We start from the raw sequence: 104,948 nt of genomic DNA on the forward strand, positions 1-104,948 counted from the left end.
GGGGTCAGATCCCTTTCGCGTTGCGAAAGGGATCTGACCCCACTCCCCCATTTGCGCCCGCCCACGCCCCACCTAGAATGGGGCCATGAGCACCCTGACCTTCCGCGCCGCCACGCCGGCCGACATCCCCGCCCTGATCGCCCTCGTCACCTCGGCCTACCGTGGCGACGCCAGCCGCGTTGGCTGGACCACCGAAGCTGACCTGCTGGATGGCGCCCGCATCGACGCCGAAGGCATCCAGGCCGACCTCGACCGCCCGCGCTCGACCATCCTGCTGGCCGAGCGCGAAGGCGTTCTTGTGGCCTGCGCCCACGTTGCCGACGTCGACGGCAACGGCTACTTCGGCATGTTCTCGGTCGATCCGGCCCAGCAGGGCGGCGGGGTCGGCAAGCAGCTGATGGACGCCGCCGAAGCGCACGCCGCACGCGAATGGAAGGTGCCGGTGATGCAGATGACGGTGATCGACGTACGCGACGAACTGATCGCCTTCTACGAGCGCCGCGGCTACCAGCGTACCGGCATCAAGAAGCCGTTCCCGTATGGCGACGAACGCTTCGGAATCCCCAAGCGCGACGACCTGCGCTTCGAGGTCCTGGAAAAGCCACTGGCCGGAGCCGCCGCGTGAGCGATACCTGGACCTTCGTGTGTGCCGGCAACGAGCTGCTGCCCGGTGAAATGAAGAGCGTGTTCGACGAAGTGACCGGCACGCCGATCGTGGTGTTCAACCTCGACGGCGAGCTGTACGCGCTGGAAGACCAGTGCACGCATGAGGAGTTCGAGCTGTCCTCGGGCGAGTTCAACACCGACGAAGGCAGCGTGGAATGCGTGCTGCACGGCGCGCGCTTCGACGTGCGCGATGGCCGCGCCCTGTGCGCCCCGGCCTATACGCCGGTACCCAAGTTCCCGGTGAAGCGCGAACACGACGCCGTCTGGACCCGCGACGACCGCGATTGACGCGGCGTTCGGCCGCCGGCGACTCCGCCCAGGGGGTGGAAGCCAGCGGAGCGCGCTGAGAGGCGTTCAGGGGCCTCCCCGGGCCTCCAGACCGCTCGTTCGCCCGCGCATATGCGAATCATTATCGTTGATGTTATCCTACGTAACATCTTCGTAACGACTCCGCCCCCCTGCGCCATGGCTTTGCCCGCGCCCGCCGCCACGCTGTGCCAGCTTGCCCGCCATGGGTGGCCGTTGGCTGTGGCCCTGCTGCTGACGCTGCTGCTGGGCTGGTCGGCCCTGCACGAAGGGCGCGATGGACCCGCCACCTACGGCTGGCAGGCACACGCTGAAGATCTTCAGCAGGCCATGCCGATGCCGGCCCCGCCGGACGAGTGCCCGCGCCATGCGGTGCCAGCACCGGAGCCGCCGCTGGATGGCGAGGGCACAACGCCCTGTACCGGACTGGCTCCCCCGCGCGCCGCCCTGGTCGCGCATGTTCCGCTGTGGCGCTCCGATGCCCTGCACTGGCAGCTGCACGATCCCGCACTGCGGTTGAACCCCGGCCACGCACCGCCCGCACCGCACGCCAGCTGAGGCGCCCTGCGGCCATTGCCGTGCGCCTGGAGTCGTCCGCCGCCCAGCCGAGCATCGGCTCGGCTCTACAGAAAACGCCCTCTACATGCCGTCGCGCTGTCTGCGCTTCGGCCCTCGCCCCTTTCCGATCCCAGCCACTACCACCCAAGCCATGACCCACATCACGTCCCGCAAGCGCGCCCCGCGCGTTTCCCTGCTCGCCACCGCCACCCTGGCCGCCGGCTTCGCGCCGTTGGCCGCACAGGCGGCCGACAGCGCTGACGCAGCCTCCTCCCGCAAGGCCACCGACCTGGACAAGGTGCAGGTGCGCGGCAGCTGGTTCAATCCGTCCTCGCCGAAGTTCACCGCTGAACTGCTGGACACCCCGAAGTCGGTGTCGATCGTCTCGGAGAAGCTGATCGCCGAAACCGGTGCGACCAACCTGCAGGATGCGCTGCGCATGGTGCCGGGCATCACCTTCGGTGCCGGCGAAGGCGGCAATCCGACCGGTGATCGCCCCTTCATCCGTGGCTTCGATTCGCAGAGCAACGTCTTCGTCGATGGCCTGCGCGACGTCGGCTCGCAGACCCGCGAGATCTTCGACCTGGAGCAGGTGGAAGTAGTCAAGGGCCCGAGCTCGGCCTACGGCGGCCGTGATTCCGGCGGTGGCAGCCTGAACCTTGTGAGCAAGACGCCGAAGCTGAAGAACGAGACCAGCGCCAGCATGGGCATCGGCACCGACAGCTACGCGCGCGGCACCGTGGACGCCAACTACGTGCTGGGCGATGGCATCGCCGCGCGCCTGAACCTGATGAAGCACGAATCGGACATCGCTGGCCGTGACGCCGCCAATGTCAGCCGCTGGGGTATCGCGCCGTCGATCGCGTTCGGCCTGAACGGCCCGGCCCAGCTGATCGCCAGCCACTACCACATGCAGAGCGATGATCTGCCCGATGCGGGTGGTTTCCCGTATGGCAACCCGAACGGTGCGCCGGCCTCGAAGTGGGTCGACGGCCGCCCGATGGTGCCGGACCGCAACAACTACTACGGCCTGGTCGACCGTGACTTCCAGCGTACCCGCGCCGACATCAGCACCCTGGATGCCAGCTACGACTTCGGCGGCCACAAGCTGCGCAACATCGCGCGCCTGGGCAACACCAGCAACGACTACCTGTGGACCCAGCCGGACGACAGCCAGGGCAACCCGAACAACTACGGCAGCCTGTGGCGCCGGACCAACAGCCGTGCCGTCGACGTCAAGAGCTTCGCCGACCAGCTGGGCCTGACCGGTGCCTTCCAGACCGGTGCGCTCAAGCACAGCTACAGCGCGGGCGTGGAATACAGCGACGAGAAGATGACCCGCGGCAGCTATCTGATGACCCCGGGCACCAGCAACCCGCTCACCGGCAACAGCAAGTGCCCGACCACCGGCGCGGCCACCGGCTACAACTGCACCGATTTCGCCAATCCGAACCCGCGCGATCCGTGGGCGGCCACCCATTCGGTGTACCGCAGCGACAAGGCACTGGACGTAGAGCAGCGCACCAGGACCACCTCGGCCTACGTGTTCGACACCATCGAGCTCAATGAGCAGTGGATGATCAACCTCGGCCTGCGCTACGACGACTTCCGCACCACCCTGACCACCCCGGTGGCCGGCAAGGCACCGACCCGCGTGCGCAACAGCAACGACTTCCTGAACTACCAGGCCGGCGTGGTGTTCAAGCCGGCCGCCAACGGCAGCATCTACCTGTCGTGGGGCACCTCCTCGACTCCGCCGGGCATGGACGGTGGTGATGGTTCGGACGGCCTGAGCGCCGCCGTGGCCGACCTCAAGCCGCAGGATACGAAGAACCTCGAGCTGGGCACCAAGTGGGACCTGTTCGACCAGCGCCTGAACCTCACCGCGGCGATCTTCCACACGGTGATGAACAACGCGCGCGTGACGGTCGACAACGGCACCAGCCAGAATGCCGGCAAGAAGGAAATCAACGGCTTCGAGCTGGGCTTCACCGGCCAGCTGACCGACGCCTGGAGCCTGTACGGCGGCTACACCTACCTGGACTCGGAACTGAAGGACAACGGCTTCGTCTGTGGTGCACCGGTCGGCCGCACCTGCCCGTCCAACGTCTACGTGCCCTCGCCGTACAACGGCAACGTATTCCCGAACACCGCCAAGCACAGCGCCAACCTGTGGACCACCTACCGCTTCCCCATCGGCCTGACCGTCGGTGCCGGTGCGTTCTACTCGGACAAGCAGTACGGTGATGTCGCCAACACCAAGTGGATCGCCAGCTACACCCGCTTCGACGCGATGGCCAGCTACGCGATCCAGGACAACATCAGCCTGCAGCTCAACGTGCAGAACCTGACCGACAAGACCTACTTCACCAAGGCCTATGCCTCGCACTACGCGAGCATCGCCCCGGGTCGCTCGACCACCCTGGCACTGAACGTGAAGTTCTGATGTAGCTTCGCTCCACCACGGCGGCAGGCTCTCCTGCCGCCGTTTTTGTTTCCGGCGATACTCACCCCATGGCAACCCGTACCCCCATCGACAGCGACGCCCTGGCCGAGCTGCTGCAGCACGATCCGCAGGCCGCGTTCGCACGCGTGCGCGACGCTGCGCAGGCTGGGCAGGTCGATGCACAACTGCTGCTCGCGCAGATGCACATGGAAGGCAAAGGCACCGCGCAGGACGCCTCGGCGGCGCTGCTCTGGTACGAAACCGCCGCCAACAACGGCGCGCCGATGGCGATGAACATGCTCGGCCGCTGCCATGAGCTGGGCCACGGCACGGCGGTCAACCTGGCGCTGGCGGCGGTGTGGTACCGGCGCGCGGCCGACACCGGCCTGGACTGGGGCCTGTACAACCTGGCCAACCTGCTGGCCACCGGCCGCGGCATTGCGCAGGACCGCGCGCAGGCACTGGCCCTGTACACCCGTGCCGCGCACCTGGGCCACGCCAAATCGATGAACCTGCTGGCCCGCCACCTCGAAGACGGGCTGGATACCGCACCCGATCCGCAGGCGGCGCTGGCCTGGTACCAGCGCGCGGCCGAGGCCGGTGATTTCCGCGGCCAGGCCAACTACGCCTCGATCCTGCTGCAGGCCGGCCAGGTCGAGCAGGCCGTGCACTGGCTGCGGCTCGCACTGGCGCACGGCAGCCCGGCATTCATGGCGCACATCGTGCCGGAGCTGGCCGCGTCACCGCATCCACAGGTGCGCGCCCTGGTCGCACCGCCGTCCCTCTGAGGAGTCCCGCATGCTGCTGCACATCCCCGACATTCTCAGCGCCGACCAGGTCGCCGACTTCCGCCGCCGCCTCGACGCCGCCGACTGGACCGATGGCCGCGAAACCGTGGGGCATCTGGGCGCACAGGCCAAGCACAACCAGCAGCTGCCCGAGGCTTCGCCGCTGCGCCGCGAACTGGGCGAGATCATCCTCGTCGCGCTGGCCCGGCACCCGCTGTTCTTCAGTGCCGCGCTGCCGCTGAAGTACCTGCCACCACGCTTCAACCGCTACAGCGGTGGCGGCACCTATGGCTACCACGTCGATGGCGCGGTGATGAACCTGGCCAATGGCGAACAGCTGCGTTCGGACATCTCCTGCACCCTGTTCCTGTCGGCGCCGGACGAATACGAAGGCGGCGAGCTGATCATCAGCGATACCTACGGCGAGCACGAAGTGAAGCTGCCGGCCGGCGACCTGGTCGTGTATCCGTCCAGCAGCCTGCACCAGGTGCGGCCGGTCACCCGCGGCGCGCGCGTGGCCTCGTTCTTCTGGGTGCAGAGCATGATCCGCGACGATGTGCAGCGCCGCCTGCTGTGGGAAATGGATGGCGCGATCGAGCGCCTGCGGCAGACCGGCGGCGACGCCGAGGCGGTCCTGCAGCTGACCGGCGTGTACCACAACCTGTTGCGGCGCTGGAGCGAAGTCTGAGCCTTGCCGGGCCGGCCTGCGACATTTTGGCAATCATTCTCATTTGCAACAGCTAACAGCTCTCATTACAATCACGCCCCGTTGATGCCGGCCGCTGCCGGCAGCCCCAGGGAACCCCCGCTTGCTGCGCCCGCTTCGCCCTCGCCCACTCATCCATCGCAAGATGGGCACCGCCATGCGCGGCCAGCGTCCTGCGCTGGCCAGCCTGCTGGCGTGGGTGGCAATGCTGGCGTTGCTGCTGGGCACCCTGCCGCTGCTGCCACAGGCCCAGGCCGGAATGGCCGTGCAGATGCCACTGGAAGAACGTGGCGGCGAAACACCCCTGCAGGAAGAGGCGCCGGCCAAGCTGCGCCGCTGCGCCTCCGCTCCGGTGAAGGCGGCCGAGAAGGCACGCCCGCCGTTGCTGCTGGCCAGCCACTGGCTGCGCACTGAGCTCGACCTCGTACCCGCCATGCCGGCCATGCCCGGCGTGCGCGCGGACTGGCCGCTGGCCGCTCCGGACACGCCCTGGGCCGATGCGCCCGGGCGCCGTCAGCAACGCGGCCAGGCGCCGCCGCTCGCCTGATCCACGGCCCGACGTGACCGCCTGCGCAGTCGCGCCTGCACGCCGCTGCCTGCTTCATCCCTGCCGCCCCTGACCGGCCCTTCCGTGCCTGCCGCGCCCTTCGCGCACGGCACCGCGCCACCCTGCATCCTTCGAGGTAACTGCCATGGCCCAGCGCCATCGTGTCCGTTCGTCCCTGTCCCGTACCCTGCTGACCAGCGCCGTGCTGGCGGCTTTCGCCAGCCCCGCCTTCGCCCACGGTGACGCCGCAGGCGCGCCGCAGACGCTGGACAAGGTGGTGGTCACCGCCGCCGGCTTCGAGCAGAAGGTGATCGATGCCCCGGCCAGCATCAGCGTGGTCAGCCGCGAGGAACTGAGCAAGCGCCCGTACACCAGCCTGGTCGATGCGCTGCGCGACGTCGAAGGCATCGACGTCGGCCTGGAAGCGACCGACAAGAACGGCCGCGCCACCGTGTCGATGCGCGGCCTGCCGTCCGAGTACACCCTGGTGCTGATCGACGGCCGCCGCCAGAGCAATGTCGGCCAGATCTATCCGAACAACTTCGGTGGCGGCCAGTTCGCCTACCTGCCCCCGCTGGATGCGATCGAACGCATCGAAGTCGTGCGCGGGCCGATGTCCACGCTGTACGGTTCGGACGCGATGGGCGGTGTCATCAACATCATCACCCGCCGAAACCAGGACAGCTGGCACGGTTCGGTCAGCCAGGGCTTCACCGTGCAGCAGGACGACCAGTTCGGCGATGCACGCACCACCGACCTCTACCTCAGCGGCCCTTTGCTGAAGGAGCGCCTCAGCCTGGCAGTACGCGGCAGCTACTACGACGCGAAGGCTTCCAACCCGGAATGGGATGCGTTGTCCCTGCCCGACGGCACCCTGTGGGAGCGCAGCATCGGCTTCGGCGGTGGTGGCAAGTCGGTGGCCAACACCAACTGGAACAGCGGCGTGCGGTTGGACGTCCGCATCAACGACGATCACGAACTGTGGCTGGACTACGACGTGTCGCGGCAGAAGTTCGACAACAGCGAAGGCCAGACCGGCACCCTCGACAGCCTGGCCAGCCTGTGGCGCGTCGGCAATGCCGTCATTCCCAACCCGAACGGCAGCGGTACCGTCACCCGTCGCGTGGTGCAGCCGCGCGTGGGCTACACCGCCTACCAGCGCTACGAACGCGACCAGTTGTCGCTGACCCATCAGGGCCGCTACAGCTTCGGTACCTGGCAGACCTCGCTGACCCACAGCAAGAGCAGCAACCTGGGCCGTTCGCTGCCGCTGACCCTGGAAGAGCGCGCCAACCTGCAGACGCTGTGGAATGACGTCTGCCGCCGCACCGGTGCTGCCAACAACTGTGCGGCCGGCCGCGGCAACGCCCTGGTTGCCCTCAACCCGAGCGAGATGGCGCGGCTGCAGGCGTTCCTGCCGCGCCCGCTGCGCACCATGGAACTGGAAGGCTACGTGCTCGACACGATGCTCGACCTGGACTTCGGCGCGCACACGCTGACCGTGGGCGGCCAGTACAACGACACTGACATGGTCGACGGTGTGTTCGGCATGGATGGCGCCGGCTACCGCAGCAACGTCAAGCAGATGCACCGCATGTGGGCGCTGTTCGCCGAGGACAACTGGGCGCTGACCGACACCCTCACCGCCACCTTCGGCCTGCGCTACGACGACCACAACGTATTCGGCAGCCATGTCAGTCCGCGTGGCTACCTGGTGTGGAATGCCAGCGATGCGTGGACCTTCAAGGGCGGCGTCAGCACCGGCTACAAGACCCCGCGTCCGGACCAGCTGTTCCCGGGCATCACCGGCTTCGGTGGCCAGGGCGTGCTGCCACTGGTCGGTTCGCCGAACCTCAAGCCTGAAACCAGCACCAACTACGAACTGGCCGCCTACTATGAAGGCCAGCGCTGGGGCTTCAACGTCACCGGCTTCTTCAACACGTTCGAAGACAAGATCGCCAGCGGCGGCACCTTTGCGAACTGCGAAGTAGCCCGCGCCGGCAGCGGCTACTGCGTGGACATCGGCCCGGGCTGGGCGGCACTGGGCTACAGCACGTTCACCCAGAGCGTGAACATCGACAAGGCCGAGACCCGCGGTGCCGAACTGGCCGCGCATGTCGACCTGCTCGACACCCTGCAGCTGCGCGGCAACTACACCTGGACCAGGAGCGAGCAGACCAGCGGCGCGCAGAAGGGCCTGCCGATCAGCGGCACGATGCCGGCCAGGCACATGGCCAATGCCAGCCTCAACTGGCAGGTCAACGAAGCGATCAGCCTGTCGCTGATCGGCGAAGGCCGCTACGACCGCTACCGCGACACGCTGCTGGACGCCAACGGCGCCAGCCACACCCGCTACTACCAGGACTACACCATCTTCCATCTCGGTGGCAGCTGGAAGGCCACGCCATGGCTGACGGTGAACGCACGGGTCAACAACCTGTTCGACAAGGACTTCGTTTCGCAGTCGTGCCTGCTGATCAGCCAGAGCGAGTTCAACTGCGTGGACGACTACGCGACCAAGGACCAGCGCCGCAGCTACTGGATCTCGTTGAACGCGAAGTTCTGATCGCCGCGCCCGGCCCCGGTGGGTGCCGACCTTGGTCGGCACCGCTTCATCCACGCGTGGCGTGGATCTACCGATCGGTAGTGCCGGCCGCTGGCCGGCAATCGCCCTCCAGCGATACAGAACGACACGCAATTGCGAGCTATTCTCATCAATGATGTAATGGGCAGTCCCCGTCCGCCTCGAACCGTGCCGTGAGCCGTCCTGCCTCTTCCACCGTGGCGCAGCAACAGAACCGTGGCTTCTGGCTGCGGACGCTGCACCAGTGGCACTGGATCAGCTCGGCGGTGTGCCTGATCGGCATGCTGCTGTTCGCGGTGACCGGCCTGACCCTCAACCACGCCGCGAAGATCGAAGCCAAACCCCAGGTGCAGAACCAGCATCTGGAACTGCCGGCCGATCTGCTCGGCCAGCTCGGCACGCGCGAAAACGGCAATGCACCGATTCCGCGCCCGGCCCGGCACTGGCTGGACACGCAGCTGGGCATCGCCATCGGCGGGCGCCCGGCAGAGTGGTCGGCCGAGGAGATCTACCTGTCGCTGCCGCGCCCCGGCGGCGACGCCTGGCTGAGCATCGATCGCGGGACCGGCGCGGTGGAGTACGAATCAACCTCGCGCGGCGCGGTGTCCTACCTCAACGACCTGCACAAGGGCCGCAACGCGGGCCCGGCGTGGGGCTGGTTCCTGGACCTGTTCGCCGTGGCCTGCCTGGTGTTCTGCATCACCGGCCTGTTCCTGCTGCACCTGCATGCACGCCAGCGGCGCATGACCTGGCCGCTGGTCGGCCTCGGCCTGATGATTCCGCTGCTGATCGCCCTGCTGCTGATCCACTGACTTTCCTTCGTTTCCGGAGCCGCCCCATGCGCGTCACCCTGACCATCGCCCTCAGCGGCCTGCTGGCCACCTCGCCGGCGTACGCCACCACCCTCGACATCAACGTCGAAGTGCCCAAGCTCAACGTGGCCGAGTACCACCGCCCGTACGTGGCGGTGTGGCTGGAAGGCGCCGACCAGAAGGTCGCGGCCAACCTGTCGGTCTGGTACCAGCAGACCAGCAACAGCGAAGGCCACGGCACCAAATGGCTGCCGGACCTGCGCCAGTGGTGGCGCAAGAGCGGCCGCACCCTGCAGGTGCCGGTGGACGGCGTGACCGGCCCGACCCGCCCGGCCGGCAAGCACGCGCTGTCGTTCAACGACAGGCAGCCGGCACTGAAGCAACTGGCCCCGGGCAACTACACCTTGGTGGTGGAAGCGGTGCGCGAAGTCGGTGGCCGCGAACTGCTGAAGATCCCCTTCACCTGGCCGGCCACCGCCGCGCAGAACGGCAAGGCGCAGGGCGCCACCGAACTGGGCCAGGTCACCCTCGCCGTCAAACCATAACTGCCTGAGCCGGGGTCGGATCCCTTCCGCAGGAAGGGCTCTGACCCCATCGCCCTATCCCTCGGGGTCAGAGCCCTTTCCGCTGGAAAGGGATCCGACCCCTTCCAACTGGAGTCTTCCGCATGAAGCGCACGCTCGTCCTCGCCGCCGCCCTGGCCGCTGCCCTTCCCTTCTCCGCCCTGGCCCACAAGGCCTGGCTGCTGCCCTCGCAGACCGTGATCGCCGGCAACGCGCCGTGGATCACCGTCGACGGTGCGGTCTCCAACGATCTGTTCTACTTCAACCACGTGCCGCTGCGCCTGGAATCGCTGGTGATCACCGCGCCGGACGGCAGCACCGTGCAGCCGCAGAACGCGTCGACCGGCAAGTACCGCAGCGTGTTCGACATCGAACTGAAGCAGCCGGGCACTTACCGCATCGCGTCGGTCAATGACGGCCTGTTCGCCACGTACGAGCAGAACGGCGAGCGCAAGCGCTGGCGCGGCAGCGTGGCTACCTTCGGTGAACTGCCGAAGGACGCGAAGAAGCTGGAAGTGAGCCAGTCGATCGGCCGCGTGGAGACCTTTGTCACCAACGGTGCGCCGAACGACACCGCGCTGAAGCCGACCAACCGTGGCATCGAGCTGGTCGCCGTCGGCCACCCGAATGACCTGTTCGCCGGCGAGGAAGCCACCTTCCGCGTGCTGGTCGATGGCAAGCCGACCGCCGGCCTGGAGTTCGAGATCGTGCGTGGCGCCACCCGCTACCGCAACGCGCAGGACGAGCTGAAGCTGACCAGCGATGCCAAGGGAGAGATCAAGGTGACCTGGCCGGAAGCCGGCATGTACTGGCTGGAGACCGGCACCGAGGACAACAAGACGTCGGTGAAGCAGGCCGCCAAGCGCCGCCTGAGCTACGTCGCCACGCTGGAAGTGCTGCCGCAGTAATGTGGACCGCGATGCCGGGCATTCCCCGGCATCGCCACCGCAACGCATCACCATGACCGATTCCCATCTCGACATCGCCCGCCTCGGTGGCACCACCATGGGCACCACCTGGAGCGTGTCGCTGGTCGCGTCGCGCCAGCGCGACCTGCACCCGCTGCACGCCGGCATCCAGGCGCGGTTGGACGACGTGGTCGCGCAGATGAGCACCTGGGAGCCCGGCTCGGATCTGAGCCGCTACAACCGCGCCGACGCTGGCCAATGGTGCGTGCTGCCGGCGGAGACCCGCCACGTTGTGACCTGCGCACAGGCCATCGCTGCCGCCAGTGACGGCGCCTTCGATCCCACCATCGGTCCGCTGGTTGCACTGTGGGGCTTCGGTGCACAGGCCGGTGAACGCCGCCAGCCCGACGCCGCTACCCTGCAGGCCACCCGTGAGCGTTGCGGTTGGCAGCGCCTGCAGTGGCAGGATGATGCGCTGCTGCAACCGGGCCGGCTGGAACTGGATCTCTCTGCGATCGCCAAGGGCTTCGGCGTCGACCACGTCGCCGCCTGGCTGCGTAGGCAAGGGATTGGGGCGGCGCTGATCGAAGTGGGTGGCGAACTGGCCGGCTACGGCAGAAAACCGGACGGCCAACCGTGGCGCGTGCTGGTGGAATCCGCACCGGAAGAGGATGTGCACACCGAAACCCCGCCACGGGTGCTGGCGCTGGACGGCAAGGCGGTGGCCACTTCGGGCGATCGCTGGCACCAGTACCAGGCCGATGGCGAGGCCTACAGCCACAGCCTCGACCCGCGTACGGGCAGGCCGGTGCAGCAGGTCGCCGCAGCGGTCACCGTCGTGGCCGACGACGCCATGCACGCCGATGCCTGGGCTACCGCACTGACCGTGCTGGGTCGCGAACAGGGCATGGCGCTGGCCGAGCGCGAAGGACTGGCCGCGCGCTACCTGCAACGCACCGCAGACGGCCCGCAGGAATTTCTCAGCAGCGCCTTCCAGCGCCTGCTCGACGGGCAGGACGCATGAGCACTCGGCCATCGCGTGCGTGGCTCGGCAACACACTTGTACTGATCGTACTGGCGCTGATCGCCTGTGCGCTGCTGCGCCTGCACCTCGGCGACGCCTGGTGGCAGGGCGCACCGCCGGCACGGCAATCGCAGATCGCCATCATCGCCACCGCGCTGTACGCGCTGGCCTGCGCAGCCCTGTGGTGGCGCACTCGTCCGCGCGATGATGCGGCGTCCGCCGATACCGCGCCGCTCCTGCTGGTCTGGTCCAGCCAGACCGGCTTTGCCCGCGAACTGGCCGAACGCAGTGCCGAGGCCCTGCGTGGTGCCGGCGTGCCGGTGCGTGTGCGCGGATTGCACCAGGTGGATGCAGCGTTGCTGGCCGATAGCCAGCGCGCGCTGTTCATTGCCAGCACCACCGGCGAAGGCGATCCGCCCGACCACGCCCTGCCGTTCCTGCGCGGGGTGATGGCCACGCCGCCTCCGTTGCAGCATCTGCAGTACGGCGTGCTCGCGCTGGGCGACCGCAGCTATGGCCACTTCTGCGGATTCGGCCACCAGCTGGACCAGTGGCTGCGCCAGCATGGCGCGCACCCGCTGTTCGATGCGATCGAGGTCGACAATGCCGATCCGGCGGCGCTGCGACATTGGCAGCAGTTGCTGGGACAACTTGGCGGAGGCGCCACTGAACTGCCTGACTGGAGCCCGGCCGAGTATCAGCCGTGGACGTTGCTGCAACGCCAGCATCTGAATCCGGGCAGCCCCGGCGGCCCGGTGTACCGGGTGCGCCTGCAGCCACCGCCTGGCGTCGATGTGCAGTGGCAGGCCGGCGACATCGCCGAGATCGGCCCGCAGCACCCACGCCACAGCGCGCGCGCCTGGCTCGATGCACAGGGCTTCAATGCAGACACCATGCTGGATGACGGGCAGGCGTTGCTGGCCCGTATCGAGCGCTCACATCTGCCATCGCTGGTTCCCCCGGGTGATCTGCCCGCACTGCTGGCAACCCTGCAACCGCTGCCGCATCGCGAGTACTCGATCGCCTCGGTGATGGCCGACGGCGCGGTGGAGCTGCTGGTGCGCCGCCAACTGCGCGCCGACGGTACACCCGGCATCGGCAGCGGCTGGCTGTGCGACCACGCGCCCATCGGCGAACCGGTGCAACTGCGGCTGCGCCGCAACGACAATTTCCATGGCGTGCCCACCGATGTACCGCTGCTGCTGATCGGCAACGGCACCGGCATCGCCGGCCTGCGCGCGCACCTGCACGAACGTGCCCAGCGCGGCGCGCGCCGCACCTGGCTGCTGTTCGGCGAGCGCACCGCCGCGCACGACTTCCATTTCGGCGAAGAACTGCAGGCGATGCTGGCCAGCGGCACGCTGGCACGGCTGGATGCAGTGTTCAGCCGCGACGGCGGCGCGCATCGCTATGTGCAGGACCGGCTGCAGGCCGAAGCGGCGACGCTGCGGCAGTGGGTCGATGAAGGCGCGACGATCCTGGTCTGCGGCAGCCTGCAGGGCATGGCCCCGGGCGTGGATGCAGTGATCGAGCGGGTGCTGGGTACCGCAGGCAAGGAAGCGATGCTGCTGGCCGGTCGTTACCGCCGCGATGTGTATTGAACGAACCGTCGGGGTCGGTTCCCTTTCCGCAGGAAAGGGCTCTGACCCCAACCACAGCCGCACCATGACGGCGTGCCCAGGCATGGTGGCAACCGCACAGCAGTAGATCCACGCCATGCGTGGATGGCGCCCACCGGCGCCCAGGAATCATGCCCCCGCCGCGCTCACCCGTATCGCCAACAACTCGCCACCACCGCTGAGCGCATGCCGTTGCCTCTCGCCCGCCGCCAACCACGCGGTGTCTCCCGCCTGCAGCGCCGGCAGGCCACTATCGGCACCGAACTGCGCCTGTCCGGCCAGCAGATGCAGCGCCCACGCAACGCCCGGTTCGCAGAAGAAGAACATCGATCCCACCAGCGGCCGGTGCAGCAGTTCGGCCTGCAGCAGCTCGCGCTTCCACATCAGGTTGAAGTCGTGGGTGGTGCCATCGACCAGTTCACCGTGCAGCGCTTCTTCACCGGCAAAGCGCACCCGCCCGTGCGGCGGCAGCACCTGGGCCACGCGGCCATCCTCGAAACGCAGGCGCACGCCATTGCCCTGCAGCAGCACCAGTTCTCGCTCCACGCCGGGGAAGGTGGAGAACGCAGCGTCCTGCTCGATCTCGGCCACCGACAGGCGCAGCGCCCAGTCATCACCCTGTGCGGGCAGGCGCAGGATCTCGCGGGTCCAGCCAAGTCCATTCCGCCAGCGTTCGCGACGATAGTCCAGGCTGGAAATGACCTGGCTCGGAGTGTGCAACAGGGAGTCGACGTTCATCGGCGCATTGCATCACGCCACGCGCCATCATGCATCACCGCGTAGCGAGCGTGCCCTGGCCACCGCATCCGCCGGCCAGCAGCTGCGAGTGCTTCAGCCAATCCTGGTCAGGGTAGTAAGCAAACACCATCGTGCCGCCACGCAACGCATCGATCAGCGGCTTGGCCACCGAAAGGCGCACCGCCGGGCAACCCAGGCTGCGACCCAAGCGCCCCTGCAGCTGCGCGGTGGCCGGGTTCACGTACGGCGCACCGTGGATGACGATCGCGCGTTCGCGCGCACGGTCGTTGAAGCCCGGCTCCAGCCCGGCCAGGCGCAGCGAATATCCATTACCGCCCATGTAGGTCTCCTGCGCGGTGAACGCGCCGAGGCTGGACATGAAACTCCCATCGCGGTTGGAGAAGTGCTGGGTGCGGTTCTCGCCGCTGTTGCGGCCATGCGCCACCCATTCCTCGAACAGCAGGCGCTGGTGGGCCAGGTCGAACACCCACAGGCGCGGCTCGGTGGACGGCCGCGAATAATCGATCACGCTGAGACGATCACCGTTGATGCCCAGCTCCGGACGCTGCAACGCACAGCGCATGGCGTGCGCCGCCAGCTGCAACACGTGGCGGTCAGCCTTGGGCGCACTGCGCGACAGCAAGGCAGCCAGATCATCAGCGCTGGTGGCAAGGGCGGGCGTCTGTGCCAGCGCCGGGGCGCTGGCCGAGGTCGCCAGCAGGCCGAACGCGGCCAGCCGGCACAGGCGGGATGCAGTCATGGGCACAACGAGGGGACTCAGTTGCCCTTGAGGGTGGACCCTGGCGGCTCGGATTCCAAGACCGGCTGCATTCCGGATTCAGCCGGGCTTGGGCGGACCGCCGGCAACGAGGTCACCAGCAGGGTCGTGCCCGGCACCAGCACCTGGTACAGCTGGCGGGCAAAATCGGCCGGCAGCGCCATTGGCAACGAGGGCGTGGCCAGCAGGTCCGGGGTGGCCTGGGCACGATCCTGGCCCAGCAGCGGATAGGCCGTCCACTGGTGCAGGCGCTGGTTCACGTCCAGCGGGCTGGGCGTATCGCTGTAGCCCTGCCCCATCACGAACAGCGTGGTGCCCTGGAATGCGGGCAGGGCGTCGGCCTTCAGCGGCGACTCGCCGATCATCACGCCATCGCGCAGCACGTACAGGCGCTGGTCATGCAGGCTGACCAGGATGCCGACCTGCCCGGCCGGGGCTGCGCTGTCGTCCCACCAGGCCTGCGCCGGGGCCCCGCCCTCGGTTTCCGGCAAAGCCTGGCCGCGCGCGTTGACCGGTGCCAGCACCGAAGGATAGGCCAGGGTCATCGGCGAACTCTTGGCGTCGGCCACCACCACCGTATCGCCGCGCTGGGTTTCGCTGAACAGCTTCTGCGCGAACGCCTGCGGCAGGCGCACGCAGCCATGCGAGGCCGGATGCCCGGGCAGGCTGCCGCCATGCAGGGCGATGCCATCCCAGGTCAGCCGCTGCATGTAGGGCATCGGCGCGCTGTTGTAGAGGTTGGACCTGTGGTCCTTGTCCTTCTGCAGGATGGTGAATACGCCGGTCGGCGTCTCGTGCCCGGCCTTGCCCGAGCTGATCGTGGTCAGGCCGATGGCGATGCCGTTGCGGTAAACGTAGGCACGCTGCTCATCGAGGCTGACCACCAGCACGATCGGGCCGGTCGGCGAGATTTCCGGATGCCACAGGTACTCGCCCGGTTTCAGGTCGGTCGGCCCGCGCACGTCGGCGGTGCTGGATTCGGCCGCAGGCTTGGCTGTCAGCGTCGGCGCAGCGGCATGGGCCAGCAGTGGCAGGGTCAGTGCCAGGGCGAGCATCAGGGTCGTGGGGCGGTGCACAAGCATCCAGCGGGGTCCTTTCCATGCGGAGCGGCCACCGTACACCATCGGCCCGTGGTGGCCGCGGCAAAACCAGGCGCCGGAAATGAAATTGCCCGGCGACACAGCCATGTGTCGTACCGGGCAATCGTTACGTCCTTGTCGGCCTGCTGCCGCCCCCTCGCATCCTGCGCTGTGGGGGTAGCGTTGCATCCTGCACGCGGCCGCGTCTGTCCTGTTTGTATCTCAGCCCCTTCCACAGGTCTGTGATGCCACCATCCTGGTGATTGGTGCCGCGTCCTGCGGCGGTCGGTGGTCACGGCCTTCCTGTCCGTGACCGGTGAACCAGCCTCCTGCCGGTTCCGACGATTCCTGCTGTCAGCGCCTGGGTACGGTCCGCACCGGTACCGATCCGGGTACCGGATCCGCCGGCAACAACCTGTTGCCTACGGTGATCCGCTGTCGATTCCGTTCGACGATCGCTTTCCCTATCCCCTTCACCTGCGTCAGGTCCTCGACGCGATGAAACGGGCCGTGTCTGCGCCGGTGCTCGACGATCGCCTCGGCCTTGGCGGCTCCGACCATTGTCAATCCCTGCTGCAGCGCCTGGGCATCGGCGCGGTTGATGTCGATCGGTTCGGCGGCATGCGCCCCAGCGATCCCCACTACCAGCACCAGCGCCCTCAACACGACAAACCAAGGCACGACGTGTATCTCCCTGTGATTCTGGCCGCCCCGACCGGCAATCCCGTCGGCAGGAACAGTGTCCGTCACCACATGTGCACAGCCTATCGGTTTCCCGGATTTCCGTAAGCCAGCCAAATACCCGACGTGATGTAGGAAAAACCCTACCCGCGGCACAGGCGTAGAATGGCCGGATCAGCCCATGCAACCGGAGTTTCAGATGGACAGCGCCAAGCTCGGCCAATTCGTCAATGACAAGTGGGACAGCGAAATCGTCCCGCAGTTGGTCGACTACATCCGCATTCCCAACAAGTCGCCGATGTTCGACGCCAATTGGGTGCAGAACGGCTACATGGAACAGGCGGTCACCCTGATGGAGAACTGGGCCAAGGCCCAGCAGCTGCCCGGCCTGAAGGTTGAAGTGGTGCGCCTGGAAGGCCGTACCCCGCTGATCTTCCTGGAAATTCCGGCTACCGGCGCCGAAACCGGCGACGACACCATCCTGCTCTATGGCCACCTGGACAAGCAGCCGGAAATGACCGGCTGGGACGACGACCTCGGCCCGTGGACCCCGGTCCTGCGCGGCGACAAGCTGTATGGCCGCGGCGGTGCGGACGACGGCTACGCGATCTTCGGCTCGCTGGCTGCGGTACTGGCACTGCAGGCCCAGGGCCTGCCGCACGCCCGCTGCGTGGTGCTGATCGAAGCGTGTGAAGAGTCCGGCAGCTATGACCTGCCGGCCTACGTCGACCACCTGGCCGACCGCATCGGCAAGCCGTCGCTGGTGGTCTGCCTGGATTCGGGCTGCGCCAACTACGACCAGCTGTGGTGCACCACCTCGCTGCGCGGCCTGACCGGCGGCAATTTCACCGTGAAGGTGCTCAACGAAGGCGTGCATTCCGGCGATGCCTCCGGCGTGATCCCGTCCAGCTTCCGCCTGCTGCGCCAGATCCTTTCGCGCATCGAGGACCAGGACACCGGCCGCATCCTGATCGACGGCATGAACGTGGAGATCCCGGCCGAGCGCCTGGAACAGGCCAAGCGTGCCGCCGAAGTGGTGGATACCGAGATCTTCGAGAAGTTCCCGATGGTCGACGGCCTGCGCCCCATGAACGAGGACCTGACCGAGCTGGTGCTCAACCGCACCTGGCGCCCGGCGCTGTCGGTCACCGGCGTCGGTGGCATGCCGCCGCTGGAATCGGCCGGCAACGTGCTGCGTCCGCAGACCTCGGTGAAGCTGTCGCTGCGCCTGCCGCCGACCGCCGATGGCAAGACCTGCGGCGAGCTGCTGAAGGAAGCACTGCTGCGCGACCCGCCGAACGGCGCGCAGGTCACCCTGGACCTGGAAAAGGCCTCCACCGGCTGGAATGCCCCGGCGATGGCGCCGTGGCTGACCCAGGCCATCGACGACGCCAGCCAGGCCTTCTTCGGCAAGCCGGCGATGTACATGGGCGAAGGCGGCTCGATCCCGTTCATGGGCATGCTGGGCGAGAAGTTCCCGGGCGCGCAGTTCATGATCACCGGCGTGCTCGGCCCGCACTCCAATGCGCATGGCCCGAACGAGTTCCTGCACATCCCGATGGGCAAGAAGGTCACCGCCTGCGTGTCCAAGGTGATCAGCGAGCACTACGCCGCCAGCCTGCGCGGCGAGACCAGCGGCTCGCCGGTGGCTGCCGACAGCGGCACCCGCCACGGCGACCACGGCTGCTGCTGATCCGGCACTCGTGACGGACGCAGCCTGGCCTTGCTAGGCTGCGTCCACACTCAAGCGGAATCCGCGCGCATGAATGGTCTGTTCGGCAGCAGCAGCTGGCTGTACATCCTGCTGGTCGGCTTCTTCGTCGGCCTGCTCGGGCGTTTCTTCATGCCCGGCAACAACCGCATGGGCTGCCTGCTGACCATCGTGCTGGGCATCCTTGGTGCCCTGCTGGCCGGTTGGTTCGGCCAGTACATGGGCTGGTACGCCCCCGGCGAACCGGCCGGTTTCCTCGGCGCGGTGGTGGGCGCGGTGGCCGTGCTGGCCGTCCTGCGCCTGTTCAGCGGTCGCCGCTGACGCCGCTCCCCCTTCCCTTCCTGTTGCCGACGTTGGCGCGCCCGGCGCGCCCGGATATGCCCGCATGACCGAACCCGCCTCCGATCCCCAGCGCAGCGCGCAGCGCCTGCAGTGGGCCCGTACCCAGCTCGATGATGCCAACGCGGTGGTCGAACGCGCTTCGGTTGACGCCGGCATGCGCAGCTACTGGCGCACCACCAGCACGCGCGGCAGCCACATCGTGATGGACGCCCCGCCGGGGCTGGAAGATCCGCGGCCGTGGCTGCGCATGCGCGGCCTGCTGCACGACAACGGTCTGCGCGTGCCCATGCTGCTCGCGCAGGACCTGGATGCCGGCTTCCTGCTGCTGGAAGATCTCGGCGGCCCGACCCTGGCCAGGATCCTCGACGAGCGCAACGCTGACGAATGGTTCGGTCGTTCGATCGAGCAGCTGCTGCGCCTGCAGGCGATCCCGGTGCCGGCCGACTTCGGCCAGTTCGGCGAAGCACTGCTGCAGCGCGATGCCGGCCTGTTCGACGAATGGTTCCTGCAGCGCCACCTGAACCTTGAACTGGACTGCGGCGAGATCGAAGGCCTGCAGCTGGTGCATCGCCGCCTGATGGACAACGCGCTGGGCCAGGCCCAGCTGATGACCCATCGCGACTACATGCCGCGCAACCTGATGCCGGTCGACGATGGCCCCGCGGTCCTGGATTTCCAGGACCTGGTGCGCGGCCCGATCGCCTACGATGCGGTGAGCCTGTTCAAGGACGCCTTCCTGAGCTGGCCACTGCAACGCGTGGACGAATGGCTGGCGCAGTATCACGAGCGCGCCCGCGACACCGGCCTGCCGGTGCCCGACCGCGCCACCTTCCTGCGCGATGCCGACTGGATGGGCATCCAGCGCCACGTGAAGATCCTGGGCCTGTTCTGCCGGCTGCGTTACCGCGACAACAAGGGCCATTACCTCGACGACGCACCGCGCTTCGTCACCTATCTGGATGAAGTGCTGCCGCGCTACCGCGAGCTGGCACCGCTGCAGCAGCTGCTGGACGACCGCATCAAGCCGGCGCTGGCCGAGCTGGGTGCACCGATGCGCGTAGCCCGATGAAGGCACTGGTCTTTGCCGCCGGCCTCGGCGAGCGCATGCGCCCTTTGACCCTGCACACGCCCAAGCCGCTGCTGGAAGTGGCTGGCAAGCCGTTGATCGTCTGGCACCTGGAACGCCTGGCCGCACTCGGCGTGCGCGAGGTGGTGGTCAACACCGCATGGTTGGCCGAACAGTTCCCGGCGACGCTGGGCGATGGCAGCCAGTGGGGCCTGCGCCTGCATTTCCTGTACGAAGGGCAGACCCCGCTGGAAACCGGCGGCGGCATCCTCAACGCCCTGCCGGTGCTGGGCGATGCCCCGTTCCTGGTAGTGAACGGCGACATCTGGACCGATTTCGATTTCGCCACGCTGCCGCGCGAGCCGCAGGGCCAGGCGCACCTGGTGCTGGTCGACAATCCGGTTCAGCACCCGAATGGTGACTACCGCCTGGATGCACAGGGGTTCCTGCACCACGACCGCGAAGGACCATGCCTGACCTATGCCGGCATCGGCGTGTACCGTCCTTCGATCGTGGCCGACTGGCGCGCGGTGATCGGCGATGCGCCGGGCAGCGAGCGGCTGCCACCGAAGTTCTCGGTGGTGCCGCTGCAGAAGCACTTCATGGCGCAGGGGTTGATGACCGGGCAGCACCATCGCGGGCGCTGGACCGACGTCGGCACGGTGGATCGCCTGCGCGCGCTGGATGCGGAGTTGGCGGCGAACGGCTGAGCCCCTCGTGGTTGGTCGCGTAGAGCGGATCGCGTGCTTGGCCGGGCGGGTGGGCCATGCAGGGGACGCTGCAAGTACGTCCCTGTAAGCTCGATGGCGCCATCCATGGCGCCAACGCCCCTGCATGGCCCACCCGCCCGGCCTCTGACAGTTTCCGTGCGCGTCCAGCCACGGAAGAAAGAAAGAAAAGCAAAAGCGGGTCGCTTCGCTGCGCTTGCTCGGGTGTCGACCAAGGTCGACACCCACCAACAGCCGCGGGAACCTGTCGAAGGCGGGGTGGCTCAGGTTGCGGGGGCGTGAGCGCCATGGATGGCGCGACCGAGGCTACAGGGACGTACTTGCGCCGTCCCCCGCAACCTGAGCCACCCCGCCCCCCTCAGGAAGCCACTTCTGCCGTTGACGTTGACGTTGCCGGCCAGCGGCCGGCACTACCGCGGGTGCAGGGCGCAGCCCTGCCGAACAACATCCCTCAGTAACGAGGCCGGCCTTCTTCCAGCACCTGGCGCAGGAACGGCACGGTGATCCGCCGCTTCGCCGCCAGCGATTCGCGGTCCAGCCAGTCCAGCAGGGTGATCAATCCACCCAGCTCACGGCCGGTGTGCGACAGCAGCCACTCGATGGCCGCTTCGTCGATGGCCAGGCCGCGTCGCAGTGCACGCTCGCGCAGCACGGCCGCCCGCCCTTCCTCATCCAGCGGCTGCAGCAGCACGCGCACGCACTGGCCCAGCCGCGAGCGCAGGTCCGGCAGCACCAAGCCCAGTTCGCCCGGCGCCTTCTGTGCCGTGTACAGCACGGTCACGCCCGCAGCGCGCGCACGGTTGTGGAAATCGAACAGCGCGATCTCATCCTCGCGGTTGCCGGCAACCTCGTCCAGGCCGTCCAGCGCCACCAGTTCGCGCGCTTCCAGCCCATCAAGCGCCGCACGGACACGGCCGGCGGCGCTGGCCAGCGGCACGTACGTCGGCAACCGTCCGGCCTGCTCGGCGCTGGAGCACATCGCCAGCGCCTGGTGGGTCTTGCCGGTTCCCGCCGCACCTTCCAGGTAGACCCAGTCGTGGCTGGCGCCAACCGCGATCGCGCGCAGCTGCGCCAGCGCGCCATCCGGCGCGCCGATGAAGGTCTCCAGGCGCTGGTCCCGCGGGTAATGCAGGGCCAGCGGCAGTTGCGGCACACCCATCACTTCAGGTCGGGGCCCTTGTCGTCCGGAACGATGATATGGGGCGCGTCGACCACGCCATCAAGCACGATCGCCGGCTTCTCGCCCACGTACAGTTCGCTCTGCCGATAGCGCTGGTGGGCATAGCGCAGCAGCACGTTGGTCACCGCCGCTACCGGCAGCGCCAGCAGCATGCCGAGGAAGCCGAACAGCTGGCCGCCGGCCATCACCGCGAAGATCACCGCCACCGGGTGCAGGCCGATCTTGTCGCCGACGATGCGCGGGGTCAGCACGTAGCTTTCCAGCAGCTGGCCCACGGTGAACACCACGCCGACCAGGATCAGCAGCTTCAGGTCGAAGCCCTGCGCCTGCACCAGCGCGGCGATCACCGCCATCAGCACGCCGGTGGTCGCGCCCAGGTACGGGATGAAGCTGATCAGGCCGGCAATCAGGCCGATCAGCAGGCCCAGCTTGAGGCCGACCAGCGACAGGCCACCGGCGTAGATCACGCCCAGCGCCAGCATCACCAGGAACTGGCCACGGATGAACGCACCCAGCACCTCGTTGGATTCACGCGCCAGCGCGCTGATGGTGCCGATCTGGTTGCGCGGAATCACCGAGGCCACCCGCTCGACCAGCTTGTCCCAGTCGCGCAGGAAGTAGAACGCCAGGATCGGCAGCAGCAGGATGTTGACCACCCAGGTCACCATCGCAAAGCCCGAACGCGAGACGTAGCCCATGAACGTGGTGGCGAAGCCGCCGGCCTGCTGCCAATGGCTGCGCACCCATTCGATCAGGCGGTCCGGATCCAGCCACTGCATCACTTCCAGGCCGGTCTTGTGCTCGAACCAGGGGATGCCGGTCTGCATCAGCCACGCCTGCGCCTGCGGCGCGGCCGCGATCAGGGTGGTGATCTGGCGCTCGATCATCGGCACCAGCACCAGCAGCAGTGCCACGATCACCAGCACCATCGCTGCGAACACCAGCACCACGCCGGTCATGCGCGAGCGGCCGGTGGCCTCGATGCGGTCCACCAGCGGGTCACCCAGCCAGGCCAGCGCCAGTGCAAGCACGAACGGGGTCAGGATCGGCGCCAGCAGCCACACCACCCAGCCGATCAGGCCGGCGAACAGGATGTACTTCAGCCGGCGCAGGAACTGCGCGATTTCAGCTTCCGGGCTCAGGATCATCGCAGGCGGTACTCGTTGCTGACCGGCGCGGCCACCGGGGCACCGGTGGTGTCATCGATCGGGGTCGGCAGGGCCGGCAGCGGCGCGCTTGGCACCAGCACGCCATTGTCGCCAAGCATGCGGTTGAAGCCGGCCAGGCCGGTGGTCATCTCCACGCTCAGCTCCAGTTGGCCGGCCGAGGCGTGCAGCGGGGTGACGCTGCGCACCACCGGCACCTCGCGCAGGCCAGCGGCCAGCCGCAGGTAGTCATCGGCGCTGTTGATGCCGGTCACCACCAGGCGGTAGGTGCCGGCCTGGCCGACGGCCACGCCGGCCTTGGCATAGCGCTTGACCAGCGCATCGGCGGCACCGTCGGCACCGGCGGCCATCGCGCGCATGGCGTTGGCGTCCTTGCTGGTCCACTTGTTCAGTTCGCGGCCGTTGTCGACGAACACCCAGTCCGCCTGCCAGCCACCGTTGGCGCGGTAAAGCTTGCCGATCAGCTGCATCGGCGGTGAGTAGCGCGAGGAGGCACGGGCCACGGCGGCGCTGTCCTGGCGCCAGATGGCACCGGCCAGGGCCTGTTCGGCAGCACCGCCGCTGGGCAGGCCCAGCTTGTAACCCCGCTCGATGGCGCGGTTCAGCAGCGGGCGGGCGGCATTGGCCTGCTGCACGCTGACCAGGCGCGGGCCACTGCCGTCGTCGACGGCCAGCCACAGCACCGGCTTCGGTCGCGGCTGCGGCCACAGCGGCAGGCCCAGCGCCGAGACCAGCGAATCGACGTCATCCTCGCGGAAGCGGGCCACCAGCAGGGTCCGGAAGCTCGGTGCGCCGCTGGCACCCACGCTCTGGTCCTGCTTGTAGTCGTAGCTGGCCACGTAGTCCTTGGCATTGCGCAGCGCCTGCACCACGCCGGGGCGTGACATCACGTTGCGGTCGCCGGACAGCTTGCCCAGCACCACGCTCAGGGCACGGGCCAGGGCACCGTTGCGATCGGCCTCGGCCTGGCTGTTGACGGGCACTTCGGCCTCGTACGCGCCACTGGCGGTGGCGACATCTCCCTCGGTGCGCAGGCCGCTCTGGGCCATCGTGGCCACCGGCAGGCTCAGTGCAAGGAGCAGGGTCAGAATCAGGCTGCGGCGCATCAGGACATCCATTGGCTCGACGAATCCGGGGGAATTGTTGCCCGAATACGGCCTTTGCGCCAATGCGGCCTGTTAAAATCGCTCATTCAACCCCTGCCAGCGCCGACGCCCGTGACCAACACCCCGTCTTCCGCCCCTTCCCCCCTCACCTACCGTGACGCGGGTGTCGACATCGACGCCGGCAACGCGCTGGTCGAGCGGATCAAGCCCCTGGTCAAGCGCAGCTTCCGCCCGGAAGTGATGGGCGGCCTGGGCGGCTTCGGCGCCCTGTTCGACCTGTCCAACAAGTACCGCGAGCCGGTGCTGGTGTCGGGTACCGATGGCGTGGGCACCAAGCTGAAGCTGGCCCACCAGCTGAACCGCCACGATACGATCGGCATCGACCTGGTCGCCATGTGCGTGAACGACGTGCTGGTGCAGGGTGCCGAGCCGCTGTTCTTCCTGGACTACTTCGCCACCGGCAAGCTGGACATCGACACCGCCGCAGCGGTCGTGGGCGGCATCGCCAACGGCTGCACCGAGGCCGGCTGCGCGCTGATCGGCGGCGAAACCGCTGAAATGCCCGACATGTATGCCCCGGGCGAGTACGACCTGGCCGGCTTCACGGTCGCCGCGGTCGAGAAGAGCGAGCTGAAGGACGGCGCCAGCGTGGCCGCCGGCGACGTGCTGATCGGCATCGCCTCGTCCGGCCCGCACTCCAACGGCTACTCGCTGGTGCGCCGCATCTACGACCGCGCCGGCCGCCCGGCCGACCTGGAGCTGGAGGGCGGCGTGAAGCTGGTCGACGCGCTGATGGCACCGACCCGCCTGTACGTGAAGCCGATCCTGGCACTGCTGAAGTCGCACGGCGAGGCCATCCACGGCATGGCCCACATCACCGGTGGCGGCCTGACCGAGAACATCATCCGCGTGGTGCCCGACGGCCTCGGCCTGGACATCCGGGCATCGTCCTGGACCCTGCCGCCGGTGTTCCAGTGGCTGCAGAAGGAAGGCGCCGTGGCCGACAGCGAGATGTGGCGCACCTTCAACTGCGGCATCGGCTTCGTGCTGATCGTGGCAGCCGACCAGGTCGCCGCCGTGTCCGAGGCGGTCAAGGCGCAGGGCCTGGACCACTGGACCATCGGCCAGGTGGTCACTGCTGAAGGCGCCGAGCGCGTCCACATCGGCTGAACCCGGCCCCGAGGAGCCCGCATGGACGCAATGCCCCCGCTGCCCCCTACCCCCGTGCCGCCGCCAACGACGGCGGTACCGGCGTTCAGCCCCCAGGACGCCGACCACCTGCGCATGCTGTCAATCGCGCACTACGTGGTCGGCGGCCTGATCGCGCTGTTCTCGCTGATCTTCATCGTCCACATCGTGCTCGGCGTCACCGCGCTCACCGGCAACCTGCCGATGAACTCCGGCGGCCAGCCCTCGTCGCCGGCCGAACAGCGCGTGTTCGGCTGGATGTTCGTCGTGATCGGCTGTGTCATCGTGTTCGGTGGCGTCACCCTGGGCGCGTTCGTGGCCTACGCCGGCCGTTGCCTGGCCCGCCGCCGCCGCTACCTGCTGTGCCTGATCGTGGCCGGGCTGGCCTGTCTGTTCACGCCGATCGGTACCGTGCTGGGAGTACTCAGCCTGATCACGCTGCTGCGTCCGCAGGTCAAGGCCGCGTTCGACACAGCGGGCACGGCGGCATGACGAGCCCGGGCGCACCGCCGCCGCTGCCGCAGCAGACCCTGGCGCACCTTCAGCTGGGCAGCCACCTGCAGACGCTGAAGGTGCTGTTCTACGCGCTGGCGGTTTTCCACTGGATGGCCGCGCTGGCCTTCCTCGGTTTCATCGGCCTGGTTGCCAGCTCGCGCGGGCTGGACGATGGCGCGGTACTGGCCACCGTGTACGGCGTCGTTTCAGCGCTGGCTGCCGCGCTGGGCTTCGTGCAGCTGCACACCGCGCGCCTGCTGTCGCGCCGCACCGGGCTGGCCTGGTGCCAGCGCGCGGCCTGGCTGGCGGTGCTGGCCGGCCCGCTGGGCATGGCCCTGACCGCCTATGCCTGGGTGTTCCTGTCCAAGCCTGGCATGGCCGCCCTGTTCGACCGCGGCGACCATCTCCGCGTCTGAACTTGCCGGCAGACGCCCCGCCCTTTCCTGATCGACTTCCCATGTCCGCGCCTGCCCTCCCCACGACCGCTTCGCCCAGCGCCTTCCGTTTCTCGCGCCCCAAGAAGCTGGCCTTCGCTGCCGTGCTGGCGGTATTCGCGGTCAGCTGGATCCAGCCGCTGTGGCCCACCGAGCAGGCGCTGCACAGCACGCTGACCGTGATCGGCCTGGGCGCCCTGCTGTGGGTCGACCGCCGGGGTGGCTGGCTGGGCAACGGTGCCTTCATCGCGATCTGCGGCTTCATCGCGCTGCACTGTGTGGCCGCCCGCTGGCTGTACTCGAACGTTCCCTACGACGCGTGGACGCAGGCGCTGATCGGCTGGTCGCCGAATGCGGCGTTCGGCTGGCAGCGCAATCATTTCGACCGCCTCATCCACTTCCTGTTCGGCGTCTGTTTCACGCCGGCACTGCTGCAGCTGGCACGTCACGCCTGGCCGGCGCTGCGCCGCGGCCAGGCCTTCGCCCTGGTGGTGATGACGGTGATGTGCGCCAGCCTGGTCTACGAGTGGTTCGAATGGGCCATCGCGCTCGCCCTGTCGCCGGACGCCGCCGAGGCCTACAACGGGCAGCAGGGCGACATGTGGGACGCCCATGCCGACATGCTGATGGCCACCGTGGGCAGCCTGCTGACCTGGCCGCTGATCCGCCGGAGTACCCCGCAATGACCGCGCCCACCCGCATTGCCGTGCTTGCCTCCGGCCGCGGCAGCAACCTGCAGGCCATCCTCGATGCCATCGCTGCGGGACGCCTGCGCGCCGAGGTCGTCGGCGTATTTTCCGACCGCCCGGCCGCCGCCGCGCTGCAGCGGGTCAGCGCCAACCTGCGCTGGGCGCATGCGCCGAAGGAATTCGACGACCGCGCCGCCTACGAGCAGGCACTGGGCGACGCACTGGCCGCGGTCGCACCGGACTGGATCGTCTGCGCCGGCTACATGCGCATACTCGGCGCCGCCTTCGTGCAGCGCTTCAATGGCCGCCTGGTCAACATCCACCCGTCGCTGCTGCCGCTGCACAAGGGGCTGGACACGCATGCGCGGGCACTGGATGCAGGCGATGCCGAGCACGGTGCCAGCGTGCACCTGGTCGTACCCGAGCTGGACGCCGGCGCCGTGCTGGCCCAGGTGCGGGTACCGGTGCTGCCCGGCGATGACGCCGACACGCTGGCCGCGCGTGTGCTGGCGGTGGAGCATCCCCTGCTGATCGCCACGCTGCAGCTGCTGTGCGCCGGCCGCCTGACTGAACGGGAGGGCCAGCCGCAACTGGACGGTCACCCCCTGTTTAGCCCGCTGGCCCTAGATTCCGCCGGGAACCTGAACCGGTAACGCCCACGCACACGCCCCGCTGACTGCGGGGCTGGCATCCTGCCCACCTCCTGCGGCTCCTCTCTTCCATGAAGACCACGACCCTGCTGTCCACTTCGCTGCTGCTGTCGCTTGTCGTGCTCCCCGGCGTGGGTTGGGGCCAGGCGCAGGCGCCTGCCTCGCCGGCTCCGGCGCCGGTGCCAGCGGTGCAACCGCCGGCCGAAGCGGCGGCCCCGGCCCTGCCGGCCTTGGCGTGGGAACCGCCGCCGCTGCAGCCGTTCAGCGCCACCTACCAGGCCTTCTACAAAGGCAAGGAGGCCGGCGACGCCAGCATGCAGGTCACCCATACCGGCGGCAACCAGTGGCGGGTCGACATGCAGGTGGTCGGCCGCCGCGGCTTTGCCAGCGTGCTGGGCCTGAACATCGAGCAGAGCACGGTGTTCGAGGAGCGCGCCGGCGCCTATGCACCGCTGAGCCAGAGCACGGTGCGCAAGGGCCTGTTCCTGGGCAAGAAGGCGGTCGGCACGTACAACTGGCAGGCCGGTACCGCGCAGTGGACCGGCGACGTCGAGAAGAAGCGTGCGCAGCCGATTCCGCTGCAGCCGGGCGACCAGAGCGCCCTGCTGATCAACCTGGCGATCATGCGGGATGCCCGTCCGGGTGCCACCATGCACTACCGCTACGTGGACATGGGCAAGGTCCGCCAGCACGACTACCAGGCCGCGCCGCAGACCGAGAACGTCGAGGTCGGCGACCTGTCCTACAACGCGCTGCGGGTCTACCGGACCAACGGCGGCAACAACGAAACCATCCTCTGGATCGCCAACGGTGTCCCCACCCCGGTGCGCATCCTGCAACGCGAAGACGGCGAAGACCGCGTCGATCTGCGCCTGATCGAATACCAAGGAGTCTGAGCATGAGCACCCTGACCCGCCCCCTCACCTGGATCGCTGCAGCCGCGCTGTCGGTGGCCAGCCTGCCGGCCATGGCCCTGCAGCCGTTCAAGGCCGATTACCTGGCCAGCTACATGGGCATGCAGGCCAATGGCAGCATGACGCTGAGCAGCGAGGGTGCCAACAAGTGGCGCTACACGCTGCAGGTGAAGAACCAGCTGGCCGACCTGAGCCAGAGCACCGTGTTCGAAGAAGTGCGCGGCCAGCTGCGCCCGCTCAGCAGCCAGGACCGTTCGGCGCTGCTGGTGAAGAAGCGCAACGTGCAGGCCAACTACAACTGGACCAGCAACCAGGCCACCTGGACCGGCGACATCAAGCCGGACCGCGCTGGACCTATCGCACTGAAATCCGGTGACATGGACGCGCTGCTGATCAACCTGGCGATCGCCCGTGACCTCGCCGCCGGCAAGCCGCTGACCTATCGCATGGTCGACGAAGGCCGCATCAAGAACATGACCTACCGCGTGATCGGCAAGGAGTCGATCACCGTGGGCGGCAAGAGCTACGAAGCGACCAAGGTCTCGCGTGCCGACGGCAACAAGGAGCTGATCGCCTGGATCGTGCCGGAGTTCCCGGTGCCGGCGCGCATGCTGCAGCGGGAGAACGACCGCGATGCACTGGACCTGACCATCAAGGCGATGAACTGAGTGCCGGGGTCGGATCCCATTCCGTCGGGGATGGGCTCCGACCCCAGGCCCCGCGAAAAGAAAACGCCCGCTTTCGCGGGCGTTTTTCTTACTTCTTTTCTTCGGCCGCCGCCGGCTTGAACTCGGTACGGCAGTCCACGCGGATCTGCTCGCCGGTGCTGCGCCAGACGAAGGTGCGGCAATGGCGGTTGCCGTCCTGGCTGTCATTCACCGCAACCGCATAGAACGACTCGATGATCTCGTCGCGCGAGACCGTGCCATCGCCATTCCAGTCCATGTCCTTCTGCTCGATGCCCTGGGTGATGGCGATGTTGGCGTACCAGGCGTAGCCCAGCCACGCCAGCACGATCAGCACCAGCGCCAGCAGCGCCTTGCGACGCGGGCTGAACTTGCCGCGCAGGATCATGGCACGCGCCGGATGGTGGCACCGAGCGAAGACAGCTTCTCTTCGATGTTCTCGTAGCCACGGTCAAGGTGGTAGATGCGGTCGATGGTGGTCTCGCCGCTGGCCATCAGGCCGGCCAGGATCAGCGAGGCCGAGGCACGCAGGTCGGTGGCCATCACCGGTGCGCCACTCAGGTGCTCGCTGCCCCGCACGATGGCGGTGTGGCCTTCGACCTGGATGTCCGCGCCCAGGCGCAGCAACTCGTTGACGTGCATGAAACGGTTTTCGAAGATCGTTTCGTTGATCACGCCGACGCCGTCGGCCACGCAGTTGAGCGCCATGAACTGCGCCTGCATGTCGGTCGGGAACGCCGGGTACGGCGCGGTGGTCAGGTTGACCGCCTTCGGCCGCTTGCCCTGCATGTCCAGGGTGATGGTGTCGTCGGTGGTCTCGATCTTCGCACCGGCTTCGACCAGCTTGGACAGCACCGCGTCCATGGTGTTCGGGCGCGCACGGTTGACCGTGACCTTGCCGCCGGTCATCGCCGCAGCCACCAGGAAGGTGCCGGTCTCGATGCGGTCGGGCAGCACTTCATGGCGGCCGCCGGACAGGCGCTCGACGCCTTCGATGACCAGGCGGGCAGTGCCCAGGCCTTCGATCTTCGCGCCCAGCGCGATCAGGCAATGCGCCAGATCGGTCACTTCCGGTTCCATCGCACAGTTGTCGAGGATGGTGGTGCCTTCGGCCAGCACCGCGCCCATCAGCACGTTCTCGGTGCCGGTAACGCTGACCATGTCGAAGGTGAAATGGCCGCCCTTCAGGCGCTTGGCCGTGGCCTTGATGAAGCCGTTCTCGACCACGATCTCGGCGCCCAGCGCCTGCAGGCCCTTGATGTGCTGGTCGACCGGACGCGAGCCGATCGCGCAGCCGCCGGGCAGCGACACTTCCGCCGCGCCGAAGCGGGCCAGCAGCGGGCCCAGCACCAGGATCGAGGCGCGCATGGTCTTGACCAGCTCGTACGGGGCGACATGCTGGTTGACCGGACGCGGGTCGACCACGATCGCACTGCCGCGCGACAGCGTGCCCTGGTCGATGGTGACCTTGGCACCCAGTTCACCCAGCAGCTTCACCGTGGTGACCACATCGTGCAGGTGCGGCACGTTGGTGATCTCCACCGGCGCATCGGCCAGCAGGGTAGCGCAGAGAATGGGGAGGACGGCGTTCTTGGCGCCGGAGATGCTCACTTCACCGTGCAGCGCAGCGCCGCCGGTCACAACGATCTTGGCCATGTATTCGGGATCTTCTGCGGTTCAGCCGGCTTCGGCCGGGGTCACGGTTTTCAGCGCCAGCGCGTGGATCGCGCCGCCCATCAGGTCGCCCAGGGTGGCATAGACCATCCGGTGGCGGGCCAGCGGCATCTTGCCGGCAAAGGCCTCGCAGACCACGGTCGCTTCGAAATGCACGCCATCGTCGCCCTGCACGTCGGCGCGGGCGCCGGGCAGGCCGGTTTCGATCAGGTTGCGGATGGTGTCGGCGTCCAACGGGCTTTCCTAATAAAATGTGCCTCCATTCTACTTCCGCTGCGTGGCGTCCGCATGGCCGAATCCCTGTTGCCCCCCCGTTCCGTCGACCCTGCCGGCCTGGTCGCCAGCGGCCGCCGCGTCTTCGAGATCGAGCGGCAGGCGCTGGATGCCGTGGCCGACCGCCTCGGCGAGGCCTTCCAGCAGGCTTGCCAGGCGATCCTGGCCAGCCGCGGCCGGGTGGTCGCCACCGGCATGGGCAAGTCCGGGCACATCGCCCGCAAGATCGCCGCTACGCTGGCCTCCACCGGCACTCCCGCGTTCTATGTGCATCCGGGCGAAGCCGGCCATGGTGACCTGGGCATGATCACCGAGGCCGACGTGGTGCTGGCGCTGTCCTATTCGGGCGAATCGGACGAAGTGCTGATGCTGCTGCCGGTGCTCAAGCGCCAGGGCAACGTGCTGATTTCCATGACCGGCCGCCCGCAGTCCAGCCTGGCCACCGCCGCCGATATCCACCTGGACGTCAGCGTGCCGGCCGAGGCCTGCCCGCTGGCGCTGGCGCCGACCTCCAGCACCACCGCCTCGCTGGCGATGGGCGATGCGCTGGCCGTGGCCCTGCTCGACGCACGCGGCTTCACCGCCGACGATTTCGCCCGCTCGCACCCGGCCGGCAGCCTCGGCCGCCGCCTGCTGCTGCATATCACCGACGTCATGCACACCGGGGAGGACCTGCCCAGCGTGGGGGCCGACGCCAGCCTCAGCGAGGCGCTGGTCGAAATGAGCCGCAAGCGGCTGGGCATGACCGCCGTGGTCGATGCCGACGGTGTGCTGATCGGCCTGTTCACCGACGGTGACCTGCGCCGGGCGCTGGACAGCGCGCTGGACGTGCGCACCGCGAAGATCGCCGATGTGATGACCCGCAACCCACGTACCATCGGCGCCGACCAGCTGGCGGTGGAGGCTGCCCGGCTGATGGAGACCCACAAGATCACGGGCCTGATCGTGGTTGACGACCAGGGCCGGGCGGTCGGTGCCCTGAACATTCATGACCTGTTGCGGGCCCGGGTGGTTTAACCGACAGTCCGTAGACCCCATTCAGTCTGTACCGTCCCAACCCGAATCCACCGAGCCTGCCACCCTGATGCCCTGGTCCCCCCTGCCCGCCTTCCCCGCCCACCTGCATGCCGCCGCGGCCCGCGTCCGCCTGGCCTGCTTCGACGTGGACGGCACCCTCACCGACGGTCGGCTGTACTACGACAAGGACGGCAACGAGAGCAAGGCGTACTTCGTGCAGGATGGCCTGGGCCTGAAACTGCTGCAGCAGCACGGCATCCACCCCGTGCTGATCACCGCGCGCAACAGCCAGTCCGCGCTCAGGCGCGGCGCCGACCTCGGCATCGATACCCAGATCGCCGTGGGCGACAAGCTGGCCAGCGTGCAGGCGCTGTGTGCGCAGCACGGCATCGGTCTGGAGCAGGTGGCCTTCATGGGCGACGACCTGCCGGACCTGGCACCGCTGGGCGCGGTCGGCCTGGCGGTGGCGCCGGCCAACGCCCACCCGTGGATCGCCGAGCGCGTGCATTGGCAGACCCGCGCCGACGGCGGACGTGGTGCAGCCCGTGAGCTGTGTGACATCCTGCTGGCCGCGCAGGGTCATGTGGACGCGGTCCTGGCGAGGTTCGGCGCATGAACCTGCCGAGCCTGAACTGGCGCACCCTGCTCGGCATCGGCCTGCTGCTGGCGGCCCTGCTCAGCAGCTGGGCGGCCCTGCGCAACCGCGACAAGGGTCCGGCCACTGCCGGCCAGGATGTCGGCGTGGACTACGTCCTGCACGACTTCCAGGTCGTCGCCCTGGATGAGCACGGCAAGGAATCGACCACCCTGCGCGCACCGTTGCTGGAGCGCCAGCGTGGCGACCAGACCATCAACATCGCCACGCCGCTGTTCGAGATGCCGGACAAGGATGGCAAGCACTGGACCCTGCGTGCCGAGACGGGCTGGCTCAGCGCCAAGGGCGACCAGATGAAGCTGCGCGGCAATGTCGCCGGCGACAGCCCGGCCGATCCGGGCGTGGTGCCGACCACCTTCCGCACCGACCACCTGGACGTGTTCCCGAAGGAGAACCGTGCCCGCACCGATGCGCTGGTCACCATGACCCGCCCCGGCATGGAACAGTCCGGCGTTGGCTTCGAGGTGGATTCGAAGAACAACACGTATCATTTCCTCAGCCAGTCCAAGGGCCGTTACACGCCCCGACGCTGATTCCGCCGCCCTCCTGCGACGTCCCCGGACAGGCGCAAGGCAGGCAGCCCACCCATCCGCCCCCGGTTTCCCGGGCGGCCCCACCGGTAGAACGGACCCCGATGAAGATTCCCTTTGCAGCCGTACTCGCGCTCGGTCTCCTTGTTCCCAGCGCTGCCTTTGCCAAGTCCACCGACCGCAACGAGAACATGAACATCGACTCCGGCGCGCAGTCGGGCGTGCTCACCGGCGATGGCAAGACCGTGCTCTCGCAGGGCGTGACCGTCACCCAGGGCTCGCTGGACATCCGCTCGTCCGAAGCCGAGATCTACCTGAAGGACGGCGAGGCCGTGCGTGCGGTGTTCACCGGCAAGCAGGCCACGATGAAGCAGCAGCTCGACGATGGCACCTGGATGGACGCGGTGGCTGATCGCATCGACTACGACATCAAGACCGAGATCATCACCCTGACCGGCAACTACAAGGTCACCAGCGCGCGCGGCACCAATGCCGGCCAGCGCATGGTCTACAACACCCGTAGCGGCGAAATGAATTCCGGTGGCGATGGCAGCCGCGTGCGCACCGTCATTCCGCCGAAGAACAAGAACGCGGCGGCACAGCCGGCGGCCACGCCCAAGGCGGCGGCGCCGGCCAGCACGTCGGCCAAGCCGGCCGGGAGCAAGAAGTAATGCTCGTCGCCAAGGGCCTGCGCAAGCGCTACAAGCAGCGCGAAGTCGTGAAGGACTTCGGGCTGACCCTCGACGCCGGTGAAGTGGTGGGCCTGCTCGGCCCCAACGGTGCCGGCAAGACCACCTGCTTCTACATGATCGTCGGCCTGGTCGCCGCCGATGCCGGCAGCATCGTGCTCGACGGCAAGGACATCACCAGCGATCCGATGTACACCCGTGCCAAGCAGGGCGTGGGCTACCTGCCGCAGGAGCCGTCGGTGTTCCGCAAGCTGACGGTGGCCGACAACCTCCGCCTGGTACTGGAGCTTCGCGAAGACCTGGATTCGGCCGGCCGCGAACGCGAATTGAACAGCCTGCTCGACGAACTGCAGCTGGGCCATGTGGCCGACCAGCTCGGCGCCAGCCTGTCCGGTGGCGAACGTCGTCGCTGCGAGATCGCCCGCGCACTGGCCGCGCAGCCGCGCCTGATCCTGCTCGACGAACCGTTTGCCGGTGTCGACCCGATCTCGGTGGGTGAAATCCAGCGCATCGTCACCCATCTCAAGCAGCGTGGCATCGGCGTGCTGATCACCGACCACAACGTGCGCGAGACCTTGGGAATCTGCGACCGCGCGTATATCCTCGCCGAGGGCACCGTGCTGGCCCAGGGCTCGCCGGAGGCGATCCTGGACAACGCCGACGTACGTCGCGTCTACCTTGGGGATTCCTTCAAGCTGTGACCGCAGGCGCCGGGTCCCTTTCCTTCCGTTCGGCACAGGCATGAAGACTCGGCTGCAGACATCGTTGGGACAACAGCTGGTGCTCACGCCCCAGCTGCAGCAGGCGATCAAGCTGCTGCAGATGTCCACGACCGAGCTGGAGCTTGAAATCGCCCAGGCCGTGGAGAGCAATCCGCTGCTGGACTGGGCCGACAGCAACGACAGCAGTGCCGCCAATGAGGCCAGCGACAGCACCGATGCCGACGCGCCCGCCGAACGCACCGACAACGGCGACGACTGGGCGCCGGCCGAACTCGACTGGAGTGCCGCCGGCAGTGGTGGCAGCTTCGACGATGACGATGACACCGGCAGTGCCGCCGAGCGCGTGGCGGAAACCGAAACGCTGGCCGACCACCTGCTGTGGCAGCTGCACCTGTCGCATCTTTCCACGCATGACCGCAGCATCGGCGCTGCACTGATCGATGCGCTGGACGACGATGGTTACCTGCGCGAACCGCTGGCCACCATCGCCGAAACCCTGCTGCCGGCGGTCCATGCCGGTGAGGATGAAATCCTCGCGGTGCTGCATCGCATCCAGCGTTTCGACCCGGTCGGCGTTGCCGCGCGCACGCTCGGCGAGTGCCTGCAGCTGCAGCTGGACGTGTTGCCTGCCGACACGCCGGGGCTGGCGCTGGCGCGACAGATTGCCGCAGGCCCGCTGGAACGGCTGCCGCGCAGTGGCGTCTCCGGGCTGGCGCATGAACTGAAACAGCCGCTGGACGAGGTCGAGACGGCGGTCGCGCTGCTGCGCTCGCTGGACCCGCGTCCGGGCACGCAGATCGCGCCGCTGTCGCAGGACACCTATGTGGTGCCCGACGTGGTGGTGTGGCGGCAGAACGGCATCTGGCGCGCAGCGCTGCCGGCCCATGCCGGGCCGAAGGTGGTGATCCACCGTGGCTACGAACAGCTGATCCGCCGCTGTGGCGAGGCCGACGCCGGCTACCTGCGCGGCCAGCTGCAGGAGGCGCGCTGGCTGCTGAAGGGCCTGCAGCAGCGCGGCGAAACCCTGCTGCGGGTGGTGCGCAGCCTGATCCTGCAACAGGCCGGCTTCCTCGAATTCGGCGAGCAGGCGCTGCGCCCGCTGACCCTGCGCGAGATCGCCGCCGAGCTGGGCCTGCACGAATCCACAGTGTCGCGCGCGATCGCCCGCAAGCACGTGCGCACGCCGCGCGGCACCCTGCCGCTGCGCGCCTTCTTCGCCTCGGGCATCGATACCGAAGGCGGTGGCGAGGCGTCCAGCACGGCCATCCAGGCAATGATCCGCCGCCTGATCGACGACGAGAACCCGCGCAAGCCGCTTTCTGACGCCAAGCTGGCTGACCTGCTCAAATCGTCGGGAATTCCAGTAGCGCGACGCACCGTGGCGAAGTATCGTGAAGCCATGAACATTTCCGCCTCGCACGAAAGGGTCAGAATCGCTTGACGCGCCGCCGCGCCCGGCGGAGAGGTTCATTGGCACATCCGAACACAGGAGAAACCCGATGCGCATCGAAACGTTTGGCAAAGACGTCGAAGTCACCCCGGCCCTGCAGTCCTATGTAGAGGAGAAGCTGGCCCGGATCGGAAAACACTTCGACCAGCACTGCGAAGCGCGGGTGACCCTCAAGCTGCAGAAGACCGAACACCACGTCGACGCCAGCCTCAACATTCCGGGGCAGACCCTGCACGCCGAGGCCGGCGGCCAGACCATGTATGCCGCGATCGACCTGCTTGCGGACAAGCTTGACCGCCTGGTCATCAAGCACAAGGAGAAAAAACAGCAGCACGCACCGCTGCCGGTGGGCGACAATGGTGGCTGATCGCCACCGTTCCCCGCAGACATGCCCCTGACTGACCTCCTGGCGGCCGTGCAGACCCAGCTCTGCACGGCCACCGACCGTGACAGCGTCCTGCAGGCCGCCGCCGGGTTGCTGGCCTGCCGCCAGGCCAACGCCGAACAGATCTATCTGAACCTGTGCCAGCGCGAAGCCCTGGGCAGCACCGCGATCGGCCACGGCATCGCCATTCCCCACGGCCGCGCGCCGACCCTGGACCGCCCCCGTGGCGCCCTGCTGCGACTGGCGACCCCGGTCGATTTCGGCGGCGACGAACCGGTGGACCTGGTGTTCGCGATGGCCGTCCCCGCCCACTACACCCACCAGCACCTGATGCTGCTGTCCGAGCTGGCCGAGCTGTTTTCCGCACCGGACATCCGCCAGGCCCTGCGCGAAGCCGGCGATGCCCGGTCGCTGCGCGAGGCGCTGGACATGACCCCACCTGCGAGTGCCGCATGAATACCAGCATCACCGCCCGTGAACTGTTCGAACAGCAGCGCGAGCGGCTGGGGCTGCGCTGGGCCGCTGGCAAATCCGGTGAGAAACGCGAGCTGGAGGCCGGCAACACGGTCTCGCGGCGTCCGTCGCTGGCCGGCTACCTCAATGCGATCTATCCCAACAAGGTGCAGATCCTGGGCACCGAGGAACTGTCCTGGCTGGACGCGCTGGAACCCCGCCAGCGTTGGGAGACCATCGAGAAGATCATGCAGTCGCATCCGCTGGCGCTGGTGCTGACCCGCAACCAGGCGTGCCCGGAAGACCTGCGCGCGGCCGCCGATGAATCCGGTACACCGCTGTGGCTGTCGCCCAAGCGCGGCCACGAACTGCTCAACCACCTGTCCTACCACCTGGCGCGCACGCTGGCGCCGCGGGTGATCCTGCATGGCGTGTTCATGGAGATCTATTCCATCGGCGTGCTGATCACCGGTGAGGCCGGGTCGGGCAAGAGCGAGCTGGCGCTGGAGCTGCTAAGCCGCGGCCATCGCCTGGTAGCCGACGATGCGCCCGAATTCACCCAGATCGCCCCGGACGTGCTCGACGGCACCTGCCCCGAACTGCTGCAGGACCTGCTGGAAGTGCGCGGCCTGGGCGTGCTGAATGTGCGCGAGATGTTCGGCGACACGGCTGTAAAGAAGAACAAGTACCTTCGGCTGATCGTCCACCTGACCAAGCCGATGACCGAACCCACCCCGCATGGCTACGAGCGCCTGACCGGCGACTCGGGCACCCGCCATGTGCTGGACCTCGACGTTCCGCTGATCACCCTGCCGGTGATGCCCGGCCGCAACCTGGCCGTGCTGACCGAAGCCGCCACCCGCCTGCACATCCTGCGCACCAAGGGCATTGATCCGGCAGCGATGTTCATCGCCCGCCACAGCAATCTGCTGGAACGGCGAACACCCTGATTCCCCTGCCCCTCAAAGAGCCTGTCCATGAGCACCGCCACCCCCTCCGCCCCGACCCTGATCATCGTCAGCGGCCTGTCCGGCTCGGGTAAATCCGTCGCCCTGAAGACCTTCGAGGATCAGGACTACTACTGCTCGGACAACCTGCCGATCCACCTGCTGCCGGACTTCGTGCGCAGCCTGCTGGCCAACCACGATGGCAGCGCGCCGCGCCGGCTGGCGGTGGGCATCGACGTGCGCGGCCAGGCCGACCTGAGCCAGCTGGGCGACTGGCGGCAGCTGGCCACCGACGCCGGCGTGGAAGTGAAGGTGCTGTTCTTCGAGGCCAGCGACGAAACGGTGCTCAAGCGCTATGCCGACACCCGCCGCCGCCATCCGCTGAGCCAGCTGGGCCTGTCATTGCCCGAGGCGATCGCCCGCGAGCGCGAGCTGACCGCGCCATTGCGCCGCGAGGCCGATGCGGTGATCGATACCAGCAACCTCAACGTGCACCAACTGCGGCGGCGGATCATCACCGAGTTCGCGATGGACCATGCCACCGGCCTGTCGCTGCTGTTCGAATCATTCGCCTACAAGCGCGGTGTACCCGCCGAAGCGGACTTCGTGTTCGATGCGCGGGTGCTGCCCAATCCACACTGGGACCCGGACCTGCGTGCGCTCAGCGGCCGCGAACCGGGTGTGCGCGACTACCTGGAAGCGCAACCGGACGTGCAGCGCTACCTGGCCCAGCTGATGGATTTCCTCGATACCTGGCTGCCGAAACTGGGTGATGGCACCCGCAGCTACGTGACCGTGGCGTTCGGCTGCACCGGCGGCAAGCACCGCTCGGTGTTCCTGGCCGAGCGCATGGCCCGGCATGCCCGCGAGATGGGCTGGCAGGACGTGGCGACGTACCACCGCGAACAGGATTGAGGGGGGCCGGCCGGGCTGCGCCCGGCACCCGTCGGTAGTGCCGGCCGCTGGCCGGCAACAGCAACAGCAACAGCAAAAGCGGCATTCCGTGGCATGGCGGGGCGGTGTGGGTAGGTGTCGACCTTGGTCGACACGATGGATCCACACCATGCGTGGATGAATCGCTGCCAGGCATCGAAAAACGCATGGGGTCGGATCCCTTTTCCAGGGGAAAAGGGCTCTGACCCCGATAACGCTGAATACGGGACACAGTGCCCCTCATCTGCTGCTATCGCCGATTCACCTTGACCTGTTAACGTGCAGTAATGACCTGTGGCATTCTCCTCGTAACACATCCCGGGGTCGGGACCGCCCTGCTTGACGTGGCGACCCGGCTCCTGCGGCAATTGCCGCTGAAAACCGAAGCTTTCGAAGTACCGTTCGACGCAGACATGGACGCCCTGCTCCCGCTCGCCTCGGCCGCCCTGCGGCGGGTCGACAGTGGTGAGGGCGTGCTGATCCTGACCGACCTGTACGGCGCCAGCCCCGCCAACCTTGCAGGGCAGCTGGCCCGGCTGGGGACCCCGGTTCGCCGGGTGTCGGCGCTGAGCCTGCCGATGTTGCTGCGGGTGATGAATTATCCGGAACAGGGACTGGATCAACTGCCCGCCACAGCCGCGGCGGGCACCCGTAATGGAGCGATAGTCGACGATGCTTGAACGAGAACTCACCGTCAGCAACCGCCTGGGCCTGCATGCCCGGGCCACCGCCAAGCTGGTGCAGACCCTGGCGCCGTTCCGCTGCAACGTGACCATGGCCGCCAAGGGCCGTGAGATCAACGCCAAGAGCATCATGGGCGTGATGCTGCTGGCCGCCGGCCAGGGCACTCCGGTCACCGTGCGCATCAACGGCGAAGATGAAGCCGCCGCGATGGAGGCGGTGGTCGGCCTGTTCGAACGCCGCTTCGACGAGGACAGCTGAGCGTGCCACGCGCACGCGCCGGCCAGCTCCCTTCCGGCCAACGGCCGGTACAGCTGTTGGCCGGCCATGGCGCGGCGCGCGGAACGGCGATGGGCCGGGCGCGCGTGCGGCTGCCGCATGCACTGGAAGTGGCCGAGCAACGCGTGGCCGCCCACCAGGTCGAGGCCGAACTGGCCCGCCTGCACCGTGCGCTGGATGCCGCGCGTACGGAAATGCACGAACTGCGTCAGCGCCTGCATGGCGCACTGAACCAGGAAGTGGGCGAGTTCCTCGACCTGCACGCGTTGCTGCTGGACGACCCCGAGCTGCTGTATGGCCTGGACGAACTGATCCGCAGCGGCCCGTACAGTGCCGGCTACGCGCTGCGCCTGCAGCGTGACCGCCTGGCCAAGGTCTTCGATGGCATGGACGATGCCTACCTGAAGAGCCGCATGGACGATCTCGACCATGTGATCGGCCGCATCCACGCCTTCCTGCAACCCGAACGCCCGCCGGTGATGAAGGGCCTGGCCGGCGAGATCCTGGTCTGCGACAACATCGCCCCATCCGAACTGGCGCAGCTGCAGGCGCAGGGCGTGGTCGGCATCGTCACCGCCGCCGGCAGCGCGCTGTCGCACAGCGCGATCCTGGCGCGCAGCCTGCACCTGCCCCTGATCGTCAATGTGCCGCAACTGCTCAGCCGCGTCGCCGACGGCGACGTGCTGATCATCGACGGTGCCGACGGCAGCATCACCGTCAACCCGCTGGCCGACAACCTGCGTGACTACCGCGCACGCCTGAAGGAACACGCGCGCGAGCAGCGCGAGCTTGGCCGCCTGCGCAGCAAGCCCAGCCGTACCCGCGACCAGGTCGACATTGCCCTCCTGGCCAATGCCGAATCGCTGGAGGACGTCACCCAGGCGCATGCGCTGGGCGCGCAGGGGCTGGGCCTGTACCGCACCGAATTCCTGTTCCTGCAGCGCAACGAGCTGCCGGACGAAGAAGAACAGTTCCAGACCTACCGTGATGCCGCACTGGGCATGAGCGGCCGGCCGGTGACCATCCGCACGCTCGACCTGGGTGCGGACAAGGCCGATCGTACCGGTCTGACCCTGAGCAACGAAGAGAACCCGGCACTGGGCCTGCGCGGCGTGCGCCTGTCGCTGGCACGGCCCAAGGTGGCCGACACCCAGCTGCGCGCGATCCTGCGCGCCTCGGCCTACGGCAAGCTGCGCGTGCTGGTGCCGATGGTCAGCACCCGCGAGGAACTGCTGGCGGTGCGCCGGCGCATGCTCAAGCTGAGCGAACAGCTGCGCAGCGAAGGCCATATGGTGTCCGAGCACGTGCCGCTGGGCGCGATGATCGAAGTCCCGGCGGCGGCATTGGCGCTGGAGAGTTTCATCGATCTGGTCGATTTCCTGTCGATCGGCACCAACGACCTGGTGCAGTACCTGCTGGCCGCCGACCGCAACAACGAGGCGCTGGGTGAGTTGTATTCACCGTTGCACCCGGCGGTGCTGCGGCTGTTGCAGATGGTGATCGAGACCGGCGCACGCCACCGCATCCCGGTGGCGGTCTGCGGCGAGATGGCCGGTGATGCGCGGATGACCCCGTTGCTGCTGGCGCTGGGCCTGAGCGAGTTCAGCCTGCATCCCGGTACGTTGCTGGAGGTGCGCCGTGCCATCCGCGAAGCCGATCTGGGTGCGCTGCGCGCCCGTGCCCCGAAGCTGCTGGCCGCGCGCGACCGCCGCGCCATCGAACGCTGGCTGGCGCTGGTGGCCGATACGCCCTGACACCACCCGCTCGCCGGGCATGCACGCCTGGGGCCAGATCCCTTTTCCGCGGGAAAAGGGATCTGGCCCCGTCTCGCTGAAGGCCAAGAGGTTGCCGGCCAGCGGCCGGCACTACCGCCACCCGGCGGCTATGCGCTGAAACATCCCCTTGCGATAATGACGCGCTGAACACCCCTGTTGCCGCATCCTTGCCGGGATCGCGGCTTTTCTTATCCCGCGGGAGCTGCGATGGCTGAAGCTGTACGCCACGACAAGACTGCGCGCCAACTGCGGATGTTGTCCGATGCCCTGGACAGCGGCCGGCTGGGCCCGGTACGTCGGCTGGTCAACACCCTGGCCCCGGCCGAGATCGGCAACCTGCTTGAATCGCTGCCGCCGGGCAAGCGCGAGGTGGTGTGGGGCCTGGTTGATCCGGAAGATGACGGCGAGGTGCTGGTCCACGTCGGCGAAGACGTGCGCGAGAGCCTGCTCGCGGACATGGACCCGGACGAGATCATCGCCGCGGTCGAAGACCTGGACATCGACGACCTGGCCGACCTGGTCGAAGACCTGCCCGATACGGTCATCGACGAGGTCCTCAAGTCGATGGACCGCGAGAACCGCGAGCGCCTGGAGCAGGTGCTGTCCTATCCCGAGGACAGTGCCGGCCGCCTGATGAACCCGGACGTGGTGACCGTGCGCGCCGACGTCAATGTCGACGTGGTGCTGCGCTACCTGCGCCTGCGCGGCGAACTGCCGGACCATACCGATCACCTGTTCGTGGTCAGCCGGCGCCATCAGTACCTCGGCCGGGTGTCGCTGGCGGCACTGGTGACCCACGAGGACACCACTCCGATCAACCGCCTGATCGACGACGAGCAGCCGGCCATTGACGTCGGCGAGAGCGACCAGGAGGTCGCCCGCCAGTTCTCCGACCATGACTGGATCTCCGCGCCGGTGGTGGACGACAACAACATCCTGATCGGCCGCATCACCATCGATGACGTGGTCGACATCATCCGTGGCCAGGCCGAGCACCAGGCACTGGGCGCCGCCGGTCTGGACGAGGACGAAGACCTGTTCAGCCCGGTCTGGCGCGCCATGCGCCGGCGCTTGATGTGGCTGTCGGTGAACCTGTGCACCGCCTTCCTGGCCTCCAGCGTAGTCGGCCACTTCGAAGGCACCATCGACAAGCTGGTGGCGCTGGCCGTGCTGATGCCGATCGTGGCGGGCCTGGGCGGCAATGCCGGTACCCAGGTGCTGGCGCTGATGGTGCGCGGCCTGGCACTGGGCCAGGTAGGCGCGTCCAACGCGCGCACGCTGCTGTGGAAGGAGGTGCGGGTCGCCTTGTTGAACGGCGTGATGCTGGGTTCCGTGCTGGGGCTGATCGTGCTGGCCTGGTTCCACTCGCCCGGGCTGTCGGCAGTGATCGCCATCGCGCTGACCTGCAACCTGCTGTTCGCCGCACTGGCCGGCGTGCTGGTGCCACTGACCCTGAAACGCTTCGGCTTCGACCCGGCGCTGGCCAGCGGCATCTTCCTGACCGCCGTGACCGACTCGATGGGCTTCTTCACCTTCCTCGGCCTGGCCACGCTGGTGCTGCTGCACTGAACCCTGCAGGGTCCGATCCCAACTGGAACACCCATGGCAACAACGATCGAAAACTATTTCCAGCCCGGCTGGCGCGACCAGCAGCACACCTGCCCGGCCTGCGAATGGAAGGGCAGCTCGCGTGCCATGGAGATGGAGCTGGACGAGGACGCCACCGAGTACGCCTGCCCGGTCTGCGAGAACCCGCTGCTGGTGGTGCTGCATCCGGACATCGCGCAGGTGCAGGCGGCCGCCGCCGACGGCAATGCCGAAGCGCAGGAGCAGCTGGACATCATTGCCAGTTTCCCGCGACCGGAGTGACGCGCCGCACGATGCCGCGTTGACCTGCGGCGGGCTAGGATGCAGCTGACCCTGCCGCCCCGGGAAATCCCATGGTCCGATCGATGTCGCGCTGGCTGCCGCTGCTGGCCTTTCTGATGATGAGCGGTTGCACTTCGCTGCCGGACAGCGCGCGCGGCCGCTTCGAGGGCCGCGCAGTGAAGGTGGACGGCGAGACCGCCTACTACCAGGTGTTCATTCCGGCCGGCGTTCAGGCCACCGCTCCCACCAGACTCCCGGTCATCCTGTTCCTGCACGGCTCCGGCGAGCGTGGCGGCGACGGTGTCAAGCAGACCCATGCGGGGCTGGGGCCGCACCTGCGCAGGCACGCGGCCGACTTCCCCGCATTGGCCGTATTCCCCCAGGTGCCGGGCCACCAGGAATGGAGCGGGCGCAACAACCGCGTTGCGCTGGCCGCCCTGGACGCCACCATCGCCGAGTTCGGTGCCGATCCCTCACGGCAGTACCTGACCGGGATGTCGATGGGCGGCTATGGGAGCTGGAACATCGCGCTGGATGACCCCGGGCGCTTCGCCGCGATCGTGCCCGTGTGCGGCGCGGTGCTGGCGCCACGCGCGGTGCGCCCGACCCTGTTCGTCGAGCAGGTCGCCCAGGAAACCGATCCGTATGCGGCCATCGCCCAGCGCCTGAGAGGCACGCCGATCTGGATCTTCCACGGTGCGCTGGATGATGTAGTGCCACCGGACGACGATCGCAGACTGCACGCCGCATTCCGGAGCGCCGCTGCACGCGACGTGCGCTACACCGAGTACCCGGACGGCAACCACAATGCCTGGGACGCCACCTACGCCGACCCGGCGATGTGGGCATGGCTGTTCGCGCAGAAGCGCTGAGCCGCAGCTTCAGTAGTTGCCAACCTTGGTTGGCATTGACTGCCCTGGTAGTTGCCAACCTTGGTTGGCACTGGCCTACCTGAAACCAACCCATTCCCCGATGTTCACTGGAAGCAGGCCCGTCCATGCTTGCTCCATGCAGAACACACGTCTCCTGCTCGGTCGTCGCTCCAGCATCGGCCTCAGCTATATCCTCACCGCCGTCGTCCATGACCGCGCGCCGCTCTTCACCAACGCCGCAGCGGCCGCCTTGGCAGTCCGCGAATTCCAGCGACTGGATCAGGAAGGCTTCACCCGCTCGATTGCGTACGTGGTCATGCCCGACCACATCCACTGGCTGGTCGAACTACGTGCGGGAACGCTGGAAACCGTCATGAAGCGTTTCAAGTCGCGCACAGCCCAGCAGGCAAACCGGTTGCTGGGGCGAGTCGGGCGCTTCTGGCAGGCCTGCTATCACGATCATGCGATCCGCTCTGACGAATCGTTGCACCGGCGTGCGATGTACCTGATGGGAAATCCGATCAGGGCCGGACTGGCGACGCGGCTTGGGCAATATCCCCATGCATGGTGCGAATGGGAGCTTGGGGCTTCGTGTGATCCGCTCGACAACTTGGGCGCGGATGGATAGTGCCAACCAAGGTTGGCATCTACCAGAGCGGTGCGCGGACAAGCCGCGCGGCAAGTGTGTCAACCAAGGTTGACACCTACCAGAGCGGGTGGTCAGCCCAGCAGGGTTTCCAGCACGGCCATGCGCACGGCGACGCCGTTGGCGACCTGGCGCAGCACCCACGACTGCGGGCCGTCGGCCACGTCGTCGGTCACTTCCACGCCGCGGTTGATCGGGCCCGGGTGCAGCACCGCGGCATCCTTGCCGGCGCGCGCCAGGCGCTCGCGGGTCAGGCCGTACTGGGCGTGGTACTGCTCCAGCGACGGCACCAGGCCTTCTTCCATGCGCTCGCGCTGCAGGCGCAGCATCATCAGCGCGTCGACGCCTTCCAGCATCGCGTCGAAATCATCGCCGACCACGCAGCCCTTCAGGGTCTCATCGTCCGGCAGCAGCGACTGCGGGCCGCACACGCGGATCTCACCCACGCCCAGCGTGCGCAGCGCATGCAGGTCGGTGCGGGCCACGCGCGAGTGCTTCACGTCGCCGACGATCACCACTTTCATCTTCGAGAAATCCGGGCCCTTGGCCTGGCGCAGGGTCAGCATGTCCAGCAGGCCCTGGGTCGGGTGCGCGCTGCGGCCGTCACCGGCGTTGATCAGTGCGGTGCCCTCGCCCGCCGCTTCTGCCAGTGCGGCTACCGCGCCATCCTCCGGGTGGCGCACCACGAAGCCGCGCACGCCCATCGCTTCCAGGTTGCGCAGCGTATCGCAGGCGGTTTCGCCCTTGCGGGTGGACGAGGTCGAGGCATCGAAGTTGAGCACATCGGCGCCCAGGCGCTGCGCGGCCAGCTGGAATGAGCTGCGGGTGCGCGTGGACGGCTCGAAGAACAGCGTGCACACCGCCGAACCGGCCAGCACGTGGCGCTTGTTGCCGACGCGGCCGACTGCGGCATCGCGGATCTGACCTGCCCGGTCAAGCAGCTGCAGCAGGGTCCCGCGCGGCAGGCCCTCCAGGGTCAGCAGGTGGCGCAGGCGTCCGGAGGCATCGATTTGCTGGGCGGTCATGGCGGTGTCGGGCAGTCAGGGAATGGGGGTGGCGTCGTCGGGGGACGACAGCCAGCGGTCGATGATCACCGCCGCGGCCACGGCATCGAGCGCGGCCGCATCACGGCGGCGCTTGCGCCCTTCGGCGCGCTCGACGGCGAAGCGGCGGGCGGCCTCGACCGAGCTGGAACGCTCGTCGATCATCACCACCGGCAGCTTGAAACGTTCCCGCAGCTGGCGGGCGAAGCCCTGCGCGCGCTTGCGGTTGGGTTGGTCCTGGCCGTCCAGGGTCAGCGGGTCGCCGACCACCAGGCCGTCGGGCTTCCATTCCTTGAGCAGGCGTTCGATCGCGGTCCAGTCCGGGCCATTGCCGTGCACATCGACCACCGCCACCGCGCGCGCATGCGCAGCGAAGGCACTGCCGATGGCCACGCCGATCCGCCGCGAGCCGACGTCGAAACCCAGAACGGTGCCGTCACGGCGGATCGCCGGGGCAGCAGGAGCCGGTACGGGCGTGGCCGGCTCAGACATGGCCGCTGTAGTCGGTCAGGCGGAACAGGTCCACGCCGATGCGCGAGGCCGCACCCTGCCAGCGCTGCTCCAGTGGCAGCTGGAACACCAGCTCGGCATCGGCCGGCACGGTCAGCCAGCTGTTCTCGGACAGCTCGCTTTCCAGCTGCCCTGCGCCCCAACCGGCACAGCCGAGGGTGACCACGGCATTGGCCGGGCCTTCGCCACGCGCCATCGCTTCAAGGATGTCACGCGAAGTGGTCAGGTACAGGCCGTCACCCACGATCAGGCTGGAATCCCACGCCCGCGCGTCGTCATGGATGACGAAGCCGCGCTCGGGATGCACCGGGCCGCCGTTGAGCACCATGCGCGCCTGCAGGTCGCCGTCACCGGTGGTGATGTCCATCTGGGCAAGCACTTCACCCAGCGTGTACTCGGAAGGCTGGTTGACCAGCACGCCCATCGCCCCGTTCTCGTCGTGCTGGCAGATCAGCGCGACGCTGCGGGCAAAGGTCGCGTCGAGCAGCGACGGCAGCGCGACGAGGAGGTGATCGGCGAGGGAGGTCGGCGTTACAGGCATGGTCCCATTCTACCTGCTGGGGGCGGGATGGTCGCGCAAAGGCGGCGAACCGCGATGGGCTAGGATGGTGCTTTGCCATGGAAGGTCATCGATGCAGTCTTCATCGCCCCTGACCCTGCCGGCACGCAGCGCCATCGTCCTGATTGCCCTGCTGCAGGGTCTGATGCTGTATGCCGCGCAGGAACTGTCCGATGCGTGGCCGTTCCGCGATATCGGCTGGCGCTACTGCTGGTACGCCTGGGTGCTGGCCATTCCCAGCGCGGTGGCGCTGAGCCTGGTCGAGCTGGGCCAGCGCCGCCTGTGGCTGCAGGCCGTGCTCGGCTCGGCGGTGGTGCTGGCGCTGGCCGCCTGGATCGGCTGGAACCTCACTGGCGAGACCGCGCTGGAGTCGAGCGCGCTGCAGTTTCCACTGACCCTGGGCATGGCCGTGGCGGTGTTCGTGGTGCTGCCCTGGTGGCAGTTCCAGCTGCAGCACGGGCACTGGCGCGCCAGCTACCCCGAGCTGTTCGAGCGCGCCTGGCAGAACGGTTTGACCCTCGCCCTGGCGGCACTGTTCACCGGGCTGACCTGGCTGCTGCTGTGGCTGTGGGCGGCGCTGTTCCAGCTGCTGGAGGTCACCGTCTTCCGCGACCTGTTCCGCCAGGATGCCTTCATTGCGCTGGCTACCGGCAGCCTGGCCGGGTTCGGCGTGCTGATCGGGCGCACCCAGCACCGTGCGATCCAGATCACCCGCCAGGTGCTGTTCGCGATCTGCCGCGGACTGCTGCCGCTGCTCTCGTTCATCGCCGTATTGTTCGTGCTGAGCCTGCCGCTTACCGGGCTGGAACCGCTGTGGAAGACCCGCTCGGCCGCCAGCCTGCTGCTGGTGCTGTCGCTGTTGCTGGTGACGTTCACCAATGCGGTCTACCAGCAGGGGGACGACACCGCGCCCTACCCCGTCGTGCTGCGCCGTCTGGTTGAAGCCAGCCTGCTGGCGCTGCCGGTCTACGCCGCACTGGCGCTGTACGCACTGGGGCTGCGCGTGGTGCAGTACGGCTGGACCGTGGACCGGTTCTGGGCGGTACTCGTCGCAGTGGCCGTGGCCGGCTATGCCGTGGGCTACGCGCTGGCGGTGCTGCGCCGGCAGCGCCGCTGGTTGCAGATGCTGGAGCCGGTCAACCGCTGGATGTGCTGGGCGGTGCTGGCACTGGCATTGCTGGGCAACTCGCCGCTGCTGGACCCGGTGCGGCTGACCCTGTCCAGCCAGCTGGCGCGCCTGCGTGCCGACCCGCCCGCGATCACCAGCAGTGACGTCAACGTGCTGCGCTTCGATCTTGGCCACCGCGGCGTGCGGGCGCTGCGCGAACTGCAGCGTGATCCAGCCATCACCGCCGATGCCAACGCGCCACAGGTGATCGCTGCCGCGCTGGCACTTACCTCGCGCTGGGATGACGGCCAGCGCCTCGACAAGGGGCCGCAGGACGTCGTCGCCCTGCAGCGCGCGTTGAAGCTGGCCAAGGGATCCAGCTCGCCACCGGACGACTGGTGGCAGGCACTGGCCACGCGCGCGATCGATGGCGAATCCTGCGCCCAGAGCGAGCGCGACTGCCTGATCGTGCATCGCGATCTGGATGGCGACGGGAACACCGACGTGCTGCTGTGCGAGCTGTACACCATCCGTGGGCCGGACTGCGTGCTGTACGCACGTGGCAGGGACAACCACTGGCGCCGGGCCGGTTCGCTGTTCGGCACCGCCAGCGGCCAGGCCGAGGCGATCAACCAGGCGCTGCGTGATGGCAAACTCACTCTCGAACCACCACGCTGGCCGATGCTGTCCATCGGTGGGCGCCCCGGAGTGGCCATCGATCCCGAACCCGAATCCAGCGAGTCTTCCCCATGAGCGGCTACTGCCTCATCGCCCCGGGCCATCCGGTGCACGACTACTACCACGCCAATGAATACGGCTACCCGCAGCGTGACGAGCGCGAGCTGTTCGAGCGGCTGGTGCTGGAAATCAACCAGGCCGGGCTGAGCTGGGAAACGATCCTGAAAAAGCGCGAGGGCTTCCGCGTGGCCTATGACGGCTTCGATGTCGACCGCGTGGCGGCCTATGCCGAGCAGGACATCGAGCGCCTGCTATCGGACGCGGGCATCATCCGCAACCGGCTGAAGGTACTGGCCGCCATCCACAACGCGCAGGTGATCCAGCAGCTGCGGGCCAGTCATGGCAGCTTCGCGGCGTGGCTGGATGCGCATCACCCGCGCAGCAAGGCCGATTGGGTGAAGCTGTTCAAGAAGACCTTCCGCTTCACCGGTGGCGAGATCACCGGCGAGTTCCTGATGAGCCTGGGCTACCTGCCCGGCGCGCACGCCGAGGATTGCCCGGTGCATGCGCGGCTGCTGAAGCTGTCGCCGCCGTGGTTGCAGGCCGCCGCCCGCTGAGGGATCTCCGCGCGTGGGTGCCGGTAGTGCCGGCCGCTGGCCGGCAACCCCGTTGAACGGTCACACGCCCATGTAACGGCCGGGGCGGTGGTTGAACATCAGCACCAGGCTGAGCACCACCGCGCCGATGGCCGAGTACAGCACCTTCGATGGCGACAGCACGAAGAACGCGGCTACCATCAGGCAGGCGTCGTAGGACATCTGCACCTTGCCGGCGCTCCAGCCTCGGGTGCGCTGCAGGTACACCGCCAGGATGCCGATGCCGCCAAGGCTGGCGCGGTGTCGGATGAAGAACAGGATGCCCAGGCCTGACAGCGCACCACCGACGATCGCCGAATACAGCGGGTTGATGTGCGAGAAGTCGATCCAGCGCGGCAGCAGGTCGGTCAGCACGCCACAGGCGGTGACCGCGGCGAAGGTCTTCAGGGTGAATTCCCAGCCCATGCGCCGCAGCGCCACCCAGTAGAACGGCAGGTTGACCAGCACGAACACCAGGCCGAAGTTCCAGCCCATCGCGTAGTGCAGCAGGAAGGCCATCCCCGCCATGCCGCCGATCATCAGCCCGCCCTTGGCGAAGATGGCCAAGCCCAGCGAGGCCACCATCGTGGCCAGCACCATGCCCTGCACGTCCTCGGCGATCGAGTGACGCAGCGCTTTTTCGTCGGCGGTGGTGCCAGCACTGTCGGGCGGCGGGGTCAGCGGACCGGCGGTGACCAGGTGGCCGTCAGCGTCGTCGCACGGCGCGGGGCCATGGGAAGGAAGGGACATGCGGTGGGGGAACAGCAGGTGGGGAGCGGTATTAGACACGATCTGCATGACAGTTGCAGATGAAATCGTTCAGCTGAATGCGCCTCGCACTGCCCCCGGCTCGGCGCTGCTCAGCCCTTGCCGGCCAGATGGTGAGCCACCAGTGCGTTGGCATGGCCATGGCCCAAGCCATGTTCACTCTTCAGGAAGCTGACCAGTTCCATGTGTTTCAGGCCCTTCTTCCCGGCCAGCAACCCGAACCAGTGCGCCACCGGCTGCCCGTAGGTCTTCTCGATGGAGGGGAAATACGAGGCCGGGCCTTTCGGCTTGGTGTCAGTGCTCATGTGCAGCTCCCGTTGAAGTCATTCATTCGACGAACCACAGACGCAGAAATCGACACACCCAAACGTCCGACCCCGCCTCGCCCGACAGGCCGCAGCCAACTGTCGAAGGCGGGGTGGGTCCGGTTGAGGGGGTGTGAGCGGCATGGATGCCGCGACCAAGCCCCCATGGATGGGTTTACGGCGTCCCCCTCAACCGGGCCCACCCCGCCATCTCACGGATAGCCAGTTTTTGAAGTTGACGTGGCCGTTGACGTTGCTTCGGCAGGTGCCGGGCGCAGCCCGGCCGTATCATTCCAGCATGCCCCGCGAAAACCTCAACGACCTGCAGGCCTTCGTCCACGTTGCCCGCGAGGGCAGCTTCACCCGGGCCGCCGCCCAGCTGGGCGTGTCCCAGTCCGCGCTCAGCCATGCCATGCGCGGCCTGGAACAGCGCCTGGGCGTGCGCCTGCTGACCCGTACCACCCGCAGCGTATCGACCACCGAAGCCGGTGCCCGCCTGCTCGACACCCTGGGCCCACGCCTGGCCGAGATCGAGGACGGGCTGGCCGCACTGGCCGAGTACCGCGAACGCCCGGCCGGCACCATCCGCATCAACGCCACCGGCCATGCCGCCGAGTACATCGCCTGGCCGCGGCTGGCGCCGTTGTTGCAGCGTTATCCGGACCTGAAGGTGGAACTGACCACCGACTACGGCCTGGCCGACATCGTCGCCGAGCGCTACGACATCGGCATCCGCCTCGGCGAGCGCCTGGCGCGCGACATGGTCGCGGTGCCGATCAGCCCGCCGCTGCGCATGCGCGTGGTCGGTGCACCCAGCTACTTCCGCCAGCACGTGGTGCCGCAGCATCCGGACGACCTGGCCAAGCACAACTGCGTGACCCTGCGCCTGCCTACGCATGGGGGACTGATGCCGTGGGATTTCGGCCAGGATGGCAACGAACTGAGTGTGCGCGTTGGCGGGCAATGGACGTTCAACACCATGGGCATGACCCGCGCCGCTGCGCTGGCCGGCAGCGGACTGGCCTGGCTGCCGGAAGACCAGGTGCAGCCGATGCTGGACGATGGCCGCCTGCAGTCGGTGCTGGACGACTGGTGCCCGCACTTCGATGGCTACTACGCGTACTACCCGTCGCGCCGCCACATCACCGTGGCGATGCGCACGGTGCTTGATGCGCTGCGCGGGCCGCTGGGGTGAGGGTCGAGGCGTGCGGACCAACGGTCCGCACCCACCACCAACGGTCCGCACCCAGCTGGTGATCAGCCCTTGGCCTGCGCAGCACGCTGCGCGTTGTAGCGCTCGCCGACGATCGACACTTCGTCCAGCGCCTGTGCGATGCGTTGCAGCTCCTCCGGTGCCAGCTGCAGGTCGGCCGCGCCCAGGTTTTCTTCCAGGCGATGGATCTTGGTGGTGCCTGGGATCGGCACGATCCACGGCGCCTGTGCCAGCAGCCAGGCCAGCGCCACCTGCGCCGGCGTCGCGCCCCGTGCTGCCGCAATCGTACTGATGCGATCCACCAGCGCCTGGTTGGCGCGGCGCGCCTCCACTTCGAAACGCGGAACGCTGTTGCGGAAATCGTTGGCATCGAAGGTGGTGTCGGCGTTGATCGTGCCGGTGAGGAAGCCGCGGCCAAGCGGGCTGAATGGCACGAAGCCGATGCCCAGCTCCTGCAGCGTCGGCAACAACACGCGCTCCGGTTCGCGCCACCACAGCGAGTACTCACTCTGCACGGCGGCAACCGGCTGCACCGCATGCGCGCGACGCACGGTGGCAGCGCTCGCCTCGGACAGCCCGAAGTGGCCGACCTTGCCTTCGGCGATCAGGTCGCGCACGGTGCCAGCCACATCCTCGATCGGCACGTTCGGGTCGACGCGGTGCTGGTAGAACAGGTCGATATGGTCGGTGCGCAGGCGCTTGAGGCTGGCTTCGGCAACGGCACGGATATTCTCGGGGCGGCTGTCCAGGCCGTCATCGGTGCGCGCGCCCTTGAATCCGAACTTGGTGGCAATCACCAGCCTGTCGCGGTAGGGCGCCAGCGCGCGGCCGAGCAGGTCTTCGTTGGTGTACGGACCATACACCTCGGCGGTGTCGAAGAAGGTCACGCCGCGCTCGACGGCGGCCTGCAGCAGGGCGATGCCCTGGCCCTGCTCGACCGGCTGCCCGTAGGCATGGGTCAGGCCCATGCAGCCCAGGCCGAGGGCGGAAACCTTCAGGCCACTGCGGCCCAGTTCGCGTGTCTGCATCGTCGTGCTCCAGAGGGGGAGTGATGACGATACGCCTGTCGTGGCGCTGGATTGAGCCAGCCCGGCCGCAGTCGGTCATGACCGGAATTCATCAATCCAGCCACGACCGATACCGGCCAGGTCAACGGATCTCCGAGATCTCCACGCCGTCCAGCCCCTGCGACAGGGTACGTGCGTCGCCGCCCTGGCTGAGCTTGATGCGCAGGCGCACCTCGTTCTGCGAATCGGCGTAGCGCAGCGCGTCCTCGTAGCTGATCTCGCCGGCCTGGTACAGCTCGAACAGGCTCTGGTCGAAGGTCTTCATGCCCAGCTGGACCGAGTCCTTCATCACTTCCTTCAGCTTGTGGATCTCGCCGTCGCGGATGTAGTCCTGCACCAGCGGCGTGCCCAGCAGGATCTCCATCGCCACCTTGCGCGAGCGGCCATCGGGCGACGGCACCAGCTGTTGCGCGACCACGCCCTTGAGATTCAGCGACAGGTCCATCAGCAGCTGGTTGCGGCGGTCTTCCGGGAAGAAGTTGACGATGCGGTCCATCGCCTGGTTGGCGTTGTTGGCATGCAGGGTGCACAGCACCAGGTGGCCGGTTTCGGCGAACGCGATGGCGTGATCCATGCCTTCGCGGGTACGCACCTCGCCGATCATGATCACGTCCGGCGCCTGGCGCAGGGTGTTCTTCAGCGCGGCTTCCCAGCTGTCGGTATCGATGCCGACTTCGCGCTGGGTGATGATGCAGCCCTCGTGCTTGTGCACGAACTCGATCGGGTCTTCGATGGTGATGATGTGGCCGGTCGAGTTCTGGTTGCGGTAACCGATCATCGCTGCCAGCGAGGTCGATTTACCGGTACCGGTGGCGCCGACGAACAGGATGATGCCGCGCTTGGTCATCGCCAGCGTCTTGATGATCGGCGGCAGGCTCAGTTCTTCCACGGTCGGAATGCGCGTCTCGATGCGACGCAGCACCATGCCGACCTGGTTGCGCTGGTAGAAGCAGCTGACGCGGAAGCGGCCGACGCCGGACAGGCCGATGGCGAAGTTGCATTCGTGCGTCTTCTCGAATTCCTCGCGCTGCGCCGGGGTCATCACGTTGAGGACCAGGTCGCGGCTCTGCTGCGGCGTGAGCGGGGTCTGGGTGATCGGCGAGATCTTGCCGTTGACCTTCATCGCCGGCGGCATGCCGGCCGTGATGAACAGGTCCGAGGCGCGCTGGTGCGCCATCAGCTTGAGGAACGAAGTGAAATCGATGGTGGTCGCGGTGCTGTTCACGGCGGGCTCCCAAGAGGGCATGTACCAGGAAACGGTCGGTGGAGGAAACGGCACGGAGACGGCGCCGCACTGGTGCACGCCGCCCGTGGTTGTCCCGCCTTACTCGAACAGGCGCTTGTCCTTGGCGTACTCGCGGGCCTGGTTGCGGGTGATCAGGCTGCGCTTGACCAGGTCCTGCAGGTGCTGGTCCAGGGTCATCATGCCGTACTGCTGGCCGGTCTGGATGGCCGAGTACATCTGCGCCACCTTGTCTTCGCGGATCAGGTTGCGGATGGCCGGGGTGCCGACCATGATTTCCCACGCTGCGGTGCGACCGCCGCCAACCTTCTTCAGCAGCGCCTGCGAGATCACCGCACGCAGCGACTCGGACAGCATCGAACGCACCATCGGCTTTTCGCCGGCCGGGAACACGTCGATGATGCGGTCGATGGTCTTGGCCGCCGAGCTGGTGTGCAGGGTTCCGAACACCAGGTGGCCGGTTTCCGCGGCGGTCAGTGCCAGGCGGATGGTTTCCAGGTCGCGAAGTTCGCCCACCAGGATGATGTCCGGGTCCTCACGCAGTGCCGAGCGCAGCGCTTCGTTGAAGCCATGCGTATCGCGGTGCACTTCGCGCTGGTTGATCAGGCACTTCTGCGAGGTGTGCACGAATTCGATCGGATCCTCGACGGTGAGGATGTGGCCGTATTCGTTCTTGTTGATGTAGTCGATCATCGCCGCCAGCGTGGTCGACTTGCCCGAACCGGTGGGACCGGTCACCAGGATCAGGCCCTGCGGTTGCTGGATCACCTCGCGGAACAGCGGCGGGCAGGCCAGGTCCTCGAGGGTGAGCACCTCGGACGGAATGGTACGGAACACCGCACCGGCGCCACGGTTCTGGTTGAACGCGTTCACACGGAAGCGCGCCAGCGACGGGATCTCGAAGGAGAAGTCCACTTCGAGGAATTCCTCGTAATCGCGGCGCTGCTTGTCGGACATGATGTCGTACACCAGCGCATGGACCTGCTTGTGGTCCAGGGCCGGGATGTTGATCCGGCGAACGTCGCCGTCCACGCGGATCATCGGCGGCAGGCCTGCGGACAGGTGCAGGTCGGACGCTTTGTTCTTTACGGAAAACGCCAGCAGTTCGGCGATATCCATGAGCGGCTACTCCCCAATAACGGCTTCGACTGGAAGGATCTTTCCCCGGGCGGCAGTATAGCCTCCTGATTCAACGGAACGCGTTACGTGGCCACTCCCCTGCCCCAGATCCTGAGCAACCTGCATGCCGCCGCCGAGGCGGCCGGCCGGCCCGATCCGCGCCTGCTGGCCGTTTCCAAGACCCAACCGGCCGAGGCCGTGGCCGCGCTGGCCGCGCAGGGCCAGCAGGCCTTCGGCGAGAACTATGTGCAGGAAGCGCTGGCCAAGATGCAGGCGCTGCAGCACCTGGCGCTGGAGTGGCACCTGATCGGCCACCTGCAGTCGAACAAGGCCGAGGCCGTGGCCACCCACTTCGATTGGGTGCAGAGCGTGGACCGGCCCAAGCTGGTGACGGCGCTGGCGCGCCATCGCCCGGCAGCGCGTGGTCCGCTGAATGTGCTGATCCAGGTCAACATCGACGATGAATCCAGCAAGCACGGCTGTGCGCCGGAGGATGTCGAGGTGCTGGCCGCTGCGATTGCCGCCGAGCCCACCCTGCGCCTGCGTGGCCTGATGGCGATTCCCGCGCCATGGCCCGAGGCGGAACGCCGTCGGGATGCGTTCGTGCGCATGCGCACACTTTTCCAGTCGCTGGCCGCCCAGCACGCGCAGGTCGACACGCTGTCGATGGGCATGAGCAGCGACTACGCCGACGCCATCGCCGAGGGCGCCACTTTGGTGCGCATCGGCACCGCCCTGTTCGGCGCGCGTCCTCGCCCGGCCTGATCTTGCAAGGAGAGTTTCATGACAGCTGATTCCATCACCTTCATCGGCGGCGGCAACATGGCGCGCAGCCTGATCGCCGGCCTGATCCGCCAGGGCGTGCCCGCCGCACACATCCACGTGGCCGAACCGGTTGTAGCACTGCGCGAGTCGCTGGCCACCGATTTCGGCGTGCAGGTGCACGACAATGCCGCCGATGCCGCCGCACAGGGCCGCACCTGGCTGATGGCGGTGAAGCCACAGGTGCTGCGCGAGGTCTGCCAGTCGCTGCAGGCACTGGCCCAGGCAAGCCGGCCACTGGTGGTGTCGATCGCCGCCGGCATCACCAGCGCGCAGCTGGAACGCTGGCTGGGCGGCAACCTGCCGGTGGTGCGTGCAATGCCCAACACGCCGGCCCTGCTCGGCGCCGGCGTGACCGGCCTGTATGCCACGCCGTCGGTGGATGCACAGCAGCGCTCGCAGGCCGAACAGGTATTGGCCAGTGCCGGCCGTACCGTGTGGATCGAGCGCGAGGCGCTGATGGATTCGGTCACTGCCGTGTCCGGCAGCGGGCCGGCCTACGTGTTCCTGCTGGCCGAAGCGATGGAAGCGGCGGGCATTGCCCAGGGCCTGCCGGCCGACGCCGCGCGCACGCTGGTGGTGCAGACCCTGCTGGGCGCCTCGCGCATGCTCGATGAAGCCGGCGAAAGCCCGGCCGAGCTTCGCCGCCGTGTGACCTCGCCGAACGGCACCACCCAGGCCGCGATCGAGAGCTTCCAGGCCGGTGGTTTCGAAGTGCTGGTGGACAACGCGCTGCGTGCTGCGCAGGTGCGCGGGCAGGAATTGTCTGCGGCGAATGATTGATCCCGATGTGTGCCGACCAACGGTCGGCACCTACCATCATCCACGCATGGCGTGGATGCTCATTGCCCAAATGTGGCCATGACGAAATCCACGAAGCACTGCAGCCGCGGGCGCGGCCGTCGATCCGGCAGGTAGATCAGATGCATCGGTCGCGGTTCGGGCAGGTAGTCGCGCAGCAGCGGCTTCAGGCGCCCTGCTGCGATCTCCCCCGCCAACAGCGCGGTGGGCTGCAACACCAACCCGGCCCCGGCCACGGCGGCTTCGCGCAGCGCGAACCCGTCGTTGCAGGTCAGCCGCGCCTCCCAATCCACCTGTTCACCGTTGGCCAACTGCCAGCCATGGCCACCACGCCAGGCAAGATGGCTCAGGCAATCATGCCCCTGCAGGTCCGCCGGCGTGCGTGGCGTGCCGCGCCTGCGCAGGTAAGACGGCGCCGCGCACAGGCTCATCGCATACGGCGGCAGCGGCCGCGCCACCACCTCCTGCGATGGCAACGGCCCGACCCGGATCGCCACGTCGAAGCCGTCCTCGATCAGGTCCACACGGCGGTTGCTCAGATCCAGTTCGATGTTCAACTGCGGCTGCGCGCGCAGCAGGCCGGCCAGCTGCGGCGCCAGCACGCAGCTGCCCCAGGTGGTCGGCGCACTGACCCGCAGCAGGCCACGCGGCTGTACCTGCAGACCGGCCACATCGGCCTCGGCCTGCTGCACCTGCTCCAGCACTTGCCGGCAGCCGGCCAGATAGGCGCTGCCGGCTTCGGTCAGGCGCTGGCGGCGGGTGTTCCGTTGCAGCAGCGCGGTGCCCAGATGCGCCTCCAGCTGCTGGATGTACTTGCCCACCATCACCGCCGAGACCTGCAGCTGTTCGGCGGCGCCGGCGAAGCTGCCACGCTCGGCCACGGCAACGAAGGCCTGCATGCATCGAAGGGTATCCATTACTAATCCCTAGTTAGGAATCTGCGAATCATACGCCGCTTACCTAACACCATTGTGAGGGCGCAGACTGCGCTCACTCCCTTACGCAAGGAACGGCCATGAAGATCCTCCTCGTTGGTGCCAGCGGCACCCTCGGCCAGGCAGTCGCCCGCCAGCTCGGCCAACAGCATCAGATTCTCGCCGCCGGCCGCAGCAGCGGCGAACTGCGCGTGGACCTGACCGATGACGCCAGCGTCGCCGAACTGTTCGCACGTACCGGCCCGGTCGATGCGGTGATTTCCACCGCCGGCAAGCTGCACTTCGGCCCGCTGCAGCAGATGACGCCGGCGCAGTTCAACCTCGGCCTGCAGGACAAACTGCTGGGCCAGGTGAGGCTGGCACTGGCCGCGCAGCATCATCTCAACAGCGGCGGCTCGATCACCCTGACCAGCGGCATCGTCAGCGCACAACCGATCCGCGACGGCGTCAACGCCACCTCGGTGAATGCCGCACTGGAAGGCTTCGTGCGCGCAGCCGCACTGGAGCTGCTGCCGCGCGGCCTGCGCATCAACGTGGTCAGCCCGAACGTACTGATCGAATCGATGGCCGCCTACGGCCCCTACTTCCCGGGCTTCGAGGCGGTAAGCGCACAGCGCGCGGCACTGGCCTTCCAGCGCGCGGTGGAAGGCATCCAGAGCGGCGAAACCATCACGGTCTGGTAAGAAAAAGGGGACGGAGGGGATTAAGTCGCAAGTGCACAAACGACATAATCCCCTCCGTCCCCTTTTTGTCGCTCACTCCCAGCGCATCGGGCCGTCGCCGCGCTCGCCGAGGACGTCGCCGGGATTGGCCAGGCGGCAGTGCTGCAGCGACAGGCAGCCACAACCGATGCAGCCGGTCAGTTCGTCGCGCAGCAGCTGCAGCATGTGGATGCGCTCTTCCAGCTCGGTGCGCCAGCGCGCGGACAGCCTGGCCCAATCCGCTTTGGTCGGTGCGCGTCCGTCAGGCAGGCTTTCGAAGGCACGGCCGACTGCTTCCAGCGGCATGCCCACCCGCTGCGCCACGCGGATCACCGCCAACCGGCGCAGCACGTCCCGGCTGTAACGACGTTGGTTGCCCGAGGTGCGCAGGCTGCTGATCAGCCCCTTGCGCTCGTAGAAATGCAGTGCGGAAACGGCCACGCCACTGCGCTGGGAGACCTCGCCAACGCTGAGTTCCTGGGATGCCATTGCTTGACCTCAACTACAGTTGAGGTGGCATGCTGCTACCTTCGCCGCCCGTTGACAAGCGCGGCCTGCACCTGACCCGTATGACCCCGACCCTCTCTCCCGCCGACACCCACCTGCCGGCTGACAGCTCGATCCTGTCCGCGCGCTACCGCGCCACGACCATCGGCATGGTCGCACTGGTCGCGCTGCACGCCTTCGAAGCACTGGCCGTCGCGGCCGCGATGCCCACCGTGGCCGAAGCACTCGATGGACTGCGCCTGTACGCACTGGCCTTTGGCGGCACCCTGGCCACCAGTGTGATCGGCATGACCCTGGCCGGGCGCTGGGCCGATCGCCACGGCCCCGCGCGGCCACTCTGGTACGGCCTGGGCTGCTTCGTGCTGGGCCTGCTGCTGGCCGGCTTTGCGACGCGCATGGGCATGCTGGTGGCCGGGCGCCTGATGCAGGGCCTGGGCGCGGGCGCGATTTCGGTCTCGCTGTACGTGATGGTCGGCCGCAGCTACCCCGAACACCTGCGGCCGAAGGTGTTCGCGGCGTTCTCCGCAGGCTGGGTGGTGCCCTCGATGGTCGGCCCGGCGTTGAGTGGCCTGATGGTGCAGCACCTGGGCTGGCGCTGGGTATTCCTGGCAGTGCCACTGCTGGCGATACCGGCCGCACTGCTGCTGCGCCCGGCACTGGCGCGCATGCAACCTCCCGTTGCGGTCTGCAACGATGGCGAACGCAGCAACGTGGTGCGCTGGGCCTCTGGCGCCTCACTGGCCGCACTACTGCTCTACGTCGGCGGCCAGCAACAGGGCATGGCCGCCCTGCTCTGCATCGGCGTGGCGATGCTGGCGCTGCTGTTCTGCGTGCATCGGCTGCTGCCGGCCGGAACCCTGATCCTGCGCCGCGGCCTGCCCAGCGTGATCGCGTTGCGCGGCATTGCTGCAGCGGCGTTCTTCGCCTGCGAGGCCTATCTGCCCCTGCTGCTGCAGCGCGAACGCGGGCTCTCGCCCAGCTGGGCAGGCGCCGTGCTCAGCCTCGGTGCGCTGGGCTGGTTCGCCGGTTCATGGCTGCAGGGCCACCAGCAGCGTGGCTGGTCACGCCAGCAGCTGCTGCGCGTTGGCACGGTGATGATGACGTTCGGCATCGCCGCAACGCTGTCGGTGCTGTTCAACCCGATGCCGCTGCCGGTCGCGCTGGTCGGCTGGGCCGTCACCGGCTTCGGCATGGGCATGATCTACGCCAGCCTGTCGGTGCTGACCCTGTCGCTGTCAGCACCGCATGAGCAGGGTGCCAATACCTCGGCGCTGCAGCTGAGCGAGGCGTTGTCGGTGACCACCGCGCTGGCGGTGTCCGGCGCGTTGTTCGCCATGTTCGTGGAAAGCGCGCCGCACACCGGCTACCTGCTGTGCCTGGCCATCACCTTCGGTCTGGCGGTGCTGGCCGCAGTGATCGCGCGGCGGGTGTAGCGCCGCCGGATTCCGGTAGTGCCGGCCGCTGGCCGGCAACCTCCGCGCACGCGGGAATCCCATGATGGCGACGGCCAGAGGCCGGCATTACCGTGTACCGGCTCCCACATCATCGATATCCCGATGCAGGATGCGGCGCACTTCCAGCACGGCCTGCGGGGTCTCCTGCACGCTGTGGCCGGAAATGATCACCTTCTCCGACAGCGCGCCCGGCAGATGCGCGCTCCAGTACGGCACCAGCCCGTCATCGGACTTCTCCACCGGCAGCTCCGGCTTGCGCTGGGCGATGATCGAGTGGTACTTCAGGCCCGCTTCGATCGGCAGCTGTGCGGCGGCCTTCACGAACGGATCGCTGGCCTTGAGGTTGTCGATGCTGTTGGGAATCTTCGGCTTGGCGGTGCCGTCGACCTGCTGCTCGGCCTGTGCCAGCGCCATGAACACGTCCTCGAACTTGCCGAGAATGGTCAGCGGCAGGCGTACCAGGCGCCCGATCAGCCGCCCGACCTTGTTGCCTGCGATATCCGTGCCCTGGTGCGGCGCGGCGATGAAGATCGCGCGTTCCACGTTCGGCTGCGCCTTGAAATGCAGCAGTGGCCCCAGCTTGGCCTGCACCCGCTTCAGCCGCTCGCCCTTCAGGTCATAGTTGGCCAGCAGGTCATCCCACAGCACATCACCCGAGTCGCTCACCAACAGCCGCGCGAGCACGCCGCCCATGCTGTGGCCGATATAGACCATGTCCTTCGATGCGCGTGTGCTGCCGTTGGGGTCGAAGTGCTTGAGCGTGTCATTGAACGCGTTGGCGATCTCGTAGCGGTTCAGCGCGATCGGTGCATTGGTCGGGTAGTAGACCTGCCACACCTGGAACTGCTGGCGCAGCTCGGGGTCGCCCATGATCTCGTTGGCCAGGTTCACCCAGGCTTCCGGGCTGCTGGCCAGGCCGTGCAGCATGAAGATGATGCGGCGGTTCGGGTCCCACGGCTGCATCAGGTAGATGTGCGGTTCGCCGATGCCCTCACTCATGCCGAACAGGGTGCGCAGTGACTGCCGGGCGAAGCCACTCTGCGCCAGCCACAGGCCGTAGGCAGCGGTGAAATTGCCGGCCAGCGGCACCTGTTCGCCGTGCAGGGTGATGCGTTCAGTGGCCTCCGGCGAATAGGCGTCCAGTTCAACCCGGCGCGTGCGCATCACGTCTTCCAGGCTGCTGCCTTCGAAACGCAGCAGCGCGGTGACGTTGATCGAGGACATCTCGCTGAATTCCGGCACCGAATCGTCATGCCGATGGCGGCGGCCACGGCGCTCGTCGTCAGCATCATCCGCCGCTGTTTCCGCCTTCGGCCCATCGCCCGCGATCACCGGCGCGACCAGCTTGGGCGGGTCCATCACCATCACCAGCTCGGCACCGAAGCCATCGCGGCGATAGGTGCTGCGCAGGCCGACGAAGCTGACCGTGCCGGCCGGCACCAGCTGCGCCGGAATGCTCTTCAGGTTCAACTGCTGATAGTTGGAGGCCAGCGACCAGCTGCCGACCGAGATCGGCTTCGTATAGTCCTCGCCGGCCAGTGCCGCTGCACGCGCGCGCACGAACAGCACCACCGCCGCCTTCTCGGCGGCGTAGTTGTAGTAGTCGCGCACCTGCGTCTGCCGGTCTTCGAAGGCGCGGTCGGACGGCGAGCGGCCGCTGTAGAACAGGTAGGCATAGGCATAACGCGCGGCTTCCAGCCAGGCATCCAGCGCCGCATCGCTCATCGGCGGATCGCCAGCGGCGGTCTTCTTCGGCGTCAGCGCCAGCGCGGCCTTCACCCACAGTTCGGACAGCGCCGACAGCCGCTGCTCGACGTTGAGGTCATCGGTCATCAACAACGTGCTGCGGCAGACCAGGAAGTCCTTCTCGCACTGCGACTCATCCAGGCCCGCCGCACTGAGCGTCTCGCGCGCGGCCGGGCTGAGCTTGCCGGTGTTGAGCACATCGGCGCGCTTGTTCACCAGCGAATCGCTGGACTTCACCTGCTTGACAGTCACCATCGCGCAGCCGCTGCTGCCCAGCAGCAGGAAGGCGGCGAACAACACCGGCAGCGCGCGCTGCCAGCGGATCAGGAAGAGTCGGGTCATTACTGCGGGTCCTGCTCGGTGCCGGGCACGCCCTGGCGGATCACGGCAGAGAAGTGGTCGCCGCTGCCCAGGTCCAGCGCACGCTGGGTGATGCGGCCCTTGTCATGCAGTTCGGCATAAGGCACGCCCGGCGTGAGCGCGCCGACCTCCTGTGCGTATTCGGCCAGGTAGCCGGACAGCAGCAGGCGGTAGTCCAGCGGCAGGCGCGGCGCGATGTGGCGGGCCAGATCGAAGACGATGGTGGTGCAGTTGCTGGTGAGCGTGTTGTAGAAGCCCGGCTTCGCATCCAGTTCGCGCGCCTGCGCGATGTACGCGGCGAACAGTTGCTTCAGCTGCGCCTGGTCCATGCCGTGCAGGCGGTACAGGTAGACATCCTCGCCACGCGCGTTGGTGCGGGTGCGGATGATGTCGGTCTCCTCCGCGGCCACCAGGGTCATCTCGAATTTGCGGAAGAAGCCGCCCAGCGCCGAGAACGATTCGCCGCGTTCCTTGCGGATCTCCAGCGAGAACACCACGTGGCGCCCATCCTCGAAACCGAACGAGATCAGGGTGTGGGCGATCGCCGGGCCCATCCAGTACGACAGCACCAGATCGGCCGAGCGGAGTTGGTCCAGGTCGTACGCGCGGCGCACCCAGTGCGCGTCGTAGTCGGTCTCGCTGCGCCAGGTGAAATCACGAACGTTGTCGAGCACCACGTGGCGCCCGTCGAAGGACACCACGTGCAGGCGCTGGGCCACGTCATCGGCCCAGACGCGGTCCTGGCGCGGGGTGAGCAGCAGCCACCACAGGCCGGCCAGCGCCAGCGACGCGCCGAACGCCATGCCCAGGCAACGATGGCCACGGCCACGCGCGACCTGCCACGACGCCCACAGCGCAACCAGCAGCCACAGCACCGCAATGCCATTGGCCAGCCAGCCCGGCCCCGGCATCTGATAGGCCAGCAGCCCGGTCACCCACAACGCTGCCAGCGCCATGGCACTTCCTGTCATCCAACGTCCTGCGGCTCTCACTGGCATCCTGTCGCGGTCCCGAAGCCGCATAGTTAGCCACAAGCGGGTTCACCGTGGCATCTACGGCCCGTTCAGGGACCGCGGCGCACCGTCTGCGGCGGTCCATGCGGCCAGGTTCACCTCACAGGAGCAACGATGGGCATCACTTCCGTGGCCGGCGTTCCGGTCCAACCCCAGCACCGCGCCACCTGCCACTGCGGCACGGTCGAGCTGTTGCTGGACCTCCCGGACGGCATCGTCGACCCGCGCCGCTGCGACTGCTCGATGTGCCGGCGCCGGGGTGCCATCGCCGCCAGCGTCCCCCGCCAGGGCCTGCAGGTGGTGCGCGGGCAGCATCACCTGCAGAAGTACCAGTTCAACACCCATGTGGCCGAGCACTACTTCTGCGGGGTGTGCGGCATCTACACCCATCACCGGCGCCGCTCCAACCCCGACCAGTACGGCTACAACGTGGCCTGCCTGGAGGGCATCGACCCGTTCGCGCTGGGGGTGATCCCGGTCAGCGATGGGGTCAACCACCCATCAGACCGCACCGGCTAGTGGCGCGTGCGCCGCGGTGGCGTGGCCACCTTCTGCCAGGGCGCCATGCCGCTGCGCCCGGCCCGCGCCGGGCGTTTCAGCCAGGGCCGGCGTGACGGTGCCTGTGGCGCGTCCTCGACCGGGGGAGGAAGGGGTCGACGGCTGGGCCAGAGATGGTCGAGCAGCCACATGGCGGGGCTCCGTGGGGGACGGGGACGATCAACACTAGGCCCGGGTGGGCATAGGCGGCGTGAGCGGGACACGACAACGGGATGACGGCGGAGGCGGCGATGAGCCAGCTACACCAAGTTCCCGACCAAGGCACCTGTCCTTTTCCGCAGCAACAGGCGCAACACGGCGGCACAGGCGGCGGTCAGCAGCGCCAGTACGCGCAGCAGTGTCGCCAGCGCCTCACTACTGGCGTGCTGCAGCTGCATGCGGCTCATCGTCGGTAGCAGTGCCTGCGCCTGTTCCCGCGCCCCCGTGGCCAGATAGGCACCGGCACGCACCAGCGATGCCGGCGACGCGCCCTGCAGCTGACGGCCGATCAGCAGCGCAAGCAAGGCAGTGACTGCGGCCAACGCGATGCCTTCGCCGGCCACCCGCACGGTTCCGAATATGCCTGCGGCCATGCCGGCACGTTGCACCGGTACCACGCTCACCGACAGTCCATCCATCAGCCCCCACGGCAAAGCCGTGCCTGCGCCGACCAGCATCAGCAGCGGCACCCACTGCAAGGGCGACGGGTGCGACGCCTGCCGCGACAACAGGTACAGGCCGGCGGCACACACCAGCAGACCCAGCGTGCACAGCCGCGCACTTCCCACGCGCTCCGCCCAACGCGCGGCCAGCATCGGCAGGACCAGCATCGGCGCGGACAGCGCCAGCATCTGCAGTCCCACCAGCGTCGCGCTCTGGCCATGCACGCCCAGCAGTTGCACAGGTAACACGACCAGCAGCACCACGTAGCCGAAGCAGGTCGCCACCGGCAGCAGCTGGACACCGAGGAACGCCGGTTGCGAGAACAGTGAGAGGTCCAGCAACGGTGAGGGGTGCCGCCGTTCGATGAAGACGAACACCCCGCCCAACAGCAGCGTCACCAGCAGCGCCAGCCGCACGCGCGCGGCATGCAGGCCGAACTCGCCCAGCCACAGCAGCGCCAGGGTCAACGCCGCCAGCGTCAGGCTGAAACTCAGCATGCCGCCGATATCCAGTGGTCGGCGCTCGCCATGACTTTCAGGCAACGCGCGTGCCCCCAGGCCGAAGGCCACCAACGTGAGCACACCGCCCGCGGCGAACACGCTGCGCCATCCCAATGTCTGCAGCAGCAGGCCCGCGAGCAGGGGCCCCAGCGCCAGCCCCATGCCGAACGTGGTGCCCAGCAGGGCGAAGACACGGGCACGCGCCGGCCCCTGCCAAGCCTGTGCCAGCAGCGCCGTGCCGGATGCCAGCGCCGCCGCCGCGGCAACGCCCTGCAACCCGCGCGCCAGATCCAGCCATAGCAGCGTGCGAGCAAGGCAGACGGCGGCGGTGGCGGTGGTGAAGCCCGCCGTGCCCAGCAGGAACAGCCGCCGACGGCCATATCGATCGGCCAAGCCGCCCGCAGCGAGCAACAGACTGCCGAAGGTGAGCATGAAGGCGTTGGTCACCCAGGCCAGCGCGGTGGGCGAAGCCGCCGCGGAACGGGCCAGCGCCGGCACCGCGACTGCACCGGCAGAGAAGGACAACGGCAACGCCAGCGCGGCCAGGCAGACCGCAAGCAGCGCCCAGCGCTGCTGCGCGCGGACAGGTACAGGGAGCATCGAATCCGGGGCCATGCGGGCCTCCATCCATCAGGGGCATTGATGATGGACAGGCCGCTATTCCAGAAAAACAGGCTCGGTGGATGTTGATTGCGGCGAGATGTTCCGCAATCATCCAAGCATGGACTCCATCTCCGCCCTGCTCGCCTTCGTCCGCACCGCGGAGGCCGGCAGCATTGTCGGTGCCGCCCGCGTACTCGGCCTGTCAGCCTCGGCCGTCGGCAAGCGCATCGCCCGGCTTGAACAGGAACTCGGCACGCGCCTGTTCCAGCGCACCACCCGCCGCGTGCATCTCACCGACGAAGGCGAACTGCTGCTGCAGCGCTGCCGGCGTGCACTGGACGAGCTTTCCGAAGCACAGGCGGACCTGGCGCAGCGACAGCACGCCCCCAGCGGGCTGCTGCGCATCGGCCTGCCCACCATCGGCTACCGCTTCCTGCTGCCGGTGCTGCCCGGCTTCCAGCAACGCTATCCGCAGGTGCAGCTGGAACTGGACTTCAACGACCGCATCGTCGATGTGGTCAGCGAAGGCCTGGATGCGGTGATACGCAGTGGCGAACTGGCTGATTCCAGCCTGACCGCACGGCGACTGGGGGGTTTTCGTTTCATCCTCTGTGCGGCGCCGGGCTATCTGCAGATGCATGGAACGCCCGGCGATGTGGGCGACCTGCGCATGCATACCGCGCTGCGCTTCCGTTACCCCACCACGGGAAAGCTGCATCCGTGGCAGCTGCCGGGCATCGAAGGCGACGCCGGGGCGCGCCTTCCCACGGCGATGACCTGCAACAACATGGAAGCCGTGCTGGCCGCTGCGATCGGATGCATGGGCCTGGCCTGGATGCCTGACTTCCTCGCCGCTGACGCGCTGGCTGATGGCCGCCTGCAACAGGTGCTGCCCACACTGCCCACGCACCAGGGGCAGTTCTCGCTGCTGTGGCCCGGCGGGCGCCATCCCAGTGCACGCTTGCGGGTGTTCATCGACTACGCCGTTGCGCACCTTTTCCGCCCGGAAAAGGGGACGGAGGGGATTAAGTCGTAATTGGTCCTGCTGTGCCTGAAACGACTTAATCCCCTCCGTCCCCTTTTTCCTAGCGGCTGAAGCGGCGCGCGCCGGCGACGCAGATCACCGCGACCAGAGTCACCAGCACCATGCTGAGGCTGACCGATTCGTGCAGCAGCAGCGCGGCCAGGGCCAGGCCGAAGAACGGCTGCAGCAGCTGCAGCTGACCGACGGCAGCGATGCCGCCCTGGGCCAGCCCGCGGTACCAGAACAGGAAGCCGATCAGCATGCTGAACACTGCCACGTAGCCCAGTGCCCACCACGCCGAGGCACCGACCGCAGTGAACGAGGCCGGGCGCATCAGCACCGTCAGCGGCAGCATCACCGGCAACGCCAGCAGCAGTGCCCAGCTGATCACCTGCCAGCCGCCCAGATGACGGGCGAGCCGACCACCTTCCGCGTAGCCCAGCCCGCACACCACGATCGCCGCCAGCATCAGCAGGTCGGCCTGCAACGAGGCTTCGATTCCGTTGCGCGCGGCATAGCCGACCACGCAGGCACTGCCCAGCAACGAGAACAGCCAGAACGCCGGGCGCGGCCGATCGCCACCGCGCAGCACGCCGAACACCGCTGTACTCAACGGCAGCAGGCCAAGGAACACGATGGTGTGCGCCGACGACGCGTGACGCAGCGCGAGCGCGGTCAGCAGCGGGAAGCCGACCACAACGCCGAGGCTGACCACCACCAGCCCCGGCAGGTCGCCGCGCCGCGGCCATGGCTGGCGCAGCAGAAGCAGCAGCCCCAGACCGAGCACCGCGGCGATGGTGGCGCGTGCGGCGGTGACGAACCCGGCATCCAGCTGCAGCACCGCCAGGCGGGTGGCCGGCAATGAGCCGGCGAAGATCACCACACCGATGAAGCCATTGATCCAACCACTCGCCGACCGTTCCACGCCTGTACTCCTGAAGGTGCCGGACGATGCCCGGCTGCAGCTGTATGGAAGCATCCGGCGCGGAACGACCCCAGCTACAATCCAGTACAGCCGCAAGTAACTGTACTGCCCACACTTCCACTACGGTTCCACCATGCCGCGCCCGCTCACCCGCATCGAATCGGTCATCCAGACCGTCCGCACCCGCATCAGTGCACGGGTGGATGGCCCCGGCTCCCGCCTGCCTTCGGTACGTGCGCAGGCGGCGACCATGGGGGTTTCAGTCTCCACCGTGGTCGAGGCCTACGAGCGCCTGGCGGCCGAAGGCCTGATCAGTGCGCGCGCAGGCTCGGGCTTCTACGTCAGTGGCCCGGCCGCACCGCTGGCGCTGGCCGAAATGGAGCCGCGGCTGGATCGCGCGGTGGATCCGCTGTGGGTATCACGGCAATCGCTGGAAACGCCCGCGGGCGATCTCAAGCCAGGGTGCGGCTGGATGCCCAGTGACTGGCTGTATCACGATGGCGTGCGCCGCGGCCTGCGCCGGCTGGCGCGTGCCGATGCCATGCAACTGGTGGACTACGCTGGTCCGCTCGGGCTGCCCGCGTTGCGCCAGCTGCTGCAAAGGCGCAGCGCCACGCTTGGCATCGATGCACCGATGGAGCAGATCCTGCTGACCGAATCCGGTACGCACGCGGTCGATCTGCTCTGCCGTTTCCTGCTCAAGCCCGGCGACTGCGTGCTGGTCGATGACCCGAGCTACTTCAATTACCACGCGCTGCTCAAGGCGCATCAGGTGCAGGCCATCGGCGTGCCGTACACGCACAGCGGCCCGGACCTGGAGGCGTTCGCGCAAGCCCTGCAGGCGCATTCGCCGCGGCTGTACATCACCAATTCCGGCCTGCACAACCCGACCGGCGCGGTGCTTTCGGCCAACACCGCGCACCGCCTGCTGGGCCTGGCCGAACGCAGCGAGTTGATCATCGTCGAGGACGACATCTTCGCCGACTTCGAACTGCAGCCGGCACCGCGGCTGGCCGCGCTCGATGGACTGTCACGGGTGATCCACGTCGGCAGTTTCTCCAAGACGCTGTCGGCAGCGTCGCGCTGCGGCTACATCGCTGCGCGCCACGACTGGATAGAAGCACTGACCGACCTGAAGCTGGCGACCAGCTTTGGCGGCGGCCATCTGGCCGCGCAGTTGATGCACATCGCGCTGACCGATAGCGGTTACCGCCGCCACATGCAGTCGATACGTTCGCGCCTGGCCGATGCACGCCGGCACACACTGCGGAAACTGCAGGCGCTGGGCATCACGCCGTGGCTGCAGCCGGAAGCCGGCCTGTTCCTGTGGTGCCAGCTGCCCGACGGCCGCGACGCCGCCGCACTGGCGCGGCAATGCCTGCGAGAGGGCATCGTGCTGGCGCCGGGCAACGCGTTCAGCCAGTCGCAGCGCGCGGCCGACTATCTGCGCTTCAACGTCTCGCAGTGCCAGGACCCGAGGATCTGGCAGGTGCTGGCGCGGGCGTTGCGCTGAGCTGGATGCAAGCCGGTCAGCGCAGGCAGGAGCGACCCGCGGCAAAGGCACTTGCATGCCACGGTACAGTGGTATGTCCCTGTTGCAGGAATGCACGCATGTCTTCGTTCTCCGATCCGCAGGCCGTTGCCCGCTATGCCGAGGGCCCGCTGCGCCAGGTGCCGGGCTTCCTCGCGTTGCAGCAGATGAGTCGCCTGCTGCTGGCCGAACACGTTCCTGCGCAGGGCCGCGTGCTGGTGCTGGGCGCCGGTGGCGGGCTGGAGCTGAAGGCATTTGCCGAGGCGCAGCCGGGCTGGCAGCTGCTGGGCGTGGACCCGGCTGCACCGATGCTGGCCCTGGCCGAACAGACACTGGGCCAGCTGATGTCGCGCGTGCAGTTGCTGGAAGGCTACATCGACGATGCCCCCGACGTGCGCTTCGATGGTGCCAGCTGCCTGCTGACCCTGCACTTCCTCGACGGCGCGCAGCGCCTGCACACGCTGCGGGAGCTGCACAGGCGCCTGCAGCCCGGCGCGCCGCTGGTGGTGGCCCACCACAGCGTGCCGCAGGATCCGGCCGGCAAGCTGCGCTGGTTGCAGCGCTACGCCGCGTTCGCCGAAGCCTCCGGCGTTGCCCACGCCGATGCACAGCGCGCGATCGACGCCATTGCCGAGCGGCTGCCGCTGCTGGCCCCCGAACAGGAGGTCGCCCTGCTGCAGGAGGCCGGCTTCGACGATGTGGAGCTGTTCTATGCGGGCTTCAGCTTCAAGGGCTGGGTGGCGTACGCCGGCTGATGCCTACGGCACCACCGTGATGCCGATGCGCTGCATCAACAGCGCCACCTGCTGGACATCCAGCGTGGCGCCACGCAGGTTGGTGCTGCGCAGGTCCAGCTCGCCCAGATCGGAATTGGTCAGGTCGCAGTCGGTGAAGTTGGCGCTGTTCCAGTCGATTCCCTCGAACTGGCCACCGGACAGGTCCGAGCCGGCAAAGCTGGCGCCGCTGACGTTTGCACCGTCCCAGCGGTTCTCCCACAGTTCGCATTTCTCCAGCGTGACCCGCGAGAAATTGGCATAGCGCAGGTTCGACTTCTTGATGAAGGCGCTGCAGAACCAGCTGCGCGTGGTGATCTGGTTCATGAAGCTGGCGTTGCTGAAATCCGCACCCTGCGCGCGGCACTCGCTGATCTCCAGGCCCAGCGCCTTGATGAAGTTGAAGTGGCACATGCTGATGTCGCAGCTGCGGAAGCTGGCCTCCTTCAATGTGGCGCCATTGAAGCGGCAGCCGCTGCGGCTGTCGGCATCGTAGAAGCTGCAGTTGATGAACTCGGTGGCGGTCAGGTCGGCACCGGAAAAATCGCACTCATGGAACTGCTGGTCGACCACTTTCTGGCCGGTGTACTGGTCCGCGCCGATGCGCAGCTTGCGGTGAACGGTGGGGGACATCAGGGATTCCATGCCAGGTGCCCCGCCATCATGCCGGGCCGCGAGGGCGATCCATAGACGTGGGCGCGGGCGGATTCACCGGCAGTCCAGCCGCCCTGTGCCCCGCCCAAACGCAGCATGCACGTTGTTGCACGTTAATGCACGAACGTGCAGACTTGCAGCATGAGCTCCGATCCCAGCCCCCTCCCCGCCCAGCGCACCCGGCAGATTCTGGAGGAACTGCGCCAGCAGGGCCGCGTGGTTGCCGCCGAGCTGGCGCGCCGCTATGCCGTGTCCGAAGATTCGATCCGCCGCGACCTGCGCGAGCTGGCCGCGCAGGGCCTGTGCCAGCGCGTCTACGGTGGCGCCGTGCTGCCACCGCCCAAGGAACGCCCGCTGCGCGAGCGGCTGACCCGCGACCGCGGCGACAAGGCCGAGCTGGCCGCCCGCGTCTGCGCGTTGCTGCAACCCGGCCAGGTCGTACTGCTCGACGCCGGTTCAACCAACCTGGTGATCGCCCAGCAGTTGCCGGCCGCCCTCGGCTTGACGGTGATCACCAACGCGCCACAGATCGCCACGGCCGCCAGCCTGCTTGAAGGCACCTCGGTGCAGCTGATCGGCGGGCGCCTGGCCAGCGGTGGCGGCGCGGTCGGCGCCGAAGCACTGGCCCAGGTGCAGCGCCTGCGCGCCGATGTGTACCTGCCCGGCCCCTGCGCGGTGGACGGCGACACCGGCGTGTGGGCAATGGATGCGGAAGAAGCCACGCTGAAGCGCGCGATGGTGGCCTGCAGCAGCCGTGTCATCGTCGCCGCCACGACTGAAAAGCTGGGTGCACGCGGCAACTGGCAGATTGCCAGCCTCGACGAGATCGACGACCTGGTGCTGACCACCACCGCACCGCCCGCATTGGCGGCACGCTTCCGCGCCGCAGGCATCGCGGTACACCCCACTCCCCCCTGACCGTACCGCTCATGTCCGTTGCCAACCGCGCGCGTGCCGAACAGCACGCGACCCGCGCTGCGTTCTTCATTCCCGGCTTCGCCACCGCGCTGTGGGCCACCCTGGTGCCGTTCGCAAAGGCACGCACCGGGATCAACGACGCCACGCTGGGGCTGGTGCTGCTCTGCCTCGGTGCCGGTTCGCTGCTGGCGATGCCGTTGTCCGGCGTGCTGGCCGCGCGCCTCGGTTGCCGGCGGGTGATGGTGGCCAGCAGCCTGCTGATCTGCCTGACCGTGCCCGGCCTGGCGCTGGCCGGTTCGGCCTGGACACTCGGGCTGGTCCTGTTCGTGTTCGGCGCCGCCGTGGGCGCGATGGACTGCACGATGAACGTACAGGCCGTCATCGTCGAGCGCGAAGCACGGCGCGTGATGATGTCCGGCTTCCATGCCTTCTTCAGCATCGGCGGCTTCCTCGGCGCGGCCACCATGACCGTGCTGCTGTCCGCACAGCTGCCGCCCTTGGCATCCGTGCTGATCGGCGTCTGGGCCATGCTGCTGGTGATGCTGTTGTCGGCGTCGTACTGGCACAGCGAACGCATGCCGCACGACACACCGATGCTGGCCCTGCCGCATGGCATCGTGCTGTTCATCGGCGTGCTGGCGTTCGTCGCCTTCCTCGGCGAAGGCGCGATGCTCGACTGGAGCGCAGTGTTTCTCAGCGATGTGCGTCGCGTCGATGCCAGCCTTGCCGGCATCGGCTATGTGACCTTCACCCTGACCATGACCGTCGCACGCCTGTTCGGCGATGCGCTGGTGGCACGCGTGGGCCGCCAGCGCGCGATCGTGTTCGGCGCGTTGCTTGCCGCCGCGGGCGTGCTGGTGCTGACCCTGGTCACGCCGTGGCAGGCATCACTGCTCGGCTATGTGCTGGTCGGTCTCGGCTGCGCCAACATCGCACCGGCGCTGTTCTCGCTGGCTGGCCACCAGACCCGCATGCCCGGCGCGCTGGCCATCACCGCCGTTTCCACGCTGGGCTTTGCCGGCATCCTTGCTGGCCCGGCACTGATCGGTTTTGCCGCCAACCACTTCGGCCTGATCGCTGCATTCATCGGCGTGGCCACGGCCTTGTTGCTGGTGGCGATGTCCACGCGTTGGCTGCGGGTGTAGCCCAGGGCATCAGCGCCGCCTGCGCCGCAGCTTCATCCGCAATCGCCGATAGCCGATCACCGTCGCCGTGGCACACAACGCGGTGCCGGCAGCGCTCAGCAGCAGCAACACCGCCAACCGGGCACCTTCCTGGCGCAGCATCGCCGGCAGGTCCCAGCTATGCAGGAAGTAGAACAGCCAGCGCCCCACCCGCTCACGATGCCCCATCGTCAGCAACGGATCGCCGGTCGCCAGATCGAGATAGATGCGCGTCGCCTCGGCATCGCCAAAGTCGACCACTGCCACCGGGAAGCGGCGTACTGCTGCGCCGTTCATGGCCTCGGGCGCACGCGGATAGAAGTAGGCGTCCGCTGCATGCTGCACCATGAAACCCTGCATGGGCGCAGCGGACAACGCGCGTACCTTCTGCTGCAACCACGCGGCGGGCAGCAGCTTCATCCCCCGAAGATGCCCTTCACCTTCGGACACGATGCGAGTATCACCCTGCCCATCCAGCAGCACCGCAAACAGTTCACCACCGATCCGTCGCCACTGGATCTCCACCGGCCGGAAGCGCTCGGCATCGGCCACCGCCAGGAGCTTTGCCGGCTCACACAACACGCCATCCACCGCCACCGCGCCGCCCCGATAGCGTCCGCTGTCGATCGCCTCGCGCGTGCTGCTGAAGACGCCCAATGGATTCATCGACATCAGGCCGCTGAAAATCCAGGTGAACACGAAGGCCGCAGCACACAATCCGATCAGATGGTGCCAGCGCATCCACGACTCCACGTACGGCGTCTTCGCACCGGAACGATAGTGCCCACGAAAACGCCAGCGCCACACTCCCACCACGGTGCCGCTGATCGCCGCCACCGTGCACAGTGCGGACAGCACGATCACCACCCACGTCCACACCGGGTCGACCGACTGCATGCGCAGGAAGTACAGCCAGTGCAGCCAGGCGCCCACATAGTTCCAGCGCTGCTGCACATGCGGGGCGTCCAGCACCACTTCGCCAGTACGCGAGGACACATACAGGTCACCCGGCTGCGCGCCGCCCACCTCGACGCGATACAGCGGTCGATGCACGTCCAGCGCGCGCGAATGCGTCCAACGGTCCTCGTTCACGCGCATCGCACCCACGAAGGCCTGGCCGCCCGCGAACTGTGCAGCGGATGCTTCGGCGCGCTGTGCCGACACCGGCAGCAGCGCCTGGCCGGTCACGGCAGACCAGGCGCCCACGTTGCTGCCACTGCGCACCACATACGCCGCCTCGCCACGCAGCGTGGTCAACGCCACAGCCTCCGGCTCGGCCTGCACGGCAGCCGGCAGTACCGACAGCCCCTGCAGGTCGCGGGCCTCACCCAGCACCGGCAACGCCGCCAGCCGCTCACCGGGTGTCAGCTTCGGGTAACCAATGAACAGCATCACCATGCCGCTGACGAACCACAGCAGCATCAGCAGGCATCCGCCGATGCCCAGCCAGCGATGCACCAGGTAGGTCCAGCGCTTGGCGGTGGAACGCAACGTCATCGCCAGCGTCCTCAGAAGCGATGGTCGACGGTGAATTCGACGCGCCGGTCCGCACCCAGCAGCCACTGGGTGCTGGTGTAGTACGCGGTGGCGTAGTACGCCTTGTCGAACACGTTGAACAACCGCGCGGACAGCCGCGTGCGCGGTGCCGCCTGCCAGGTCAGTGCCAGGTCGGTGGTGCTGTAGCCGGGCAGCTCCAACGTGTTGGCGTTGTCGGCGTAGCGCTTGCCGACGTAACGCACGCCACCCGCCGCACTCCAGTCCGGTGCGAACTGCCAGCTCAGCCACACACTGGCCAGGCGCTCGGCTACGTTCGGCGGCACGTTGCCATCACGCGATACCAGCACCGCCGGCGAACCCGTGGTTTCCAGGAAGTCCTCGAATTCGGCCTTCAGCACCGTCGCGTTGGCATCCAGCGTCCAGTGCGGCGCGACATTCCAGGTCAACGACGCTTCAATACCGCGCGAGGTCTGCGCGCCCACCTGCACCCGGCGATCCGGCACCAGCGGATCGCGGCTGAGCAGCCCGGTCTTGCGGATGCGATACGCCGCCAGCGTCCACTCGCCACCGTCGAAGGCCTGCTTCAGGCCAACCTCGATCTGCCGGCCCTTGGCCAGGTCAAAGGCGCCGTTGGCCGGGCTGATCATCAGCAGGCCACTGACCGGGTCCGCCGCCTGCGAATACTGCGCATACAGGCTCAGCGTCGGCTGCAGCGCGAGTACCGTACCCGCACGCCAGCCTGTGCTGCTGTAGGTCTTCGAGAACGCGTTCTGGCCACTGATCAGATCGGTGCGATCAATGCGCGCGCGGTCGTGGCGCAGGCCACCCAGCACCGACCAGCGCTCGCTCAGCGCCAGCCGGTCTTCCACGAACAGCGCGTACTGCTCGGCAAGGTTGCGGTAGCGCGGCAGGTTCGGCGCGTCGCTGGCGAACTGGCCCGGCACCGGATCGAACGGATCGACCGGGCCCGAGCTGCCGGCATAGGTGTTGTTGGTGTGCTTGAAGTGCGCGCGGTTGGCATCCAGGCCCACCGCGAAGCTGTTCGCCCAACCGCCCACATTGCCCAGCACGCGCAGCGTCGAGGTCAGTCCGGTCTGGTCCTGGTTGTGGGTGATCTCGGTATTGCCCGAGCGATCGATCAGGCCGGTAGCGCGGTTGTAGACATAGGCCTCGGCATTGCGCCAATCGCGCTGGCTGTCGATCTGATAAACCCGCGTGCGCCATTCCACGTTCGCGTTCGGCGTCCACAGTGCATCGACCTGGGTCCAGCGGTCGCGGAAGCGGATCTCGCTGTCGTCCACGTTGTAGTTGCGGTGGCGCAGCGCCTCCAGCTGGCGGCCCTCGACCAGCGGCGTGCCGAAGTAGCGCATCGGTTGCTGGTAGCCCTGCGCATGGGTGAGCGTCAGCTGCAGGTCCGCACGCGGCTGCCACAGCAACGCACCGGAGAACGTCGCATCGTTGTTGCGGCCACGGTCGACCCAGCCACCGCTGTAGTTGCCACTCACATCCAGCCGGTAGGCCAGCTCAGGCGTCAGCGCGCCACCGCTGCCGAAACCCAAGCGCGCGGTGTCCTCGCTGCCCACGGTCACGCTGATCTCGCTCTCGATCGCCCCACGCGTGGGCTTCTTCGGCACGATGTTGATGACACCGCCGATCGCACCGTCGCCATGGATGACCGAGGCCGGGCCGCGCAGCACTTCGATGCGCTCGATCGACCAGGTATCGAACGGGAACGTGATGCCCACGCCGCCGTACTGGCGCAGCCCATCGTACAGCCGCATCACCGAGGCACCGTCGGTGAAGCCGCGGCTGGACAGCGCACTCAGGCCATTGCCCGGATGCGGCATGGCACTGATCGCACCCGCTCGGCTGATCGCATCGTTGAGGTTGCTGTCGCCGCGCTGCTCCAGCTGCTCGCGCGAAATTACCGTCAGGCTGGCCGGTGTCTGCAACACGCTCAGGCCCAACGCAGAGCCCGCGCTGGCGGTGGACGACAGTTCAACGCTGCGGGTATCGACCACCCGCACGGTATCCAGCGTGGTCGGTGGGGCCGCGTCAGCGGCAAGTACGGGGGCGGTGTGCAGGAGCAACGCGCACAGGACAGGCAGCGTCGCCCGGCGCAGACGCGCGGGGTTGGGGTTCGTTTTCATTTTTTCACGGCATGCAAGGCCACCCCGCAATGGCAGGGCAGCAATCAGAAAGGGACAGACACGCGCGTGCGGGCACCGGCCGTGGCCGGCAACCTCATGGAAGGAAGATCAATGCAGCGCGCGTGCGGCTCAGGCAGCCATCAGTGCCGGCGGCCCACGCGCGCCCAATGTGCCGCTGATCCGTTGCGGCAACGCCCGCACCGCGCCGCGCAGTGCGCGGCACACCGGTGCCATCGGCGCCAACAGCAGCACGGCCGCCACCAGCAGGGTGATCAGCCGTGCAGCGATCAGGCAGTAATCGCAGTCCACGCCCATCTCATGATCGGCGTGTGGGTCGGCGGGCGGCTTCTTCGTGGCCCCGTGCGGCATCGCCATCACATGATGGTCGTGGTGCCCTTCCATCGCGTGCTGTGCATGCTCTGCGTGCATCGCATGGTCCATGGCCGCCACCGGCGCAGCGGCAGCCACGTGACCGTGTGCCAGCCAGCGGCTCACCAGCGGGGCGAGCAGCACCAGCAGCATGGCAAGCCATGCCAGGGCCTGGAACCGGCGGTGGAGGACAGGACGGCGCACGCCGCCATTCTACGGGGCCACGGCCAACCTTGGACCGCGTTCAGGGTTGGCCCCCTGCGACACGGTGACGCAGGGGCTCGCCTCCAGCGGCGACATGTGAATGCACCGCACCGCGGTCCCCACGCTTGCAGGCCCCACCTAGCCAACGTTAGGGTTCAGATGGCCACGGCGAGGAGCCAGGGGGATCCGCATGACCACTCGCATCACACACCGGCTGCGCATCAGCCTGCTCGGCCTGGCCGCGCTGCTCGCCGCCTGCGCCGACAAGGGGCCGCCCCCACCGCCAGAGCCGCTGGAACTCTCACAGCCCATCGCCGTGGACACGCCGGGCCAGCAGGTGCAGTTCGAGTTCGAAACCACGGCGCGCAATTTTGCCAGCTACCGCACTTATGCGGTGGAACTGGAACTGCAGCGGCGAAGTCCAGCTACAACGGGCACGCCCGATATAGCAAGTATCAACATCCCATTCGAAGTATCCCTGCAGCGTCGGGAAGGTACTACCTGGCAGGAGATTGCAACACAGGACAGCTATCAGGCACGCGCGCGCAACGGTGTTGAGCCGCTCCCCTCGTGGCACCACTCTGAGAGCTGGCGCTATGCCTCGCTCGCATCAGGCAGCGACGGCAGCTACCTCCTGAACGTGACAGCGCTGCCGCTGGAGCTCGACAGCAGATACCGGCTGCAGATTCAAACGGTCCATGCCATATCAGGACTGCAAGACTATTCGGCAAGGCTAGTCGTGCACGCCTCGCGTCCTGCAGGGAAGTGACACCATTCATTCGAAGGAACGAAGGAGTTTCCATGAACAAGCCCCGCTACAGCCTGGACATTGTCATTGCCGCACCCGGCACCCCATTGCTCGATCCCGATTCGGGAAAGCAGCAGCTGACGCCCGATGGCACTCCTGATACTTCCGGGCCTGGCCACATGTTCTACGTTCTGCACGCTCCAGGTAAAGCGGCGCAGAGTTTCGGCTTCGCACCCGTCGAGCATGGCAGCATGAATGGTCCCGGGCGCATCGTCAGAGACGACGTGAAAGTCTATAAGGACCCCGCCCATGTCCGTACCATCGAAATCACCGAAGCCCAGTACAACAAGCTCAAGGCGTTCGGCGACGATCCAGTGGCGCACGGCTTCAGCAAGCACTACGCCGACGTGCGTCACAACTGCGTGGACTTCACCTGGGACGCATTGAATCATGCCGGCATCCAGCGCAAGCACAGCCTGGACGTGAACAGCATCGGCGGCCCCGTCGGCCAATTGCTGCCAGACGTCCGCATTGCGCTGGGCGTCCAGTCACAGGGCAAGGACGGTTATCGCCCCCTGCGCAACATCCATGGCGTGGACAGCATTGAACCGCCCTTCCCCAACAGCGAACTCAACCGCACCACCACCCATCCCCTGCCCGAGCGCAGCTTGAAGCAGCGTCTGCTCAGCGAAACCGATGGTATTGATGGCCCCTTGGGCGAGCGTCTGGCTGCGGACGCGCGCGCACCGGGGCACAGCCTTCATGCCTTGGACCAGAAAGTGCGTACCGCACTCGCCCAGGCCAGCGAACAGCAGGGACTGCCCCCCGGAGAGGAGCACGAACGAGTGGCCGGCCATCTGACCCACGCGGCGGTGCAGGCCGGCTTCAGCGAAAAGGACACGCTGCAGGTGGCATTCAGTTCAAACAGCACCGCCGAGGCACCCGGCTACGTATTCCTGCATCGCAGCGGCGACACCGCCTCGCCGGACCCTGCCGCCAATCGCCAGCGCCTGTCCCTGCTCGATACGCAGCAGGGCGATGCGGACACGCTGTATCAGCAGGTCAACGTGCAGCAGCAATCCCGCGACGCAAGCCGGCTGGCGCAGGACGAGCAACAGGCACAACAGCAGGCGTCGCCGCGCATGGCCTGACCAAACCGCGTCAGGCGCAGGCACCGTTCCCGCATCAACTCACGTACTGCGCCTGCCCATTGCCAAACGACCAGTTCTCCTTCTTCACCTCCACCAGGTTGATGAACACATCCTCGCGGCGGATACCCACCGCCGCATGCAGGCCATCGGCAATGCCCAGGTACAACGCCTTCTTCTGCTCCAGCGTGCGCCCTTCGTTCCAGGTGATCTGGATGCAGATGAAGTCGTCGGTGCGATCCCCGCCCAGGTAGCCGGGGTCGTGGATCAGCGTGCCGGGCGCGTGTTCCTGGAAGATCTGGAAGCGATCATTTTCCGGCACCCCCACCGCGCGCATGGCCTGGTAGATGGTTTCGCCGACGCGTTGCAGGTAGTCGGCGGATTTACCTTTGCGAAGATCGATGCGGGCGAGCGGCATGGCGGCACTCCAGAGTGGATGGGCACGGCAACGGGCTGAGACTACGCCTGCCCGGGGCGGCGGGACAGCGCAGGGATGGAACCCTCTGGCTCCATGCGTGGCATGGTCCCGCCTCCGCCGCGCAGGGTGACGCGATTGCCGTGGCGGCGCCGCTCTGGAGTCGTCTCGTGCACGGTCGGCAGGGGCGGCGATGTGCGCCATCAGTGATGGGCCGCACTACTCGCAGGTGTCCGACGGCACACATCGGAAAACGTCTGGCCTGCCTAGGGCCAGTTGAGAACTTTCCTTACAGACTGATGTGATGGCCCGGCTTGAAGATCGCCGCGCCGAGGCAAGACGCCTTGGCCGGGATTGGCGTCTCGAATAAACGAACAGGCTTCAAGGACTGCGAGAGAAATCGCAGTTGAGAGAATGCACCGACTGCCCTCAATGGCGGGCGGTGCGTGGGGATCGCAAGATCCGCCAGGCGTTCTTCTCCCTTGAAGCTTGTTTGCCTTGGCACGCCAACCCGCACCGTCCGCCACCTTCACTCCAGAAGGTGGCCCTACGCCAGTGAGGGTTTCGCCATGACCAACCGAACCGCCATCCATCCCCGCCTGCACGCGCTTATCGGCGACGTCGCAGCCGACGTGCCCGAAGACCTTGCGCGTGAGATCGAATGCGCTCTAGCGGAGCGACTGCTGCCGCCTTCGCGCCCAACGTTCCTTTCCTGCCTCGATGCCATCCGCGCCGGTGATGACCAAGCCGGGCGCGCATGTACCCCGCAGACACTCAGCGCCACAGGCTTCGGCTCGCTCGACCGCTCGCTGGCCGCTTTGAATGCCGTACTGGATCTACTGCATGCCGCCGAACGTGCGCGCCTGGATGGCGATCCGCAGGATCAACTCGGTGACTTCCATCGGGACGGATTGATCGTTGCCGCACGCCAGATCGCGCGCGCTGCACAGGATGGGCTAGGCCATGCCATGGGATTCGCGGCAGGAAGACCTGGCTGATGCACGTGCAGCAAAGATGGCCCATTGCTGGAGGCCCTTTTTGTTCTGCAACATGGTAGGTGGCACAGGGATGGACGCGGCTCTTCTACCCAGCGAAGGCGGCCATTGCGGTATATGATCCACTCGGATCGGTGCACGAACGCCACGGTCATACTGCCTAGTCAAGTCATCTTGGACAGCGCTTTCGGGGAAAGAAAGGATGCATACATTCAAAAGGAACGCGGGCGATGAATCCGCCTGCGCATCAAGGGTTGGAGTTCGTCTCCGAACACTGGTTGCAGCAAGTACTTGGCTACACATTGCGCTGCCAATTGGGCTTGGCCTGCCTCCATCCGCGAACGCTGCAGGTCCGGAGACGGTTACCTACATTCATACCGACGCCCTTGGCTCCCTTGTTGCTGAGAGCGACGCCAACGGCAACGTGATAAAGCGTTATGACTACGAGCCCTATGGGACCCTGGTAGGAGGACAGGTCACCGACGGACCCGGATACACAGGGCATGTGAGCGACTCGACTACGGGCTTGAGCTACATGCAACAGCGATACATGGATCCGGAGCTGGGAGTCTTCCTCTCAGTGGACCCGGTCTCAGCGTATGACCAGCCTGTAGGCCAGTTCAATCGCTATCGGTATGCCAACGGGAATCCGTACAAATTCACTGATCCAGATGGGCGAAATCCAGCCCTGCCATTCATCTATGGCGCGATAGCGGGGGGCCTGTCCAATATTGCCATCCAGAAGCTGATGAATCCGGATAAACCAATCGATCAGACGCAGGCATTGATAGCAGCAGGGGTGGGTTCGGTCTCAGGCGGCGTGGGCGGTATCGCTGTCGCAGCCGTGGAGTCTGGAGTGATTTCTGTCGGCCGAGCCGTTGCCATTCAAGCAGCGGCGAATTTCGTCACTGGCGGCGCCGGTGCCGCCGCAGAGAGCGCCCTCAAGGGAGAGCCGATTTCCGCTGGTGGAGTGCTCACGGCAGCGACCGGAGGCGCTGTTGGTGGTCTGGCAGGTTCCGGTGTTGCAGCTGCAGCAGGCGACTTCGCGGGACCAGCCGCCAAAGGCGCTCTGAATAGGCTGAGCAGCTCCGCATCTCCCGGCGCCCCGAACATCGCCTCCACCACCGCATCAACAGGAGTCGCAATTCCTCGTCAGTCGATCACATAAGCGGGAGCATCACAGCTAGGGCAGAGCACCGCCGGAGCCGCCGTAGATGCGGCACAAAAGACGATGGAGAAGAAGAAGTGAATCCAGTACTACGTGGCTTTCTCGCATACCAAGCCGGGGGCATTCTCGTTCTTGGCGCCCTCTACTTCATTGCGATTCAATCAGGAAATCCGCATCCCTTTCGCGCATCATTCAGATTGTGGGCGGCGTATGCAGTTTTCTTTGCTGCCATATCTGCATTTGAGCTAGTAAAGCGACGACGGTATCGCAATCGGCGATGATCGGCCTCTGAAGTCGGGCTGCGCTCAACAATCGAATGAGAATCGAAAAGCGCTGAACCTAAAATCGGTCATCCAGACGTCCTCGAACTTCGACCATCGACTTGCAAGGACACGGATAGTGGAGTTCACGAAGGGTTTCGAGTACGAAAGCGTACAGGTGATAGTGGAGCGGGTAATCGAACGCAGAGACCTGCTTGACTATGTACGCACAAGCCTTTTCGCTAGGGAAAAAGTCAAAGCGGGCCAGGGTAAGCTAGTAGAGTCCCATATCCATCTGACGGCGAGTCACCGGTTACTTGGAGCCGACACGACCTCCATGCACTTACTCTGCGCATACGAAAAAGCCGGCTGAAAGCCGGCTTCTTCGTAACACCTGAAAAGTCAGGTCTACTATTTGGTGGGCGGTACAGGGATCGAACCTGTGACCCTTGCCGTGTGAAGGCAATGCTCTACCGCTGAGCTAACCGCCCGGTGTGTTGCTGAGCCGCTCATTATAGGGGCTTTTCAGAGGCCGTCAACAGTTTTTCACAGTCGTGTTCACGGGCATTTCGGGGCACGCAGCCGGGCATGACCCGACGCTACCGGAATCACATCGTATGGGTCGGTTTGTCCGAACCGGTCAGCCCGGCCAGCAGGGTCTCGATCTTGTGGCGCACGCCCTCGCCTTCGGCACCGTCGGCCAGCTGCACCCCGATGCCGGCGGTGCGGTTGCCCTGTGCGCCGGCCGGGGTCACCCAGATCACCTTGCCGGCCACCGGCAGGCGCTCGCTGGAATCGGGCAGCGTCAGCAGCAGGAACACCTCGTCGCCCAGGAAATAGCGCTTGGGCGTGGGCACGAAGATGCCGCCATTCTTCACGAACGGCATGTACGCGCTGTACAGCGCGGCTTTGTCCTTCACAGCCAGGGACAGGATGCCCTGGCGGGCGTTGCTGGCACTCATCGATTTCCCCTTGCGGCAGGCCGCTCGTTCACCTTGTTCCAGGCCAGCAGCAACTCGACCACCGCAAGGTCTGCACGCACCGTGGTGCGCAGCAGGTCGCGGGTGCGGTTGGCCGCATCGAACCAAGCTGCAAGCTTGTGCAATCGCTCCGGCGTGGTCAAGGCATCGGTACTGGCCTGGGCCAGCGCCAGATCGGCAGCGAAGCGCAGGCGCAGCGCCGCGTTGTCATCACCGCACCACTTCTGCGCCAGCTCCACCGCGCCGGTCTTGCCGGCGGCCAGCTGTTCCAGATCTCGACCAACTTCGCGGCGCAGGCTCAGGCCGTCTTCGCGCAGCCAGTTGTCGGCCTGGCCGGGATGGCCGCGGGCGGCCTCCAGCGCTTCGCGCGCCGATGCTTCACTGTGGCCCAGCTGCTGCAGCCAGGCCAGTGCTTCGTGCTGCGGCGGCAGCTTGAATTCCAGTCGCTGGCAACGGCTGCGGATGGTCTGCGGCAGGCGTGCCGGGTCGCTGCTGATCAGCCACAGGTAGCGGCCGGGCTGCGGCTCCTCCAGCGTCTTCAGCAGCGCGTTGGCGGCCGAACGGTTGATCGCATCGGCCGGATCGACGATCACCACCTGCGCCACGCCGTACTGCGGGGTCAGCGCCAGCTTGTCGGTGATCTCGCGCACCTGCTCGATGACGATCTCGGTACGCAGCTTGTCGCCGCTCTTGTTCGGAATGAAGCTGACCAGCTGCAGGTCCGGATGGGTGCCGGCGGCGATCAGCTGGCGCGTGCGCGTGGCGTGCGTTGCATCACCCTGCGCCAGCACGTGGTCGGCCAGCGCCAGCGCCACCTCGCGCTTGCCCAGCCCGGCCGGGCCGCAGATCAGCAGGCCATGACCGAGGCGACCGGCGTCGAGCGCAGCCACGGTCTGGTCGAACGCGCGCTGCTGCCACGGCGAAAACGTGCTCATGCGCCCTCCCCTTCCTGCAGCCAACGCTCGACATGTGCAACCACATCGGCGGCCACGCGTTCCTGCACCTGGCCGGCGTCGATCAGCGCGAAGCGCTGCGGGTCCTGCTGTGCGCGGCTGCGGAACACGGAGCGCACGCGCTGGAAGAAATCGTCCTGCTCGCTCTCGATGCGGTCCGGCCACAGGTCACGGCCGTTGGCGCGTGCGCGGCCGACGGCCACGTCCACATCCAGCAGAAGGGTCAGCCCTGGCAGCAGGCCGACCGCGCGGCGCTCCAGGTCGGCAATCCACTGCGGGTCAAGCCCGCGGCCACCGCCCTGGTAGGCGTAGCTGGAATCGGTGAAGCGGTCGCTCAGCACGTAGGCGCCGCGCCGCAGCGCCGGCCGGATCACCTGGCGCACATGCTGCGCGCGCGCGGCGAATACCAGCAGCAGCTCGGCTTCGGCGCTGAGCGGTTCGGCAGCGATCTCGGCATCGGGCTTCAGCACCAGGCCGCGGATGCGCTCGGCCAGTGGCGTACCGCCCGGCTCGCGGGTCAGCACCACCTCGTGGCCGTGGCTGCGCAGGCAGTCACGGATGGCATTGATGGCGGTGGTCTTGCCTGCGCCCTCGCCGCCTTCCAGGCTGACGAAACGCGGGTGGCGAAGCAGCGCGGGACTCATTGCGCCGGGGTCTCCTGGGTACGTTGCTGGCGCAGCTGCTGCAGGTAGCGAGCTACGGCGGCGTTGTGCTGGTCCAGGCTGGGCGAGAACACGTGCGCGCCGCTGCCGTCGCCCACGGCGACGAAGTACAGCGCATCACCGGCGGCCGGCTGCGCCGCGGCCATCAGCGCGTCGCGACTGGGCATGGCGATCGGGGTCGGGGTCAGGCCGGCACGGGTATAGGTGTTGTACGGCGTATCGGTGGTCAGGTCGCGGCGGCGGATGTTGCCGTCATACGCGGCACCGATGCCGTAGATCACGGTCGGGTCGGTCTGCAGGCGCATGCCGATCTTCAGGCGGCGCATGAACACGCCGGCGATCTGCGGGCGCTCGCTGGCCAGCGCGGTTTCCTTCTCGATGATCGACGCCAGCGTCAGCAGTTCGTAGGGCGTGTTGATCGGCAGGTCCGGCGCGCGGCTTTCCCAGGCTTCGTCCAGCGCCTTTTCCATTGCGGCGTGGGCGCGCTTGAGCACGTCCAGATCACTGTCGCCGCGCTGGTAAACGTAGGTCTCCGGCAGGAAGCGGCCTTCCGGGTGCTGGCCACCGAAGCCAAGGCGCTGCATCAACGCGGCGTCATCCAGGGTATCGGTGGTGTGCAGCAGCGGCTCGGCGCGCTTGAGTGCGGCACGCAGCTGGCGGATGTTCCAGCCCTCGACAATGGTGACGCGGTGCTGCAGCACCTTCCCGGCGCGCATGCGCAGCAACAGCTCGCGCGGGGTCAGCTCGCCACTGAGCGCGTACTCGCCCACCTTCAGCTTGCCGGCCGCATCGAGCTGGCGCGCCAGCAGTTGCCACTGGGTGTCCTGGCCCTCGTCCACGCCGGCATCGCGCAGCTTGCGCAGCACGCTGTTCATGCCATCGCCGCTGGCGATGACCACGCTCTCGGCGGTCGGGGTGATCGGGGCGTCGGCGAAGCGGGTCTGCTGGTAGAAGAACCACGCGCCCGCGCCGGCCACGACGGCGGCCAGCACCACCACCAGCGTTACCACGAACAGACACCCGCGCTTGGCTCCCGCCATGGACTACCTCTGAACTCGATTCCGTCGTGCAGGATACCGTGCCGGTGGATTGGGGTCATGACCGGGGTGGCGCCTGCGTGCCGGCCAACGGTCGATCAGTAGATCCACGCCATGCGTGGATGAACGCCCGGCGGCATGACTGCGGGGGTCAGAGCCCTCGCGCGGTGCGCAAGGGATCCGACCCCGACCGGATCAGCCCTGCTGGCCCAGTGCGCGCAGCAGGCCGCGGGCCTTGGCGCGGGTCTCGTCCAGTTCCTTGTCCGGGTCCGAATCGACCACGATGCCGGCGCCGGTGCGGAAGCTGACCTGGTGGCCATCCACTTCGGCGGTGCGGATCAGGATGTTCAGGTCCAGGTCGCCATCGCGGTTCAGCCAGCCGAACGCGCCGGTGTAGGCACCACGCGGCACCTGCTCCAGCTCGCTGATGATCTGCATGCAGCGCACCTTGGGGCAGCCGGTGATGGTGCCGCCCGGGAACGTGGCGGCGATCACCTCGCCCGGGGTCACATCGGGGCGCAGGTGGCCGCTGACGTTGCTGACGATGTGGTGCACATGCGCGTAGCTCTCCACCGTCATCAGCTCATCGACCACCACGGTGCCGGGCAGGCAGATGCGGCCCAGGTCATTGCGCTCCAGGTCGATCAGCATCACGTGCTCGGCACGCTCCTTGGGGTGGCCGACCAGCTCCTGGATGCGTGCGGCATCATCGTCCCCCTCGAAGCGCGGACGCGTACCGGCAATCGGACGGGTCTGCGCGTGGCCGGCATGCACCGACACCAGCCGCTCCGGCGAGGAACTGACCACATGGCGGCCGTGGGCGCTGAACAGGCCGGCGAACGGTGCCGGGTTGGCGCGGCGCAGCTGCGCGTACAGCGCCTGCGGGCTGACCGGCGCGGCAAACTGCGCGCTCCAGCGCCGCGACAGGTTCACCTGGAACACGTCGCCGGCACGCAGGTACTCGATCACCCGGCGCACGCCGTCGGTGAAGCGCTGCGGCGCATCCTCGCCCACCGCCTGCGGCGGCTGCCAGCCCTGCCCGGCCTCGGGCAGCGCGGCCGAGGCCAGTGCCACCAGCGCATCCAGCAACGCCTGCTCGCCGGCCTCGGCGATGACGAAGCTGGCGCCGTTGTGATGGTCATGCAGCACCGCGGCCGGGCAGCGCAGCGCCAGCGCGGTCGGGCGGCCGTCCTCGCGCGCACGCGCCGGCAGCACCGGTTCGATCTGGCTGGCCACTTCGTAATCGAGCATCAACGCCCAGCCGCCGCGGAACGGCAGGCTGTGGCTGCCGTCATGCGGCAGGCGTTCGCGCTGCCAGGCACGGTCCAGCACCTGCAGGAAGCTGCCGGCGTGCACCGCGTCGTGCTGGTCGCGCACCTGGCCATCCGCATCCAGTCGCAGGCCATCGCCCTGCGCGGCCAGCAGCAGGCTCCAGCGGCCCTGCGCGGTGCCCGAGGCAGTGGATTCCATCAGCAGCGGGAAGCGCGCCGGGTCATGCTGCTGCAGGGCCAGCAGATCGATCGGGTGCGGCAGCGGGTGGATCAGCGGTGCGTGGGTCATGGCGGCCAGTTCGGGGGTTCAGATGCACGGAAGCCGCCTTGCGGCGGCTCCGTAGAACGCGGCGTCGAGCATGGCCCGACGCTACAACTCGGTCAGACGCGCTTGAAGACCAGCGTGCCGTTGGTGCCGCCGAAGCCGAAGCCATTGGACATCACCACGTCGACCTTGGCCTGGCGCGCTTCGTTGGGCACGTAGTCCAGGTCGCAGCCTTCGCCCGGCTGCTGCAGGTTGATGGTCGGCGGGATGACGTTGTCCTGCAGTGCCATCACCGAGAAGATCGCTTCCACGCCGCCGGCAGCACCCAGCAGGTGGCCGGTCATCGACTTGGTGGAGCTGACCATCATCTTGTAGGCGTGGTCGCCGAAGGCGGTCTTCATCGCCATGGTCTCGCCCAGGTCGCCCAGCGGCGTGGAGGTACCGTGCGCGTTGAGGTAGCCCACCTGTTCCGGGCTCACGCCCGCGTCCTTCATAGCCATGGCCATGCAGCGCGCGGCGCCTTCGCCGTTCTCGCTCGGTGCGGTCATGTGGTACGCGTCGGAGCTGGCGCCGAAGCCGGCCAGTTCACAGTAGATCTTCGCGCCACGCGCCTTGGCGTGCTCGTACTCTTCCAGGATCAGGATGCCGGCGCCGTCGCCCAGCACGAAGCCGTCACGGTCCTTGTCCCACGGGCGCGAGGCCTGTTCCGGGGCATCGTTGCGGGTGCTCATGGCCTTCATCGCGCAGAAGCCGCCCAGCGCGGTCGGCGACGAGCCACGCTCGGCACCGCCAACCACCATCACGTCGGCGTCGCCGTACTGGATCATGCGCATCGCGGTACCGATCGAATGGTTCGAGGTCGCGCAGGCCGACACCGCCGAGAACGACGGGCCCTTCAGGCCGGTGATGATGCTCAGCTGGCCCGGCAGCATGTTGATGATGGTCTTTGGCACGTAGAAGGGCGAGATCTTCTTGCCCTCGTGGAACTCGATGGTCTGCTCTTCGATGCCGAGCAGGCCGCCGATGCCGGCGCCGACGATGGCGCCGATGCGCTCGGCATTGGCGTCGGTGATCTCCAGGCCCGAGTCGTGCAGGGCCATGAACGAGGCACCGAGGCCGTAATGGATGAACGGGTCCATCTTCTTGGCATCCTTGCCGCTGACCCGGAACTTGCCGAACAGTTCATTGTCGGCGGTGATGTCGAATCCCTTGACCTCACCGGCAATCTTGGTGGTGAACCGAGCCAGATAGGCATCCGCAACGTTGGTCAGCGGACCGATGCCCGAACGACCGTGGGTGATGCCTTCCCAGCTGCTGGCCAGATCATTGCCCAACGGCGAGACGATACCCAGGCCGGTTACGACGACGCGACGCTTCATTGCTGATTCTCCTGGCCCGGCTGATTTCAACGGGCAACGCGGTTTGCTTCGGTGTGATGCTCAAACACACGGGGCCGCAACTGCGGCCCCATGGGGTGCGGTGCGCGGCGAGCGTGGGCCCGCGCGCGCACTGCCGTCTGACATCAGGCCTTGACGTGGGCCTTGATGTAGTCGATGGCGGCCTGCACGGTGCTGATCTTCTCGGCTTCTTCGTCCGGGATCTCGCACTCGAATTCTTCTTCCAGGGCCATCACCAGCTCGACGGTGTCCAGCGAGTCAGCGCCCAGGTCATCGACGAACGATGCGCTGTTGGTGACTTCTTCTTCCTTGACGCCAAGCTGTTCGACGACGATTTTCTTGACGCGTTCTTCGATGGTGCTCATGGGATCTCGCTCCAGATGGAGTTGTGGTTCAAAAGTGGTCGCCATCAAAGGCGATGGCCGTGGGATAGTGTAGTGGAAACCGGCGCGGCCTTGCATTGCAGCAAAAACCTCCGCAGATCAACCACTTGCGGCGCAATCCCTGCGCCCCTTGCTTACGGCATGTACATGCCGCCGTTCACATGGAGGGTTTCGCCGGTGATGTAACCGGCAGCCGGGCTGGCCAGGAAGGCCACCGCATGGGCGATGTCTTCCGGCGACCCCAGGCGTTCGAGGGCGATGTCGTTGATCAGCGCGGTGCGCGCTTCTTCCGGCAACGCCTTGGTCATGTCGGTGTCGATGAAGCCAGGTGCGACAACATTGACGGTGACGCCGCGCGAACCGATTTCCTTGGCCAGCGACTTGCTGAAGCCGATGATGCCCGCCTTGGCCGCGGCGTAGTTGGCCTGGCCGGCATTGCCGGTCACGCCCACCACCGATGCGATGTTGATGATGCGGCCCTTGCGCGCCTTCATCATGCCGCGCATCACCGCCTTGCTGGTGCGGAACACGCTGGTCAGGTTGGTGTCGATGATCGACGCCCAGTCCTCGTCCTTCATGCGCATGAGCAGGTTGTCGCGGGTGATGCCGGCATTGTTGACCAGGATCGAGATCGGGCCGAATTCCTTGGCGATGCCATCGAGCACGCTGTCCAGCGCGGCGGCATCGGTGACGTTCAGCGCGCGGCCGTGACCACCGTGGGCGGCCAAGCGTTCGCCGATCGCGGCAGCGCCGGATTCAGTGGTGGCGGTACCGATGACGGTGGCGCCCTGGGCGGCCAGCAGATCGGCGATGGCGGCACCGATGCCACGGCTGGCGCCGGTGACCAGTGCGATTTCACCCTGCAGGGGCTTGCTCATGATGTTTTCCTCAGGCTGGGGCGACCGCCGCACCCGTGCCGCTTGCCGCGGCCACCGGTACGGTCGGCAGGAACAGGGGGGATCAGGCCGACCATGCCTCGCGGGCGGCTTCGAAGTCGCCCGGCGTGGCCAGCGAACGGCCGTCGATGGCCTTGTCGATGCGCTTGACCAGGCCGGTCAGCACCTTGCCCGGGCCGCACTCGGCGATCCGGGTGACGCCACGGGCAGCCAGCGCCTGCACGCACCCGGTCCACTGTACCGGCTGGTACAGCTGCTGGACCAGCGCGGTGCGGATCGCGTCGATGCCGCTGTGCACCTGGGCGTCGACGTTCTGCACCACCGGCAGCTGCGGCGCGTGCCAGGACAGGCCGGCCATCACTTCGGCCAGGCGGTTGGCGGCTTCGCGCATGAGCGGGGTGTGCGAAGGCACGCTGACGGCCAGCTTGACCGCCTTGCGCACGCCCTTCTCGGCCAGCAGCGCCAGCGCACGGTCGACCGCGTCGGCGTCGCCACCGATCACGATCTGGCCCGGCGAATTGAAGTTGGCCGGCACCACCACCTGGCTGCCTGCGGCTTCGGCGCAGACGTCCAGCACCAGCTGGTCTTCAGCGCCGAGCACGGCGGCCATGGCGCCGACACCGGCCGGTGCGGCTTCCTGCATCAGCTGGCCGCGCAGGCGCACCAGGTGCGCACCGTCATGCAGGCTCAGTGCGCCTGCGGCAACCAGGGCGGTGTACTCGCCCAGGCTGTGGCCGGCCAATACCGACGGGCGCGGGCCGCCCACGGCGTTCCAGGCGCGCCACACGCCGATGCTCGCGGCCAGCAGGGCCGGCTGGGTGTATTCGGTACGGTTGAGCATTTCCTCCGGGCCGCCCTGGGACAGCGCCCACAGGTCGACGCCGGCACCATCGGATGCCTCGGTGAAGGCTTCACGCACCTGTGGGTGCAGTTCGGCCAGCTCGGCCACCATGCCCACAGACTGCGAGCCCTGGCCGGGGAAGACAAAAGCGAGGGTGGATACGGTCACGCGGTCATCCGCTTGTTGCAATCGAAGCGGGCCATGATAAGGGGGAACATGCCGTGTCGTCTGTACGTGCGCGTATGCACGCGTATGGTGAATGGCCGGGCAAGCGCAACGGGGTCAGATCCCTTTTCCTGCGGAAAAGGGATCTGACCCCTATCAGCCTCAGCAGAACAGCTGCAGGACGTCCAGGTCGCCGTCGGCGAGGAAATCCACGCACAGGCCCACCAGCATCAACACGCCGGCGGTGCTGGCGCCGTGGGCGATGAAGATGGAATGGGCCAGCGCGCGCGCCGAACGGCCCAGCTTCATGCAGACCCGGGCCAGGCTGCGCAGGCGGCCGCTGACCGCATGCACGTGCTCGCGCACCGGCGCCTGAACGTCACCCATCGCCTCGGCCATCATCGCCTGCAGGTGCCCGGGGCGGTCGGCGTAGTACTTGGCCACGCCGTAGCCGAACATCAGCCAGTCGCGGGCCTGCGCTTCGGACAGATCCATCACTTCCAGCGGATCTTCCTCGAAATCGATGAAGCCGACCTTCTCGCCATCCCATGTGAGGTTGCGCGGCAACGGCTGGCCGAAATAGGCGCCGCGGGCATGAGCTTCAGCAATGGCCAGCATCGCCGCCATCACCAGCCGATCGCGACCGGCTTCGTCGGCTTCGCGCAGGCAGGTATTGAACGAGCTGCCGTTGTCGCCGATCACCAGCGCGGCATGACCGGTGCCCAGTACGTCCGGCACGTTCACACCCTGCGCCTGCAGTTCCGCGAGGCGGCGGGCCTCGGTTTCGCGTGCGGCGTCGCCACCGCGGTGCGGCGGCGGGCGCAGCGCATCCAGATGGAAACGGCGCGCAACAAAATTGAGCAGGCCCAGGGCCATTGCCCGGCTTCCCTTGCCGTACTGCTTCAGCCAGGCACGTTGCCCTTCGATGACGATGGGCTCAACCATGACAGGTCCTCCTTAAACGCGTTACGGCCCCGGAGGGGCCGTAACGACAAGACTTCACATTGTCGTAACTTGCACTATCAATAGCGCAGCAGGGCCGAACCCCAGGTGAAGCCGCCGCCGAAGGCCTCCAGCAGCAGCAACTGGCCACGCTCGACCTTGCCCGAACGCACCGCGGCATCCAGCGCCAGCGGCACCGAGCCGGAGGAGGTGTTGCCGTGCTTGTCGACGGTCACCACGACCTGGTCCATCGACATCTCCAGCCGCTTGGCGGTGGCTTCGATGATGCGCAGGTTGGCCTGGTGCGGGATCAGCCAGTCCAGGTCGGACTTGTCCAGGCCGTTGGCGGCCAGGGTCTCGTCCACGACCGAGTCCAGCGCCTTGACGGCGTACTTGAACACGTCGTTGCCCTTCATGTTGATGGTGCCACCACCATTGGCGCCGTCCTTGAAGCCGGTCGAAACGCCGACCGGGTTCCACAGCAGTTCCTTCTTGCTGCCATCGGCATGCAGGTGGGTGCTGAGGATGCCGGTGTCTTCGTCGGCCTTGAGCACGACAGCGCCGGCGCCATCGCCGAACAGCACGCAGGTGGTGCGATCGTTCCAGTCGACCATGCGGGTCAGCGTTTCGGTGCCGATCACCAGCACGTGCTTGCAGTCGCCGGAGCGGATGAACTTGTCGGCCACACCCAGCGCGAACACGAAGCCGGAACAGGCTGCGTTGACGTCGAAGGCGGGGCACCCGGCCACACCGAGCTTGGCCTGGATCAGGCACGCGGTGGACGGGAAAATGAGATCAGGGGTGGTCGTGCCGACCACGATCATGTCGAGCTGCGAGGCATCGATGCCTGCGGCTTCAAGCGCGCGCAGGGCGGCGTTGTAGCCAAGGTCGCTGGTGGTTTCGCCTTCGGCCGCGATGTGCCGTTCACGAATACCGGTGCGCGACTGGATCCACTCATCCGAGGTTTCGACCATTTTTTCCAGGTCGGCGTTGGTCAGGACTTTTTCCGGCAAATAGCTACCGGTGCCCGCGATCCTCGAATAGATCCGCTTGCTCATCATGTTTCCTGTTGCGCGGGCCGCCGATCACCGGCACGCCCGGGAAAGAAGGCAAAGGCCGCTGCCCGGAGGCAGCGGCCTTCCCGGCACATCAATCTTCTTCGACGGCCGAGGTCTTGGTCTGGATGACCTTCTTGCCGCGGTAGAAACCGTCGGCAGTGATGTGGTGACGCAGGTGCACTTCGCCGGTGGTCGGGTCGGTCGACAGCTGCTTGGCGCTCAGGGCGTCGTGGGCACGACGCATGCCGCGGCGGGACGGGGTGACACGGGATTTCTGCACAGCCATGGGATTGCTCCAAACTCGGTTCGATTTGCTTCGTCGTATCGTCGCGCAGGACGCCAGCGCCCAGCACACTTTCGCTTTCGCCGCAGCCGCCGACGACAATCCGGCTGCTATTGTTTCTTCAGTGCTGCCAACGCCGCAAACGGGTTGGCCTTCTTCGTTTCTTCTTCGCTCGGTGCCCAGTCCTTGTCGACTGCTTCACCGTCGGGCGACAGCGGCACCACGGGCACCGCCAGCACCAATTCGTCCTCGACCAGATCCAGCGGACGCAGCTGGCCGTCTTCCGGCACCAGCAACGCCTCGTATTCCTCCGGCAGGGACGATTCCTCGTCCTCGTCGCGGATCAGGCCAAGCCTCTGGGTCACCTTCACCGGCAACAGGAATCGCTGCATGCTGCGCTGACAGGTCAGCGGCAGCGCGGTGTCGATGGTCAGTTCCACATAGGATACCCGCAAGACGTCGTCGCGACCGAATTCAAGCGAGTAGACACACTCGCCGTCGGTATCTGCGACCAACCCCTGCAGGCGGGTCAATTCAGCCAGGGAGACCTGACCGTCGAAGCGCCTTCGCGCTACAACCATCCGCCAGGCATCCAGCGTTTCGGGCACGTTCGCGGACATAAGCCGCTGAATACTAAGGATCGCACCGCCCGCTGTCAAATGCCCGCCCTGCAGGACTTGCCGCTGGCGCCGTGGAGGGGCCAGACTGCCGCGCCCTGCCCCGGTATTGTCACATGTCACTGGTCCTGGCCTCCACCTCCCGCTACCGTCGCGAACTGCTGGAACGGCTGGGCCTGCCCTTCGACTGCGCACGCCCGGACGTGGATGAAACCCCTCTGGGCGCCGAGACCCCGCTGGCCCTGGCCACGCGCCTGGCCGCCGCCAAGGCCGCCGACGTGGCCGCCCGCCATCCGGGCGCCTGGGTGATCGGCTCGGACCAGGTGGCCGACCTGAACGGCCAGCCGCTGGGCAAGCCGGGCACGGTCGAGGCGGCCTGTGCGCAGCTGGCGGCAATGTCCGGACAGACGGTGCGCTTTCACACCGCAATCAGTCTCAGGCGGGATGGAGAATCCCTCGCCACCCTGGATCTGACCGAAGTACGCTTCCGCGTGCTGGACCCGCAGGAAATCATCCGCTACGTCGCCGCCGAGCAGCCGCTGGACTGCGCCGGCAGCTTCAAGTGCGAGGGCCTGGGCATCAGCCTGTTCGAGGCAATCGACAACCGCGACCCGACCGCGCTGGTCGGCCTGCCACTGATCGCGCTGTGCGGCCTGCTGCGCAGGGCTGGATTCGCGGTGCCGTGAACGGTGGAGCCGAGCCCTTGCTCGGCCGTTTTTTTCGAGGCTGCCCGCCATCTGTAGCAGAAGCAGCCGAGCATCGGCTCGGCTCTACAGGACCAAGGGACCTCAACGAACTTCGAACGGCTGCTCCTGCCACGCCTCCACGCTGCCGTCGCGGCCGTGCAGGCGCAGGCCAAGCCAGTGCCGCCCCGGCGCCAGCGTGGTGGTATCCAGCGATGCGTCGAAGCCCACCGCCGGATGCTGCGGATCGGTGCTGTCCGGCCAGGTGTGGCGGATGTCGAACATGCGCCCGTAGCGCGCATCGCCAATCGAATGGCCATCGACCAGCACTTCGATGCGCGCCAACCCCACGCCATCCTTGAATGCCCAGCCCTTGATGGCGAGCGTTCCGGAGACCTTCTCACCGTTGGACGGCGCATCCAGCCAGGCCATTGCCGGCGTCACGCAGGGCCCCTGCGCGCGCTGCACCGGCAGCCGGAACAGCAGGAAGCGCTGGAAACCATGATCGCTGCTGACCACGCGCGGCGCCGGCAACGGCCCCACCTGCTCGCAGATGGCGTGATAGCGCGCCAGCAGATCGCGGTAGCGCTGGTCGCTGGGTGACAGCACCAGCAGCATCGGCGCACTGCGCGGGCCTTCGTGCAGCAGGCCCCACTGTGCCAGCTGTGCGGTCCGCCCATGCTTGTCGTTGAGCGGATGCGGCAGCACCTCGATATCACCGTTGCCCAGCTGGAAGCCCAGTTCGGCACCGACCTTGAAGTTGCCCGCCAGCACACGCGTGCCCGGCGGCATCTGCCGAAGCTCGTCGCGCACCGCCACGGCCAGCGGCTGCCAGCCGGCAAAGTTGCGCGGGTAGTACTTGCTGCCGGCCATCTGCTCGCGCAGCGCCGGCGTGGACGCCATCAGGTAGTAGCCGAAAGCCAGTACGGTGCCTGCAGCTGCCAGCCACCAGCCGGTGCGGCGCAGCCAGCGTGGCCAGCCGTTGAGGACCACCGGCACGGCCACCAGCAGCGCCAGGTAGCCCGGCAACGGCCAATGGAAACTGATCCGCTCGACATCGGTGAAGAAGCCCAGCAGGAAGATCCCCAGCGTCGACACCCCGCCCACCAGGCCGAAATAGCGCCATTGCACCCGCACACCACCACCGCTGCGGGTACCCGCCAGGGCGACCTTCCACATCGCGATGCACAGGATCGGCGTCACCAGCATCGGCTGGATCACCAGGAACCACAGCCCTTCCCACTCGAACGTCCACGGGTGGCGCTCGACCACCTGGAACTTCAGGCCGGCATCATGGTTGTCCGCATTCCACGCCAGCAACGGCAGCCAGGCCAGTACACCCACCGCCAGCGCCACCCATACGCGCGGGTCGGCCAGCATGCGGCGGCCCTGCGGCAGCGCCAGCAGCGCAATGAAGCCGACACCGATGACGCCAATGAAACGGTAGTGGCTGAGCGCACCGATCAGCAGGCCCAGCGCCAGCTTCATCGCCGACGACGCATCCACGTTGTGCAGCAGGCGCGCACCGGCGTGCAGGCAGATCACCGCCGCAAGCGCCATCGGCACATCCGGCACGGCCAGCAGGCCCAGCGTGGCCGACAGCGGCATCAGCAGGGTCAGGCTGCCCGCCTGCCACCCTGCGACGTTGCCAAACCAGCGCGTGGCGATGCGCACCACCAGCAACGGCAGCAACGCACCGATGGCCAGGAACGGCAGGCGCAATGCGAGCACGTGATGGCCACCGATTTCCACGCCCAGGCGTGCAAGCCATGCTGTCAACCCCGGCAGGTCGGAATAGGCAGCGGCCAGGTGCTGGCCTTCCTGCCAATAGAACGCCTCATCGACGAACAGCGGCAGGCGTGCAGCCACCACCAGCTTGGCCGCTGTGATCAGCGTCCATAACCAGAGAAATATTGCCCGCGCGCGCTGTTCGCCTTGCATTGCTCTATGGATAATCGAGTGGATTCCAGACCTGAGACGATCATGCCAGCCTCGTCCCCCAATCCCAGCATGCTAACCGATCAACTGCGCCAGGCCCTGCGGGAGGCACAGGATCAGGTGAACGCACTGGTACTGGGCAAGGTGCCGGAAGTCAGGCTGGCCTTTGTCGCCCTGCTTTCCGGCGGCCACCTGCTCATCGAAGATCTGCCCGGGCTGGGCAAGACCACGCTGGCGCATGCATTGGCCAGCAGCCTCGGCCTCAGCTTCCAGCGCGTGCAGTTCACTTCCGACCTGTTGCCGGCGGACGTACTGGGCGTATCGGTGTACGAGGCCGGCAGCCGCCAGTTCCAGTTCCACCCCGGCCCGGTGTTCACCCACGTGCTGCTGGCCGATGAGATCAACCGCGCACCGCCGCGCACGCAGAGTGCGTTGCTGGAGGCGATGGCCGAGCAGCAGGTCACCCTGGATGGACAGACGCATCCACTGCCCGATCCATTCTTCGTGATCGCCACGCAGAACCCGGTCGACCTGTCCGGCACCTTCCCGTTGCCGGATTCGCAGCTCGATCGTTTCCTGCTGCGGCTGGCGATGGGCTACCCGAGCGTGCAGGCCGAGCGCGAGCTGCTGCGTGGCAGCGATCGCCGCGACCTGATCGCCCGCGCGGTGCCGAAGCTGGATGACACCCAGGTGCGTGCGCTGCGTGAAGCCGTTGGCCAGGTACACGCCAGCGACGCGCTGATCGACTACGTGCAGGCACTGTTGACCCGCAGCCGCCAGCATGCCGGCGTACGCGTGGGCCTGTCACCGCGCGCCGGGCTGGCCCTGCTGCGCGCCGCCAGGGCGCATGCACTGCTGCTCGGCCGCGGGCATGTGGTGCCCGAAGACGTGCAGACCCTGTTCGTGGCAGTGGCCGGCCATCGCCTGGTGGCGGAGGCCGAATCCAGCTCCGGGCCAGCACTGGCGCGGGCGATCCTGCAGACCGTCGCGGTGGACTGAAGGTGGCCACACGCTGGGCACGCATGCAGCTGCTGGCACGCCCACGCAGGCCCGAAGCCCTGCCGCAGCGACTGGATCGCCATCGCATCTATGTACTACCGACGCGCTTCGGCCTGTTCGTCGCCACCCTGCTGTCGGCGATGCTGCTGGGCGCATTGAACTACAACAACAACCCGGCCCTGCTGCTGGCCCTGTTGCTGGCCGCAGCAGCGATCGCCAGCGCCATTGCCGCGCACCTGCAGCTGTCCGGCATACAGATCGATGCAATCTCCGCCGAGCCGGTTCCGGCCGGGCACCCCCTGCGCCTGCGCGTGGACCTGTCGTTGCGCGACCCGCGCGCGCGCCACGGGCTGCACCTGCAGCTGGGCGCAAGCGAGGCGTGGGTCGCACTGCCTGCACACGGTCGCGGCGAAGTGGAGCTGGATGTCCCCAGCGAGCGCCGCGGCTGGCTGGAACTGCCGCGCATCCGCCTGTCCAGCACGCAGCCGCTGGGGCTGGTGCGGGCATGGTCGTGGGTGTGGCCGGAGCAGCCGCTGCTGGTCTATCCACTGGCCGAGGCACTGGCACCACCCCTTCCGGAAAGTGGCAGCGATCCACTGCACACCCGCGCCCATGCCAGTGGCGAAGAGCTGCACCAGCTGCGACCCTATCGTGCCGGCGACGCCCCGCGCAGCATTGCCTGGAAACACTCGGCGCGCCGCGACAGCCTGCTGGTACGCGAATACGAGAAGCCGATCGGCATCGAAGTGGTGCTGGACTGGCGCACGCTGGCGCCGCTGGGCCATGAAGCACGCATCGCGCGGTTGGCACGCTGGGTCGACATGGCCGAGCGCGAAGGCCGGCGCTACACGCTGCTGCTTCCAGCCCATCCCCCGTTCGGGCCCGGCCAGGGCGCCAGCCACCACCACCTGTGCCTGCGCGCACTGGCGCTGATGCCCCATGACTGAGCCTGCCGTCCTGCTCGATCGCAACGCCCGCAGCTGGACCCTGGCCAGCGCAGCGCTGGCGCTGCTGCCACTGCTGCTGCAGCTGCCGCCGGTGCTGGCCGTCGTGATCGCGATCACCGCCGTGCTGACCGCTGCGCTTTCCTGGCGGCGGGTGCTGCCGATGCCGGTGCGCCTGCTGCTGGTGCTGGCCATGCTCGCCACCATCGTCTGGCAGATGGGCATGGTGCGGCCGGGGCGTGATACCGGCTGTGCGCTGCTGGCGGCGATGCTGGCCATCAAATCCAGCGAACTGCGCAACCTGCGTGATGCGCGCAGCCTGCTCGGTTTCGCGCTGTTCTCGCCGTTCGCGGCCTTCCTGCTCGACCAGGGCCCGCTGACCACGGGACTGGCTGCGCTGGCCGCGGTTGCCGCACTGCTGGCCCTGCAACGCCTGGCCCAGGACGAGGGCCGCAGCCCACGCCTGCCACTGCACGGTCAACTGCGCGGCGTCGGCCGCCTGCTTGGCATCGGCCTGCCGCTGGCACTGGCCTGCTTCTGGCTGTTCCCGCGCTTGTCCACGCCGTTGTGGGGCGTACCCGAACGAGCGGTGGGTACGCCCGGCCTGGCTGACAGCATGGCGCCGGACCAATGGCTGGACCTGATGGCCGACGACACCCCGGCGCTGCGCGTGCAGTTCTTCGGCGCCGTGCCCGAGCCCACGCAGCGCTATTGGCGCGGCCCGGTGCTGACTTCCTTCGATGGCCACCGCTGGAGCCGCGATCGCGCGACGGCCCGGCGCCCCGCCCCCGTGGTCGAAGCCACCGCACAGGGATGGGACTACCAGATCGACTACGAACCCACCGACCGTCGCCTGCTGGTGGCCCTGGACCTGCCCAGCCGCGCACCGGAAGGCAGCAGTTTCGATGCGGACATGAGCCTGCGCAGCGACCGCACGCTGTCCGCGCTCAGCCGCTGGCGGTTGCATTCGGCGCCTCCGCAACGGTTCGACACCGATCTGTCGCCCTACCTGCGCCGTGCCGCGCTGCAGCTTCCCCCCGGCTTCAATCCGCGCACCGCCCAGCTGGCACGGCAATGGCGGCAGGAGGCCGGCAACGATGACGAAGCCATCGTCCGCCGAGCGCTGCAGTGGATCACCCGCGACTTCTCCTACACGCTCGATACCCCGGTGGCCGGGCGCGATCCGGTCGACGATTTCCTGTTCAACTACAAGGCCGGCTTCTGCCAGCACTTCAGCTCGGCCTTCGTGGTGCTGATGCGCAACGCCGGCATTCCGGCCCGGGTGGTGACCGGCTTCGCAGGTGGCACCCGCAACCGCATCGGGGACTACTGGGTAGTGCGGCGCATGGACGCCCACGCCTGGGCCGAAGTCTGGCTGCCCCAGCGCGGCTGGGTCCGGGTGGACCCGACTGCGGCCGTGGCACCGGAACGCATCCTGGACACGCTGGACGACCGCTTGCAGGCCGGCACGGACACCCCGCTGCAGCAGCGCTGGCTGCAGCTGGGGCAGATGGGTGACTGGCTGCGCCGTGGCTGGAACGACCTGGTGCTTTCCTTCGACGCACGCCGTCAGCAGCAGCTGCTCAGGCCGTTCGGGCTGGATGATCTCGGGCCGGCGCAGCTGGTGGCCGGCTTCGTGGTCGCCGCACTGCTGGCATTGGCATGGATGGCCTGGCTGCTGGCCCGCGGCGAGCGCGAGCGCGACCCGCTGCTGCGCGCCTGGCACCGGCTGGGGCGGCGCTATGCGCGCCTTGGCCTGGCCCGCGCCCCCCACGAGACGGCATGCGACTGGTCACGACGGGTACACGCCGTGCGCCCCGACCCCGCCCTGCTGGCACTCAGCCAGCGTTTCGCCGACGCGCGTTACGCTGGAACTTGCACCGACCTCGCTTCATTATTGCGGGACCTGCGCAGGCATCGCCCGACTTCCGGAGCCTTCCCATGAACACCAAGTTCCTCCTCACCGCTGTGGCCACGCTGGCCCTGTCGGCCTGCGCCACGGCCCCCAAGCCGCTGCAGGGACAGTTCAGCCTGGTCTCCCCGCGCGACTCGGTCGCCACCCAGCAGGTCGGCACGCCGGTCCGATGGGGTGGTCGCATCATCGAGACCAAGCCCGGCCAGGGCGAGACCTGCTTCCAGATGATCTCGCGCCCCCTCAACGCCAGTGGCCGCCCGAACACCACCTCGTCCGACGCCAGCGACGGCCGCTTCATTGCCTGCCGCGCCGGCTTCTACGACCCGGCCGTGTTTGAAGCCGGCCGCGACGTGACCTTCATCGGCAAGATCGACGGCTACCAGAACACCCGCATCGGGGAGTACGACTATCGCCTGCCGAAGCTGTCGGCCGATGTGATCTACCTGTGGCCGGAACAGCGCCAGGTCGATGTGGTGCCCTACCCCTATGGCCCGTGGGGCCCGGGCCCGTATGGCCCGTACTGGGGTGGTTACGGCCGTTGGGGCTGGTGGTGATCGCCACCGGCCATGCGTGATCGAAAAAGGCCGCCTTCGGGCGGCCTTTTTTTCATCCACGCATCGCATGGATCCACTGCGGGCAATGGTGGATGCCGGGCGCTCAGCGCCCCGGCGTACCGAAATGCCCCAGCGGCGCACCGGCCAGCAGGTGCATGTGGATGTGGAACACGGTCTGCCCGGCATCCTCGCGGCAGTTCATCACGATGCGGTAGCCGTCCTGCGCGAACCCTTCGCGGCGCGCATATTCGGCGGCAGCCAGAGCAAGCTTCCCGATCAGGTGCGCCTGCGACGGCTGCAGGTCGTCCAGGGTCGGGATGATCTCGTTCTTCGGAATGAACAGTACGTGCACCGGCGCCTGCGGTGCGATGTCCTTGAAGCCCAGCACCTCGTCGTCCTCGTAGACGATGGTGGCCGGGATCTCGCGACGGATGATCTTGCTGAAGAGGGTTTCGTTGCTCATGGTCGGCCTCGGCGGGAGTGTCTTCCGCATTGTAGGCCGGCCGCGCCGGGCGATGCCCGGGTGGCGCTCAATCGCGGAATTCGCTGCGCGTTCCGAACGCGTGCGACAGCGTGCCGCGGTCAACGTATTCAAGCTCGCCACCGAGCGGCAGGCCCTGTGCCAGCCGGCTGGGCTGCACCTTGCGCGCGCGCGCCAGCTGCGCCAGGTAGTGCGCGGTGGCTTCGCCTTCGACGGTGGCACTGGTGGCGATGATCAGCTCCTGCACCTCACCTTCGGCCAGACGCTGCTCCAGCTGCTCCAGGCCCAGCTCGCGCGGGCCGATGCCATCGAGCGGCGACAGCCGGCCCTGCAGCACGAAGTAGACACCGCGGAAGCCGGTGGCGTTTTCGATGGCCAGGCGGTCGGCCGGCGATTCGACCACGCACAGCTGGCTGCGCTCGCGGCTGCTGTTGGCACAGGTCGGGCACAGCTCGGTTTCGCTGAAGTCGCGGCACTGCGCGCAGTGGCCGATGCGCTCCACCGCCAGCGCCAGGGCTTCGGCCAGTCGCTGGCCACCTTCGCGCTCGCGCTCGAGCAGGTGGTAGGCCATGCGCTGTGCGGTCTTCTGGCCCACGCCAGGCAGCACCCGCAGTGCGTCGATCAATTGTTCAAGCAGGGGTGCGGACACGGCGGCATGCTTTCATGGCGTCGAGCAGGCTCGACAGCTACAGATTCTGTGGCACCCGCTTGCACGGGTGCCACGCTGGCAATCAGAACGGCAGCTTCATGCCCGGCGGCAGCTGCATGCCGGCGGTGGCCGAACCCATCTTCGACTTCGACTCGGCGTCGATCTTGTTCGAAGCGTCGTTGAAGGCGGCGGCGATCAGGTCTTCCAGCATCTCCGGGTCGCTGGTCAGCGACGGGTCGATGCGCACCTTGCGGCATTCCTTGGCACCGGTCAGGGTCACGCTGACCATGCCGCCGCCGGCACTGCCGGTCACTTCGATCTTGGCGATTTCTTCCTGGGCCTTCTGCAGGTTTTCCTGCATCTTCTGGGCCTGCTGCATCAGTTGGGCGATGTTTCCGCGCATGGTGTCTTACTCGTCAAAAGAACGGATGGAATCGGAAACAACCCGGGCACCGTGCTGCTGGATCAGCACCTGCACTTCCGGGTCGTCCATGAAAACGGCCTCTGCCACCTGCTGCCGCTCGCCACGCTGGCGGTCGGCCCGCTGATGCAGGGTCTCGGCCGGAACGTGTTCGGTTTCCACGGTCTCGACCACGATCTTCGGCGCCTGGCCAAGGGCCTTCTGCAGCATCTCGCCCAGGGCAGCCAGCGCGCGCTCCGAGCGCAGGTATTCAAATCCGGGCGAAAGGCCCAGTTTCAAGGTCCCGTGCTGGCAGCTGATGAACGCGGCGTTGGCGGCCAGCTGCCGCGAGGGGCCGCTCAGGCCGCTGTTGGCGACCAGGTCCAGCCAGTCTTCGGCCGTGGCCAGCTCGCTGACACCTTCCTGCGGCGCGGCGGCATGCGCCGGGGCCGGCTTGGCATGTTCGGCCGGCGCAATGGCAATGCCTTCGGCGCGGAACGGGCGCTCGGGCGGCGCAGGCTCGCTGGGAGCCGCGACGGGAGCCGGCGGTTCGTGCCAGGGCGCAGCCATGGCGGCGTCCGGGCCGGACATCTCGGCCGCCAATGCCTCGTCACGCGCCTCGGCTTCGTCAGTGGCCCACGGCGGCAGGTCGTCGCCTGCCTCTGCAGTGACGGCAGGCGCCGGCACCTGTGGCTCAGCCTTCACCGGCGGCGGCGACACGGGCTCTTCCACCGGAACCGGCTCGGGCTCCGGCGTCGGGTCTGGTTCCGGTTGCGGGGCCGGTTCGGGCTCGGGTTCAGGTTCGCGCGGCGCGGCCTGCACCGGCGCGGCGGCCTGCGCCGCTACCGCCGGGCTGCCCGAAGCGGCAGCAGCGGCCGGCGTCGCATCGCGGCTACCGGTACCGGCGCCACCACCGGCAGCGTTGCCACCCGGCGTGCCGCCCAACGCACCGTCGACGGCCTTCGGCACCGGCGGTACCGCTGCGGCCGGACGGAACGCCAGCATGCGCAGCACGGCCATTTCAAAGCCCGCGCGCGGGCTGGGTGCCAGCGGCAGGTCGCGGCGGCCATTCAAGGCCATCTGGTACCAGAGCTGCACCACTTCCGGGCGCAGGCGCTCGGCGAATGCGGCGACATCCAGGCCTTCCGCCGCAGCAGCGCCCGGCACCAGCTGCTGCACCTGGATGCGGTGCAGCCCTTCGGCCAGCGCTTCCAGCACACCACTCCAGTCCGGCGAGAACTCTGCCAGCGCGGCTACCACCTGCAGCAGGCGCGGGCCATCGCCGTCGGCCAGCGCATCGAGCATCGCCGCCACCTGGGTGCGGTCCACGGTACCCAGCATGGTGCGCACCACGTCCTCACGCAGCGCGCCGCCGGCATAGGCGATCGCCTGGTCCAGCAGTGACAGGCCATCGCGCAGGCTGCCGTCAGCGGCCTTGGCCAGCTGCACGATGGCGCTGCCATCGGCCTCGATCGCTTCCGCCGCCAGGATGCGGGTCATCTGGCCCTGGATCTGGTCTTCATCCAGGCGCTTGAGGTTGAACTGCAGGCAGCGGCTGAGCACGGTGACCGGCAGCTTCTGCGGATCGGTGGTGGCCAGCAGGAACTTCACGTGCTCCGGCGGTTCTTCCAGCGTCTTCAGCAGCGCGTTGAACGCCGCCTTGGACAGCATGTGCACTTCGTCGATCAGGTAGACCTTGTACTTGCCGCGCGAGGGCATGTACTGCGCGTTCTCGATCACCTCGCGCACGTCATCCACACCGGTGTTGGACGCGGCGTCGATTTCCAGCAGGTCGATGTAGCGGCCGGCGTCGATGTCCAGGCAGGCCGCGCACTGGCCGCACGGGTCGGCGCTGGTACCCTGCTCGCAGTTCAGCGACTTGGCGAAGATGCGCGCGATGGTGGTCTTGCCCACGCCGCGGGTGCCGGTGAACAGGAACGCGTGGTGGACCCGGCCGCTGTCCAGCGCGTTGCTGAGCGCACGGACCACGTGTTCCTGGCCCACCAGCTCGGCGAAACGCTTCGGACGCCACTTGCGGGCAAGGACGAGATAGGACATCAGGCCACCGTTTTCCATCGGATGTTCCATTGTGCCATGCCTGTCCAGCCCCCTCGCCACCCATGGCCATGGATACGCCGTCGATCGGGGTGCTTGTGTCCGGCCGCGCCGCCCGCTAGAATCTGCGCCCCTGCTGAGGCGTTTGCCGATGGCAGGGATCCGGAGAGGTGTCCGAGTGGTTGAAGGAGCACGCCTGGAAAGTGTGTAAGCGTCTAAACCGCGCTTCGGGGGTTCGAATCCCCCTCTCTCCGCCAGACAAATGAAGAAGCCGCCCTCTGGGCGGCTTTTTTATTTGGCTGGCGGAGAGCATCGGGCGAGAGAAGCCCTGCCGGGGTTCGACGGTTCTGCAGGAGCAGAACCGGACCGCCGAAGGCGGGTCCCGGGGCGCAGCGCGCACCGGGATCGGGTGCATGGATGCACCCGACAATCCCCCTCTCTCCGCCAGATAACTGAAAAAGGCTGCCTTCGGGCAGCCTTTTTCACTTATCTGCCGCGGGATGCGAAGTGCGCTGCGCGCGCTTCGCCCCAAACGTTGCTGCGCAACGTTCGGCCCCCTCCCCTTGCCGGCCTCTCCCCGCCCCTCTCCGGCCAGCCCCTCAACAGAGGGGCCTGTTGCTCCAGATCCATCAATGGGTTTCCGCCCTGCGGGGATGCCTGGTCGGCTGTACCTCGCAGAAGCCACTGGCGGGAGATGCGAAGTGCGCTGCGCGCGCTTCGCCCCAAACGTTGCTGCGCAA

Annotated in this window: 109 protein-coding genes, 2 tRNA genes and 1 pseudogene; 64 read left to right on the forward strand and 48 right to left on the reverse strand. The window is 67.5% G+C overall.

Features of this window, described 5'->3' with window-relative positions; genetic code table 11:
• The first annotated feature begins 85 nt into the window (after positions 1-85).
• The 13 genes from AC5P53_RS12095 to AC5P53_RS12155 all read left to right on the forward strand — a co-directional run bounded on the left by AC5P53_RS12095 (position 86) and on the right by AC5P53_RS12155 (position 13,509).
• Positions 86-625 (forward strand): GNAT family N-acetyltransferase, encoded by a 540-nt coding sequence (locus AC5P53_RS12095; protein ID WP_069117492.1) that lies wholly within the window; start codon positions 86-88, stop codon positions 623-625.
• The gene (locus AC5P53_RS12100; protein WP_014646265.1) at positions 622-954 is read left to right on the forward strand and encodes a non-heme iron oxygenase ferredoxin subunit; all 333 of its coding nucleotides are present in this window, start codon (positions 622-624) and stop codon (positions 952-954) included. The genes AC5P53_RS12095 and AC5P53_RS12100 overlap by 4 nt, the downstream gene beginning before the upstream one ends.
• A gap of 177 nt (positions 955-1,131) precedes the next feature.
• A complete protein-coding gene (locus tag AC5P53_RS12105) occupies positions 1,132-1,530 on the forward strand; it encodes a hypothetical protein (RefSeq protein ID WP_241887213.1) in 399 nt (132 codons plus the stop codon).
• Positions 1,531-1,681: 151 nt separating this feature from the next.
• Positions 1,682-3,976, forward strand: a complete 2,295-nt coding sequence (locus AC5P53_RS12110; protein WP_227863604.1) for a TonB-dependent receptor — start codon at positions 1,682-1,684, stop codon at positions 3,974-3,976.
• A gap of 68 nt (positions 3,977-4,044) precedes the next feature.
• Positions 4,045-4,764 (forward strand): tetratricopeptide repeat protein, encoded by a 720-nt coding sequence (locus AC5P53_RS12115; RefSeq protein ID WP_014646262.1) that lies wholly within the window; start codon positions 4,045-4,047, stop codon positions 4,762-4,764.
• Positions 4,765-4,774: 10 nt separating this feature from the next.
• Positions 4,775-5,452, forward strand: coding sequence for a Fe2+-dependent dioxygenase (locus AC5P53_RS12120; protein WP_032957365.1), 678 nt, complete (start codon positions 4,775-4,777; stop codon positions 5,450-5,452).
• 163 nt (positions 5,453-5,615) lie between these two features.
• The gene (locus AC5P53_RS12125) at positions 5,616-6,017 is read left to right on the forward strand and encodes a hypothetical protein (RefSeq protein WP_241887212.1); all 402 of its coding nucleotides are present in this window, start codon (positions 5,616-5,618) and stop codon (positions 6,015-6,017) included.
• Between the two features lie 145 nt (positions 6,018-6,162).
• The gene (locus tag AC5P53_RS12130) at positions 6,163-8,583 is read left to right on the forward strand and encodes a TonB-dependent receptor domain-containing protein (RefSeq protein ID WP_049441069.1); all 2,421 of its coding nucleotides are present in this window, start codon (positions 6,163-6,165) and stop codon (positions 8,581-8,583) included.
• A 191-nt stretch (positions 8,584-8,774) separates the two neighbouring features.
• A complete protein-coding gene (locus AC5P53_RS12135; protein ID WP_014646258.1) occupies positions 8,775-9,413 on the forward strand; it encodes a PepSY-associated TM helix domain-containing protein in 639 nt (212 codons plus the stop codon).
• Positions 9,414-9,439: 26 nt separating this feature from the next.
• On the forward strand, positions 9,440-9,958 hold the full coding sequence (locus AC5P53_RS12140; protein ID WP_005408420.1) for a DUF2271 domain-containing protein: 519 nt from the start codon (positions 9,440-9,442) through the stop codon (positions 9,956-9,958).
• Between the two features lie 122 nt (positions 9,959-10,080).
• Positions 10,081-10,884 (forward strand): DUF4198 domain-containing protein, encoded by an 804-nt coding sequence (locus tag AC5P53_RS12145; RefSeq protein ID WP_069117509.1) that lies wholly within the window; start codon positions 10,081-10,083, stop codon positions 10,882-10,884.
• Between the two features lie 52 nt (positions 10,885-10,936).
• On the forward strand, positions 10,937-11,908 hold the full coding sequence (locus tag AC5P53_RS12150) for an FAD:protein FMN transferase (protein ID WP_241887210.1): 972 nt from the start codon (positions 10,937-10,939) through the stop codon (positions 11,906-11,908).
• Positions 11,905-13,509 carry a sulfite reductase subunit alpha gene (locus tag AC5P53_RS12155; protein WP_142234382.1) on the forward strand — a complete coding sequence of 535 codons (1,605 nt, stop codon included), beginning with the start codon at positions 11,905-11,907 and terminating at the stop codon, positions 13,507-13,509. Before AC5P53_RS12150 ends, AC5P53_RS12155 begins: the two co-directional genes overlap by 4 nt.
• Before the next feature lie 147 nt (positions 13,510-13,656).
• Here AC5P53_RS12155 and AC5P53_RS12160 read toward each other — a convergent pair whose 3' ends face one another.
• The 4 genes from AC5P53_RS12160 to AC5P53_RS12175 form a co-directional block, all read right to left on the reverse strand.
• Entirely contained in the window at positions 13,657-14,265 is a 609-nt protein-coding gene (locus tag AC5P53_RS12160) for a HutD/Ves family protein (RefSeq protein ID WP_049441065.1), read from the reverse strand.
• A gap of 34 nt (positions 14,266-14,299) precedes the next feature.
• Positions 14,300-15,025 (reverse strand): murein L,D-transpeptidase catalytic domain family protein, encoded by a 726-nt coding sequence (locus AC5P53_RS12165; RefSeq protein ID WP_032957373.1) that lies wholly within the window; start codon positions 15,023-15,025, stop codon positions 14,300-14,302.
• A gap of 17 nt (positions 15,026-15,042) precedes the next feature.
• Positions 15,043-16,125 carry a L,D-transpeptidase gene (locus AC5P53_RS12170; protein WP_241887209.1) on the reverse strand — a complete coding sequence of 361 codons (1,083 nt, stop codon included), beginning with the start codon at positions 16,123-16,125 and terminating at the stop codon, positions 15,043-15,045.
• Positions 16,126-16,476: 351 nt separating this feature from the next.
• A complete protein-coding gene (locus AC5P53_RS12175; RefSeq protein WP_014036262.1) occupies positions 16,477-16,803 on the reverse strand; it encodes a ComEA family DNA-binding protein in 327 nt (108 codons plus the stop codon).
• 199 nt (positions 16,804-17,002) lie between these two features.
• On the opposite strand from AC5P53_RS12175, the gene AC5P53_RS12180 reads away from it, so the two are divergent.
• The 4 genes from AC5P53_RS12180 to murU all read left to right on the forward strand — a co-directional run bounded on the left by AC5P53_RS12180 (position 17,003) and on the right by murU (position 20,632).
• The gene (locus AC5P53_RS12180) at positions 17,003-18,496 is read left to right on the forward strand and encodes a M20 family metallopeptidase (RefSeq protein ID WP_032957377.1); all 1,494 of its coding nucleotides are present in this window, start codon (positions 17,003-17,005) and stop codon (positions 18,494-18,496) included.
• Positions 18,497-18,565: 69 nt separating this feature from the next.
• The gene (locus AC5P53_RS12185) at positions 18,566-18,835 is read left to right on the forward strand and encodes a GlsB/YeaQ/YmgE family stress response membrane protein (protein ID WP_005415577.1); all 270 of its coding nucleotides are present in this window, start codon (positions 18,566-18,568) and stop codon (positions 18,833-18,835) included.
• A gap of 64 nt (positions 18,836-18,899) precedes the next feature.
• On the forward strand, positions 18,900-19,925 hold the full coding sequence (locus tag AC5P53_RS12190; RefSeq protein WP_046429330.1) for an aminoglycoside phosphotransferase family protein: 1,026 nt from the start codon (positions 18,900-18,902) through the stop codon (positions 19,923-19,925).
• On the forward strand, positions 19,922-20,632 hold the full coding sequence (gene murU / locus AC5P53_RS12195; protein ID WP_049408158.1) for an N-acetylmuramate alpha-1-phosphate uridylyltransferase MurU: 711 nt from the start codon (positions 19,922-19,924) through the stop codon (positions 20,630-20,632). Before AC5P53_RS12190 ends, murU begins: the two co-directional genes overlap by 4 nt.
• A 469-nt stretch (positions 20,633-21,101) precedes the next feature.
• Here murU and hda read toward each other — a convergent pair whose 3' ends face one another.
• The 3 genes from hda to AC5P53_RS12210 are packed head-to-tail and all read right to left on the reverse strand — an operon-like array spanning position 21,102 to position 24,114.
• A complete protein-coding gene (gene hda / locus AC5P53_RS12200; protein WP_014646247.1) occupies positions 21,102-21,809 on the reverse strand; it encodes a DnaA regulatory inactivator Hda in 708 nt (235 codons plus the stop codon).
• Positions 21,809-22,978, reverse strand: coding sequence for an AI-2E family transporter (locus tag AC5P53_RS12205; protein ID WP_014646246.1), 1,170 nt, complete (start codon positions 22,976-22,978; stop codon positions 21,809-21,811). The genes hda and AC5P53_RS12205 overlap by 1 nt, the downstream gene beginning before the upstream one ends.
• Entirely contained in the window at positions 22,975-24,114 is a 1,140-nt protein-coding gene (locus tag AC5P53_RS12210; RefSeq protein ID WP_014646245.1) for a DUF2066 domain-containing protein, read from the reverse strand. The genes AC5P53_RS12205 and AC5P53_RS12210 overlap by 4 nt, the downstream gene beginning before the upstream one ends.
• A 99-nt stretch (positions 24,115-24,213) precedes the next feature.
• On the opposite strand from AC5P53_RS12210, the gene purM reads away from it, so the two are divergent.
• From purM to AC5P53_RS12245, 7 genes are all read left to right on the forward strand, one after another.
• Entirely contained in the window at positions 24,214-25,272 is a 1,059-nt protein-coding gene (purM, locus tag AC5P53_RS12215) for a phosphoribosylformylglycinamidine cyclo-ligase (protein ID WP_134808578.1), read from the forward strand.
• Positions 25,273-25,293: 21 nt separating this feature from the next.
• Positions 25,294-25,782 (forward strand): hypothetical protein, encoded by a 489-nt coding sequence (locus AC5P53_RS12220; protein WP_032957615.1) that lies wholly within the window; start codon positions 25,294-25,296, stop codon positions 25,780-25,782.
• Positions 25,779-26,201: a hypothetical protein gene (locus AC5P53_RS12225; protein ID WP_241887208.1), complete on the forward strand. Its 423-nt coding sequence runs from the start codon at positions 25,779-25,781 to the stop codon at positions 26,199-26,201. Before AC5P53_RS12220 ends, AC5P53_RS12225 begins: the two co-directional genes overlap by 4 nt.
• A 41-nt stretch (positions 26,202-26,242) precedes the next feature.
• Complete coding sequence (locus AC5P53_RS12230; RefSeq protein WP_069117523.1) at positions 26,243-26,905, forward strand: DUF2238 domain-containing protein; 663 nt, start codon at positions 26,243-26,245, stop codon at positions 26,903-26,905.
• Positions 26,902-27,561 carry a phosphoribosylglycinamide formyltransferase gene (purN, locus tag AC5P53_RS12235; RefSeq protein WP_049441056.1) on the forward strand — a complete coding sequence of 220 codons (660 nt, stop codon included), beginning with the start codon at positions 26,902-26,904 and terminating at the stop codon, positions 27,559-27,561. Before AC5P53_RS12230 ends, purN begins: the two co-directional genes overlap by 4 nt.
• A 68-nt stretch (positions 27,562-27,629) precedes the next feature.
• On the forward strand, positions 27,630-28,454 hold the full coding sequence (locus tag AC5P53_RS12240; protein WP_046429311.1) for a DUF3108 domain-containing protein: 825 nt from the start codon (positions 27,630-27,632) through the stop codon (positions 28,452-28,454).
• A gap of 2 nt (positions 28,455-28,456) precedes the next feature.
• Complete coding sequence (locus tag AC5P53_RS12245) at positions 28,457-29,140, forward strand: DUF3108 domain-containing protein (protein ID WP_014036249.1); 684 nt, start codon at positions 28,457-28,459, stop codon at positions 29,138-29,140.
• Between the two features lie 88 nt (positions 29,141-29,228).
• On the opposite strand, the gene AC5P53_RS12250 is transcribed toward AC5P53_RS12245, so the two are convergent.
• Genes AC5P53_RS12250 through AC5P53_RS12260 form a run of 3 tightly spaced genes read right to left on the reverse strand, consistent with a single transcriptional unit; the run spans position 29,229 to position 31,066 of the window.
• Positions 29,229-29,546 (reverse strand): hypothetical protein, encoded by a 318-nt coding sequence (locus AC5P53_RS12250; RefSeq protein WP_032957609.1) that lies wholly within the window; start codon positions 29,544-29,546, stop codon positions 29,229-29,231.
• A complete protein-coding gene (gene murA, locus AC5P53_RS12255; RefSeq protein WP_014646237.1) occupies positions 29,543-30,814 on the reverse strand; it encodes a UDP-N-acetylglucosamine 1-carboxyvinyltransferase in 1,272 nt (423 codons plus the stop codon). Before murA ends, AC5P53_RS12250 begins: the two co-directional genes overlap by 4 nt.
• A 21-nt stretch (positions 30,815-30,835) precedes the next feature.
• Positions 30,836-31,066, reverse strand: coding sequence for a BolA family protein (locus tag AC5P53_RS12260; RefSeq protein ID WP_005408396.1), 231 nt, complete (start codon positions 31,064-31,066; stop codon positions 30,836-30,838).
• A 54-nt stretch (positions 31,067-31,120) separates the two neighbouring features.
• Between AC5P53_RS12260 and AC5P53_RS12265 the strand changes: the two genes are divergently transcribed.
• From AC5P53_RS12265 to AC5P53_RS12345, 17 genes are all read left to right on the forward strand, one after another.
• The gene (locus tag AC5P53_RS12265) at positions 31,121-32,122 is read left to right on the forward strand and encodes a KpsF/GutQ family sugar-phosphate isomerase (RefSeq protein WP_014646236.1); all 1,002 of its coding nucleotides are present in this window, start codon (positions 31,121-31,123) and stop codon (positions 32,120-32,122) included.
• A gap of 67 nt (positions 32,123-32,189) precedes the next feature.
• A complete protein-coding gene (locus AC5P53_RS12270) occupies positions 32,190-32,738 on the forward strand; it encodes a KdsC family phosphatase (RefSeq protein ID WP_014036245.1) in 549 nt (182 codons plus the stop codon).
• Complete coding sequence (gene lptC / locus AC5P53_RS12275; protein WP_014646235.1) at positions 32,735-33,310, forward strand: LPS export ABC transporter periplasmic protein LptC; 576 nt, start codon at positions 32,735-32,737, stop codon at positions 33,308-33,310. The genes AC5P53_RS12270 and lptC overlap by 4 nt, the downstream gene beginning before the upstream one ends.
• Positions 33,311-33,411: 101 nt before the next feature.
• Entirely contained in the window at positions 33,412-33,978 is a 567-nt protein-coding gene (gene lptA, locus AC5P53_RS12280) for a lipopolysaccharide transport periplasmic protein LptA (RefSeq protein ID WP_032959333.1), read from the forward strand.
• Positions 33,978-34,697 carry an LPS export ABC transporter ATP-binding protein gene (lptB, locus tag AC5P53_RS12285; protein WP_005415558.1) on the forward strand — a complete coding sequence of 240 codons (720 nt, stop codon included), beginning with the start codon at positions 33,978-33,980 and terminating at the stop codon, positions 34,695-34,697. Before lptA ends, lptB begins: the two co-directional genes overlap by 1 nt.
• 40 nt (positions 34,698-34,737) lie before the next feature.
• Complete coding sequence (locus AC5P53_RS12290; protein ID WP_049441051.1) at positions 34,738-36,159, forward strand: RNA polymerase factor sigma-54; 1,422 nt, start codon at positions 34,738-34,740, stop codon at positions 36,157-36,159.
• A gap of 58 nt (positions 36,160-36,217) precedes the next feature.
• The gene (gene hpf / locus AC5P53_RS12295) at positions 36,218-36,535 is read left to right on the forward strand and encodes a ribosome hibernation-promoting factor, HPF/YfiA family (RefSeq protein ID WP_005415556.1); all 318 of its coding nucleotides are present in this window, start codon (positions 36,218-36,220) and stop codon (positions 36,533-36,535) included.
• Between the two features lie 21 nt (positions 36,536-36,556).
• Positions 36,557-37,009, forward strand: a complete 453-nt coding sequence (locus AC5P53_RS12300) for a PTS sugar transporter subunit IIA (protein WP_495227395.1) — start codon at positions 36,557-36,559, stop codon at positions 37,007-37,009.
• The gene (gene hprK, locus AC5P53_RS12305; protein ID WP_005408388.1) at positions 37,006-37,956 is read left to right on the forward strand and encodes an HPr(Ser) kinase/phosphatase; all 951 of its coding nucleotides are present in this window, start codon (positions 37,006-37,008) and stop codon (positions 37,954-37,956) included. Before AC5P53_RS12300 ends, hprK begins: the two co-directional genes overlap by 4 nt.
• Positions 37,957-37,983: 27 nt before the next feature.
• Positions 37,984-38,868 (forward strand): RNase adapter RapZ, encoded by an 885-nt coding sequence (gene rapZ / locus AC5P53_RS12310; RefSeq protein WP_014646231.1) that lies wholly within the window; start codon positions 37,984-37,986, stop codon positions 38,866-38,868.
• Between the two features lie 305 nt (positions 38,869-39,173).
• Positions 39,174-39,566 (forward strand): PTS sugar transporter subunit IIA, encoded by a 393-nt coding sequence (locus AC5P53_RS12315; protein WP_032958481.1) that lies wholly within the window; start codon positions 39,174-39,176, stop codon positions 39,564-39,566.
• A complete protein-coding gene (locus AC5P53_RS12320) occupies positions 39,559-39,828 on the forward strand; it encodes an HPr family phosphocarrier protein (protein WP_005408385.1) in 270 nt (89 codons plus the stop codon). The genes AC5P53_RS12315 and AC5P53_RS12320 overlap by 8 nt, the downstream gene beginning before the upstream one ends.
• A gap of 2 nt (positions 39,829-39,830) precedes the next feature.
• Entirely contained in the window at positions 39,831-41,600 is a 1,770-nt protein-coding gene (gene ptsP, locus AC5P53_RS12325) for a phosphoenolpyruvate--protein phosphotransferase (protein WP_032958484.1), read from the forward strand.
• Positions 41,601-41,828: 228 nt separating this feature from the next.
• Complete coding sequence (mgtE, locus tag AC5P53_RS12330; RefSeq protein ID WP_008266103.1) at positions 41,829-43,190, forward strand: magnesium transporter; 1,362 nt, start codon at positions 41,829-41,831, stop codon at positions 43,188-43,190.
• A 33-nt stretch (positions 43,191-43,223) separates the two neighbouring features.
• Entirely contained in the window at positions 43,224-43,490 is a 267-nt protein-coding gene (locus tag AC5P53_RS12335; RefSeq protein WP_049405333.1) for a hypothetical protein, read from the forward strand.
• Positions 43,491-43,561: 71 nt separating this feature from the next.
• On the forward strand, positions 43,562-44,362 hold the full coding sequence (locus tag AC5P53_RS12340) for a carboxylesterase family protein (protein ID WP_080354503.1): 801 nt from the start codon (positions 43,562-43,564) through the stop codon (positions 44,360-44,362).
• Positions 44,363-44,498: 136 nt separating this feature from the next.
• The gene (locus AC5P53_RS12345) at positions 44,499-44,990 is read left to right on the forward strand and encodes an REP-associated tyrosine transposase (RefSeq protein ID WP_014646227.1); all 492 of its coding nucleotides are present in this window, start codon (positions 44,499-44,501) and stop codon (positions 44,988-44,990) included.
• A gap of 92 nt (positions 44,991-45,082) precedes the next feature.
• Here the strand turns inward: AC5P53_RS12345 and AC5P53_RS12350 are convergent, their stop codons facing one another.
• Genes AC5P53_RS12350 through AC5P53_RS12360 form a run of 3 tightly spaced genes read right to left on the reverse strand, consistent with a single transcriptional unit; the run spans position 45,083 to position 47,102 of the window.
• On the reverse strand, positions 45,083-46,033 hold the full coding sequence (locus tag AC5P53_RS12350; RefSeq protein WP_014646226.1) for an aspartate carbamoyltransferase catalytic subunit: 951 nt from the start codon (positions 46,031-46,033) through the stop codon (positions 45,083-45,085).
• A 15-nt stretch (positions 46,034-46,048) separates the two neighbouring features.
• Entirely contained in the window at positions 46,049-46,543 is a 495-nt protein-coding gene (ruvX, locus tag AC5P53_RS12355) for a Holliday junction resolvase RuvX (RefSeq protein ID WP_049440988.1), read from the reverse strand.
• Positions 46,536-47,102, reverse strand: a complete 567-nt coding sequence (locus AC5P53_RS12360) for a YqgE/AlgH family protein (RefSeq protein ID WP_014646224.1) — start codon at positions 47,100-47,102, stop codon at positions 46,536-46,538. The genes ruvX and AC5P53_RS12360 overlap by 8 nt, the downstream gene beginning before the upstream one ends.
• 91 nt (positions 47,103-47,193) lie before the next feature.
• On the opposite strand from AC5P53_RS12360, the gene AC5P53_RS12365 reads away from it, so the two are divergent.
• Together AC5P53_RS12365 and AC5P53_RS12370 are read left to right on the forward strand one after the other, a co-directional pair.
• Entirely contained in the window at positions 47,194-48,981 is a 1,788-nt protein-coding gene (locus AC5P53_RS12365; RefSeq protein ID WP_495227397.1) for a DUF4153 domain-containing protein, read from the forward strand.
• Positions 48,978-49,523: a DNA-3-methyladenine glycosylase I gene (locus tag AC5P53_RS12370; RefSeq protein WP_241887205.1), complete on the forward strand. Its 546-nt coding sequence runs from the start codon at positions 48,978-48,980 to the stop codon at positions 49,521-49,523. Before AC5P53_RS12365 ends, AC5P53_RS12370 begins: the two co-directional genes overlap by 4 nt.
• 60 nt (positions 49,524-49,583) lie before the next feature.
• Here the strand turns inward: AC5P53_RS12370 and AC5P53_RS12375 are convergent, their stop codons facing one another.
• Both AC5P53_RS12375 and AC5P53_RS12380 read right to left on the reverse strand, forming a co-directional pair.
• Entirely contained in the window at positions 49,584-50,291 is a 708-nt protein-coding gene (locus AC5P53_RS12375; protein ID WP_014036228.1) for a YitT family protein, read from the reverse strand.
• 110 nt (positions 50,292-50,401) lie between these two features.
• Complete coding sequence (locus tag AC5P53_RS12380) at positions 50,402-50,614, reverse strand: DUF4287 domain-containing protein (protein ID WP_014646220.1); 213 nt, start codon at positions 50,612-50,614, stop codon at positions 50,402-50,404.
• A 298-nt stretch (positions 50,615-50,912) separates the two neighbouring features.
• Between AC5P53_RS12380 and AC5P53_RS12385 the strand changes: the two genes are divergently transcribed.
• Positions 50,913-51,809, forward strand: a complete 897-nt coding sequence (locus AC5P53_RS12385) for a LysR family transcriptional regulator (protein ID WP_169410503.1) — start codon at positions 50,913-50,915, stop codon at positions 51,807-51,809.
• A gap of 62 nt (positions 51,810-51,871) precedes the next feature.
• Here the strand turns inward: AC5P53_RS12385 and AC5P53_RS12390 are convergent, their stop codons facing one another.
• The 3 genes from AC5P53_RS12390 to AC5P53_RS12400 form a co-directional block, all read right to left on the reverse strand.
• A complete protein-coding gene (locus AC5P53_RS12390) occupies positions 51,872-52,855 on the reverse strand; it encodes an aldo/keto reductase (RefSeq protein WP_169410505.1) in 984 nt (327 codons plus the stop codon).
• A gap of 121 nt (positions 52,856-52,976) precedes the next feature.
• Positions 52,977-54,119 carry a PilT/PilU family type 4a pilus ATPase gene (locus tag AC5P53_RS12395; protein ID WP_014036222.1) on the reverse strand — a complete coding sequence of 381 codons (1,143 nt, stop codon included), beginning with the start codon at positions 54,117-54,119 and terminating at the stop codon, positions 52,977-52,979.
• 99 nt (positions 54,120-54,218) lie between these two features.
• Positions 54,219-55,256 carry a type IV pilus twitching motility protein PilT gene (locus AC5P53_RS12400; protein ID WP_004147099.1) on the reverse strand — a complete coding sequence of 346 codons (1,038 nt, stop codon included), beginning with the start codon at positions 55,254-55,256 and terminating at the stop codon, positions 54,219-54,221.
• Between the two features lie 87 nt (positions 55,257-55,343).
• Between AC5P53_RS12400 and AC5P53_RS12405 the strand changes: the two genes are divergently transcribed.
• Together AC5P53_RS12405 and proC are read left to right on the forward strand one after the other, a co-directional pair.
• Entirely contained in the window at positions 55,344-56,021 is a 678-nt protein-coding gene (locus AC5P53_RS12405) for a YggS family pyridoxal phosphate-dependent enzyme (RefSeq protein ID WP_032958502.1), read from the forward strand.
• Between the two features lie 18 nt (positions 56,022-56,039).
• On the forward strand, positions 56,040-56,861 hold the full coding sequence (proC, locus tag AC5P53_RS12410; protein WP_241887203.1) for a pyrroline-5-carboxylate reductase: 822 nt from the start codon (positions 56,040-56,042) through the stop codon (positions 56,859-56,861).
• 59 nt (positions 56,862-56,920) lie between these two features.
• Here the strand turns inward: proC and AC5P53_RS12415 are convergent, their stop codons facing one another.
• Complete coding sequence (locus AC5P53_RS12415) at positions 56,921-57,796, reverse strand: LysR family transcriptional regulator (RefSeq protein ID WP_014646215.1); 876 nt, start codon at positions 57,794-57,796, stop codon at positions 56,921-56,923.
• A 71-nt stretch (positions 57,797-57,867) separates the two neighbouring features.
• On the opposite strand from AC5P53_RS12415, the pseudogene AC5P53_RS12420 reads away from it, so the two are divergent.
• Positions 57,868-58,497, forward strand: a pseudogene (locus AC5P53_RS12420) (short chain dehydrogenase); the annotation flags it as partial.
• A 72-nt stretch (positions 58,498-58,569) separates the two neighbouring features.
• Here AC5P53_RS12420 and soxR read toward each other — a convergent pair.
• Entirely contained in the window at positions 58,570-59,004 is a 435-nt protein-coding gene (soxR, locus tag AC5P53_RS12425) for a redox-sensitive transcriptional activator SoxR (protein ID WP_021202603.1), read from the reverse strand.
• Positions 59,005-59,033: 29 nt separating this feature from the next.
• On the opposite strand from soxR, the gene AC5P53_RS12430 reads away from it, so the two are divergent.
• On the forward strand, positions 59,034-60,455 hold the full coding sequence (locus tag AC5P53_RS12430; protein ID WP_049441002.1) for an MFS transporter: 1,422 nt from the start codon (positions 59,034-59,036) through the stop codon (positions 60,453-60,455).
• Positions 60,456-60,542: 87 nt separating this feature from the next.
• Here AC5P53_RS12430 and AC5P53_RS12435 read toward each other — a convergent pair whose 3' ends face one another.
• A complete protein-coding gene (locus AC5P53_RS12435) occupies positions 60,543-62,564 on the reverse strand; it encodes an esterase/lipase family protein (protein ID WP_014646211.1) in 2,022 nt (673 codons plus the stop codon).
• Positions 62,564-63,538: an Lnb N-terminal periplasmic domain-containing protein gene (locus AC5P53_RS12440; protein ID WP_495227404.1), complete on the reverse strand. Its 975-nt coding sequence runs from the start codon at positions 63,536-63,538 to the stop codon at positions 62,564-62,566. The genes AC5P53_RS12435 and AC5P53_RS12440 overlap by 1 nt, the downstream gene beginning before the upstream one ends.
• Positions 63,539-63,709: 171 nt before the next feature.
• On the opposite strand from AC5P53_RS12440, the gene AC5P53_RS12445 reads away from it, so the two are divergent.
• Positions 63,710-64,114, forward strand: a complete 405-nt coding sequence (locus AC5P53_RS12445; protein ID WP_014646209.1) for a GFA family protein — start codon at positions 63,710-63,712, stop codon at positions 64,112-64,114.
• Positions 64,115-64,392: 278 nt separating this feature from the next.
• On the opposite strand, the gene AC5P53_RS12450 is transcribed toward AC5P53_RS12445, so the two are convergent.
• Positions 64,393-65,910: an MFS transporter gene (locus tag AC5P53_RS12450; protein WP_241887202.1), complete on the reverse strand. Its 1,518-nt coding sequence runs from the start codon at positions 65,908-65,910 to the stop codon at positions 64,393-64,395.
• Between the two features lie 106 nt (positions 65,911-66,016).
• Between AC5P53_RS12450 and AC5P53_RS12455 the strand changes: the two genes are divergently transcribed.
• A complete protein-coding gene (locus tag AC5P53_RS12455) occupies positions 66,017-66,934 on the forward strand; it encodes a LysR family transcriptional regulator (protein ID WP_241887201.1) in 918 nt (305 codons plus the stop codon).
• Positions 66,935-66,983: 49 nt separating this feature from the next.
• Here the strand turns inward: AC5P53_RS12455 and AC5P53_RS12460 are convergent, their stop codons facing one another.
• Positions 66,984-67,847, reverse strand: coding sequence for a DMT family transporter (locus AC5P53_RS12460; RefSeq protein ID WP_032958514.1), 864 nt, complete (start codon positions 67,845-67,847; stop codon positions 66,984-66,986).
• A 133-nt stretch (positions 67,848-67,980) separates the two neighbouring features.
• Between AC5P53_RS12460 and AC5P53_RS12465 the strand changes: the two genes are divergently transcribed.
• Both AC5P53_RS12465 and AC5P53_RS12470 read left to right on the forward strand, forming a co-directional pair.
• Complete coding sequence (locus AC5P53_RS12465) at positions 67,981-69,360, forward strand: aminotransferase-like domain-containing protein (RefSeq protein WP_069117551.1); 1,380 nt, start codon at positions 67,981-67,983, stop codon at positions 69,358-69,360.
• A 98-nt stretch (positions 69,361-69,458) separates the two neighbouring features.
• Positions 69,459-70,133 (forward strand): class I SAM-dependent methyltransferase, encoded by a 675-nt coding sequence (locus tag AC5P53_RS12470; protein WP_164109383.1) that lies wholly within the window; start codon positions 69,459-69,461, stop codon positions 70,131-70,133.
• A gap of 3 nt (positions 70,134-70,136) precedes the next feature.
• On the opposite strand, the gene smqnr is transcribed toward AC5P53_RS12470, so the two are convergent.
• Positions 70,137-70,784 (reverse strand): SmQnr family pentapeptide repeat protein, encoded by a 648-nt coding sequence (gene smqnr, locus AC5P53_RS12475; RefSeq protein ID WP_014646203.1) that lies wholly within the window; start codon positions 70,782-70,784, stop codon positions 70,137-70,139.
• 162 nt (positions 70,785-70,946) lie between these two features.
• Here smqnr and AC5P53_RS12480 point away from each other — a divergent pair, with 162 nt between their 5' ends.
• Positions 70,947-71,723, forward strand: a complete 777-nt coding sequence (locus AC5P53_RS12480; RefSeq protein ID WP_019659483.1) for a DeoR/GlpR family DNA-binding transcription regulator — start codon at positions 70,947-70,949, stop codon at positions 71,721-71,723.
• Positions 71,724-71,734: 11 nt separating this feature from the next.
• Positions 71,735-72,868: an MFS transporter gene (locus AC5P53_RS12485; protein ID WP_241887200.1), complete on the forward strand. Its 1,134-nt coding sequence runs from the start codon at positions 71,735-71,737 to the stop codon at positions 72,866-72,868.
• 9 nt (positions 72,869-72,877) lie between these two features.
• Here the strand turns inward: AC5P53_RS12485 and AC5P53_RS12490 are convergent, their stop codons facing one another.
• From AC5P53_RS12490 to AC5P53_RS12500, 3 genes are all read right to left on the reverse strand, one after another.
• Complete coding sequence (locus AC5P53_RS12490; protein ID WP_241887199.1) at positions 72,878-74,383, reverse strand: PepSY domain-containing protein; 1,506 nt, start codon at positions 74,381-74,383, stop codon at positions 72,878-72,880.
• 11 nt (positions 74,384-74,394) lie between these two features.
• Positions 74,395-76,533 (reverse strand): TonB-dependent receptor, encoded by a 2,139-nt coding sequence (locus tag AC5P53_RS12495; protein ID WP_241887198.1) that lies wholly within the window; start codon positions 76,531-76,533, stop codon positions 74,395-74,397.
• A 129-nt stretch (positions 76,534-76,662) separates the two neighbouring features.
• Positions 76,663-77,055, reverse strand: a complete 393-nt coding sequence (locus AC5P53_RS12500; RefSeq protein WP_241887235.1) for a DUF2946 family protein — start codon at positions 77,053-77,055, stop codon at positions 76,663-76,665.
• A gap of 241 nt (positions 77,056-77,296) precedes the next feature.
• On the opposite strand from AC5P53_RS12500, the gene AC5P53_RS12505 reads away from it, so the two are divergent.
• Together AC5P53_RS12505 and AC5P53_RS12510 are read left to right on the forward strand one after the other, a co-directional pair.
• The gene (locus tag AC5P53_RS12505) at positions 77,297-77,875 is read left to right on the forward strand and encodes a hypothetical protein (protein ID WP_241887197.1); all 579 of its coding nucleotides are present in this window, start codon (positions 77,297-77,299) and stop codon (positions 77,873-77,875) included.
• Between the two features lie 32 nt (positions 77,876-77,907).
• Positions 77,908-79,005 (forward strand): XVIPCD domain-containing protein, encoded by a 1,098-nt coding sequence (locus AC5P53_RS12510; RefSeq protein ID WP_241887196.1) that lies wholly within the window; start codon positions 77,908-77,910, stop codon positions 79,003-79,005.
• A 34-nt stretch (positions 79,006-79,039) separates the two neighbouring features.
• Here AC5P53_RS12510 and AC5P53_RS12515 read toward each other — a convergent pair whose 3' ends face one another.
• Positions 79,040-79,420 carry a tautomerase family protein gene (locus tag AC5P53_RS12515; RefSeq protein ID WP_241887195.1) on the reverse strand — a complete coding sequence of 127 codons (381 nt, stop codon included), beginning with the start codon at positions 79,418-79,420 and terminating at the stop codon, positions 79,040-79,042.
• A 566-nt stretch (positions 79,421-79,986) separates the two neighbouring features.
• Here AC5P53_RS12515 and AC5P53_RS12520 point away from each other — a divergent pair.
• Both AC5P53_RS12520 and AC5P53_RS12525 read left to right on the forward strand, forming a co-directional pair.
• Positions 79,987-80,415 (forward strand): hypothetical protein, encoded by a 429-nt coding sequence (locus tag AC5P53_RS12520; RefSeq protein WP_014646194.1) that lies wholly within the window; start codon positions 79,987-79,989, stop codon positions 80,413-80,415.
• 199 nt (positions 80,416-80,614) lie between these two features.
• Positions 80,615-81,580: an RHS repeat-associated core domain-containing protein gene (locus tag AC5P53_RS12525; protein WP_241887194.1), complete on the forward strand. Its 966-nt coding sequence runs from the start codon at positions 80,615-80,617 to the stop codon at positions 81,578-81,580.
• Positions 81,581-82,256: 676 nt separating this feature from the next.
• Here the strand turns inward: AC5P53_RS12525 and AC5P53_RS12530 are convergent.
• The 14 genes from AC5P53_RS12530 to AC5P53_RS12595 form a co-directional block, all read right to left on the reverse strand.
• Positions 82,257-82,331 (reverse strand) — tRNA-Val (locus AC5P53_RS12530).
• Between the two features lie 117 nt (positions 82,332-82,448).
• Positions 82,449-82,802 (reverse strand): PilZ domain-containing protein, encoded by a 354-nt coding sequence (locus AC5P53_RS12535; RefSeq protein WP_005412452.1) that lies wholly within the window; start codon positions 82,800-82,802, stop codon positions 82,449-82,451.
• Complete coding sequence (locus AC5P53_RS12540) at positions 82,799-83,755, reverse strand: DNA polymerase III subunit delta' (RefSeq protein ID WP_046429215.1); 957 nt, start codon at positions 83,753-83,755, stop codon at positions 82,799-82,801. The genes AC5P53_RS12535 and AC5P53_RS12540 overlap by 4 nt, the downstream gene beginning before the upstream one ends.
• Positions 83,752-84,417 (reverse strand): dTMP kinase, encoded by a 666-nt coding sequence (tmk, locus tag AC5P53_RS12545; RefSeq protein ID WP_241887193.1) that lies wholly within the window; start codon positions 84,415-84,417, stop codon positions 83,752-83,754. The genes AC5P53_RS12540 and tmk overlap by 4 nt, the downstream gene beginning before the upstream one ends.
• Entirely contained in the window at positions 84,414-85,475 is a 1,062-nt protein-coding gene (mltG, locus tag AC5P53_RS12550; RefSeq protein ID WP_142234361.1) for an endolytic transglycosylase MltG, read from the reverse strand. Before mltG ends, tmk begins: the two co-directional genes overlap by 4 nt.
• Before the next feature lie 192 nt (positions 85,476-85,667).
• A complete protein-coding gene (locus tag AC5P53_RS12555; RefSeq protein WP_049441024.1) occupies positions 85,668-87,032 on the reverse strand; it encodes an aminodeoxychorismate synthase component I in 1,365 nt (454 codons plus the stop codon).
• A 92-nt stretch (positions 87,033-87,124) separates the two neighbouring features.
• The gene (gene fabF, locus AC5P53_RS12560; RefSeq protein ID WP_495227399.1) at positions 87,125-88,387 is read right to left on the reverse strand and encodes a beta-ketoacyl-ACP synthase II; all 1,263 of its coding nucleotides are present in this window, start codon (positions 88,385-88,387) and stop codon (positions 87,125-87,127) included.
• A 143-nt stretch (positions 88,388-88,530) separates the two neighbouring features.
• Positions 88,531-88,770 (reverse strand): acyl carrier protein, encoded by a 240-nt coding sequence (gene acpP / locus AC5P53_RS12565; RefSeq protein WP_005415509.1) that lies wholly within the window; start codon positions 88,768-88,770, stop codon positions 88,531-88,533.
• Positions 88,771-88,922: 152 nt separating this feature from the next.
• A complete protein-coding gene (fabG, locus tag AC5P53_RS12570) occupies positions 88,923-89,666 on the reverse strand; it encodes a 3-oxoacyl-ACP reductase FabG (protein ID WP_005408312.1) in 744 nt (247 codons plus the stop codon).
• A gap of 82 nt (positions 89,667-89,748) precedes the next feature.
• A complete protein-coding gene (gene fabD / locus AC5P53_RS12575) occupies positions 89,749-90,693 on the reverse strand; it encodes an ACP S-malonyltransferase (protein WP_032958546.1) in 945 nt (314 codons plus the stop codon).
• A gap of 159 nt (positions 90,694-90,852) precedes the next feature.
• Complete coding sequence (locus tag AC5P53_RS12580) at positions 90,853-91,635, reverse strand: BUD32 family EKC/KEOPS complex subunit (RefSeq protein ID WP_014646187.1); 783 nt, start codon at positions 91,633-91,635, stop codon at positions 90,853-90,855.
• A 77-nt stretch (positions 91,636-91,712) separates the two neighbouring features.
• Positions 91,713-92,690 (reverse strand): beta-ketoacyl-ACP synthase III, encoded by a 978-nt coding sequence (locus tag AC5P53_RS12585; RefSeq protein WP_014646186.1) that lies wholly within the window; start codon positions 92,688-92,690, stop codon positions 91,713-91,715.
• A 91-nt stretch (positions 92,691-92,781) separates the two neighbouring features.
• Complete coding sequence (rpmF, locus tag AC5P53_RS12590) at positions 92,782-92,976, reverse strand: 50S ribosomal protein L32 (RefSeq protein ID WP_004154640.1); 195 nt, start codon at positions 92,974-92,976, stop codon at positions 92,782-92,784.
• A gap of 107 nt (positions 92,977-93,083) precedes the next feature.
• On the reverse strand, positions 93,084-93,593 hold the full coding sequence (locus AC5P53_RS12595) for a YceD family protein (protein WP_049404889.1): 510 nt from the start codon (positions 93,591-93,593) through the stop codon (positions 93,084-93,086).
• 113 nt (positions 93,594-93,706) lie between these two features.
• Here AC5P53_RS12595 and AC5P53_RS12600 point away from each other — a divergent pair, with 113 nt between their 5' ends.
• Positions 93,707-94,276 carry a Maf family protein gene (locus tag AC5P53_RS12600; RefSeq protein WP_046429198.1) on the forward strand — a complete coding sequence of 190 codons (570 nt, stop codon included), beginning with the start codon at positions 93,707-93,709 and terminating at the stop codon, positions 94,274-94,276.
• A gap of 102 nt (positions 94,277-94,378) precedes the next feature.
• Here AC5P53_RS12600 and AC5P53_RS12605 read toward each other — a convergent pair whose 3' ends face one another.
• Positions 94,379-96,214: a glycosyltransferase family 39 protein gene (locus tag AC5P53_RS12605; RefSeq protein ID WP_049441029.1), complete on the reverse strand. Its 1,836-nt coding sequence runs from the start codon at positions 96,212-96,214 to the stop codon at positions 94,379-94,381.
• A gap of 42 nt (positions 96,215-96,256) precedes the next feature.
• Here AC5P53_RS12605 and AC5P53_RS12610 point away from each other — a divergent pair, with 42 nt between their 5' ends.
• The 4 genes from AC5P53_RS12610 to AC5P53_RS12625 are packed head-to-tail and all read left to right on the forward strand — an operon-like array spanning position 96,257 to position 100,623.
• On the forward strand, positions 96,257-97,210 hold the full coding sequence (locus AC5P53_RS12610) for an AAA family ATPase (protein ID WP_032958559.1): 954 nt from the start codon (positions 96,257-96,259) through the stop codon (positions 97,208-97,210).
• 23 nt (positions 97,211-97,233) lie between these two features.
• Positions 97,234-98,157, forward strand: a complete 924-nt coding sequence (locus AC5P53_RS12615; protein ID WP_049441032.1) for a DUF58 domain-containing protein — start codon at positions 97,234-97,236, stop codon at positions 98,155-98,157.
• A complete protein-coding gene (locus tag AC5P53_RS12620) occupies positions 98,150-100,099 on the forward strand; it encodes a transglutaminase TgpA family protein (protein WP_049441036.1) in 1,950 nt (649 codons plus the stop codon). Before AC5P53_RS12615 ends, AC5P53_RS12620 begins: the two co-directional genes overlap by 8 nt.
• Complete coding sequence (locus tag AC5P53_RS12625) at positions 100,096-100,623, forward strand: Slp family lipoprotein (protein ID WP_014036182.1); 528 nt, start codon at positions 100,096-100,098, stop codon at positions 100,621-100,623. Before AC5P53_RS12620 ends, AC5P53_RS12625 begins: the two co-directional genes overlap by 4 nt.
• Positions 100,624-100,726: 103 nt before the next feature.
• Here AC5P53_RS12625 and AC5P53_RS12630 read toward each other — a convergent pair whose 3' ends face one another.
• The 4 genes from AC5P53_RS12630 to dnaX form a co-directional block, all read right to left on the reverse strand.
• A complete protein-coding gene (locus tag AC5P53_RS12630; protein ID WP_014646179.1) occupies positions 100,727-101,086 on the reverse strand; it encodes a histidine triad nucleotide-binding protein in 360 nt (119 codons plus the stop codon).
• Positions 101,087-101,153: 67 nt separating this feature from the next.
• The gene (gene recR, locus AC5P53_RS12635) at positions 101,154-101,753 is read right to left on the reverse strand and encodes a recombination mediator RecR (RefSeq protein ID WP_049441038.1); all 600 of its coding nucleotides are present in this window, start codon (positions 101,751-101,753) and stop codon (positions 101,154-101,156) included.
• A gap of 82 nt (positions 101,754-101,835) precedes the next feature.
• The gene (locus AC5P53_RS12640; RefSeq protein ID WP_005408298.1) at positions 101,836-102,156 is read right to left on the reverse strand and encodes a YbaB/EbfC family nucleoid-associated protein; all 321 of its coding nucleotides are present in this window, start codon (positions 102,154-102,156) and stop codon (positions 101,836-101,838) included.
• A 6-nt stretch (positions 102,157-102,162) separates the two neighbouring features.
• Positions 102,163-104,229, reverse strand: a complete 2,067-nt coding sequence (gene dnaX / locus AC5P53_RS12645) for a DNA polymerase III subunit gamma/tau (protein WP_046429188.1) — start codon at positions 104,227-104,229, stop codon at positions 102,163-102,165.
• A gap of 143 nt (positions 104,230-104,372) precedes the next feature.
• Here dnaX and AC5P53_RS12650 point away from each other — a divergent pair.
• Positions 104,373-104,465, forward strand: a tRNA-Ser gene (locus AC5P53_RS12650).
• Positions 104,466-104,948: the final 483 nt, after the last annotated feature.

The sequence above is a fragment of the Stenotrophomonas sp. YJH_SMC_82 genome, assembly GCF_059368875.1.

What these genes read in the sequence shown, in the direction of transcription:
- AC5P53_RS12095 (WP_069117492.1), top strand. Translation starts at nt 86, where the DNA reads ATGAGCACCCTGACCTTCCGCGCCGCCACGCCGGCCGACATCCCCGCC.
- AC5P53_RS12105 (WP_241887213.1), top strand. Translation starts at nt 1,132, where the DNA reads ATGGCTTTGCCCGCGCCCGCCGCCACGCTGTGCCAGCTTGCCCGCCAT.
- AC5P53_RS12110 (WP_227863604.1), top strand. Translation starts at nt 1,682, where the DNA reads ATGACCCACATCACGTCCCGCAAGCGCGCCCCGCGCGTTTCCCTGCTC.
- AC5P53_RS12115 (WP_014646262.1), top strand. Translation starts at nt 4,045, where the DNA reads ATGGCAACCCGTACCCCCATCGACAGCGACGCCCTGGCCGAGCTGCTG.
- AC5P53_RS12120 (WP_032957365.1), top strand. Translation starts at nt 4,775, where the DNA reads ATGCTGCTGCACATCCCCGACATTCTCAGCGCCGACCAGGTCGCCGAC.
- AC5P53_RS12125 (WP_241887212.1), top strand. Translation starts at nt 5,616, where the DNA reads ATGGGCACCGCCATGCGCGGCCAGCGTCCTGCGCTGGCCAGCCTGCTG.
- AC5P53_RS12130 (WP_049441069.1), top strand. Translation starts at nt 6,163, where the DNA reads ATGGCCCAGCGCCATCGTGTCCGTTCGTCCCTGTCCCGTACCCTGCTG.
- AC5P53_RS12140 (WP_005408420.1), top strand. Translation starts at nt 9,440, where the DNA reads ATGCGCGTCACCCTGACCATCGCCCTCAGCGGCCTGCTGGCCACCTCG.
- AC5P53_RS12145 (WP_069117509.1), top strand. Translation starts at nt 10,081, where the DNA reads ATGAAGCGCACGCTCGTCCTCGCCGCCGCCCTGGCCGCTGCCCTTCCC.
- AC5P53_RS12150 (WP_241887210.1), top strand. Translation starts at nt 10,937, where the DNA reads ATGACCGATTCCCATCTCGACATCGCCCGCCTCGGTGGCACCACCATG.
- AC5P53_RS12155 (WP_142234382.1), top strand. Translation starts at nt 11,905, where the DNA reads ATGAGCACTCGGCCATCGCGTGCGTGGCTCGGCAACACACTTGTACTG.
- AC5P53_RS12160 (WP_049441065.1), bottom strand. Translation starts at nt 14,265, where the DNA reads ATGAACGTCGACTCCCTGTTGCACACTCCGAGCCAGGTCATTTCCAGC.
- AC5P53_RS12165 (WP_032957373.1), bottom strand. Translation starts at nt 15,025, where the DNA reads ATGACTGCATCCCGCCTGTGCCGGCTGGCCGCGTTCGGCCTGCTGGCG.
- AC5P53_RS12170 (WP_241887209.1), bottom strand. Translation starts at nt 16,125, where the DNA reads ATGCTTGTGCACCGCCCCACGACCCTGATGCTCGCCCTGGCACTGACC.
- AC5P53_RS12180 (WP_032957377.1), top strand. Translation starts at nt 17,003, where the DNA reads ATGGACAGCGCCAAGCTCGGCCAATTCGTCAATGACAAGTGGGACAGC.
- AC5P53_RS12185 (WP_005415577.1), top strand. Translation starts at nt 18,566, where the DNA reads ATGAATGGTCTGTTCGGCAGCAGCAGCTGGCTGTACATCCTGCTGGTC.
- AC5P53_RS12190 (WP_046429330.1), top strand. Translation starts at nt 18,900, where the DNA reads ATGACCGAACCCGCCTCCGATCCCCAGCGCAGCGCGCAGCGCCTGCAG.
- murU (WP_049408158.1), top strand. Translation starts at nt 19,922, where the DNA reads ATGAAGGCACTGGTCTTTGCCGCCGGCCTCGGCGAGCGCATGCGCCCT.
- hda (WP_014646247.1), bottom strand. Translation starts at nt 21,809, where the DNA reads ATGGGTGTGCCGCAACTGCCGCTGGCCCTGCATTACCCGCGGGACCAG.
- AC5P53_RS12205 (WP_014646246.1), bottom strand. Translation starts at nt 22,978, where the DNA reads ATGATCCTGAGCCCGGAAGCTGAAATCGCGCAGTTCCTGCGCCGGCTG.
- AC5P53_RS12210 (WP_014646245.1), bottom strand. Translation starts at nt 24,114, where the DNA reads ATGGATGTCCTGATGCGCCGCAGCCTGATTCTGACCCTGCTCCTTGCA.
- AC5P53_RS12220 (WP_032957615.1), top strand. Translation starts at nt 25,294, where the DNA reads ATGGACGCAATGCCCCCGCTGCCCCCTACCCCCGTGCCGCCGCCAACG.
- AC5P53_RS12225 (WP_241887208.1), top strand. Translation starts at nt 25,779, where the DNA reads ATGACGAGCCCGGGCGCACCGCCGCCGCTGCCGCAGCAGACCCTGGCG.
- AC5P53_RS12230 (WP_069117523.1), top strand. Translation starts at nt 26,243, where the DNA reads ATGTCCGCGCCTGCCCTCCCCACGACCGCTTCGCCCAGCGCCTTCCGT.
- purN (WP_049441056.1), top strand. Translation starts at nt 26,902, where the DNA reads ATGACCGCGCCCACCCGCATTGCCGTGCTTGCCTCCGGCCGCGGCAGC.
- AC5P53_RS12240 (WP_046429311.1), top strand. Translation starts at nt 27,630, where the DNA reads ATGAAGACCACGACCCTGCTGTCCACTTCGCTGCTGCTGTCGCTTGTC.
- AC5P53_RS12245 (WP_014036249.1), top strand. Translation starts at nt 28,457, where the DNA reads ATGAGCACCCTGACCCGCCCCCTCACCTGGATCGCTGCAGCCGCGCTG.
- AC5P53_RS12250 (WP_032957609.1), bottom strand. Translation starts at nt 29,546, where the DNA reads ATGATCCTGCGCGGCAAGTTCAGCCCGCGTCGCAAGGCGCTGCTGGCG.
- murA (WP_014646237.1), bottom strand. Translation starts at nt 30,814, where the DNA reads ATGGCCAAGATCGTTGTGACCGGCGGCGCTGCGCTGCACGGTGAAGTG.
- AC5P53_RS12265 (WP_014646236.1), top strand. Translation starts at nt 31,121, where the DNA reads ATGGCCGAATCCCTGTTGCCCCCCCGTTCCGTCGACCCTGCCGGCCTG.
- AC5P53_RS12270 (WP_014036245.1), top strand. Translation starts at nt 32,190, where the DNA reads ATGCCCTGGTCCCCCCTGCCCGCCTTCCCCGCCCACCTGCATGCCGCC.
- lptC (WP_014646235.1), top strand. Translation starts at nt 32,735, where the DNA reads ATGAACCTGCCGAGCCTGAACTGGCGCACCCTGCTCGGCATCGGCCTG.
- lptA (WP_032959333.1), top strand. Translation starts at nt 33,412, where the DNA reads ATGAAGATTCCCTTTGCAGCCGTACTCGCGCTCGGTCTCCTTGTTCCC.
- lptB (WP_005415558.1), top strand. Translation starts at nt 33,978, where the DNA reads ATGCTCGTCGCCAAGGGCCTGCGCAAGCGCTACAAGCAGCGCGAAGTC.
- AC5P53_RS12290 (WP_049441051.1), top strand. Translation starts at nt 34,738, where the DNA reads ATGAAGACTCGGCTGCAGACATCGTTGGGACAACAGCTGGTGCTCACG.
- hpf (WP_005415556.1), top strand. Translation starts at nt 36,218, where the DNA reads ATGCGCATCGAAACGTTTGGCAAAGACGTCGAAGTCACCCCGGCCCTG.
- AC5P53_RS12300 (WP_495227395.1), top strand. Translation starts at nt 36,557, where the DNA reads ATGCCCCTGACTGACCTCCTGGCGGCCGTGCAGACCCAGCTCTGCACG.
- hprK (WP_005408388.1), top strand. Translation starts at nt 37,006, where the DNA reads ATGAATACCAGCATCACCGCCCGTGAACTGTTCGAACAGCAGCGCGAG.
- rapZ (WP_014646231.1), top strand. Translation starts at nt 37,984, where the DNA reads ATGAGCACCGCCACCCCCTCCGCCCCGACCCTGATCATCGTCAGCGGC.
- AC5P53_RS12315 (WP_032958481.1), top strand. Translation starts at nt 39,174, where the DNA reads ATGACCTGTGGCATTCTCCTCGTAACACATCCCGGGGTCGGGACCGCC.
- AC5P53_RS12320 (WP_005408385.1), top strand. Translation starts at nt 39,559, where the DNA reads ATGCTTGAACGAGAACTCACCGTCAGCAACCGCCTGGGCCTGCATGCC.
- mgtE (WP_008266103.1), top strand. Translation starts at nt 41,829, where the DNA reads ATGGCTGAAGCTGTACGCCACGACAAGACTGCGCGCCAACTGCGGATG.
- AC5P53_RS12335 (WP_049405333.1), top strand. Translation starts at nt 43,224, where the DNA reads ATGGCAACAACGATCGAAAACTATTTCCAGCCCGGCTGGCGCGACCAG.
- AC5P53_RS12340 (WP_080354503.1), top strand. Translation starts at nt 43,562, where the DNA reads ATGGTCCGATCGATGTCGCGCTGGCTGCCGCTGCTGGCCTTTCTGATG.
- AC5P53_RS12345 (WP_014646227.1), top strand. Translation starts at nt 44,499, where the DNA reads ATGCAGAACACACGTCTCCTGCTCGGTCGTCGCTCCAGCATCGGCCTC.
- AC5P53_RS12350 (WP_014646226.1), bottom strand. Translation starts at nt 46,033, where the DNA reads ATGACCGCCCAGCAAATCGATGCCTCCGGACGCCTGCGCCACCTGCTG.
- ruvX (WP_049440988.1), bottom strand. Translation starts at nt 46,543, where the DNA reads ATGTCTGAGCCGGCCACGCCCGTACCGGCTCCTGCTGCCCCGGCGATC.
- AC5P53_RS12360 (WP_014646224.1), bottom strand. Translation starts at nt 47,102, where the DNA reads ATGCCTGTAACGCCGACCTCCCTCGCCGATCACCTCCTCGTCGCGCTG.
- AC5P53_RS12365 (WP_495227397.1), top strand. Translation starts at nt 47,194, where the DNA reads ATGCAGTCTTCATCGCCCCTGACCCTGCCGGCACGCAGCGCCATCGTC.
- AC5P53_RS12370 (WP_241887205.1), top strand. Translation starts at nt 48,978, where the DNA reads ATGAGCGGCTACTGCCTCATCGCCCCGGGCCATCCGGTGCACGACTAC.
- AC5P53_RS12375 (WP_014036228.1), bottom strand. Translation starts at nt 50,291, where the DNA reads ATGTCCCTTCCTTCCCATGGCCCCGCGCCGTGCGACGACGCTGACGGC.
- AC5P53_RS12380 (WP_014646220.1), bottom strand. Translation starts at nt 50,614, where the DNA reads ATGAGCACTGACACCAAGCCGAAAGGCCCGGCCTCGTATTTCCCCTCC.
- AC5P53_RS12385 (WP_169410503.1), top strand. Translation starts at nt 50,913, where the DNA reads ATGCCCCGCGAAAACCTCAACGACCTGCAGGCCTTCGTCCACGTTGCC.
- AC5P53_RS12390 (WP_169410505.1), bottom strand. Translation starts at nt 52,855, where the DNA reads ATGCAGACACGCGAACTGGGCCGCAGTGGCCTGAAGGTTTCCGCCCTC.
- AC5P53_RS12400 (WP_004147099.1), bottom strand. Translation starts at nt 55,256, where the DNA reads ATGGATATCGCCGAACTGCTGGCGTTTTCCGTAAAGAACAAAGCGTCC.
- proC (WP_241887203.1), top strand. Translation starts at nt 56,040, where the DNA reads ATGACAGCTGATTCCATCACCTTCATCGGCGGCGGCAACATGGCGCGC.
- AC5P53_RS12415 (WP_014646215.1), bottom strand. Translation starts at nt 57,796, where the DNA reads ATGGATACCCTTCGATGCATGCAGGCCTTCGTTGCCGTGGCCGAGCGT.
- soxR (WP_021202603.1), bottom strand. Translation starts at nt 59,004, where the DNA reads ATGGCATCCCAGGAACTCAGCGTTGGCGAGGTCTCCCAGCGCAGTGGC.
- AC5P53_RS12430 (WP_049441002.1), top strand. Translation starts at nt 59,034, where the DNA reads ATGCTGCTACCTTCGCCGCCCGTTGACAAGCGCGGCCTGCACCTGACC.
- AC5P53_RS12435 (WP_014646211.1), bottom strand. Translation starts at nt 62,564, where the DNA reads ATGACCCGACTCTTCCTGATCCGCTGGCAGCGCGCGCTGCCGGTGTTG.
- AC5P53_RS12440 (WP_495227404.1), bottom strand. Translation starts at nt 63,538, where the DNA reads ATGGCGCTGGCAGCGTTGTGGGTGACCGGGCTGCTGGCCTATCAGATG.
- AC5P53_RS12445 (WP_014646209.1), top strand. Translation starts at nt 63,710, where the DNA reads ATGGGCATCACTTCCGTGGCCGGCGTTCCGGTCCAACCCCAGCACCGC.
- AC5P53_RS12450 (WP_241887202.1), bottom strand. Translation starts at nt 65,910, where the DNA reads ATGGCCCCGGATTCGATGCTCCCTGTACCTGTCCGCGCGCAGCAGCGC.
- AC5P53_RS12455 (WP_241887201.1), top strand. Translation starts at nt 66,017, where the DNA reads ATGGACTCCATCTCCGCCCTGCTCGCCTTCGTCCGCACCGCGGAGGCC.
- AC5P53_RS12465 (WP_069117551.1), top strand. Translation starts at nt 67,981, where the DNA reads ATGCCGCGCCCGCTCACCCGCATCGAATCGGTCATCCAGACCGTCCGC.
- AC5P53_RS12470 (WP_164109383.1), top strand. Translation starts at nt 69,459, where the DNA reads ATGTCTTCGTTCTCCGATCCGCAGGCCGTTGCCCGCTATGCCGAGGGC.
- smqnr (WP_014646203.1), bottom strand. Translation starts at nt 70,784, where the DNA reads ATGTCCCCCACCGTTCACCGCAAGCTGCGCATCGGCGCGGACCAGTAC.
- AC5P53_RS12480 (WP_019659483.1), top strand. Translation starts at nt 70,947, where the DNA reads ATGAGCTCCGATCCCAGCCCCCTCCCCGCCCAGCGCACCCGGCAGATT.
- AC5P53_RS12485 (WP_241887200.1), top strand. Translation starts at nt 71,735, where the DNA reads ATGTCCGTTGCCAACCGCGCGCGTGCCGAACAGCACGCGACCCGCGCT.
- AC5P53_RS12490 (WP_241887199.1), bottom strand. Translation starts at nt 74,383, where the DNA reads ATGACGTTGCGTTCCACCGCCAAGCGCTGGACCTACCTGGTGCATCGC.
- AC5P53_RS12495 (WP_241887198.1), bottom strand. Translation starts at nt 76,533, where the DNA reads ATGAAAACGAACCCCAACCCCGCGCGTCTGCGCCGGGCGACGCTGCCT.
- AC5P53_RS12500 (WP_241887235.1), bottom strand. Translation starts at nt 77,055, where the DNA reads ATGCTGCTGGTGCTGCTCGCCCCGCTGGTGAGCCGCTGGCTGGCACAC.
- AC5P53_RS12505 (WP_241887197.1), top strand. Translation starts at nt 77,297, where the DNA reads ATGACCACTCGCATCACACACCGGCTGCGCATCAGCCTGCTCGGCCTG.
- AC5P53_RS12510 (WP_241887196.1), top strand. Translation starts at nt 77,908, where the DNA reads ATGAACAAGCCCCGCTACAGCCTGGACATTGTCATTGCCGCACCCGGC.
- AC5P53_RS12515 (WP_241887195.1), bottom strand. Translation starts at nt 79,420, where the DNA reads ATGCCGCTCGCCCGCATCGATCTTCGCAAAGGTAAATCCGCCGACTAC.
- AC5P53_RS12520 (WP_014646194.1), top strand. Translation starts at nt 79,987, where the DNA reads ATGACCAACCGAACCGCCATCCATCCCCGCCTGCACGCGCTTATCGGC.
- AC5P53_RS12525 (WP_241887194.1), top strand. Translation starts at nt 80,615, where the DNA reads ATGCATACATTCAAAAGGAACGCGGGCGATGAATCCGCCTGCGCATCA.
- AC5P53_RS12535 (WP_005412452.1), bottom strand. Translation starts at nt 82,802, where the DNA reads ATGAGTGCCAGCAACGCCCGCCAGGGCATCCTGTCCCTGGCTGTGAAG.
- AC5P53_RS12540 (WP_046429215.1), bottom strand. Translation starts at nt 83,755, where the DNA reads ATGAGCACGTTTTCGCCGTGGCAGCAGCGCGCGTTCGACCAGACCGTG.
- tmk (WP_241887193.1), bottom strand. Translation starts at nt 84,417, where the DNA reads ATGAGTCCCGCGCTGCTTCGCCACCCGCGTTTCGTCAGCCTGGAAGGC.
- mltG (WP_142234361.1), bottom strand. Translation starts at nt 85,475, where the DNA reads ATGGCGGGAGCCAAGCGCGGGTGTCTGTTCGTGGTAACGCTGGTGGTG.
- AC5P53_RS12555 (WP_049441024.1), bottom strand. Translation starts at nt 87,032, where the DNA reads ATGACCCACGCACCGCTGATCCACCCGCTGCCGCACCCGATCGATCTG.
- fabF (WP_495227399.1), bottom strand. Translation starts at nt 88,387, where the DNA reads ATGAAGCGTCGCGTCGTCGTAACCGGCCTGGGTATCGTCTCGCCGTTG.
- acpP (WP_005415509.1), bottom strand. Translation starts at nt 88,770, where the DNA reads ATGAGCACCATCGAAGAACGCGTCAAGAAAATCGTCGTCGAACAGCTT.
- fabG (WP_005408312.1), bottom strand. Translation starts at nt 89,666, where the DNA reads ATGAGCAAGCCCCTGCAGGGTGAAATCGCACTGGTCACCGGCGCCAGC.
- AC5P53_RS12580 (WP_014646187.1), bottom strand. Translation starts at nt 91,635, where the DNA reads ATGGTTGAGCCCATCGTCATCGAAGGGCAACGTGCCTGGCTGAAGCAG.
- AC5P53_RS12585 (WP_014646186.1), bottom strand. Translation starts at nt 92,690, where the DNA reads ATGAGCAAGCGGATCTATTCGAGGATCGCGGGCACCGGTAGCTATTTG.
- rpmF (WP_004154640.1), bottom strand. Translation starts at nt 92,976, where the DNA reads ATGGCTGTGCAGAAATCCCGTGTCACCCCGTCCCGCCGCGGCATGCGT.
- AC5P53_RS12595 (WP_049404889.1), bottom strand. Translation starts at nt 93,593, where the DNA reads ATGTCCGCGAACGTGCCCGAAACGCTGGATGCCTGGCGGATGGTTGTA.
- AC5P53_RS12600 (WP_046429198.1), top strand. Translation starts at nt 93,707, where the DNA reads ATGTCACTGGTCCTGGCCTCCACCTCCCGCTACCGTCGCGAACTGCTG.
- AC5P53_RS12605 (WP_049441029.1), bottom strand. Translation starts at nt 96,214, where the DNA reads ATGCAAGGCGAACAGCGCGCGCGGGCAATATTTCTCTGGTTATGGACG.
- AC5P53_RS12610 (WP_032958559.1), top strand. Translation starts at nt 96,257, where the DNA reads ATGCCAGCCTCGTCCCCCAATCCCAGCATGCTAACCGATCAACTGCGC.
- AC5P53_RS12615 (WP_049441032.1), top strand. Translation starts at nt 97,234, where the DNA reads ATGCAGCTGCTGGCACGCCCACGCAGGCCCGAAGCCCTGCCGCAGCGA.
- AC5P53_RS12620 (WP_049441036.1), top strand. Translation starts at nt 98,150, where the DNA reads ATGACTGAGCCTGCCGTCCTGCTCGATCGCAACGCCCGCAGCTGGACC.
- AC5P53_RS12625 (WP_014036182.1), top strand. Translation starts at nt 100,096, where the DNA reads ATGAACACCAAGTTCCTCCTCACCGCTGTGGCCACGCTGGCCCTGTCG.
- AC5P53_RS12630 (WP_014646179.1), bottom strand. Translation starts at nt 101,086, where the DNA reads ATGAGCAACGAAACCCTCTTCAGCAAGATCATCCGTCGCGAGATCCCG.
- AC5P53_RS12640 (WP_005408298.1), bottom strand. Translation starts at nt 102,156, where the DNA reads ATGCGCGGAAACATCGCCCAACTGATGCAGCAGGCCCAGAAGATGCAG.
- dnaX (WP_046429188.1), bottom strand. Translation starts at nt 104,229, where the DNA reads ATGGAAAACGGTGGCCTGATGTCCTATCTCGTCCTTGCCCGCAAGTGG.